The organism is Pseudomonas segetis (assembly GCF_900188155.1).
GTDB classification, from domain to species: domain Bacteria; phylum Pseudomonadota; class Gammaproteobacteria; order Pseudomonadales; family Pseudomonadaceae; genus Aquipseudomonas; species Aquipseudomonas segetis.
Genome location: NZ_FZOG01000002.1, coordinates 57,672 through 168,758, shown reverse-complemented (window position 1 = coordinate 168,758; position 111,087 = coordinate 57,672). Strand labels below are relative to the sequence as shown.

The 111,087-nt window shown below is 56.6% G+C and carries 114 protein-coding genes (2 of these 114 running past the window's edge); 52 read left to right on the top strand and 62 right to left on the bottom strand.

Annotated elements, in window-relative coordinates; translation table 11 throughout:
- Both CHB79_RS06550 and CHB79_RS06545 read right to left on the bottom strand, forming a co-directional pair.
- On the bottom strand, positions 1-281 hold the 5' portion of the coding sequence (locus CHB79_RS06550; RefSeq protein WP_010486803.1) for an HPF/RaiA family ribosome-associated protein. Its footprint begins 34 nt before the window's first position; the window shows 281 of its 315 coding nt (coding positions 1-281); the start codon lies at positions 279-281; the stop codon falls past the left edge of the window.
- 96 nt (positions 282-377) lie between these two features.
- Positions 378-1,268: a LysR substrate-binding domain-containing protein gene (locus CHB79_RS06545; RefSeq protein WP_010486805.1), complete on the bottom strand. Its 891-nt coding sequence runs from the start codon at positions 1,266-1,268 to the stop codon at positions 378-380.
- A gap of 166 nt (positions 1,269-1,434) precedes the next feature.
- On the opposite strand from CHB79_RS06545, the gene CHB79_RS06540 reads away from it, so the two are divergent.
- The 9 genes from CHB79_RS06540 to rpoS all read left to right on the top strand — a co-directional run bounded on the left by CHB79_RS06540 (position 1,435) and on the right by rpoS (position 9,781).
- A complete protein-coding gene (locus tag CHB79_RS06540; protein WP_089359313.1) occupies positions 1,435-2,547 on the top strand; it encodes an S-(hydroxymethyl)glutathione dehydrogenase/class III alcohol dehydrogenase in 1,113 nt (370 codons plus the stop codon).
- A 150-nt stretch (positions 2,548-2,697) separates the two neighbouring features.
- Complete coding sequence (gene fghA / locus CHB79_RS06535; protein WP_089359312.1) at positions 2,698-3,549, top strand: S-formylglutathione hydrolase; 852 nt, start codon at positions 2,698-2,700, stop codon at positions 3,547-3,549.
- A 120-nt stretch (positions 3,550-3,669) separates the two neighbouring features.
- Positions 3,670-4,143 carry a 2-C-methyl-D-erythritol 2,4-cyclodiphosphate synthase gene (gene ispF / locus CHB79_RS06530; protein ID WP_089359311.1) on the top strand — a complete coding sequence of 158 codons (474 nt, stop codon included), beginning with the start codon at positions 3,670-3,672 and terminating at the stop codon, positions 4,141-4,143.
- Complete coding sequence (gene truD / locus CHB79_RS06525; protein ID WP_089359310.1) at positions 4,140-5,198, top strand: tRNA pseudouridine(13) synthase TruD; 1,059 nt, start codon at positions 4,140-4,142, stop codon at positions 5,196-5,198. Before ispF ends, truD begins: the two co-directional genes overlap by 4 nt.
- Positions 5,186-5,935, top strand: a complete 750-nt coding sequence (gene surE / locus CHB79_RS06520; RefSeq protein WP_029529493.1) for a 5'/3'-nucleotidase SurE — start codon at positions 5,186-5,188, stop codon at positions 5,933-5,935. Before truD ends, surE begins: the two co-directional genes overlap by 13 nt.
- A gap of 41 nt (positions 5,936-5,976) precedes the next feature.
- A complete protein-coding gene (locus tag CHB79_RS06515; RefSeq protein WP_176443170.1) occupies positions 5,977-6,612 on the top strand; it encodes a protein-L-isoaspartate(D-aspartate) O-methyltransferase in 636 nt (211 codons plus the stop codon).
- 234 nt (positions 6,613-6,846) lie between these two features.
- On the top strand, positions 6,847-7,785 hold the full coding sequence (locus tag CHB79_RS06510) for a polyprenyl-phosphate transporter (RefSeq protein WP_010486818.1): 939 nt from the start codon (positions 6,847-6,849) through the stop codon (positions 7,783-7,785).
- A gap of 48 nt (positions 7,786-7,833) precedes the next feature.
- Positions 7,834-8,664 (top strand): peptidoglycan DD-metalloendopeptidase family protein, encoded by an 831-nt coding sequence (locus CHB79_RS06505; protein ID WP_010486820.1) that lies wholly within the window; start codon positions 7,834-7,836, stop codon positions 8,662-8,664.
- Positions 8,665-8,770: 106 nt separating this feature from the next.
- Positions 8,771-9,781 carry an RNA polymerase sigma factor RpoS gene (rpoS, locus tag CHB79_RS06500; RefSeq protein WP_089359309.1) on the top strand — a complete coding sequence of 337 codons (1,011 nt, stop codon included), beginning with the start codon at positions 8,771-8,773 and terminating at the stop codon, positions 9,779-9,781.
- Positions 9,782-10,237: 456 nt separating this feature from the next.
- Here the strand turns inward: rpoS and fdxA are convergent, their stop codons facing one another.
- Together fdxA and mutS are read right to left on the bottom strand one after the other, a co-directional pair.
- Positions 10,238-10,561 (bottom strand): ferredoxin FdxA, encoded by a 324-nt coding sequence (gene fdxA / locus CHB79_RS06495; protein WP_010486824.1) that lies wholly within the window; start codon positions 10,559-10,561, stop codon positions 10,238-10,240.
- A gap of 139 nt (positions 10,562-10,700) precedes the next feature.
- Positions 10,701-13,274, bottom strand: coding sequence for a DNA mismatch repair protein MutS (mutS, locus tag CHB79_RS06490; protein ID WP_089359308.1), 2,574 nt, complete (start codon positions 13,272-13,274; stop codon positions 10,701-10,703).
- 78 nt (positions 13,275-13,352) lie between these two features.
- Here mutS and CHB79_RS06485 point away from each other — a divergent pair, with 78 nt between their 5' ends.
- From CHB79_RS06485 to recX, 3 genes are all read left to right on the top strand, one after another.
- Positions 13,353-13,865: a CinA family protein gene (locus CHB79_RS06485; RefSeq protein ID WP_089359307.1), complete on the top strand. Its 513-nt coding sequence runs from the start codon at positions 13,353-13,355 to the stop codon at positions 13,863-13,865.
- 86 nt (positions 13,866-13,951) lie between these two features.
- Complete coding sequence (gene recA, locus CHB79_RS06480; protein ID WP_010490430.1) at positions 13,952-14,995, top strand: recombinase RecA; 1,044 nt, start codon at positions 13,952-13,954, stop codon at positions 14,993-14,995.
- 5 nt (positions 14,996-15,000) lie between these two features.
- A complete protein-coding gene (recX, locus tag CHB79_RS06475; protein ID WP_089359306.1) occupies positions 15,001-15,456 on the top strand; it encodes a recombination regulator RecX in 456 nt (151 codons plus the stop codon).
- A 7-nt stretch (positions 15,457-15,463) separates the two neighbouring features.
- Here the strand turns inward: recX and CHB79_RS06470 are convergent, their stop codons facing one another.
- Both CHB79_RS06470 and CHB79_RS06465 read right to left on the bottom strand, forming a co-directional pair.
- Positions 15,464-16,540, bottom strand: a complete 1,077-nt coding sequence (locus tag CHB79_RS06470) for an LOG family protein (protein WP_089359305.1) — start codon at positions 16,538-16,540, stop codon at positions 15,464-15,466.
- 253 nt (positions 16,541-16,793) lie between these two features.
- Entirely contained in the window at positions 16,794-17,192 is a 399-nt protein-coding gene (locus tag CHB79_RS06465; RefSeq protein WP_010490436.1) for a quorum-sensing-regulated virulence factor family protein, read from the bottom strand.
- Positions 17,193-17,434: 242 nt separating this feature from the next.
- On the opposite strand from CHB79_RS06465, the gene CHB79_RS06460 reads away from it, so the two are divergent.
- Positions 17,435-18,148: a tRNA-uridine aminocarboxypropyltransferase gene (locus CHB79_RS06460; protein ID WP_089359304.1), complete on the top strand. Its 714-nt coding sequence runs from the start codon at positions 17,435-17,437 to the stop codon at positions 18,146-18,148.
- Between the two features lie 47 nt (positions 18,149-18,195).
- Here CHB79_RS06460 and CHB79_RS06455 read toward each other — a convergent pair whose 3' ends face one another.
- Positions 18,196-19,098 carry a DMT family transporter gene (locus tag CHB79_RS06455; protein WP_089359303.1) on the bottom strand — a complete coding sequence of 301 codons (903 nt, stop codon included), beginning with the start codon at positions 19,096-19,098 and terminating at the stop codon, positions 18,196-18,198.
- Positions 19,099-19,286: 188 nt separating this feature from the next.
- Between CHB79_RS06455 and erdR the strand changes: the two genes are divergently transcribed.
- Positions 19,287-19,946, top strand: a complete 660-nt coding sequence (erdR, locus tag CHB79_RS06450; RefSeq protein WP_010490442.1) for a response regulator transcription factor ErdR — start codon at positions 19,287-19,289, stop codon at positions 19,944-19,946.
- Between the two features lie 116 nt (positions 19,947-20,062).
- Complete coding sequence (locus tag CHB79_RS06445) at positions 20,063-20,428, top strand: diacylglycerol kinase (protein WP_010490444.1); 366 nt, start codon at positions 20,063-20,065, stop codon at positions 20,426-20,428.
- A gap of 42 nt (positions 20,429-20,470) precedes the next feature.
- Here CHB79_RS06445 and CHB79_RS06440 read toward each other — a convergent pair whose 3' ends face one another.
- Positions 20,471-21,397, bottom strand: coding sequence for a LysR family transcriptional regulator (locus CHB79_RS06440; RefSeq protein ID WP_010490445.1), 927 nt, complete (start codon positions 21,395-21,397; stop codon positions 20,471-20,473).
- Between the two features lie 115 nt (positions 21,398-21,512).
- Between CHB79_RS06440 and fpr the strand changes: the two genes are divergently transcribed.
- A complete protein-coding gene (fpr, locus tag CHB79_RS06435) occupies positions 21,513-22,292 on the top strand; it encodes a ferredoxin-NADP reductase (RefSeq protein WP_010490447.1) in 780 nt (259 codons plus the stop codon).
- Between the two features lie 95 nt (positions 22,293-22,387).
- Here the strand turns inward: fpr and cyoE are convergent, their stop codons facing one another.
- The 10 genes from cyoE to CHB79_RS06385 all read right to left on the bottom strand — a co-directional run bounded on the left by cyoE (position 22,388) and on the right by CHB79_RS06385 (position 31,436).
- Positions 22,388-23,275 carry a heme o synthase gene (cyoE, locus tag CHB79_RS06430; RefSeq protein WP_089359302.1) on the bottom strand — a complete coding sequence of 296 codons (888 nt, stop codon included), beginning with the start codon at positions 23,273-23,275 and terminating at the stop codon, positions 22,388-22,390.
- A 2-nt stretch (positions 23,276-23,277) separates the two neighbouring features.
- A complete protein-coding gene (locus tag CHB79_RS06425) occupies positions 23,278-23,616 on the bottom strand; it encodes a cytochrome o ubiquinol oxidase subunit IV (protein WP_010490451.1) in 339 nt (112 codons plus the stop codon).
- A complete protein-coding gene (gene cyoC, locus CHB79_RS06420; protein ID WP_089359301.1) occupies positions 23,613-24,239 on the bottom strand; it encodes a cytochrome o ubiquinol oxidase subunit III in 627 nt (208 codons plus the stop codon). The genes CHB79_RS06425 and cyoC overlap by 4 nt, the downstream gene beginning before the upstream one ends.
- A 5-nt stretch (positions 24,240-24,244) precedes the next feature.
- Complete coding sequence (gene cyoB, locus CHB79_RS06415) at positions 24,245-26,263, bottom strand: cytochrome o ubiquinol oxidase subunit I (protein WP_010490454.1); 2,019 nt, start codon at positions 26,261-26,263, stop codon at positions 24,245-24,247.
- A 6-nt stretch (positions 26,264-26,269) separates the two neighbouring features.
- Positions 26,270-27,205 (bottom strand): ubiquinol oxidase subunit II, encoded by a 936-nt coding sequence (gene cyoA, locus CHB79_RS06410; RefSeq protein ID WP_089359300.1) that lies wholly within the window; start codon positions 27,203-27,205, stop codon positions 26,270-26,272.
- 710 nt (positions 27,206-27,915) lie between these two features.
- Positions 27,916-28,347, bottom strand: a complete 432-nt coding sequence (locus tag CHB79_RS06405) for a DoxX family protein (protein WP_089359299.1) — start codon at positions 28,345-28,347, stop codon at positions 27,916-27,918.
- A gap of 153 nt (positions 28,348-28,500) precedes the next feature.
- Positions 28,501-29,196: a tRNA (N6-threonylcarbamoyladenosine(37)-N6)-methyltransferase TrmO gene (tsaA, locus tag CHB79_RS06400; protein ID WP_089359928.1), complete on the bottom strand. Its 696-nt coding sequence runs from the start codon at positions 29,194-29,196 to the stop codon at positions 28,501-28,503.
- Between the two features lie 86 nt (positions 29,197-29,282).
- Positions 29,283-30,053, bottom strand: a complete 771-nt coding sequence (locus CHB79_RS06395) for an SDR family oxidoreductase (RefSeq protein ID WP_089359298.1) — start codon at positions 30,051-30,053, stop codon at positions 29,283-29,285.
- A gap of 122 nt (positions 30,054-30,175) precedes the next feature.
- Complete coding sequence (locus CHB79_RS06390; protein WP_089359297.1) at positions 30,176-30,652, bottom strand: YehS family protein; 477 nt, start codon at positions 30,650-30,652, stop codon at positions 30,176-30,178.
- Between the two features lie 70 nt (positions 30,653-30,722).
- On the bottom strand, positions 30,723-31,436 hold the full coding sequence (locus tag CHB79_RS06385; RefSeq protein ID WP_089359296.1) for an rRNA pseudouridine synthase: 714 nt from the start codon (positions 31,434-31,436) through the stop codon (positions 30,723-30,725).
- A gap of 206 nt (positions 31,437-31,642) precedes the next feature.
- Here CHB79_RS06385 and CHB79_RS06380 point away from each other — a divergent pair, with 206 nt between their 5' ends.
- From CHB79_RS06380 to gltS, 3 genes are read left to right on the top strand one after another with little or no spacing between them, the layout of a single operon-like run.
- The gene (locus CHB79_RS06380) at positions 31,643-32,368 is read left to right on the top strand and encodes an IclR family transcriptional regulator (RefSeq protein ID WP_089359295.1); all 726 of its coding nucleotides are present in this window, start codon (positions 31,643-31,645) and stop codon (positions 32,366-32,368) included.
- Positions 32,369-32,387: 19 nt separating this feature from the next.
- A complete protein-coding gene (gene hutG, locus CHB79_RS06375) occupies positions 32,388-33,326 on the top strand; it encodes a formimidoylglutamase (protein WP_089359294.1) in 939 nt (312 codons plus the stop codon).
- A 60-nt stretch (positions 33,327-33,386) separates the two neighbouring features.
- On the top strand, positions 33,387-34,601 hold the full coding sequence (gene gltS / locus CHB79_RS06370) for a sodium/glutamate symporter (protein ID WP_010490469.1): 1,215 nt from the start codon (positions 33,387-33,389) through the stop codon (positions 34,599-34,601).
- 90 nt (positions 34,602-34,691) lie between these two features.
- Here the strand turns inward: gltS and CHB79_RS06365 are convergent, their stop codons facing one another.
- The 5 genes from CHB79_RS06365 to CHB79_RS06345 all read right to left on the bottom strand — a co-directional run bounded on the left by CHB79_RS06365 (position 34,692) and on the right by CHB79_RS06345 (position 39,585).
- Positions 34,692-35,393, bottom strand: coding sequence for an ABC transporter ATP-binding protein (locus CHB79_RS06365; protein ID WP_010490471.1), 702 nt, complete (start codon positions 35,391-35,393; stop codon positions 34,692-34,694).
- The gene (gene livG / locus CHB79_RS06360; protein WP_010490473.1) at positions 35,393-36,160 is read right to left on the bottom strand and encodes a high-affinity branched-chain amino acid ABC transporter ATP-binding protein LivG; all 768 of its coding nucleotides are present in this window, start codon (positions 36,158-36,160) and stop codon (positions 35,393-35,395) included. The genes CHB79_RS06365 and livG overlap by 1 nt, the downstream gene beginning before the upstream one ends.
- Complete coding sequence (locus tag CHB79_RS06355) at positions 36,157-37,425, bottom strand: high-affinity branched-chain amino acid ABC transporter permease LivM (protein ID WP_425439581.1); 1,269 nt, start codon at positions 37,423-37,425, stop codon at positions 36,157-36,159. Before CHB79_RS06355 ends, livG begins: the two co-directional genes overlap by 4 nt.
- Positions 37,422-38,345: a high-affinity branched-chain amino acid ABC transporter permease LivH gene (livH, locus tag CHB79_RS06350; RefSeq protein ID WP_010490476.1), complete on the bottom strand. Its 924-nt coding sequence runs from the start codon at positions 38,343-38,345 to the stop codon at positions 37,422-37,424. The genes CHB79_RS06355 and livH overlap by 4 nt, the downstream gene beginning before the upstream one ends.
- Positions 38,346-38,463: 118 nt before the next feature.
- Positions 38,464-39,585, bottom strand: coding sequence for a branched-chain amino acid ABC transporter substrate-binding protein (locus tag CHB79_RS06345; RefSeq protein WP_089359293.1), 1,122 nt, complete (start codon positions 39,583-39,585; stop codon positions 38,464-38,466).
- A 295-nt stretch (positions 39,586-39,880) separates the two neighbouring features.
- On the opposite strand from CHB79_RS06345, the gene CHB79_RS06340 reads away from it, so the two are divergent.
- Positions 39,881-40,198 carry a DUF2288 domain-containing protein gene (locus tag CHB79_RS06340; protein ID WP_010490481.1) on the top strand — a complete coding sequence of 106 codons (318 nt, stop codon included), beginning with the start codon at positions 39,881-39,883 and terminating at the stop codon, positions 40,196-40,198.
- 67 nt (positions 40,199-40,265) lie between these two features.
- Positions 40,266-41,006 carry a DUF5064 family protein gene (locus tag CHB79_RS22320; RefSeq protein ID WP_010490483.1) on the top strand — a complete coding sequence of 247 codons (741 nt, stop codon included), beginning with the start codon at positions 40,266-40,268 and terminating at the stop codon, positions 41,004-41,006.
- Positions 41,007-41,026: 20 nt separating this feature from the next.
- On the opposite strand, the gene phnE is transcribed toward CHB79_RS22320, so the two are convergent.
- The 6 genes from phnE to CHB79_RS22385 all read right to left on the bottom strand — a co-directional run bounded on the left by phnE (position 41,027) and on the right by CHB79_RS22385 (position 44,777).
- A complete protein-coding gene (phnE, locus tag CHB79_RS06330; RefSeq protein WP_010490485.1) occupies positions 41,027-41,794 on the bottom strand; it encodes a phosphonate ABC transporter, permease protein PhnE in 768 nt (255 codons plus the stop codon).
- Positions 41,791-42,618 carry a PhnE/PtxC family ABC transporter permease gene (locus tag CHB79_RS06325; RefSeq protein WP_089359292.1) on the bottom strand — a complete coding sequence of 276 codons (828 nt, stop codon included), beginning with the start codon at positions 42,616-42,618 and terminating at the stop codon, positions 41,791-41,793. Before CHB79_RS06325 ends, phnE begins: the two co-directional genes overlap by 4 nt.
- Positions 42,612-43,415: a phosphonate ABC transporter ATP-binding protein gene (locus CHB79_RS06320; protein WP_089359291.1), complete on the bottom strand. Its 804-nt coding sequence runs from the start codon at positions 43,413-43,415 to the stop codon at positions 42,612-42,614. The genes CHB79_RS06325 and CHB79_RS06320 overlap by 7 nt, the downstream gene beginning before the upstream one ends.
- On the bottom strand, positions 43,412-44,263 hold the full coding sequence (locus CHB79_RS06315) for a putative selenate ABC transporter substrate-binding protein (protein WP_010490489.1): 852 nt from the start codon (positions 44,261-44,263) through the stop codon (positions 43,412-43,414). Before CHB79_RS06315 ends, CHB79_RS06320 begins: the two co-directional genes overlap by 4 nt.
- A gap of 154 nt (positions 44,264-44,417) precedes the next feature.
- Positions 44,418-44,660, bottom strand: coding sequence for a VOC family protein (locus tag CHB79_RS06310; RefSeq protein ID WP_245851378.1), 243 nt, complete (start codon positions 44,658-44,660; stop codon positions 44,418-44,420).
- A gap of 27 nt (positions 44,661-44,687) precedes the next feature.
- A complete protein-coding gene (locus tag CHB79_RS22385; protein WP_425439580.1) occupies positions 44,688-44,777 on the bottom strand; it encodes a VOC family protein in 90 nt (29 codons plus the stop codon).
- A 146-nt stretch (positions 44,778-44,923) separates the two neighbouring features.
- On the opposite strand from CHB79_RS22385, the gene CHB79_RS06305 reads away from it, so the two are divergent.
- Positions 44,924-45,511, top strand: coding sequence for a LysE family translocator (locus CHB79_RS06305; RefSeq protein WP_010490493.1), 588 nt, complete (start codon positions 44,924-44,926; stop codon positions 45,509-45,511).
- On the opposite strand, the gene CHB79_RS06300 is transcribed toward CHB79_RS06305, so the two are convergent.
- Together CHB79_RS06300 and CHB79_RS06295 are read right to left on the bottom strand one after the other, a co-directional pair.
- A complete protein-coding gene (locus CHB79_RS06300; RefSeq protein WP_089359290.1) occupies positions 45,512-46,333 on the bottom strand; it encodes an AraC family transcriptional regulator in 822 nt (273 codons plus the stop codon). It abuts the gene before it with no gap.
- A 5-nt stretch (positions 46,334-46,338) separates the two neighbouring features.
- Positions 46,339-46,692 carry a RidA family protein gene (locus CHB79_RS06295; RefSeq protein WP_010490497.1) on the bottom strand — a complete coding sequence of 118 codons (354 nt, stop codon included), beginning with the start codon at positions 46,690-46,692 and terminating at the stop codon, positions 46,339-46,341.
- 159 nt (positions 46,693-46,851) lie between these two features.
- Here CHB79_RS06295 and CHB79_RS06290 point away from each other — a divergent pair, with 159 nt between their 5' ends.
- Both CHB79_RS06290 and CHB79_RS06285 read left to right on the top strand, forming a co-directional pair.
- Complete coding sequence (locus CHB79_RS06290; RefSeq protein ID WP_089359289.1) at positions 46,852-47,742, top strand: NAD(P)-dependent oxidoreductase; 891 nt, start codon at positions 46,852-46,854, stop codon at positions 47,740-47,742.
- Complete coding sequence (locus CHB79_RS06285; protein ID WP_089359288.1) at positions 47,739-48,533, top strand: hydroxypyruvate isomerase family protein; 795 nt, start codon at positions 47,739-47,741, stop codon at positions 48,531-48,533. Before CHB79_RS06290 ends, CHB79_RS06285 begins: the two co-directional genes overlap by 4 nt.
- Positions 48,534-48,554: 21 nt before the next feature.
- On the opposite strand, the gene CHB79_RS06280 is transcribed toward CHB79_RS06285, so the two are convergent.
- Entirely contained in the window at positions 48,555-50,726 is a 2,172-nt protein-coding gene (locus tag CHB79_RS06280) for a putative bifunctional diguanylate cyclase/phosphodiesterase (protein WP_089359287.1), read from the bottom strand.
- A 376-nt stretch (positions 50,727-51,102) separates the two neighbouring features.
- On the opposite strand from CHB79_RS06280, the gene CHB79_RS06275 reads away from it, so the two are divergent.
- Positions 51,103-52,452 carry a spinster family MFS transporter gene (locus tag CHB79_RS06275; RefSeq protein ID WP_089359286.1) on the top strand — a complete coding sequence of 450 codons (1,350 nt, stop codon included), beginning with the start codon at positions 51,103-51,105 and terminating at the stop codon, positions 52,450-52,452.
- Positions 52,453-52,511: 59 nt separating this feature from the next.
- Here CHB79_RS06275 and rapA read toward each other — a convergent pair whose 3' ends face one another.
- Complete coding sequence (rapA, locus tag CHB79_RS06270) at positions 52,512-55,358, bottom strand: RNA polymerase-associated protein RapA (protein ID WP_089359285.1); 2,847 nt, start codon at positions 55,356-55,358, stop codon at positions 52,512-52,514.
- Between the two features lie 181 nt (positions 55,359-55,539).
- Between rapA and CHB79_RS06265 the strand changes: the two genes are divergently transcribed.
- The 7 genes from CHB79_RS06265 to CHB79_RS06240 all read left to right on the top strand — a co-directional run bounded on the left by CHB79_RS06265 (position 55,540) and on the right by CHB79_RS06240 (position 60,437).
- Positions 55,540-55,842, top strand: coding sequence for an aspartate-semialdehyde dehydrogenase (locus CHB79_RS06265; protein ID WP_089359284.1), 303 nt, complete (start codon positions 55,540-55,542; stop codon positions 55,840-55,842).
- Between the two features lie 82 nt (positions 55,843-55,924).
- Positions 55,925-56,545, top strand: a complete 621-nt coding sequence (locus CHB79_RS06260) for an alpha-ketoglutarate-dependent dioxygenase AlkB family protein (RefSeq protein ID WP_010490511.1) — start codon at positions 55,925-55,927, stop codon at positions 56,543-56,545.
- On the top strand, positions 56,535-56,696 hold the full coding sequence (locus CHB79_RS22000; protein WP_010490513.1) for a hypothetical protein: 162 nt from the start codon (positions 56,535-56,537) through the stop codon (positions 56,694-56,696). The genes CHB79_RS06260 and CHB79_RS22000 overlap by 11 nt, the downstream gene beginning before the upstream one ends.
- Before the next feature lie 156 nt (positions 56,697-56,852).
- Positions 56,853-56,963: a cytochrome c oxidase subunit CcoM gene (ccoM, locus tag CHB79_RS22295; protein WP_010490515.1), complete on the top strand. Its 111-nt coding sequence runs from the start codon at positions 56,853-56,855 to the stop codon at positions 56,961-56,963.
- Positions 56,964-57,380: 417 nt separating this feature from the next.
- Positions 57,381-59,369, top strand: a complete 1,989-nt coding sequence (locus CHB79_RS06250; protein ID WP_089359283.1) for an FUSC family protein — start codon at positions 57,381-57,383, stop codon at positions 59,367-59,369.
- Positions 59,356-59,559 carry a DUF1656 domain-containing protein gene (locus CHB79_RS06245; protein WP_010490519.1) on the top strand — a complete coding sequence of 68 codons (204 nt, stop codon included), beginning with the start codon at positions 59,356-59,358 and terminating at the stop codon, positions 59,557-59,559. Before CHB79_RS06250 ends, CHB79_RS06245 begins: the two co-directional genes overlap by 14 nt.
- Positions 59,560-59,576: 17 nt before the next feature.
- Positions 59,577-60,437, top strand: a complete 861-nt coding sequence (locus CHB79_RS06240) for an efflux RND transporter periplasmic adaptor subunit (protein WP_089359282.1) — start codon at positions 59,577-59,579, stop codon at positions 60,435-60,437.
- Positions 60,438-60,510: 73 nt separating this feature from the next.
- Here CHB79_RS06240 and codA read toward each other — a convergent pair whose 3' ends face one another.
- The 5 genes from codA to CHB79_RS06215 all read right to left on the bottom strand — a co-directional run bounded on the left by codA (position 60,511) and on the right by CHB79_RS06215 (position 65,965).
- The gene (gene codA, locus CHB79_RS06235) at positions 60,511-61,746 is read right to left on the bottom strand and encodes a cytosine deaminase (protein WP_089359281.1); all 1,236 of its coding nucleotides are present in this window, start codon (positions 61,744-61,746) and stop codon (positions 60,511-60,513) included.
- Positions 61,743-62,987 carry a PucR family transcriptional regulator gene (locus tag CHB79_RS06230; protein ID WP_089359280.1) on the bottom strand — a complete coding sequence of 415 codons (1,245 nt, stop codon included), beginning with the start codon at positions 62,985-62,987 and terminating at the stop codon, positions 61,743-61,745. The genes codA and CHB79_RS06230 overlap by 4 nt, the downstream gene beginning before the upstream one ends.
- Complete coding sequence (codB, locus tag CHB79_RS06225) at positions 62,988-64,265, bottom strand: cytosine permease (RefSeq protein ID WP_089359279.1); 1,278 nt, start codon at positions 64,263-64,265, stop codon at positions 62,988-62,990. It lies immediately after the preceding gene.
- Between the two features lie 270 nt (positions 64,266-64,535).
- Positions 64,536-65,006 (bottom strand): MaoC family dehydratase, encoded by a 471-nt coding sequence (locus CHB79_RS06220; protein WP_010490527.1) that lies wholly within the window; start codon positions 65,004-65,006, stop codon positions 64,536-64,538.
- A complete protein-coding gene (locus tag CHB79_RS06215; protein WP_089359278.1) occupies positions 65,003-65,965 on the bottom strand; it encodes an alpha/beta hydrolase in 963 nt (320 codons plus the stop codon). Before CHB79_RS06215 ends, CHB79_RS06220 begins: the two co-directional genes overlap by 4 nt.
- Positions 65,966-66,266: 301 nt before the next feature.
- On the opposite strand from CHB79_RS06215, the gene fadD2 reads away from it, so the two are divergent.
- The 7 genes from fadD2 (at position 66,267) to CHB79_RS06180 (ending at position 78,478) form a co-directional block, all read left to right on the top strand.
- Complete coding sequence (gene fadD2, locus CHB79_RS06210) at positions 66,267-67,955, top strand: long-chain-fatty-acid--CoA ligase FadD2 (RefSeq protein ID WP_089359277.1); 1,689 nt, start codon at positions 66,267-66,269, stop codon at positions 67,953-67,955.
- A 359-nt stretch (positions 67,956-68,314) separates the two neighbouring features.
- Positions 68,315-70,003 carry a long-chain-fatty-acid--CoA ligase FadD1 gene (fadD1, locus tag CHB79_RS06205; RefSeq protein ID WP_089359276.1) on the top strand — a complete coding sequence of 563 codons (1,689 nt, stop codon included), beginning with the start codon at positions 68,315-68,317 and terminating at the stop codon, positions 70,001-70,003.
- Positions 70,004-70,174: 171 nt separating this feature from the next.
- Positions 70,175-74,167 (top strand): ATP-dependent RNA helicase HrpA, encoded by a 3,993-nt coding sequence (gene hrpA, locus CHB79_RS06200; protein WP_089359275.1) that lies wholly within the window; start codon positions 70,175-70,177, stop codon positions 74,165-74,167.
- A gap of 99 nt (positions 74,168-74,266) precedes the next feature.
- Positions 74,267-77,173 (top strand): HD domain-containing phosphohydrolase, encoded by a 2,907-nt coding sequence (locus tag CHB79_RS06195; protein ID WP_089359274.1) that lies wholly within the window; start codon positions 74,267-74,269, stop codon positions 77,171-77,173.
- A gap of 147 nt (positions 77,174-77,320) precedes the next feature.
- Positions 77,321-77,746, top strand: a complete 426-nt coding sequence (locus tag CHB79_RS06190) for a 3-isopropylmalate dehydratase (RefSeq protein WP_089359273.1) — start codon at positions 77,321-77,323, stop codon at positions 77,744-77,746.
- Between the two features lie 184 nt (positions 77,747-77,930).
- Entirely contained in the window at positions 77,931-78,176 is a 246-nt protein-coding gene (locus tag CHB79_RS06185; protein WP_010490542.1) for a hypothetical protein, read from the top strand.
- Positions 78,173-78,478, top strand: coding sequence for a cell division protein ZapA (locus CHB79_RS06180; RefSeq protein ID WP_089359272.1), 306 nt, complete (start codon positions 78,173-78,175; stop codon positions 78,476-78,478). Before CHB79_RS06185 ends, CHB79_RS06180 begins: the two co-directional genes overlap by 4 nt.
- A 61-nt stretch (positions 78,479-78,539) precedes the next feature.
- Here CHB79_RS06180 and CHB79_RS06175 read toward each other — a convergent pair whose 3' ends face one another.
- From CHB79_RS06175 to CHB79_RS06160, 4 genes are all read right to left on the bottom strand, one after another.
- Entirely contained in the window at positions 78,540-79,736 is a 1,197-nt protein-coding gene (locus CHB79_RS06175; RefSeq protein WP_089359271.1) for an MFS transporter, read from the bottom strand.
- 137 nt (positions 79,737-79,873) lie between these two features.
- The gene (locus CHB79_RS06170; RefSeq protein WP_176443147.1) at positions 79,874-80,623 is read right to left on the bottom strand and encodes a substrate-binding periplasmic protein; all 750 of its coding nucleotides are present in this window, start codon (positions 80,621-80,623) and stop codon (positions 79,874-79,876) included.
- A 28-nt stretch (positions 80,624-80,651) separates the two neighbouring features.
- The gene (locus CHB79_RS06165; RefSeq protein ID WP_089359269.1) at positions 80,652-81,263 is read right to left on the bottom strand and encodes a LysE family translocator; all 612 of its coding nucleotides are present in this window, start codon (positions 81,261-81,263) and stop codon (positions 80,652-80,654) included.
- Between the two features lie 55 nt (positions 81,264-81,318).
- A complete protein-coding gene (locus tag CHB79_RS06160) occupies positions 81,319-82,929 on the bottom strand; it encodes an FMN-binding glutamate synthase family protein (protein WP_089359268.1) in 1,611 nt (536 codons plus the stop codon).
- A gap of 462 nt (positions 82,930-83,391) precedes the next feature.
- Here CHB79_RS06160 and CHB79_RS06155 point away from each other — a divergent pair, with 462 nt between their 5' ends.
- From CHB79_RS06155 to CHB79_RS06135, 5 genes are all read left to right on the top strand, one after another.
- Positions 83,392-84,519, top strand: a complete 1,128-nt coding sequence (locus tag CHB79_RS06155; protein WP_089359267.1) for a beta-ketoacyl-ACP synthase III — start codon at positions 83,392-83,394, stop codon at positions 84,517-84,519.
- Complete coding sequence (locus CHB79_RS06150) at positions 84,519-85,130, top strand: RNA polymerase sigma factor (protein WP_010490290.1); 612 nt, start codon at positions 84,519-84,521, stop codon at positions 85,128-85,130. Before CHB79_RS06155 ends, CHB79_RS06150 begins: the two co-directional genes overlap by 1 nt.
- Positions 85,124-85,357: a zf-HC2 domain-containing protein gene (locus CHB79_RS06145; protein ID WP_089359266.1), complete on the top strand. Its 234-nt coding sequence runs from the start codon at positions 85,124-85,126 to the stop codon at positions 85,355-85,357. Before CHB79_RS06150 ends, CHB79_RS06145 begins: the two co-directional genes overlap by 7 nt.
- 239 nt (positions 85,358-85,596) lie before the next feature.
- Positions 85,597-86,910, top strand: a complete 1,314-nt coding sequence (locus CHB79_RS06140; RefSeq protein WP_089359265.1) for an OprO/OprP family phosphate-selective porin — start codon at positions 85,597-85,599, stop codon at positions 86,908-86,910.
- Positions 86,911-87,045: 135 nt separating this feature from the next.
- Entirely contained in the window at positions 87,046-88,182 is a 1,137-nt protein-coding gene (locus tag CHB79_RS06135; protein WP_089359264.1) for a GNAT family N-acetyltransferase, read from the top strand.
- A 63-nt stretch (positions 88,183-88,245) separates the two neighbouring features.
- On the opposite strand, the gene CHB79_RS06130 is transcribed toward CHB79_RS06135, so the two are convergent.
- From CHB79_RS06130 to CHB79_RS06110, 5 genes are all read right to left on the bottom strand, one after another.
- Positions 88,246-88,512 carry a DUF2790 domain-containing protein gene (locus CHB79_RS06130; RefSeq protein WP_010490294.1) on the bottom strand — a complete coding sequence of 89 codons (267 nt, stop codon included), beginning with the start codon at positions 88,510-88,512 and terminating at the stop codon, positions 88,246-88,248.
- Between the two features lie 230 nt (positions 88,513-88,742).
- A complete protein-coding gene (locus CHB79_RS06125) occupies positions 88,743-90,581 on the bottom strand; it encodes an ABC transporter ATP-binding protein (protein ID WP_089359263.1) in 1,839 nt (612 codons plus the stop codon).
- Between the two features lie 112 nt (positions 90,582-90,693).
- A complete protein-coding gene (locus CHB79_RS06120; RefSeq protein ID WP_089359262.1) occupies positions 90,694-91,248 on the bottom strand; it encodes a peptidylprolyl isomerase in 555 nt (184 codons plus the stop codon).
- A 12-nt stretch (positions 91,249-91,260) separates the two neighbouring features.
- Positions 91,261-92,064: an alpha/beta fold hydrolase gene (locus tag CHB79_RS06115; RefSeq protein ID WP_089359261.1), complete on the bottom strand. Its 804-nt coding sequence runs from the start codon at positions 92,062-92,064 to the stop codon at positions 91,261-91,263.
- 12 nt (positions 92,065-92,076) lie between these two features.
- Entirely contained in the window at positions 92,077-93,003 is a 927-nt protein-coding gene (locus CHB79_RS06110; RefSeq protein ID WP_089359260.1) for a LysR family transcriptional regulator, read from the bottom strand.
- Between the two features lie 151 nt (positions 93,004-93,154).
- Here CHB79_RS06110 and CHB79_RS06105 point away from each other — a divergent pair, with 151 nt between their 5' ends.
- The 5 genes from CHB79_RS06105 to CHB79_RS06085 all read left to right on the top strand — a co-directional run bounded on the left by CHB79_RS06105 (position 93,155) and on the right by CHB79_RS06085 (position 96,887).
- Entirely contained in the window at positions 93,155-93,469 is a 315-nt protein-coding gene (locus CHB79_RS06105) for a hypothetical protein (protein ID WP_010490304.1), read from the top strand.
- A gap of 157 nt (positions 93,470-93,626) precedes the next feature.
- Positions 93,627-94,226: an FMN-dependent NADH-azoreductase gene (locus CHB79_RS06100; RefSeq protein WP_010490305.1), complete on the top strand. Its 600-nt coding sequence runs from the start codon at positions 93,627-93,629 to the stop codon at positions 94,224-94,226.
- A gap of 136 nt (positions 94,227-94,362) precedes the next feature.
- Positions 94,363-95,253, top strand: coding sequence for a carboxylate/amino acid/amine transporter (locus tag CHB79_RS06095; RefSeq protein ID WP_089359259.1), 891 nt, complete (start codon positions 94,363-94,365; stop codon positions 95,251-95,253).
- Between the two features lie 2 nt (positions 95,254-95,255).
- Positions 95,256-96,158, top strand: a complete 903-nt coding sequence (gene rarD, locus CHB79_RS06090) for an EamA family transporter RarD (protein WP_010490309.1) — start codon at positions 95,256-95,258, stop codon at positions 96,156-96,158.
- A 30-nt stretch (positions 96,159-96,188) separates the two neighbouring features.
- Positions 96,189-96,887 carry a cupin domain-containing protein gene (locus CHB79_RS06085; RefSeq protein ID WP_089359258.1) on the top strand — a complete coding sequence of 233 codons (699 nt, stop codon included), beginning with the start codon at positions 96,189-96,191 and terminating at the stop codon, positions 96,885-96,887.
- On the opposite strand, the gene CHB79_RS06080 is transcribed toward CHB79_RS06085, so the two are convergent.
- The gene (locus tag CHB79_RS06080; protein WP_089359257.1) at positions 96,857-97,273 is read right to left on the bottom strand and encodes an anti-virulence regulator CigR family protein; all 417 of its coding nucleotides are present in this window, start codon (positions 97,271-97,273) and stop codon (positions 96,857-96,859) included. The genes CHB79_RS06085 and CHB79_RS06080 overlap by 31 nt on opposite strands.
- A 172-nt stretch (positions 97,274-97,445) precedes the next feature.
- On the opposite strand from CHB79_RS06080, the gene CHB79_RS06075 reads away from it, so the two are divergent.
- The gene (locus tag CHB79_RS06075; RefSeq protein WP_010490315.1) at positions 97,446-98,795 is read left to right on the top strand and encodes a DEAD/DEAH box helicase; all 1,350 of its coding nucleotides are present in this window, start codon (positions 97,446-97,448) and stop codon (positions 98,793-98,795) included.
- A 101-nt stretch (positions 98,796-98,896) separates the two neighbouring features.
- On the opposite strand, the gene CHB79_RS06070 is transcribed toward CHB79_RS06075, so the two are convergent.
- Together CHB79_RS06070 and CHB79_RS06065 are read right to left on the bottom strand one after the other, a co-directional pair.
- The gene (locus CHB79_RS06070) at positions 98,897-101,161 is read right to left on the bottom strand and encodes an LTA synthase family protein (protein WP_089359256.1); all 2,265 of its coding nucleotides are present in this window, start codon (positions 101,159-101,161) and stop codon (positions 98,897-98,899) included.
- A gap of 393 nt (positions 101,162-101,554) precedes the next feature.
- Positions 101,555-101,743, bottom strand: a complete 189-nt coding sequence (locus CHB79_RS06065; protein WP_176443145.1) for a hypothetical protein — start codon at positions 101,741-101,743, stop codon at positions 101,555-101,557.
- Positions 101,744-102,062: 319 nt separating this feature from the next.
- Between CHB79_RS06065 and CHB79_RS06060 the strand changes: the two genes are divergently transcribed.
- Both CHB79_RS06060 and CHB79_RS06055 read left to right on the top strand, forming a co-directional pair.
- Positions 102,063-102,905 carry a CvfB family protein gene (locus CHB79_RS06060; RefSeq protein ID WP_010490317.1) on the top strand — a complete coding sequence of 281 codons (843 nt, stop codon included), beginning with the start codon at positions 102,063-102,065 and terminating at the stop codon, positions 102,903-102,905.
- Positions 102,906-102,989: 84 nt separating this feature from the next.
- Entirely contained in the window at positions 102,990-103,334 is a 345-nt protein-coding gene (locus CHB79_RS06055) for a hypothetical protein (protein WP_089359255.1), read from the top strand.
- A 76-nt stretch (positions 103,335-103,410) separates the two neighbouring features.
- Here the strand turns inward: CHB79_RS06055 and msrA are convergent, their stop codons facing one another.
- The 12 genes from msrA to CHB79_RS05995 form a co-directional block, all read right to left on the bottom strand.
- Positions 103,411-104,085, bottom strand: a complete 675-nt coding sequence (gene msrA, locus CHB79_RS06050; protein WP_089359254.1) for a peptide-methionine (S)-S-oxide reductase MsrA — start codon at positions 104,083-104,085, stop codon at positions 103,411-103,413.
- 2 nt (positions 104,086-104,087) lie between these two features.
- Complete coding sequence (msrB, locus tag CHB79_RS06045) at positions 104,088-104,612, bottom strand: peptide-methionine (R)-S-oxide reductase MsrB (protein ID WP_176443144.1); 525 nt, start codon at positions 104,610-104,612, stop codon at positions 104,088-104,090.
- A gap of 53 nt (positions 104,613-104,665) precedes the next feature.
- Positions 104,666-105,088 (bottom strand): GNAT family N-acetyltransferase, encoded by a 423-nt coding sequence (locus CHB79_RS06040; RefSeq protein WP_089359252.1) that lies wholly within the window; start codon positions 105,086-105,088, stop codon positions 104,666-104,668.
- A 312-nt stretch (positions 105,089-105,400) separates the two neighbouring features.
- Positions 105,401-105,736: a DUF2025 family protein gene (locus CHB79_RS06035; RefSeq protein WP_089359251.1), complete on the bottom strand. Its 336-nt coding sequence runs from the start codon at positions 105,734-105,736 to the stop codon at positions 105,401-105,403.
- Between the two features lie 123 nt (positions 105,737-105,859).
- Positions 105,860-106,384 carry an ankyrin repeat domain-containing protein gene (locus CHB79_RS06030; protein ID WP_089359250.1) on the bottom strand — a complete coding sequence of 175 codons (525 nt, stop codon included), beginning with the start codon at positions 106,382-106,384 and terminating at the stop codon, positions 105,860-105,862.
- Positions 106,385-106,516: 132 nt separating this feature from the next.
- A complete protein-coding gene (locus tag CHB79_RS06025; protein ID WP_089359249.1) occupies positions 106,517-106,774 on the bottom strand; it encodes a hypothetical protein in 258 nt (85 codons plus the stop codon).
- Positions 106,775-106,885: 111 nt separating this feature from the next.
- Positions 106,886-107,308 carry an NUDIX hydrolase gene (locus CHB79_RS06020; RefSeq protein WP_089359248.1) on the bottom strand — a complete coding sequence of 141 codons (423 nt, stop codon included), beginning with the start codon at positions 107,306-107,308 and terminating at the stop codon, positions 106,886-106,888.
- Between the two features lie 29 nt (positions 107,309-107,337).
- Positions 107,338-107,973, bottom strand: a complete 636-nt coding sequence (locus tag CHB79_RS06015; protein ID WP_245851376.1) for a hypothetical protein — start codon at positions 107,971-107,973, stop codon at positions 107,338-107,340.
- Positions 107,974-108,170: 197 nt separating this feature from the next.
- On the bottom strand, positions 108,171-108,872 hold the full coding sequence (locus tag CHB79_RS06010) for a YebC/PmpR family DNA-binding transcriptional regulator (RefSeq protein ID WP_089359247.1): 702 nt from the start codon (positions 108,870-108,872) through the stop codon (positions 108,171-108,173).
- 168 nt (positions 108,873-109,040) lie between these two features.
- On the bottom strand, positions 109,041-110,357 hold the full coding sequence (locus tag CHB79_RS06005) for an MFS transporter (RefSeq protein WP_089359246.1): 1,317 nt from the start codon (positions 110,355-110,357) through the stop codon (positions 109,041-109,043).
- A 225-nt stretch (positions 110,358-110,582) separates the two neighbouring features.
- Entirely contained in the window at positions 110,583-110,864 is a 282-nt protein-coding gene (locus CHB79_RS06000) for a peptidylprolyl isomerase (protein WP_010490334.1), read from the bottom strand.
- A 70-nt stretch (positions 110,865-110,934) separates the two neighbouring features.
- Positions 110,935-111,087: the 3' portion of a hypothetical protein gene (locus CHB79_RS05995; protein WP_089359245.1), read on the bottom strand. It continues 84 nt past the right edge of the window; the window shows 153 of its 237 coding nt (coding positions 85-237); its start codon lies beyond the right edge, outside the window; the stop codon is at positions 110,935-110,937.

Here is a 111,087-nt window from a genome sequence, read left to right as displayed (position 1 = left end):
AGCACCGTGCTCAGCTTGTCGATAGCGCCATCTATGGCCTGGTGCAGTGATTCGGCATTGTGGGTGACCGAAATCGGGTCGCGCCCTTTCATTCTGGCTTCTATCTGGCAGCGCTTATCCTGAGTGCCGCTTTTGTGGGCATTCTCATCGCTCAGATGCGCTTCTATTCGAGTCAGGTGCTCTTCGAAGCGTTTGATCTTGTGTTCGACACGACTGCGTACGTTGGTGACTAAGTCGAGTGAGGCTTCAATATGTTTGTCACTGTTGACCAGAACTTGCATAACCGTTTCCTCTGATTGATCAAGGCCAGGATAAGTGCCTTATAGCTACGACGATGCAGAGGTTAAAGCGGTTCCCGGGCAATCTGTGACATTCTGTCACTGAGCATATTCATGGCGTTTGGCCAGCCCGTCTTTGAGGAAATCAACCAGTTGGCGGACCTTGGGGGAAAGGTGGCGCTGCTGTGGATAAAGCGCCCAGACTGCGGTGTTTGGAGGCTGATGGTTTTCCAGCAAGGAGATCAACGCACCACTGCGTAGATGTTCCAGCACGTAGTAGTCCGGCAACTGGCAAAGGCCCAGGCCGCGTAGCGCTGCATCGAGCACGGCCTGGCCACTGTTGCAGCGCCAGTTACCCTGGACCCGTTGTGCGGTCTCGTGCTGGTTGATTTTAAAACTCCAGGTGTCGGAGCTGCCAATCAGGCAGTTGTGTCGGCTGAGTTCGGACAGGCTGTGGGGGCGTCCGTAGCGCATCAGGTAATCGGGGGCGGCGCACAGGTACATCTTGCGTGGAGCAAGTTTGGCCGCCACCAGGCTTGAGTCCTGTAGGCGGCCCAGTCGAATAGCCATGTCCAGGCTTTCATGGACCAGGTCAAGCTGACGATTGCTGAGCTCGATATCAACCCGCAGCTGTGGGTGGCGGACCATGAATTCAGTCACCAGCGGAACGATAAAGCGTTCGCCATAGGCGACTGCACAGGTCATGCGCAGCAAGCCTTTGGGTTGGCTGTTGAGATCGCCGACCACGCGCAAGGCCTCTTCGCGAGCATCGAGCAAACGCTGGCAATGTTGCAGGAATGTTTGCCCAGCCTCGGTCAGGGTCACTTTGCGCGTGCTGCGGTAGAACAGCCGTGTCTGCAGGCGCTCCTCAAGCCGAGCGACCTGTCGGCTGACCTGCGAGGACGAGAGGCTGAGCCGGTCCGCCGCCGCGGTAAATTGCCCGCACTCGGCAACTGCCACAAATTCATCAATGCCTTCCCAGCTGTTCATGGCCGCACTCAGTTGGTGGGTGAGTATTCAGGTTGCTGGTCGAATTCTACCGAAAATCCACTGATTATCCCTGTATGGCAATAATGTTTTTCCATCTGATGGATTATTCCCAAATAAGCACTGATCTAAACTGGCTGCACTGAATTTATCTGCAGGAGAGCCTTCCATGATCAAGTCACGTGCTGCCGTAGCCTTTGCGCCAAACCAACCGCTGCAAATCGTCGAAGTCGATGTTGCGCCGCCCAAGGCTGGTGAAGTGTTGGTGCGTATTGTCGCCTCGGGTGTTTGCCATACCGATGCCTACACCCTGTCCGGCGAAGACTCCGAAGGCGTGTTTCCGTGCATTCTCGGGCATGAAGGCGGCGGTATTGTCGAAGCGGTTGGCGAGGGCGTGACATCGTTGGAAGTCGGCGATCATGTGATCCCGCTGTACACCGCCGAGTGCCGTGTATGTAAGTTCTGCACTTCAGGCAAGACCAACCTGTGCAGCTCGGTACGCGCTACCCAGGGCAAGGGCTTGATGCCTGATGGCACTTCGCGCTTCTCCTACAACGGCGAGCCTGTGTATCACTACATGGGCTGCTCGACTTTCTCCGAATACACGGTGTTGCCTGAAGTTTCGCTGGCCAAAATTCCCAAGGAAGCCCCGCTGGAAAAAGTCTGCCTGCTGGGTTGCGGTGTCACGACCGGCATTGGCGCGGTGCTCAACACCGCCAAAGTCGAGGAAGGCGCCACTGTTGCCATCTTCGGTCTGGGTGGTATCGGCCTGGCGGCGATTATCGGTGCGAAGATGGCCAAGGCCTCACGCATCATTGCCATCGACATCAATCCCGCCAAGTTCGATATCGCCCGCGAACTGGGGGCAACCGATTTCATCAACCCCAAAGACTTCGCCAAGCCGATCCAGGAAGTCATAGTCGAAATGACCGATGGCGGTGTGGATTACTCCTTTGAATGCGTCGGCAATGTTCAACTGATGCGTGCGGCCCTTGAGTGTGCGCACAAAGGTTGGGGTGAGTCGGTGATCATTGGTGTTGCCGGCGCTGGCCAGGAAATCTCGACCCGCCCATTCCAGTTGGTCACCGGTCGCGTCTGGCGTGGCTCGGCATTCGGTGGCGTCAAAGGTCGCACCGAGTTGCCAGGCTATGTGGAAAAGGCACAGAAGGGCGAGATCCCGCTGGATACCTTTATCACCCACAACATGCCGCTTGAAGACATCAATGAAGCCTTCAAGCTGATGCACGAAGGCAAAAGCATTCGCACAGTCATTAACTTCTAAAGCGCTGTAAGACGGGTTGCGCGAGCTGGGGCGGCGCTGCAAGGCCGCCCTCTTGGCGCGTATTTTCAGCAGTTTTCCAAGCGAGCACGCAGATCGCTACCGGTCAATATTGTTGGAGCGACCGGTAGCCCTCTGTTCAGGAGTGGATTGATGAGTCTGGAAAATATTTCCTGCCAGAAAAGCAGTGGTGGCTGGCACAAACGTTACCGCCACAGGTCGAGCACGCTCAACTGCGACATGACCTTCGCGGTTTATTTGCCACCCCAGGCCGAGCAGGGTGCGAAGTTGCCAGTGCTGTACTGGCTTTCGGGGCTGACCTGCACGGATGAAAACTTCATGCAGAAGGCCGGTGCGCACAAGGTGGCGGCCGAGCTTGGCTTGATTATCGTGGCGCCGGATACCAGTCCGCGCGGCGAGGGTGTGGCGGATGATCCGGATGGTGCATATGATTTCGGCCTGGGCGCCGGCTTCTACCTCAACGCAACACAGGAACCCTGGGCGCGTCACTACCGCATGCATGATTACGTGGTGCATGAACTGCCTGCCCTGATCGAGGCCAACTTCCCGGTCACTGACAGGCGTGGCATAAGCGGGCATTCCATGGGCGGTCATGGTGCATTGGTCTGCGCGCTGCGTAATCCGGGGCGATATCAGTCTATGTCGGCATTCGCGCCCATCACCAATCCAATGAATTGCCCCTGGGGTGAAAAAGCCTTCAGTCGCTATCTGGGTGATGAGCGCTCACGCTGGCGTGAGTGGGACGCCTGCGCCTTGATGGCCGATGCCAGCGAGCGTCTGCCGATCCTGGTTGATCAGGGCGATCGCGACGACTTCCTGCTTGATCAGCTCAAGCCAGAAGCCCTGCAGGCCGCGGCGCAAGCCGTCGGACATCCGTTGGAGTTGCGTTTGCAACCGGGCTACGACCACAGCTACTACTTCATTGCCAGCTTTATTGATGATCACCTGCGTCATCATGCGGCTGCTTTGTCTGCAGCATCTTGAACGACGCTTTGCATGGGATCTGGCCTCTATGCAGCGCATAACGATGTCCAGCTTGGGGGCATAGCGTTGTAGAATCATGGCCTGATATTTATTGGGCCTGATTTTCATATGAGTAGCAGCATGCGTATTGGCCACGGCTTTGATGTGCACCGTTTTGGCGAGGGCGAGTTCATTACGCTCGGCGGTATCCAGATTCCTCATCGTTTTGGCCTTGTTGCCCATTCGGATGGTGATGTGCTTTTGCATGCCCTGGCGGATGCCTTGCTCGGCGCCCTGGCGCTGGGTGATATTGGCAAGCATTTCCCTGATACCGATCCAACCTTCAAAGGGGCCGACAGCCGAATGTTGTTACGGCATGTGTACGCCTTGATCGCCGCCAAAGGCTGGCAGGTCGGCAATGTCGACTGCACAATTGTTGCCCAGGCACCGAAGATGGCGCCGCACATCGAAGCAATGCGTACCCTGATTGCTGCGGATCTTGAGGTTGATCTTGATCAGGTCAACGTCAAGGCCACCACCACCGAAAAGCTCGGCTATACCGGTCGCGAAGAGGGTATTGCAGTGCATGCTGTGGCCCTGCTGGTTCGCCCATGAATGAATTCGAACTACTGGGCCCCAAGGCCCATGGCGCTGCGTGCGGCACTGCGCTGCTCAAGGCCAGCGCCGAAGACTTCCAGGTCGAGGAAGTGCTCGATATTCCCTTGGCTGGTGATGGCGAGCACTTGTGGCTTTGGGTTGAAAAGCGTGGCCTCAATACCGAGGAGGCGGCCCGGCGTCTAGCCAAGGCCGCGGGTGTCCAGCTCAAGCTGGTGAGCTATGCCGGGCTCAAGGATCGCCAGGCGTTGACCCGCCAATGGTTCAGCCTGCATCTGCCGGGCAAGGCCAATCCGGACCTGAACGCAGCTGAAGATGCCAGCTTGAGCATCCTCAGGCAGGTGCGTCACCAGCGTAAACTGCAGCGTGGTGCCCATGCTGCCAATGGCTTTATTTTGCGCCTGACCCAGCTGAGCGCTGACCGTAAAGCCCTCGAGGCGCGTCTGCAGGCTGTGCGCGAGCAGGGCGTTCCGAATTATTTCGGCCTGCAGCGTTTCGGTTTCGATGGCGGCAACCTGTTTGATGCCCGCCAGTATGCCGAGCGCAAAGATCGTCCCGTGCAACGCAACCTCCGCTCACGGTTGCTATCGGCGGCACGCAGCTACTTGTTCAATCAGGTTTTGGCCGCGCGAGTGGAGGCGGGCAGTTGGAACAAGGCGCAGGTCGGTGACTTGCTGGCATTTACCGACAGCCGCAGTTTTTTCCCGGCGGGTGAAGCCGAGTGCAGTGATCCGCGGCTGGCCGCGCTTGATGTGCATCCCACCGGCCCGCTTTGGGGCCAGGGCGAACCGCCAACCGCTGGGGCGGTCCAGGCACTCGAACAGGATATTGGCCAGACTGAGAAAGACTTGGCCTGGTGGCTGGCAGAAGCGGACATGGCGCACGAACGTCGCATTCTGCGCCTCCCCATTGCAGGCCTTACGTGGCATTATCCCGAGTCTGACATTCTGCAACTGGAATTCGTCCTGCCGGCTGGATGCTTCGCTACCGTAGTGGTTCGCGAGCTTGTCGATCTATTGCCGACGGGGCATACGGACAACCCATGCGTATTCTAATTTCAAACGATGACGGGGTCATGGCGCCGGGCGTTGCCGCGCTACATGCCGCGTTAGCTGATTATGCCGACTGTACGGTGATAGCACCGGATCAGGACAAGAGCGGCGCCAGCAGTTCGCTGACCCTTGATCGTCCGCTGCATCCTTGCACGCTGGATAATGGCTATATCAGCATTAATGGCACGCCGACTGATTGCGTGCACCTGGGACTCAATGGGCTGCTGCCCGAAGTGCCTGACCTGGTCGTTTCCGGGATTAACCTGGGCGCTAATCTCGGTGACGATGTGCTTTATTCGGGGACAGTCGCCGCCGCACTTGAGGGGCGCTTCCTCTCGCGGCCGGCATTCGCCTTCTCCTTGCTGTCACGCAATGCTGATAATCTACCGACAGCTGCCTACTTCGCCCGCAAGCTGGTCGAAGCGCATGAACACCTCGATCTGCCACCGCGTACTGTGCTTAATGTGAATATCCCCAATTTACCTTTGGAGCATATTCGTGGCATTCAAGTGACTCGCCTTGGTCATCGCGGTCGTGCCGCGCCGCCCGTCAAGGCGATTAACCCACGCGGCAAGGTCGGTTACTGGATTGCAGTGGCTGGTGATGCCGAGGACGGTGGCCAGGGCACGGACTTCCATGCGGTGATGCAAGGCTATGTATCCATCACCCCATTACAATTCGATCGTACTTTTCAGGATGGCTTTAACAGCTTGCAACCATGGCTGGAGAGCTTAGTTTAATGAATCGCGAACAAGATGAAATGAACCGCCGTGGTATTGGCATGACCTCACAACGGACCCGTGAGCGACTTATCCAGCGTCTCTATGAAGAAGGCCTGTCCAACGCCCAGGTGTTGGAGGTTATTCGCCGTACGCCGCGCCACATGTTTGTCGATGAGGCATTTTCTCATCGCGCCTACGAAGACACTTCTTTGCCCATCGGCCACAACCAGACCATTTCGCAACCCTATATGGTTGCGCGCATGAGCGAGTTGCTGCTTGAAGCCGGCCCGTTGGATAAGGTACTGGAGATCGGCACCGGCTCGGGTTACCAGACTGCCGTGCTGGCGCAGCTGGTAGAGCGTGTATTTAGCGTTGAGCGCATCCAGGGGCTGCAAGATCGCGCCAAGGAGCGCTTGGTCGAACTGAATTTGCGCAATGTGGTCTTTCGCTGGGGGGACGGTTGGGAAGGTTGGTCAGCACTGGCACCTTATAACGGAATTATTGTCACAGCTGCAGCTTCAGAGGTGCCGCAGGCTCTTCTGGACCAGCTTGCGCTGGGTGGGCGACTGGTTATCCCGGTTGGCACCGGCGATGTGCAGCAACTGATGTTGATCATTCGTGATGAACAAGGTTATTCGCGGCACATTCTTGATGCGGTACGCTTTGTACCTTTGCTTAACGGACCACTGGCTTAGGGAGCCTCTGAAAAATTACTGCGCTCGATATTACCGCGTTAAAAACTGTTCAAGATGCTCATTTACAGCTCGTAGAATCGAGCGCGACCCCGGTCACTTTTCACAGTTTTTGACTCGCTGGCGCTTGCTCTTCGGGCCAGCCTCTGGCTGTTACTCCCGTTGGTCGTTGCGCCTTGTCTTATCTTTGCTTGCTTGTTTTTTCAGAGGGATCACAGCATTTGCTTTGACGGGTTTATGAAAAAATATTTTTTGCTCTACGCCAAGGGTGTGGCCATGGGCGCTGCGGATGTTGTACCGGGCGTGTCGGGCGGCACCATTGCTTTTATCAGCGGTATATACGACGAGCTATTAAAGTCTATCTCCAGTATGCCGCGTGCCGGGCTGCTGGCAGTTCGTGGGCGCTTCGGCGAGGCCTGGGTGACCGCCAATGCAACATTCTTGCTGGTGCTCTTTGCTGGCATTCTTACCAGTGTCGTCAGCCTTGCCCGGTTGATTACCTATTTGCTGGAGCAGCATCCTATTCCGGTGTGGTCATTCTTCTTTGGCTTGGTGCTGGTGTCGGCGCATTTGGTTTCGCGAGAGATCAGTCGTTGGAACTGGACCCGTATCCTCAGTTTTGCCGTCGGCGCAGGTTTTGCCTACTGGATTACCGTCGCTTCGCCGGTGCACCTTGATACCGATCCGCTAAGCATATTCCTGGCGGGGGCTGTCGCTATTTGCGCGATGATTCTTCCTGGTATCTCGGGCAGTTTCATCTTGCTCCTGTTGGGGATGTACAGCTTTGTATTGGGCTCGGTAAAGGCCCTGGACATCACAGTCCTGGTGCTATTCGCCTCAGGCTGCGCTGTTGGCCTGGTGAGCTTTGCGGGTTTCCTGCGCTGGCTGCTTCGCTGCTACCGCGACCTGTCACTGGCTTTCCTGACAGGCTTGATGCTTGGCTCATTGAACAAGATATGGCCATGGAAGGAGACATTGACCTGGTTTACCGACCGTCATGGACAACAGGTTCCCTTGTTGCAAGCTAATCTCCTGCCTGCGCGCTTTGCTGAAATTAGCGGCCAGGATCCGCAACTGTTACTGGCAATCGTCTTGGCCGTGCTTGGGGTGGCGCTTGTTCTGGGGCTGGAGTGGTTGGCAGGGCGTCAGCCGTTAAGTTCTGACCAAAATCAATAAATCCTGCACAATAGTGTCAGGCGCTAATAGCCAGTAAGGGAGAGACCGGTGAGTTTCGACGCCATTCAAGCGTGCATTCGCAATAGCAACACTCGATGCCTGTTGAGTGGTTTGGCTCTATCGTTGATCCTGTCTGGCTGTTCGAGTGCGCCTTCAGGCGGCGTTCAGGTCTTGGATCGCAACGGTAGGCCGGTGCCCATCACCTCAAAGCAACCTCATGTCACTAGCGGCCAGTACCTGGTCCGGCGTGGCGATACGCTGTATTCCATTGCCTTTCGTTTTGGCTGGGACTGGAAAGAACTGGCAGCTCGCAATGGTATCCCTGCACCTTATTTGCTGAGAGTCGGTCAGCCGATTCGTTTTGACGGCAAGAAACCCTCTTCTGTGGTGGCCAAGTCAAGCTCCTCTACACGTACCGTTCGTCCGACAACATCGAGCAGTACGGCCAAGCCAGTGGTCAAGAAGCCCCCTGTTACCGCCAAACCCGTGCAATCGGTGAGTGGCACATCATCTGGCTGGACGTGGCCTACCAAAGGTTTGGTTATCGGTCGATTTTCCTCAAACGGTAGTTTGAATAAAGGCATTGATATCGCCGGAGATTTGGGCCAGCCTGTTTTAGCTGCGTCTGATGGCTCAGTGGTTTACGCCGGAAGTGGTTTGCGGGGCTACGGCGAGTTGGTGATCATCAAGCATAGCAGTACCTACGTAAGCGCCTACGGACATAACCGCAGGCTCTTGGTGAAAGAGGGGCAAAAGGTCAAGGCAGGGCAAGCAATTGCTGAAATGGGTTCAACGGGCACTGACCGCGTGAAGCTACATTTTGAAATTCGCCGTCAGGGCAAGCCTGTAGATCCTTTGCAATTTTTGCCACGCCAGTAGCTTATTGTCGGCCTGTTTCCCCGTCGTAGGAGGGACGGGCCCGGGTGTCTCCAGGGAGAGGGTCGCACCGGGGCTTGCTGTCGAACTCAGCAAGGGATATTAAGAAATGGCTCTCACAAAAAAACTAGTGCCCGAGTTTGACGTAGACGACGATGTACTCCTTATGGAGTCAGATGTCGTCTTGGGGGATGGGGCAGATTTAAGTGTTGAGACGTCGCCAAAGCGTTCCAAGGCCAAGGCGAAAACAGTTGCACCCAAGCAGCACAAGTACATTGATTACACGCGTGCACTAGATGCCACGCAGTTGTATCTGAATGAAATTGGCTTTTCTCCGCTCCTCAGTCCTGAGGAGGAAGTGTTTTTTGCCCGCCTGGCGCAAAAAGGCGATCCAGCTGGTCGCAAACGCATGATTGAAAGCAACTTGCGATTGGTTGTCAAAATCGCCAGGCGCTATGTCAATCGCGGCCTCTCATTGCTCGACTTGATTGAAGAAGGCAACCTCGGTTTGATTCGCGCCGTCGAGAAATTCGACCCAGAGCGTGGTTTCCGCTTCTCAACCTATGCGACCTGGTGGATTCGCCAGACCATCGAACGCGCAATCATGAACCAGACGCGTACGATTCGTCTTCCAATCCATGTGGTCAAAGAACTCAACGTCTACCTGCGCGCCGCGCGCGAGCTGACTCAAAAGCTCGATCACGAACCCTCCGCCGAAGAAATCGCCAACTTGCTCGACAAGCCCGTCAGTGAGGTCAAGCGCATGCTTGGGCTCAACGAACGGGTGTCCTCGGTGGACGTTTCACTGGGTTCTGACTCTGATAAAACCCTGCTTGATACCCTCACCGATGAGCGTCCGACTGATCCATGCGAACTGTTGCAGGATGACGACCTGTCGCAGAGCATTGATCAGTGGCTGTGCGAATTGACCGATAAGCAGCGCGAGGTTGTGGTCAGGCGGTTTGGTTTGCGTGGCCATGAGAATTGCACGCTGGAGGAGGTCGGCCAGGAGATCGGCCTTACTCGTGAACGCGTCAGGCAGATACAGGTTGAAGCGCTCAAACGCCTGCGTGAAATTCTTGAGAAAAATGGCTTGTCGAGTGACGCCTTGTTTCAGTGAGTTAAGTGGCTTTGCAAAAGAACCGGCTCATGCCGGTTTTTTTGTATCAATGCTATGTAGGAGATCGCTTACGCCGGTGTAGGTTAATGCAGTCATTTGCCATGAGACTTGTAGGGGTATTGAGTGGGATTTTTTATAACCTGTTGAATTGTAAGGGTTTTATTTTTTCTACAAAGCGCTCATAGGCTGTTTGGATGATTTTCAGGCACTTGTGAAGCGCTGAAAATCCCTTATTATCAAGCTGTGTTTAAGGATAAACACAGGTCGCCAGGGACTGTGACCAGGGACAATCGCGGGATGCGATTTCATCAGGATGATGAGTAGGAGACAAAGGGAATAGGGACAAAATGGGCGGGTCAAACCGCCCTTTTTTTTGCCTGCGATTTGTACCTTGTCTGTTCCCAAGCCAATAAAAAACCCGCCGAAGCGGGTCTTTTGCGGGCGGCAGAGACAGTCTTAGCGCTCTAGGTGCTCAAGCTTGTCTTTCACACCGTCCCATTCTTCAGCATCAGCGAGCGCTTCTTTCTTCTCGGTGATATTTGGCCAGACCTCGGCCAGATCAGCATTCAGCTCGATATATTCCTGCATGTCCTCAGGCACCTCATCTTCAGAGAAGATGGCTTGTGCTGGGCACTCTGGTTCACACAGAGCGCAGTCAATGCACTCGTCAGGGTGAATGACCAGGAAGTTCGGGCCTTCGTAGAAGCAGTCCACCGGACAGACTTCCACACAGTCGGTGTACTTGCACTTGATGCAATTGTCGGTGACGACGAAGGTCATTCTAATTCTCTCCTCAGGCTACGGCGCGAAACTGCCCTCATAAACAGTCTCTCGGCTCGAAAAAGCTCACTTCAGTACCAGGCTTTAGCACATAGCTATTCCGAGCGCGCAGGATTCTAACAGCTTGTTGGCGTGGGCGTTAGACTCGAGTTTTCCATGTATATAACAGTTCAAGTGCTTTTCGTGGGGTCAAATCATCCGGATTGATCTTAGACAATTCTTCAAGCAGCGGGTGTGCAAGGCTTGCAAACATATCACTTTGGTGTGGCGCAGCCGGTTTTCCAGGCTCCGTACGTGGCGGTTCGTGGGGCAAGCTAGTGGTTTCGAGCCGCGCCAGATGCTCGCGTGCGCGCAGGATCACTGCATCGGGTACACCTGCAAGCTGGGCAACCGCCAAACCATAGCTCTGGCTTGCAGGGCCCGGCAGCACATGGTGTAGAAACACGATGCGCTCGTTATGCTCGGTTGCGTTGAGGTGGACGTTGGCCACCAAGGGCTCACTTTCGGGCAGTACGGTCAGCTCGAAATAATGTGTGGCAAACAGGGTGTATGCACGAAGTTTAGCCAGCTGTTCGGCGGCGGCCCATGCCAGGGAAAGGCCGTCGAAGGTGCTGGTGCCACGACCAACCTCGTCCATCAGCACGAGGCTTTGTTCTGTGGCGTTGTGCAGGATATTGGCGGTCTCGCTCATTTCAACCATAAAGGTCGAGCGGCCCCCGGCTAGATCGTCGCTGGAGCCAATGCGGGTGAATATACGGTCGACCAATGACAACTCGCAGCTCGCAGCAGGCACAAAGCTGCCGATATGGGCGAGCAGGACAATCAACGCAGTCTGGCGCATATAGGTCGACTTACCTCCCATATTCGGCCCGGTAATGACCAGCATGCGGGTGTCGTCGTCGAGGTTCAGGTCGTTGGCCACGAAGGGTTTGGTTAGTACCTGTTCAACCACTGGGTGGCGGCCCTGGTTGATGCGCATGCAGGGCTCGTCGACAAAGCGCGGGCAGTTCAGGTTCAGGTTAAGCGCACGCTCGGCCAGGTTGCTCAGTACATCCAGTTCGGCGAGGGCCGAGGCGCTGTCTTGCAGGGGCGAAAGCTGTGTAATCAGATGCTCGAGCAATTCTTCGTACAGCACCTTCTCGCGCGCCAGTGCACGACTCTTGGCCGAAAGCGCTTTGTCTTCGAACTCTTTGAGCTCCGGGGTGATGAAGCGCTCTGCACCTTTGAGGGTCTGCCGGCGAATGTAATCAGCGGGGGCCGACTCCGCCTGCTTGCTAGGCAACTCGATGAAATAGCCATGTACGCGGTTGTAACCAACCTTGAGGTTGGCCAGGCCGGTGCGGGCTTTTTCGCGGGTTTCCAGGTCCATCAGGTACTGGCCGGCGTTTTCGCTCAGGGATTGCAGTTCGTCAAGTTCAGCGTCGTAGCCGGTCTTGAGTACGCCACCATCGCGGATTACTGCAGGTGGGTTGTCGATAATCGCCTTGCCAAGCAATGCAGCCAGGTCGGGATAGGTGCTGACGGTCGTGGCCAGTGACGCCAGATGTGGCGATTCGAGCATGGCCATGGCACTTTGCAGTTCTGGTAGCGCCGCCAGTGCATCGCGAAGTCGTGCCAGGTCGCGTGGCCGTGCGTTACGCAGGCCGATACGCGCGAGGATACGTTCCAGGTCGCCGATTTCCTTGAGCTGTGGCTGCAGGGTTTCAAAGCGGTAGCGCTCAAGCAGGCAGGTGATGGACTCCTGGCGCGCCTGGAGAATATTGCGGTCGCGCAGTGGTCGGTTCAACCAACGGCTCAGCAGGCGACTGCCCATTGCGGTCTGGCAGCGATCAACCACTGATTGCAGGGTATTTTCACGGCCACCTGCCAGGTTGATATCAAGCTCAAGATTACGCCGACTGGCACCGTCGAGAATCACCGTGTCATCCAGTCGCTCATGACGCAGGCTGCGCAGGTGAGGCAGTGCTGTACGTTGGGTTTCCTTGGCGTAGGCCAGCAAGCAACCGGCGGCACCGATCGCCAGGGTCAGTGATTCGCAACCAAAGCCCTTGAGATCCTGAGTACCAAATTGCTGGCACAGGCTCTTGTGCGCAGAGTCACGTTCAAAGTCCCAGGGTGCACGGCGGCGGGCACCTTTGCGTTTCTCGGCGGGCAGGTCTTGTGGCCAGTCATCAGGGATCAGCAGTTCAACCGGATTGAGTCGTTCAAGCTCCGCCAGCAGATTTTCCCAGCCTTTGATCTCCAACACACTGAAGCGCCCGCTGGTGATGTCGAGCACTGCCAGGCCAAACAGGCGTTCATCGCCAAGTACCGCGGCAATCAGGTTGTCACGCCGCTCATCAAGCAGTGCTTCATCACTGACGGTGCCAGGCGTGATGATGCGAACGACCTGGCGCTCAACCGGCCCTTTGCTGGTTGCCGGGTCACCGACCTGTTCGCAGATCACCACCGACTCGCCGAGCTTGACCAGCTTGGCCAGATAGCCTTCAGCAGCATGGTAGGGAATGCCGCACATGGGAATGGCTTGACCGGCGGATTGGCCACGCGCAGTCAAGGTGATATCGAGCAGTTTTGCGGCCTTTTTGGCGTCTTCATAGAAAATTTCATAGAAGTCGCCCATGCGATAGAACATCAGCTGGTCGGGGTGCTGGTTCTTCAACTTCCAATATTGTTGCATCATCGGGGTGTGGGCGCTGAGATCGCTTTGGCTCATCGTTTTAACTGTCCGGCTGAATCGTAAAAGCGCCTAGTGTACGGTATCAACCTAGTCCGCCTTAACCCCGGAGTGAAGATGCAAGCAAATCAATCCGAGATAACCCGCCTGGCAGTTGAATTGGGTCGCAAACTGACCGATTTGCATGCCCAGGTCAGTACGGCTGAATCCTGCACGGGCGGCGGTATTGCCGAGGCCATTACCCGCGTACCCGGTAGCTCCGCCTGGTTCGAAGCGGGCTACGTGACTTATTCCAATGCACAGAAAACCAAACAGCTGGGCGTTGGTCCTGAGCTTTTTGTTCTGCTGGGTGCTGTAAGTCGCGAAGTGGTCGAGGCCATGGTGCGTGGTGCTCAAGAACAAAGTGGTGCGCGCTATGCCGTTGCCGTCAGTGGCGTGGCCGGGCCTGATGGCGGCACAAAAGAGAAGCCCGTTGGCACCGTTTGGTTGGCTTGGGGCGATTCCGAGCAGCTGTACAGCGTGCGCAAAGAGTTTGCCGGTGATCGGCAAAGTGTCCGCCGACAAACGGTTATAGCCGCCCTAGAGGGGCTGATACGCCTGCTCGAAAAAGAAAATCCAACTCTGGGGTAGGCGGGCGGCCAAGGCTATGGAATAATACTGGCTACTTATACAGTTGTTGGCGGCCGTCAGGCCCTCTTGATCACGTGAGGACTTCAATGGACGAGAATAAGAAGCGCGCTCTGGCTGCTGCCCTTGGCCAGATTGAAAAGCAGTTTGGTAAAGGCGCGGTCATGCGCATGGGCGATCACGATCGCCAGGCTATCCCGGCCATCTCGACCGGTTCTTTGGGGTTGGATATCGCGCTGGGTATTGGCGGTTTGCCAAAAGGCCGTATCGTTGAAATCTACGGTCCTGAATCCTCGGGTAAAACCACACTGACCTTGTCGGTGATTGCTGAGGCGCAAAAGCTCGGTGCTACCTGCGCATTCGTCGACGCCGAGCATGCCCTGGATCCCGAGTACGCAGGTAAGCTTGGGGTAAACGTTGACGATCTGCTGGTCTCGCAGCCAGATACCGGCGAGCAGGCACTGGAAATCACGGACATGTTGGTGCGCTCAAATGCCATCGACGTCATTGTGGTCGACTCGGTGGCGGCCCTGGTGCCAAAAGCTGAAATCGAAGGCGAAATGGGTGACATGCATGTTGGCTTGCAGGCCCGCTTGATGTCGCAAGCGCTGCGTAAAATCACCGGTAACATCAAGAACGCCAATTGCCTGGTGATCTTCATCAACCAGATCCGGATGAAGATCGGCGTTATGTTCGGCAGCCCTGAAACCACCACGGGTGGTAACGCATTGAAGTTCTATGCTTCGGTACGTTTGGATATTCGTCGTACTGGCGCGGTCAAAGAGGGCGACGAAGTTGTCGGCAGCGAAACCCGCGTGAAAGTGGTGAAAAACAAAGTCGCACCACCATTCCGCCAGGCCGAGTTCCAGATTCTCTACGGCAAGGGCATCTACCGTAATGGCGAAATCATCGATCTCGGTGTGCTGCATGGCTTCCTGGAAAAATCTGGCGCTTGGTACAGCTACCAGGGCAGCAAGATTGGTCAGGGCAAAGCCAACTCGGCCAAGTACCTTGAAGACAATCCAGAAGTTGCTCGCACCATTGAAGGCTTGATTCGTGAAAAGCTGCTGGTCCCGGTAACACCTGCCAAGGCGGGTGCTGAAGCGCCAGTTGATGCTGAAGTTGACGCTTAAGCACCATGCTCGACAACCCCACGGCCGTGAGGCGCGCAGCAATGGATTTGCTGGCGCGTCGTGAGCACGGGCGTGTGGAGTTGGTACGTAAGTTGCGCCAGCGCGGCGCAACCGATGACTTGATTGATCCTGCCCTCGATCGCTTGGCGCAAGAGGGCCTATTATCTGAAGCGCGCTACCTGGAAAGTTTTATCCGCTACCGTGCCCGTTCGGGCTACGGGCCTGTGCGCATACGTGAAGAACTGTCTCAGCGAGGCTTGCTGCGCGCGGATGTCGAGCAGGCGCTGGCCGAGAGTGGCATTGACTGGGCTGAGCAACTGCTTGATGTCTGGCAGCGCAAGTATGCCGGGAAGTTGCCGCAGGATATGCGCGAGCGGGCCAAGCAGCACCGTTTCCTCAGCTATCGAGGCTATCCGATGGAGCTTATCAGCGAGCTGTTGCGCGGCAAGCTCAGCGGTTAGTTGTCGGTCACGCGCTTAGCCAGTTTTCACGCAGGTTGATGAAATCAAGCAACTCGCGCAGCCGTCCGTGGTTGCGTCCGTTAAAACTGAAGGTCAAGCGCGGCAGATGTGCCAGCTCGGGTGTATCCTGGCCGTCCTTCGCCTTGTCCTGTAGTTGGAAATCATCGGCCTTGCAGATGTCTGCAAATGTGCTGCGTATTGCTGTCAGCGCTTGGGCATTGAGCGAGTGATTGAGGCGAATGATGAACTGCCTGTTCAGCCAGCGGCTGGAATTGTAGTTGCTGTAAAACCGGGTAATTTGCGTAACGGCATCATCGGCGCTGTAGACCAGGGTCATCAAGTTCAGGTCGCTGGCAAGGATGTAGCCGCTGTCCTTGAGTTGCCGCTCGATGAACTGCAAGGCTTCTGACCAGAAGCTGCCACCTGGCTGATCAAGCAGCACCACTGGTACCAGCGGGCTTTTGCCGGTTTGTATCAGGGTCAGCACTTCGATGGCCTCATCCAATGTGCCAAAACCACCGGGGCAAAGTACAAGCGCGTCGGCTTCCTTGACGAAGAACAGTTTGCGCAAAAAGAAAAAGTGGAAGGACAGAAGATGGCTCGAGCCGCTTACAGTGGCATTGGCGCTTTGCTCGAAGGGCAGGGTGATATTGAAGCCCAGGCTATTGTCGAGCCCCGCACCTTCGTGCGCCGCTGCCATGATGCCGCCGCCAGCGCCGGTCACGACCATCAGGTCGTGGCGGGCAAGTTGGGCCCCGAGCTCACGGCCCAGTTGGTAAATCGGGTGGTCGACCGGGGTACGTGCCGAACCGAAGACCGTGACTTTGCGCCGACGTTTGAACTGTTCAAGCACGCAAAAGGCATGCTCCATCTCACGTAGGGTCTGCAGCATTATCTTGGCATCCCAGCGATTACGGTCTGCCTGGCCCATGCGAATAACGGTGATCAGCATCTCCCGGTACAGCTCGATGTTGGGGCTGTTGGCGGGGGCGATCAGCGACGTGAGTTCATCAACTTTACTGCGTAGATCAATACCACTGGCTTGAAAGTGCCGGGCTAGATAGTCATCGGCGTCGTAAGGCATGCTGTGTCTCCTTGGCCCGTCCATGCCAATAATAATAGGCTGTGCAACGATCCAGTGCTGCTGCGCTCGAGGGGTGCTTGATCAACTGTCGTCTTCGCGATCAAGGGCCTCTGAAAAAGCGGCGAGCACCAGCAAGTCGATAGCCATTAAAAAACGATCAGGTGATGGGTTGCAGCACATGGGTATTTGCTTATGCTTGCGGGGCCGCAGCAGGGGCGGCCCGGTATCAACTGCGCAGCATTATCGAGCGGGCTTACAGGCCGCAATCGGCCTTGTCGAACGTCTCGCGAACAATAGGCCTGTTGGTCTTGTATTCCGTAAATTCATAGCGCAATTCGGCGCCTTCGCTGAGCAACTTATGGAAGCCGCCATTGTTGCATACGCTTTTGCCCAGTTGGGCGCGTACAGCGTCGAGGTTGTTGCGCATTTGCGCCGCATGCCGTGGCTGCACACTGAGGTGGTTGACCAGGGTGTGGCCTTCGACCGTGTAGCCCTGGTCGAGAATATCGGCGTTGATGGCGCGGGGCGTGCCAACGCTACTTTGCTGGGCGACGCTTTGCAGCATCTTGGCCAGCTCGTATTCTTTCAGCGAGGAAGCATGGGCGGCAAAGGGTAGGCTCAGGGCCAGGGTAAGAGCGGTTAGGCGTAACATCCAAGTCTCCACAGTCATTTCAATCCTTCGACAGGTAAGCACCCGCAGAGGTTCAGCTGGTGGCTATGATAACGCTCAAAGCCAGGGTTGTACCTTGGGGAAGCACAAAAATTACTCGCCCAGCCTTGTTTGAAGATGACTTGAATCGTTCAAACAAGCCAGATTTGCCGGGCTTTGCTAGACTGCGCGCCGATTAATCCAGGACTGAATATGCCAAGCTTTTCTTACCGTGGTCCGCGCCCATGAGCCATGCAGTCGCGCGTTTGCGAGACAAGCGTCTGGCGCGCAGTGAAAAACCCTTTCTGGCAAGGGGCTGCAAGGCCGTGCGCTGTGATCAATGCAGAATTGCCCAGAGCCATTGTTTGTGCGCCTGGCGTCCACGCATAGATACGCAATCGGCCATGTGCCTGATCATGCATGACGTGGAAGTGCTTAAGCCGAGTAATACTGGCTGGCTTATCGCGGACGTAGTTGCTCAAACCAGTGCTTTCGGTTGGCTACGGACCGAAGTTGATCCGGCCCTGCCTGCGTTGCTCAATGATCCACAGTGGCAGCCATATCTTGTCTTTCCGGGGGAGTACGTTGCACCTGAGCGGGTCGTCAGCCAGGTTGATGTAGCGCCAGGCAAGCGGCCGTTGTTCGTGCTGCTTGATGCGACCTGGACCGAGGCGCGCAAAATGTTCCGCAAGAGCCCTTATCTGGATAACCTGCCGGTGCTGAGCCTGTCACCGGAACGCCTGTCGCGTTATCACCTGCGCCGTTCTACCCGTAACGAACAACTCTGTACTGCCGAAGTCGCGGCCTTGTGTCTTGAACTGGCTGGTGACCAGCGCGCCGCCGACGGCCTGAATGCCTATTTCGACGTGTTCAGCCAACATTACCTGGCGGCCAAGGCGCCGCGCGCTGTTGACCTGGCCGACCCAGTGCACCGCAGGTTGCAGCCGTTTCTGGAATAGCATTGCAGCCGTCAATCGATTGTTTGACGGCTGGTCTTAGTTTGCCCTTAACCTTCGTTTGCAGTGCCTGGCTTCGGTTTTTGGGGCCAGAGTTGCGCCAGGAGCATGCCGGCAAACATCAGTGTGCAACCGATGTAGCCACGTAGATGGAGCGTTTCGTTGAGCAGGATGGCACCTGCAATCGCAGCGAACACAGCTTCCAGTGAAAGAATGATTGCCGCGTGGGAGGCAATAGCATGTTTCTGTGCAACCACTTGCAGGGTGAAGCCAATGGCGACACCGAATATGCCGCCGTAGATGATCGCCGGGGCCGCCGCGATGATGGCGTCCAGCGCAAATGGTTCGAATATCAGCGCCAGGATCATGCTGATTGCCGCGCAGGTGATAAATTGAATGATCGCCAGGCGCAGCGGGTCATGGCGGGTCGCAAAGAAACCGACCAGCAATACATGCAGCCCCCAGACGAACGCACCAGCCAGTTGTAGCCAGTCTCCGGATGCGACCGTAAAACCTTCGCCCACACTCAGCAGAAACATGCCGACAACGGCCAGGCTGGCGCCTAGCCAGATACCCATGCCGCTGCGTTGACCAATGAACAGGCCGAGTATGGGCACGATAATGACGTAAAGACCGGTGATGAAACCCGAGTTAGTGACGCTGGTGAACAGCAGGCCGACTTGCTGTAGATTGATCCCGACCGCCAGTGCCAATCCCATGATCGCGCCGCCGGACAATAGGCTTTTATCCACTGCTGGCTTGCTTTCGGCTTTGTTGCGGCTGAGGAGCGGGAGTATGGCCAGCAGCACGACTGCCGCCAGGGAAAAGCGCAGGCCGCTGTAGAGAAAGGGCCCGATCGAGTCCATGCCTAAACGTTGTGCAACAAATGCGGAGCCCCAGATCATGGCTGTGACTAGCATCAAAAGATCGGCGCGCAGGGCTTGGCTTCGCATAAAAAAACTCACGGATTAGAAGGCCGCAGACTTTGCCGGAAAGTATTGCGCTTGACCACCCCGGCTTCGCTGGGCATGCTGGGCGCCGCCTCAGGCGCATTTGAGGCTCGCGCCTAGTGTATGGGTTGCTAAAGTGTTGAGTTAACAAGCGCTCTTATGTCGCCCTCATAACAATAACGGGATCTGCCATGGCTGTTTACGAAATCCTGATCGCTGATGACCATCCATTGTTTCGCAGTGCATTGCAGCAAGCGTTGACCCAGGGTTTAGGGCCGGGTGTGCGGCTGGTAGAGGCAGCAAGCATTGCCGAGCTGGAAAGCCGTTTGGCTGAGAAACCGGATTGGGATCTGGTTTTGCTCGATCTGAATATGCCTGGGGCCTATGGCTTTTCCGGGCTGGTATTGCTGCGTGGGCAATATCCACAGATACCGGTGGTGATGATTTCCGCACAGGAAGAGTCTGCGATTGTGTTGCGCTCGAAGGAATTCGGGGCCAGTGGCTTCATTCCCAAGTCGAGTTCGTTGGAAACCATCCAGCAAGCCGTTCGTCAGGTTCTGGAGGGTGATACCTGGTGGCCAGAAATCAGCGCTGATGTGCAAGCTGTATCGGCTGAAGCCAAGGCTGCAAGTGCCGGGCTTGCCAGTTTGACGCCGCAGCAGTTTCGGGTCTTGACCATGGTTTGCGAAGGGCTGCTTAACAAACAGATCGCCTATGAGCTAGGTGTTTCAGAGGCAACGGTGAAGGCACATGTCACCGCGATATTTCGCAAGCTGGGTGTGCGTACGCGCACGCAAGCGGCGCTATTGCTGCAACAACTTGAGAGTATTCCAAGCGCGACGACGGTTTGAGGTGATTGGTGCCTTCAGTGGCATGGCTGAAGACCTGCGCCTGGTGTAAAAAAGTCAGGTCTCAAGCAGCGTATTAGCGTAGCCTGCCGACCTTTTCCGTTAGTGGTTGTTAGATTATGTCTCCATTCAAGGGCCAGACAGGCCTCAAGCGTATCCTCAATGCCACGGGGTATTCGTTCGATGGCTTGCGCGCCGCCTATAGGGGCGAAGCTGCATTTCGCCAATTGGTGCTGCTCAATGTGGTGTTGATTCCACTGGCATTTGTGTTTGATGTGAGCAAGGGCGAGCGCGCCGTCATGATCGCGGTGTGCCTGCTGGCGCTGATTGTCGAGTTACTCAACTCTGCGGTTGAAGCGGCGATTGATCGTATTTCCCTGGATTTGCATCCGCTGTCAAAGAACGCCAAGGACATGGGCAGTGCCGCTCAGTTTGTTTCGCTTTGCCTGATTGCGAGTGTCTGGCTGGTGATCCTTTTCGGCTAGCTGGTGCGCAGGCCTGCGCCGGGCATCGGTCGATGGCGAGGCTCAGGCAATGGTTGGCAGTACGATTTCATCACTGCGCCTTACACCAGCCGTCAGAGTCTGGCACAGCTCGAGAAAAGCACGCATTGCCGCCGTTTGATACTTTTGTTGGTGCCAGATGAAGTAGAACTGTCGCCGCAGGTCGAGATCCGGGGTTTCAATGGGGACCAGGCTGCCGCGGCGAAAGGCATCGCGCAAAGCCAGGCGCGAGATGCAGCCAATGCCCAGGCCTGACTCAACCGCTCGTTTAATGGCTTCGGTGTGTTCAAGCTCCAGGCGTATGTTCAGCGGGTTGGGGTGATGGCGCATGGCTTGGTCGAAGGTCAGGCGCGTGCCGGAACCTTGTTCACGAAGAATCCAGGCTTCCTGGTTAAGTGCCTCAACGCTGGCAACTTTGTATCGGGCCAGTGGATGTTGCGGTGCACAAAAGACCACCAGTTCATCCTCCACCCAGGGTTGCACTTCAATGTCCGGATGCTGGCAATCGCCCTCGATCAAGCCCAGGTCCATCTCGTAATGAGCCACTTGCTGCACCACATGTGCGGTGTTGTGAACCTGGAGCTTGACCCGGCATTCGGGATGCAACTGCATGAAGTTGCCGATCAATAATGTTGCCAGGTAATTGCCAACCGTGAGGGTGGCCCCCACATTCAGGGTGCCAAAGCCGCTTTTGCCAGCCAGCAGGCGCTCAATCTCTTTGGTTTGGTCGATCAGGGCAACCGCCTGGGGTAACAATTGATGGCCCAGTGCATTTAGGGTCAGGCGCTTGCCCGCGCGATCAAATAGCTGGCAATCGGTTTGCCGCTCGAGCTCGGTCACCGAGGTGCTGGTGGCCGACTGCGACAGCGCCAGGGATTCGGCCGCACGAGACACGCTTTCTTGCTGGGCGACGGCCACAAATACTTGAAGTTGTCTGAGAGTAAATCGCATATCTATATAACCGATAACCTATATCTTAATAATTCACTTAACAGATATTCTGCGCCCCTCTAGAATGCAGCGCAATTACCCACAGTGGGTCGCGTACTTTAGTGAGGATACCTGCATGAGCAACTTGAACGTCGAGCGTGTGCTCAGCGTCCACCATTGGAATGACACGCTGTTCAGCTTCAAGACCACCCGTAACGCTGGGCTGCGTTTTGAAAATGGTCAGTTTGTAATGATTGGTTTGCAGCAGGACACTGGTCGCCCGCTGATGCGCGCTTACTCCATCGCCAGCCCGAATTACGAAGAGCACCTGGAATTCTTCAGCATCAAGGTGCAGGACGGCCCTCTGACTTCGCAACTGCAACACCTCAAGCCGGGTGATGAGTTGATGGTCAGCCGCAAGCCAACCGGGACCTTGATTCTTGATGACCTGCTGCCAGGCAAGCATTTGTACCTATTGAGCACCGGTACTGGCCTGGCGCCATTTATGAGCGTAATCCAGGACCCTGAAACCTACGAGCGCTACGAGAAGGTGGTGCTGGTTCACGGTGTCCGTTATGTCAACGAGGTGGCGTACCGCGAGTTCATCACCGAGCACTTGCCGAAGAACGAATACTTCGGTGAGGCGCTGAAAGAGAAGCTGATCTACTACCCAACCGTGACCCGCGAAGAGTTCGAGAATCAGGGGCGCCTGACTGACTTGATGCGCAGCGGTAAGTTGTTCCGCGATATTGGCCTACCACCAATCAACGCACAGGACGACCGCGCAATGATTTGCGGCAGCCCGAGCATGCTGGATGAAACCAGTGAAGTGCTCGACGGCTTCGGCCTGAAAGTGTCTGCACGCATGGGCGAGCCGGGCGACTACTTGATCGAGCGGGCATTCGTCGAGAAGTAGGTTATTGGCCATGAAAAATCCCACCCTTTGCGGTGGGATTTTTTTTGCTGAAAAAAAGTCCCGCATAGAGCGGGACAAAGGGAGGATGTTAATACTTACAGCAGGGCTACAAGGCTGGTGCCTGGCACAACTTGAAAGTCGATCGACATCATCAGGCTCAAGGCGCTGATGGCAACGATGGAGAAGGCGAACAACTTGCGTGCCCACAGGCGATCATCCACGGCGCGATAGCCGGAAAGGGCGATTACCAGCCACCAGGCACTGACCAGCAGGGCGATCAGCAGATAACCGTAGCCTGCAAAGCCAGTCAGGTTGAGCAGGAGCGAGGCGCCACTGAATGCCAGGATATACAGCACGATCTGCAGTTTAGTGGCGTTGATCCCGCGCTTGACTGGCAACACCGGGATGCCTGCTGCCTTGTAATCGTTCAGGCGAAATATCGCGATGGCATAGGAATGCGGCATCTGCCACAGGCAGAAGATCAGCAGCAACACAGCCGCACCGGTATCGAATTGACCGGTGACCGCACAGTAGCCCACTACCGGCGGCATGGCCCCGGACAAACTGCCGACCAGGGTGCCGTACTCCGAGCTGCGCTTGAGCCACAGGCTGTAGAAACCCACATAGACCACATAGCCGACAGCCGCCAAGACCGTCGCCAATCCGGTAGTTTCGAACCACAGCAGGCTGAACCCGGCGATGCCGAGTACCAGCCCGTGGGCCAGCGCTGCCTTGAGCGAGATCTTGCCGGTGACCAGCACGCGGTCGCGGGTGCGTTCCATGTGCTGGTCGATGTCGCGATCAATGCAGTTGTTCAGTACGCATCCGCTGGCCACCACCAGCGACAGGCCGATCACGGTGGACAGCAACAACATCAGGTCGATGTGACCTTGCGCCGCCAGAAAATAGCCGCCCGCAACGGCAATCAGATTGCCGAAGATAATCCCGGGCTTGGTGATCAGGAGATAGCGTTTGAACTTCATGGTCACATCCAGGGCATCATCAGTTGGTCGGCATTGACCATGATCCAGATCGCCAGCCCAACCAGCATCACGATGATCAGCACAGTGAACAGAAAGGCCAGCAGGTTCCAGCGGCCTTCCGAGGATGTGTTCATGTGCAGGAAGCAAACCAGGTGCACCAGAATCTGGACCACCCCCAGCACGACCATCGAGGTCAGTGCGACGTTGCGCGAGAAATGCCCACTCATGACCATGGCGAACGGAATCGCCGTGAGAATTACCGAGAGAATGAAGCCGATTGCGTAGGACCGCACGCTGCCGTGGCTTTCACCGGCATGGCTCTGTGCATGTGCGTGGCTCATTGGGCAACTCCCATCAGGTAGACAACGGTGAAGACGCAGATCCAGACGATATCGAGGAAGTGCCAGAACAGGCTCAGGCACGACAATCGGGTGGTGTTCTGCGGCGTCAGGCCACGGCTGTAAACCTGCGCCATCATGACCACCATCCACACCAGGCCCGCGGTTACGTGCAGACCGTGCATGCCAACCAGGGTGAAGAACGAGGACAGGAATGCACTGCGGTTTGGTCCGAAGCCTTCCATGATCAGGTGATGGAACTCGTTGATCTCCATGCCAATAAAGCCAAGGCCACAGAGGAAGGTCAGGAACAGCCAGGCAATGGTCTTGCCCTTGTCTGCTTTGTGGGCAGCCAGCATGGCCATGCCGTAGGTGCAACTGCTGACCAGCAGCAAGGCGGTTTCGACCAGTACATAAGGCAGTTCGAAGATGTCCTTGCCGCTGGGACCGCCAGCGGTGTGGTTAACCAGTACCGCATAAGTGGCGAACACGCTGGCGAACAGGATGCAGTCGGTCATCAGGTACAGCCAGAAGCCAAATACCGTCATGTCACCGCTGTCATGATCATGGTCATGATCATGGGCTTGGCTGACGCCGTGTTGAGAATCAAGGATTGCCGTAGACATCCGGGTTACACCTCTTGCGCGAGTTGTTGGGCGTGTTGCGCACGGTTGTGGGAATGACCAGCTTCGCGAGGGAAACGCTGGTTTTCGATGCGTTCGATTTCATCCGGCTGCACGTAGTAATCAACATCCTGGTTGTAGCTGCGCACGATGAAGGTGGCGACCATGCCGATAAAGCTCAGGCCAGCCATCCACCAGATGTGCCAGATCATGGCGAAGCCGAAAACGGCGCCGATCAGGCCGATAACCAGTCCGGCCGCCGTGTTCTTCGGCATATGGATGGGGCTGTAGCTGGCAGGACGCAGGTAAGCGGTGTCGTTTTCTTTCATTTCGTGGAAGGCATCCACAGCATGCACGGTAGGTAGTTGCGCAAAGTTGTAGAACGGTGGTGGCGAGGAGGTAGACCATTCCAGGGTGCGGCCACCCCATGGATCGCCAGTGTGGTCACGCAGCGCATCGCGGTTCTTGATGCTGACGAGGATCTGGGCGATCTGGAACGCAATGCCGCAGAAAATCAGCACCGCGCCGAAGAAGGCGACAATCAGGTAGGGGTGCCACAGTGGATTGTCGTAATGATTCAGGCGTCGGGTCATGCCCATGAAGCCCAGCACATACAGCGGCATGAACGCTACGAAGAAGCCAGTGATCCAGCACCAGAAGGCGCACTTGCCCAGGCGCTCGTCGAGCTTGAAGCCGAAGGCCTTGGGGAACCAGAACGTGAAGCCAGCCAGGTAGCCGAACACGGCACCGCCGATGATGGTGTTGTGGAAGTGGGCGATCAGAAACAGGCTGTTGTGCAACACATAGTCGGCGCCCGGTACGGCCAACAGTACGCCAGTCATGCCGCCAACGGTGAAGGTCACCATAAAGCCCAGGGTCCAGAGCACGGGTGTGGTGAAGTGCAGGCGGCCACGGAAAATGGTGAACAGCCAGTTGAACAGCTTCACCCCGGTTGGAATCGAGATGATCATGGTGGCAACACCGAAGAAGGCGTTGACATTGGCACCCGAGCCCATGGTGAAGAAGTGGTGCAACCAGACCACGAAGCCAAGCACCGTGATTGCCGCAGTGGCCCAGACCATCGAGGTGTAGCCGAACAGCCGTTTGCCGGTGAAGGTGGAGATGACCTCGGAGAATATGCCGAATGCCGGCAGGATCAGGATGTACACCTCCGGATGGCCCCAGGCCCAGAACAGGTTGATGTACATCATGGCGTTGCCGCCCAGCTCGTTGGTGAAGAAGTGCATGTCCAGGTAACGGTCAAGACTCAACAACGCCAAGGTGGCAGTGAGGATGGGGAACGACGCGACAATCAGGATATTGGTGAATGTGCAGGTCCAGGTGAAGATCGGCATTTGCATCAGCTTCATGCCTGGGGTACGCATCTTCAGTACGGTGACCAGGAAGTTGACCCCGGTCAGCAAGGTTCCCAAACCGGATAGCTGCAAGGCCCAGATGTAATAGTCGACCCCGACCCCGGGGCTGTAGCCCAGCTCCGACAGCGGTGGATAAGCGACCCAGCCGGTGCGCGCGAACTCGCCGACACCCAGGGACAGGTTGACCAGAATCGCGCCGGCCACGAACAACCAGAAGCTCAAGGAGTTGAGGAAGGGGAAGGCCACGTCGCGAGCGCCGATCTGCAGCGGCACGGCGATGTTCATCAGGCCGACCATAAAGGGCATGGCCATGAAGATGATCATGATCACGCCATGGGCGGTGAAGATCTGGTCATAGTGCTCGGGCGGCAGGAAACCGTGGTTGGCGCCCTCGGCCATGGCCAGTTGGCCGCGCATCATGATGGCGTCAGCGAAGCCGCGCAGCAGCATGATCATGGCGACGAAAATATACATCACGCCAATTTTCTTGTGGTCGACTGAAGTCAGCCACTCGGTCCACAAATAGGACCACTTACGGTAATAGGTCAGCGCAGCCACTACGGCCAGGCCAAGCAGGGCAACGACAGCCAGGGTGCCCATAACAATAGGGACGTCCAGGGGCACTGCTTTGAGCGTTAACAAACCGAACATCAGTGGTTACTCCTCGATACTCGCGTTCATGGGCATGTGCATGTTTTTCATATCCTGCATCTCATCTTTGTTCCCAGCGCCAAGCTGCGGCGTTGAGGGGCCGTGCATGTACTGCATGAGAATTGAGTTGTAGAGCGTCGGGCTGACCGAGGAGAAGTACTGCGCCGGATCGTTTTCGCTGGGCTTGACCAGCTCCGGGTAGTTGCTCTGGTCCAGCGTTTTCGGCGAGGCCTTGACCTTGGCGACCCAGTCAGCGAAACCTTTTTCCGAGGTGGCGATAGCCTGGAATTTCATGCCGGAGAAGCCGTCGCCGCTGAAATTCGAGGACAAGCCATCAAAGTTGCCTGGTTTGTTGGCAATCAGGTGCAGCTTGGTCTGCATACCGGCCATGGAGTAGATCTGGCTACCCAGTTGCGGAATGAAGAAGGAATTCATTGCGTTCTGCGAGGTGATCTGGAAATTCACCGGGGTGTCGGTGGGGAAGGCAATCTCATTGATCGTGGCAATGCCTTGCTCGGGGTAGATGAACAGCCATTTCCAATCCAGCGATACTGCCTGAATCACGATTGGCTTGACCTCGGAGTCCAGTGGACGATAAGGGTCTAGCTCGTGGGTGGAGGTCCAGGTCAGGGTGCCGAGTACCGCGATGATCGCGCAGGGCACCAACCACACCACCAGTTCGATGGGGGTTGAGTGGGACCAGTTCGGCTTATAGGTTGCCTTGGTGTTGGATGCGCGGTATTTCCAGGCAAATGCCAGGGTCATCACTATGACCGGGATCACCACGATCAGCATCAACAGGGTGGAAGTGATAATCAGCGACTTTTCATCCATGCCCACCTGACCTTTGGGGTCAAGCAAGGTCATGTTGCATCCGCCGAGCATCAGCAGCGGGAGCCACGAAAGTCGTTTCAGGTATCCAAGGTACAGCTCAGTTTTCATCTTGCGGCCTTAATGGATAAATTGACCCCGTCGCCCCGGTCTTCTCTTACCGAGGTGACGTAGCCGACACCGTCCTGACAGCGTTAGCTGCGGGACGCTTTTTTGCGCAAAGCCAGCCGCCACCAGAATTCGGGCAAGCCTCTCCCGTCTAGTTCTCGCGTGGCGAAACTGAGTTGTGCGCTGTTTGGAATATTGTTAGTCAGCGTTTGCCATGACCCCCTAAGGGGCTTTTGCTGCAATCCTTTGAAGTGAAATCCGCATGGCAAGCCGCGCGGATTTTCAGCCACATCGCGCAATGCCTGCGCGTGGACGAATTCGATCAAAGCGTGAGCTAATTCACGGCTGCTGATGAAAGGTGGCAAACACATTACAAATTATTACAGGTGCAACTTCAAGTTACATATTCCCGTGCGGCCTTTGCCGGAAGCTGAATCAGCACCCTGTGTTCAGTCGGTGAAAGTTGCAGAGCTACCATTTTTACTGGCTTGTAGCGCTTTGCTCAGTCTCTTGGCGAGTTGTGTCAGGTGCGACACCGGGCCGCACTTTTGCGCATCGTCACAGCGCTTTGAATTGATGCGGATCAGCAGGTTTAGTGTGCTTAGCTGGTAGGGAGGCTGCGTTTGAGTGGTCGCCAGGCAGGAAACCTGAGGGTGGGGAGTGAGGCAGGCAGGTGCATGAAGGCCACGTCTTATGTTGCCTGCCTCAGTAACTCAGGCGCTTGGCGGCGCTGGTTTTTTGCGCAAGGTATCGAGTGCAAGCAGGTCTTCATCACGCCAGGCCATTACCACAAGGCAGCCTGCAAATATGATCAGTGATGGATAAAATAAGGCTTTGCTGCCGGTAAAGACCCAGCCCCATGGGTCAATCACCGATTGCCACACCGCCAACAGCGTAGCTGCGCTAAATAGCAATTGGATGGGGTAAACCAGGCGACGCATAAATCCTGCAACAATCAGCAAACCGATGAGCATTTGCAGTATGCCAGCTGCATGTAGCAGGTTATCGGAGGCAAAAAGGCCGAAGTAGAACTTGTTGGCGACCGCAAGACCGTGCTCGACATTGACCACTTTATTGACGCCCCAGATTACCAGTAGCCAACCAAGTGAAATACGCAGTAGCAGCAGGCTCCATTGTTTCATCATCAGGTTTTCCTTGAACAGCAGTAAGAGAAGTACTGATGTGACTGGGCGCTCGGCAGTAAATTACAAGCGCCCTTGGCTAAAGGGCTGTATTGGGTCGTTTGACGCGGCGCCGCGTGAGCGGCGCCCGCTGTAGGCTGGTGCAACAGACTCAGGTCAAGTGCCTGGAACCACTTCCAGTACGCAGATCTGATCCGGTTGCGGATAGTGCCAGCGCACCTCGACATCCCATAAGCGGGTGCCATACCGCCGCTCGGGTTGAGGGCTTTGATAAGCCGGGCGCGGGTCTTGGGCCAGGCATTGTTCAATCAGCTCAACCAAGGGTTGCTGGAGCCGTTGGGCCTGTTCAGATGCCTGCTGTAAGGCTTGAGGTTGCCAGTTAACCTTGATCAAGCGCGGTGCTGCATCAGCCATGCTGTTGGTCGCGCTGCTGATGCAGTCGGCGTAGGGCACATAGGGTTTAATATCCAGCACCGGGGTGCCGTCGAGCAGGTCGATGCCCGACAAATACAACTTGCCTGGCTCGATCTTGTCCAGCGCGACCACGGATTGGCCGATGCCATTTGGCCTGTGTGTAGCGCGGGTGGCAAACACGCCCATCGACTGGTTGCCACCCAGGCGTGGCGGGCGCACTTTCAGACGGGGTTTGTCTTCAAGGGCCTGATGAAACAAGAACAGCAGCCAGACATGGCTGACGTGCTCTAGCCCTTCAATGGCTTCAGGCTGGTCAAAGGGCGCAACCAACTCCAGCACGCCACGGGCTGCTGGAGCCAAATGCGGTTGGCGAGGAATGGCGAACTTCTCTTTGAAGCACGAGCGCACAAAACCGATGGGTGAAACGGAGTAAGACATTGCAGGCGACCACAGCTGGAAGTTGCCCATCTTAACCGCAAAGCGGCGCTCGCCTTAAGCACGGTTGTCGGTGCCGCGCAGCCATCTTAAAGGCTGAAGCCGCCATCAATCGGGATGATATTGCCGGTCATGTAAGCCCCTGAGGTGCTGGCCAGGCTGATTGCCAGTGCTGCCATTTCTTCTTCACGACCCCAGCGTTTCATCGGGATGACCGCAGTGTCTTGCGCCATTGCCTCGTTGTCGTTGGCGATATGCTGGGTCATCTTGCTTGGGAAGCGTCCAGGTGCAATCACATTGACGTTGATGTGCTGTTCAACCAGTTCGCGAGCGAGCATGCGCGAAAGTTGGTGCAGTGCTGCTTTGCTCGGGCCATAGGCGTAGGCGTTTTCACCAAATGAGCTGATCCCAGCCACTGAGCCAATATTGATTATCCGCGCCGGATTGGCGCTGTTCCCGGCTTTTCGCAGCAGCGGCAGCAATTGCTGGATGCAGCTGAAAACCGAGGTGACATTGAGTTGCATGACTTTTTCCCAGCCCTTGGCCGGGTAGGACTCAAGCGGTGCGCCCCAGGTCGTGCCTGCATTGTTGACCAGGATGTCGAGCTGGGTAATTTTGCCGCCAAGCGCTTGAGCGAGTGCCTGCACGCCTTCTTCGGTTGCCAGGTTAGCGGCTATGCCGTGGCAGGTGCCGAAGGCGCTGAGTTCTTTTGCAGTGTCGCTGCAAGCCTGAGCGTCGCGGGCGCACACATAAACGGTGGCGCCTGCTTCAGCAAAGGCTTTGGCGATCATCTTGCCGATCCCACGAGTACCACCGGTAACCAGTGCGGTGCGATCTTTCAGAGAAAAATAAGGGTGCATGGCGAGTCCTTGGATCAACAGGTGCCATCACCCTAATCGGCCAGCGCCAACTGTGGATGCATTATTGTTGGCGCAAATACAGCGCCATCTGCAGTGCGAGGTTGAGACAGCTATCGCCAGGCTTATTCAGCGGTCGCTTGAGGGCGCTCGCGCAAGGTCAGGCCCTTGAGGAAATTACGCAGGAACTGGTCGCCACAGGTGCGGTAGTTGCTATGGCCAAACTTGCGGAACAGTGCGCTCATTTCCGGTTTGGACACCGGGAAGTCAACGCTCTGCATGATCGCGTGCATGTCATCTTCTTTCAGCTCGAAGGCCACGCGCAGCTTTTTCAATACCATGTTATTGGTCATTGGCAGTTCGAATGGCTGAGCCGGACGGCTATCGTCCTTGCCGCGCTTGAAGTAAACCAGGCCATCAAGAAAATGCGCCATGAGTTCATCGTCACAGGCGATAAAGCCGTCTTCATCTTCTTTTTTCAGCAGTGGCTCAAGCTCGGCGCTGGTGACGCTCTTGCCGCTCAGGGCAATGATCTCAGCCAATTTTGCATCGTTGACATCAAGCATATAGCGCACGCTGCGCAGCACATCGTTGTTAAGCATTATGGATTCCTGATTGAGGACCCAGGCAGCATGAGGCTGCCTGGGCAAAAAATGAGAGCGGGCGCAGGGCTCAGAAACGCTCTTTTGCCGCGAGATAACGCCATTGCCCCGGCGCGACTTTCGACAGGGGCACGCCGCCGACGCGTATGCGCTTGAAGCTCAATACCTTGAGCCCGACTTCATTGCACATGGATACGATTTGGCCCGGTATGGGGTTTTTCAGGGCGAAACGCAGGCGGGTTTCGTTCTGCCAACTGACTTTGCAGGGCGGCAGGGCGTAGTTGTTGAAGACCAGTCCGTGATTGAGCCGCTTTAGATCACGTTCGCTAAGCTCGCCGCTGACTTCGACCACATATTCCTGCTCCATCTTGACGATGTCATCGCGCAGCTTGCGCTCGATACGCCAATCCTGCGTCAGCACATGCAGGCCTTCGGCACCGGCCTGCAAGGGAATGCAGGCAGTCAAGTTGGTCAGGTGGCCTTTCAAGGGGCGAATCCCCGAAGCGTCCTCTGGCCAGTGGCTGGCGGTGCTGAGTGCCTCTGTGATTCGCTCGGCGTTGTTGTGTCCTGGCGGGATATGCACCAGCAAGGTAACCGGATCCAGTGGCGCGGCGACCGCGTTTGGAAGCAACGCAACCTGCTGCTCGGCAACCTTGAAGTGGGGGGCGTCGATCACCTCGCCATCCACCGTTACCCAGCCGCCCTCAATGTACAACTCAGCTTCGCGTCGGGAGCATCCGACCAGTTCGATCAGGCGTTTGGAAAGGCGTATTGGCTCGGTCATCAGGCAGTCATCAATAAAGTAATGCTCCTATTGTAACTGGCTGCAAGGCTTGTGTACGGATGGCGCGGCTTTTAGGCCGGACATCGGCCGGCTCGAACCTGAATACCCGAGCCGTTTGTCGCCTAATTATCCTTGTATTCCCACTGGTTGGGACTTGGATTTCATTAAGTGGGAAAGTTCCAGCATTCTAAATGTAAGGAGCGCCCATGAACTACAAAACCCCAACTGATCGCTTGCTACAGATATTGGTCGCCTTGGGCCAAGCCGACGAGGTTATTTCGGCCAAGGAACTATCTGAAAACCTGCAGCAGCCCTTGAGCAGCACTTATCGCCACTTGAAGACCTTGCTGCGCTGGGGGTTGGCCGAGGACAACGGCCAGGGGCGCTATCTGCCTGGGCCAACCTGTATGCAGTTGGCCAAGAAGTTTGATCGCGATGCGGTATTGGTCACATTGGCCAAGCCTGAACTTAAACGCCTGGCTGAGCTGAGTCGGGAAAGTGTTGCCTTGATGGTGCCAATCAATGGCCAGGCGATATGCGTGGAGTTGGTCGATAGCCAGCAGCCCTTGCGCTGCTGTTATCAGAAAGGCCTGGCCCAGCCCTTGTTGATTGGGGCATCGGCTCGCGCATTGCTGGCCTTTATGGATCAGGCGCAAAGCCTGGCCATATTGACCGCCAAAGGGGTCGAGGCCTCGGCGCTGGACGACTACATGCGCAACTTCGATGAAATCAGGCAGGCGGGTTATGCCGTTTCCAATGGCGAAATTGATGAAGGCGTCTGGGGCGTCAGCGCACCGCTATTTGATAGTCGCGAGCGCTTGCAGGCAGTAATCAGCCTGATGGCACCGGCGATTAGAGCAGAGCAACGCAGCGAGCAATTGATTCGCTGGACTCAGGATGCGGCGCTGCGGGTCAGCGCACGTCTTGACTGAATATAAAGAGAGCCAAGGTATGACCGTTATCGCCGATATGCAGGTATGGACCGGCCGCACTGATGCAGCCGAAGGTCAAAGCGCTTTGCGCTGGCACCAATGGGTTCAGCCCTATGCCCAACAACAGGCGTCAGGCACGACCTTGCTTGGTTTTGCCTGCGACGAAGGGGTCAGGCGCAATCAAGGGCGCACCGGTGCCCGCCAAGGTCCGCAGGCGCTGCGCAAAGCCCTGGCCAATCTCGCATGGCACGGTTCTGCGCCGGTATACGATGCCGGTGATGTCTGTTGTGAATCCGACCAACTGGAATCAGCACAACAGCGCTATGCCACAAGAGTTACCGAGTTGCTCGGCCAGGGGCATCGACCGCTGGGCCTGGGCGGTGGCCATGAGATTGCCTTGGCCAGTTTTACCGGGCTGGCGGATCACCTGCGCAGTCAGGAGTCTGCGCCGAAGCTGGGTATCTTGAATTTTGATGCGCACTTTGACTTGCGTTTCGCTGCGCAGAGCAGCTCCGGCACACCCTTTCTACAGATCGCCGAGTATTGCCAAGCGGCCGGCATGGACTTCGAGTACTGCTGCCTGGGCGTCAGTGAGCACAACAATACCCAATCGCTGTTTGACCAAGCGGCCAGGCTGAACGTGCGCTATCTGCTCGACCGGCAAATGCAAGGCTGGAACCTGGCGGCTGTCGAAGCGTTCCTGCAAGCGTTTCTGAGCAGAGTTGATCACCTGTACATGACGGTCTGCCTGGACGTGCTGCCTGCAAACCAGGCGCCGGGCGTGAGTGCGCCATCGGCCCACGGTGTGGACCTTATGGTGGTCGAGCACCTGGTTCGACTTGCCAAGGCCAGCGGCAAATTGCGCCTGGCTGATATTGCCGAACTCAATCCAAGCCTGGATCAAGACAATCGCACTGCGCGTATTGGTGCCAGGCTGTTGGCCAGCATGGTCGATTGAGGTTTTGAACACACTTACCTGATCAGAATTTGATCAGCAATAACAATAGAGAAATCTGCCATGTTGACCCTGGAACTGGATGCATTGACCACCACCGCCCTGGCGCTACTGTTGCTCGGGGCGGGGGCCTTCCTTAAAAAGCGCAGCTACTGGCTCACTCAACTCTGCGTGCCCGCACCGGTAATCGGAGGCTTTGGCTTTGCCTTGCTGGTGTGGTTGCTACGTAACCAGGAGTTGTTGAGCCTGAAGTTCGATACGGCGTTGCAAACGCCCCTGATGGTGGCGTTCTTCACTACGGTGGGGCTGGGTGGCAGCCTTGGGTTATTGCGCAAGGGCGGCAAGGTCCTGTTCGTCTACCTGGGCGCCTGCTGGTTCCTGGCACTGCTGCAAAATGCCTTGGGCGTGGGAGTGGCCAGCTTGTTGGGCATAGACCCGCTGCTGGGCTTGATGGCTGGAGCTGTCTCGCTCGAGGGTGGTTTCGGTGCCGCCGCGGCATTTGGTCCCGTGGCGGAAAGCCTTGGCGCTCAGGGTGCAACCACCGCCGCACTGGCTGCCGCAACATTTGGCATGGTGGCCGGCGGCTTGCTTGGCACACCCATCGCGCGCTGGTTGATCGAGCGCAGGAAACTGGCCGTGGTGACCGAGCAGGTCAGTTCACTGGCTGCGTTGAGTCCTGGCGAGCAGGCACCGGCTCAGGCCCTGGATGCCCCGACGCTATTAAGGTTGCTGGCCTGCATTCTGGTGATCATGGTGCTGGGTTTCTGGCTCGGCAACGCCTTGAATGATCATCTCGGCATTGTTCTGCCGAGCTACGTTGGCGCCATGTTTGTCGCGGTGCTGTTGCGCAATCTGAATGATCGCGCACGGATCATCGAGATTCCTGACTCGGCCATCAGCACCATCGGCGATGTGTGCCTGGGTATTTTCCTGACCATGGCGATGATGAGCCTGAAGTTCTGGGAACTGGAGCAACTCGGCCTGCCGCTGCTGGGCATCCTGGTCGTGCAGATCCTGGTAATGATCTTGCTGACGGTATTTGTGCTGTTTCGCCTGCTGGGCGCCAACTATGACGCGGCGGTACTCTGTGCTGGCTTTATGGGGCATGGTCTTGGGGCTACGCCAAACGCGGTGGCGAACATGGGCGCGGTGTGTGAGCACTACAAAGTGTTTTCCTACAAGGCCTTTATCATTGTGCCGCTGTGCGGCGCGGTGCTGATCGATATTGTTGCGATCCCCTTGATTACCTGGTTCCTCAACGCTTTCGCGGGCGTCTGACCGGTGGCTCGGCAATAGTCACTTCATATAAGTCGAACCCATAAAAAATGCCGCTGAAATCAGCGGCATTTTTAGTTGCAATGAACCCGGTTAACCACCGAGATAGGCGTCGCGTACCTTTGGATCGTTGAGCAGCTCTTCACCGCTGCCCTGCATGACGATACGACCGTTTTCCAGTACGTAACCACGATCCGCCAGTTTCAATGCCTGGTTGGCATTCTGCTCAACCAGGAACACTGTCACACCATCTTCGCGCAGTTGTTCGATGATATCGAAAATCTGCTGAATGATGATGGGCGCCAAACCCAGTGAAGGCTCATCAAGCAGCAGCAGCTTGGGCTTGCTCATCAGCGCACGGCCAATGGCAAGCATCTGCTGTTCGCCACCGGACATGGTGCCGGCTCGCTGCTCAAAGCGTTCTTTCAGGCGCGGGAACAGGTGCAACACCTTGTCCATTTGCTCCTGGAAATCAGCTTTCTCGGTAAAGAATCCGCCCATGGCCAGGTTTTCTTCGACCGTGAGCCGCGCAAACACCCGACGGCCTTCAGGAACCACGGCAATGCTTTTGCGCATGATATCCGGCGTCTGCATGCCGACCAGTTCTTCACCCTGGTAACGAATGCTGCCGCTGGTGGCTTGCGGGTTGCCGCAAAGGGTCATCAACAGGGTCGATTTACCTGCGCCGTTGGCGCCGATCAGGGTTACGATCTCACCCTGGCGGACTTCAACGTTAACGCCGTGCAGGGCCTGGATCTTGCCGTAGAAGGTCGAAACGTTTTCAAAATAGAGCATCAGGCTTCCCCCAGATAGGCTTTGATTACATCCGGGTTGTCGCGGATCTGCTCCGGCGTTCCGTCTGCCAGCGGTGTGCCCTGGTTGATCACGAAGATGTGGTCGGAGATGCTCATCACCAGCTTCATGTCATGCTCAATCAGCAGCACTGTGACGTTGTGCTCGTCGCGCAGCATGCCGATCAGTGCCTTGAGGTCTTCGGTCTCCCGTGGGTTCAAGCCGGCCGCTGGCTCGTCGAGCATCAGGATGCTTGGTCGCGTCATCATGCAACGGGCGATTTCCAGGCGGCGCTGCTGACCGTAGGCGAGGGTGCCAGCGGGGCGGTTGGCGAATTCGGTCAGGTTGACCTGCTCCAGCCAATGCGCGGCATACTCCATGGCCTCGCGTTCGCTTTTGCGGAACGCAGGCGTCTTGAACAGACCAGACAGGAAGTTGGTGTTGAGATGGCGATGTTGCGCCACCAGCAAGTTTTCAACCGCCGTCATGTCCTTGAACAAGCGCACGTTCTGAAAGGTACGCACTACGCCTTTGCGGGCAATCTTGTGGCCGGTCAGCCCCTCGATCTGCTCGCCATTGAGGCGCACGCTGCCGCTGGTTGGCTGGTAAAAACCGGTCAGGCAGTTGAATACGGTGGTTTTGCCGGCGCCGTTGGGGCCGATCATCGATACTACTTGTTTCTCGTGGACGGTCAGATTCACACCGTTGACGGCCAGCAGGCCGCCAAAACGCATGGATAAGCCGCTTACTTCCAGAATCGGGCGGCTCATTGTTTCAGCTCCAGGTGTGGGCGCTGCATGGGCAGCAAGCCCTGCGGACGCCAAATCATCATCAATACCATCAGGGCACCGAAGAACAACATGCGGTACTCGCTGAATTCACGCATCAGTTCCGGCAGCAGGATCATCACGATTGCGGCGAGAATCACCCCAAGCTGAGAACCCATGCCGCCCAGAACCACAATGGCGAGGATGATTGCTGATTCAATGAAGGTAAACGACTCTGGTGTTACCAAGCCTTGGCGAGCGGCAAAGAAACTGCCGGCAAAACCTGCGAAACAGGCGCCCAGGGTAAAGGCCGAGAGCTTGATGACGGTAGGGTTCATGCCCAGTGCGCGACAAGCGATTTCGTCTTCACGCAGGGCTTCCCATGCCCGGCCAATCGGCATGCGCAGCAGCCGGTTGATCACGAACAATGTGAGCAGCACCAGCAGCAGGGCAATCAGGTACAGAAAGATTACCTTGTTGATCGACTGATAGGAGGTGCCGAAGAACTCGTGGAAGGTTTGCAGGCCTTCGGCGGCCCTGCGCTCGAACGACAGGCCAAACAGGGTTGGCTTATCGATGTTGCTGATGCCGTTCGGCCCGCCTGTCAGCCAGGTCATGTTACGCAGCAGGATGCGGATGATCTCGCCGAAGCCCAGGGTCACGATTGCCAGGTAGTCGCCGCGCAAGCGCAGCACCGGGAAACCGAGAATAAAGCCGAAGAAGGCCGCCATCAGCCCCGCAATCGGCAAGCACACCCAGAAACCCAGGCCGTAGTAATACGACAGCAGGGCGTAGGTGTAGGCGCCAACGGCGTAGAAGCCGACGTAACCCAGATCGAGCAGGCCAGCAAAGCCCACGACGATATTCAAGCCCAGGCCGAGCATCACGTAGATCAGGATCAGGGTGGCGATATCCACTGCACCACGGCTGCCGAAAAACGGCCACGCCAATGCCACCAGGATCAGGCCGAGGATAATCCAGCGCTGGGTCGAGGGCAGGGTGATGAAGTTGGTTGCCTTGCTCGGCACGCTTGGCAGCTTCGGCGCCTGTGACCAGGCAGCGCTGATCGGGCCGCGAAACAGTTGCCAGAAGAACATCACGATGGTGCACGCCGCGATAGTCCACAGAACCGCCGGGCTGGCGTTGTGCACTTCGAGCTTGATACCAACGGTGGTGAGCTTGAGCCCCAGCACTGGATAGGCCACTGCCAGTACCAGCAGGGCGCTGAAAAATGCCGTCTTGAGGTTTTTAGTAATTGCCGAACTCATACTTTTTCAACCTCCGGACGACCCAGGATGCCAGTCGGGCGGAACAGCAACACCAGCACTAACAGGCTGAATGCGACAACGTCTTTGTATTGGTCACCAAAAATATCGGCGCCAAATGCCTCGGCAACACCGAGAACCAAGCCGCCAAGCACAGCGCCTGGAATACTGCCGATACCGCCAAGTACTGCTGCGGTGAAGGCCTTGATGCCCGCGAGGAAGCCCAGGTGCGGGTTGATCACGCCGTATTGCAAGCTCAGCAGCATTGCAGCAACCGCTGCAAGCGCGGCACCAATGACGAAGGTCAGGGCAATGATGTTGTTGGTGTTGATGCCCAGCAGGTTGGCCATCTTCAAGTCTTCAGCGCAGGCGCGGCAGGCGCGACCCAGGCGGGAGCGGGAGATGAACCAGGTCAGGCCGATCATGACCAGGAAGGTGACGATGAAAATCAGCACCTGCATGTAGGAGATAACCACGCCGTTCATGCTGTTCTCGCCGAACACGAAGTTACCCGGAAGCAGATTGGGAATGGCCTTGTCTTTGGAATCCTGCGCAAGCAGTACTTCGTTCTGCAGGAATATCGACATACCAATTGCCGAAATCAGGGGGATCAAGCGGTTACCACCGCGTAAAGGCCGGTAGGCCACGCGTTCAATACTGTATCCATAGGCACTGGCGACAATGATGCTGGCCGCGAATCCCGTGATCAGCACAATGGGTAGGCTATGGATGCCAAACATGGCGAGACCGGCGACTGCGATAAACACCACGTAAGAGCCAATCATGTAAACCTCGCCGTGGGCGAAGTTGATCATGCCGATGATGCCGTAGACCATGGTGTAGCCAATAGCAATCAAGGCATAGGTGCTGCCAATGGTCAGGCCATTAACCAGCTGTTGCAGGTAGTGATAAAGATCAGGCATTGCCTAGCTCCTGGGTCGTTGCGTAATGCATCGCTTGTGGCGCCGCGCAAGACCGGGATTCTTCTGATAAACAAAGCCCACTGCGGCTGCAGTGGGCTTTGGGTTCGGACAGTGAGGCTTATTTAGCTTCGGTTTTTGTACCGTCCTGGTGCCATTCGTAAACCACGAAGCTGAAGTCCTTCAGATCGCCCTTCTCGTCGAAGGAAAGGTCGCCGGTTGGCGTCTTGAAGGTGTTGGCGCGCAGGGCAGCTGCCACTTTGTCGGTGTCAGTGCTGCCGGCTTTCTCGATACCACCAGCGATCACTTGTACCGCTGCGTAAGCAGGGAATACGAATGGGCCGCTTGGATCTTCGTTCTTGGCTTTGAAGGCTTCAACCAGTGCCTTGTTGGCTGGGTCCTGGTCGAACGACTTCGGCAGGGTAACCAGCAGGCCTTCGGAAGCAGGACCGGCGATTGCCGAAATCTCTTTGTTACCCACGCCTTCTGGGCCCATGAACTTGACTTTCAGGCCCTTCTCAGCCGATTGACGCAGCAGCAGACCCAGTTCTGGGTGGTAGCCACCGTAGTAAACAAAGTCGACACCGGCTTGCTTGAGCTTGGAGATCATCGACGAGAAGTCTTTGTCGCCAGCGTTGATGCCTTCGAAGATGCTGACCTTGACGCCTTTGGCTTCAAGCGTCTGCTTCACGGCAGTGGCAATGCCTTCGCCGTACTGCTGCTTGTCGTGGATAACGGCAACGTTCTTCGGCTTGATATGGTCAGCGATGAAGTTACCCGCAGTTGGGCCTTGCAGGCTGTCCAGACCGATGGTGCGGAAGATCAGCTGATAGCCGCGAGCGGTAATTTCAGGGCTGGTCGAGGCCGCGGTAATCATCAAGATGCCTTCGTCTTCGTAGATGTCCGAAGCAGGCTGAGTGGAGCTGGAGCACAGGTGACCGACAACAAACTTAACTTCATCGTTAACGATTTTGTTGGCTACGGCCACGGCTTGTTTTGGATCGCAAGCGTCGTCATAAACTACGCCTTCGAGCATTTCACCGTTTACACCACCCGCCTTGTTGATCTGCTCAATGGCCATTTTAGCGCCGATGAACTGCATTTCACCGTACTGGGCAACAGCACCAGTAACCGGACCCGCCAAACCGATTTTGATTGTGTCTGCAGCCATCGAGTAGCTTGCAACGCCGGCCATTGCCATGGCGGCTAACAGTTTGGACATCTGCTTAGTTGCCTTTTTCATAATGCTCCACTCTTGTGTTTTTAGTTGTTGTAGTTCTTGCGGCCAAAGCTGCAGAACCGAGTTCTATTCCTCGGCCATACCCCTAGCAACTGTACCGGTACAGTGTAGAGCGCGGATTTGCGCCTTGAAAAGCCGGAAGCAGGGGACAATAACCGAAGGTGTCGCTTAAATATAAGAAATGTATAGAAAAACGGCGTGCCTTGGGTTCATTTTATGACGTCAGGCGAACTTGCCTGCCAGCATGCCGACGTTATCATGATGGCAATCAAAAATCGGCTAAAAAATAGGCACAACCATGACAGAGCAACCAAGCACCCTTTATGCCAAACTCCTTGGGCAAACAGCCGCCATTACCTGGCAAGAGTTGCAACCCTATTTTGCCAGGGGCGCGTTGTTGTGGATTGAGCCGACACAGGATTTAATTGAGGTCGCCCAGGCCGTGGCCGAGAACGACACCGACAAAGTCTCGGGCTGGTTGTCGAGCGGGCTTGTCACTAAAATGACCGACCAGCAAGCTCAAGGCGTGCTGAGCCGTGATCCGCAGTTGTGGGCCGTGGTCGTGGCACCCTGGGTGCTAGTGCAAGAGCGCATGGATGCACCAAATAAGCGCTGAACGCTCAGATCGTCTCAGTGGTCGTACCCATTTAGATGCGTGATTAATTTTTACATGGAGTAGCACAATGTTTGAGCCAGGACACGTACATCGCACCAAGCAACGCGCTTCGAGTGATATACCTGAATTCAGTGTCGATATTTATTACGACGTGCACCGTGATGAGAACTTCAAGCCGATACTGTGCATGCGCATGGCCGGTAACGTTAACGGCTCTATGTTCGAAGAGTCCTTTGAGCTGTCGCGCGAAGAGGCATTCAATTTCGCCAGCGTGATTGGCCGCATTGGTAAAAAATACGGGGTGCCTGGCAGCGATGGCCTGATTGCACGCAACCACAAAGATTACGACCGGATGTATGCCGACATCAAGGCCAAGCTCGGCGTGCCTGTTGAGGTGCTCGAGCCCGAGGTAATCGAGGAAGCGGTGCCACCGGTTTCCAAATATACCGAGGGTCACCTGCACCGGGCCAACAAGGTCGCCAGCAATGGTTGCCCGGTTTATTCACTGGACATGTACTACGACGTTCGCCAGGACCCGGTTGAAGGACCGATGCTTTCGGTGCGCCTTGTCGGTAACTGCAATGGCAAGGACTTCGAGGAGAAGTTCGAACTACACCGCGACACCGCCTATAACTTCAGCAGTGTGGCAACCCGCGTCGTGGCCAAGCATGGCATTCCGGTGAACAACGGCATCATCATGCGTCGTCACAAGGAGTACGACTTGATGTTTGCCGATATCCGCGAAAAGCTGCAGCTACGCAGCGGCGAAGCGGTTGATCTGCAGCACTTGGCCAAAGACGGCCTGTAAGCACATGCGTTGGCGCTGGGTTACTGGCTGACCCAGCGTTGGCGTGCCCAGGCGCTTAATGCATCGACCGCCAGCACCAGCACCAGCATCGCCAGGATTACCGATGCAGCCTGTGCTTCCTGGAACAGGCTGAGGTGGAAGTAGAGCATTTGTCCCAGGCCCCCTGCGCCAACAAAACCCAGCACGCTGGCCATGCGAATATTGTTTTCCCAGCGGTACAGTGTGTAGGCGATCAGTTGTGGCCAAACTTCCGGCAGCGTGCCGTAGCAAAAGGCGACAGCGCGTCCACCACCGGCTAGGCGAATTGCCTGTGCGGGTTCGTCACTGACGTTTTCCAAGGCTTCGGCAAACAGCCGGCCGAGCACGCCTGCAGTATGCAGTGCAAGGGCCAGCGTGCCGGCATTGGGCCCCAGTCCGGCAGCCAGCACGACCAGCGCTGCCCAGACCAGTTCAGGAATCGCACGTAACGCATTGAGCAGCAGGCGGCTGAGGCTCATGGCAAACAGGCCAAACCGTCCGGCGGCCGGAAGTGCCAGCAGCATGCCGAGCAGCGCGGCCAGCAGGGTGCCAATGGACGACATGGCCAGGGTTTCCAGTGCACCTTTACCAATAGCGCGTAAGTGCGAGGCGTTAAAGTCAGGGCTGAAAAAGCCACTGGCGTAGCTGCCCATCTGGCTCAAGCCATCACCGGCAAACAGGGTCGTCAGGTCGATATTCAGGTAGCTGAAGGATGCGAATACCGAAGCCAGCAGCAATGCCACCAGGCTGTAGTTGAGCAGATACTTCATTGCAGTCTCGCCCTCAGCAATCTGCTCAGTTGGTCAGCGAGCAGCACCAACAGCAGGAAGGTCAGGAGCATGCTGGCGACTTCACCGCCAGCGAACATGCGCAATGACAAATCGATTTGCTGGCCGAGTCCGCCTGCACCGACAAAACCCATGACCACCGATGCCCGCACCGCACACTCCCAGCGGTACACCGTATAGGACAGCATTTCGGCCGAGGCATTGGGCAGCACGCCATAAGCGAATGCCATCAGTCGTGGACTGCCCGCTACCAGCAGCGCGCGAGCGGGGCGAGGGTCAACCGACTCGAAAATTTCGGCGTAGACCTTACCCAGCATGCCGCTGTAGGTAATGGCGATGGCCAGCACGCCAGCCGTTGGCCCCAGGCCCACGGCGCGCACGAATAATAGCGCCCAGACGACTTCAGGCACGCTGCGCAGTACAATCAACAGCCCGCGTACTGGCCAGCGCAGGGCCAGTGACCACCAGGCAAGGCGGCCATTGCGATGCGCTGCCGAAAGTGACAATGCGCGGCTGGCCAGCAGCCCGCAAGGAATCGCCAGCAGCAGTGCCAGCGCCATGCCTGCAGTGGCGATTGCCAGTGTTTCAAGGGTGGCGCGCAGCAGTATGTGCAGAAACTCGGAGTCATGGGCGGGCGGCCAGAAGCCACTGAGAAAACTGCCCATGGTCTTGCTGTTTTCAGCGTCGAACAAGACTCCAAGGTCAAGCTCGCTCAGCTTTATCCCGGGCCACAGGATGATGATGGCGAGCAGGGCCAGTGCCAGGCGTGGCAGTGCAGCCGGGTCGCGTAGAGCAGGTTTCAGCATCGTGGAATTTGCACCACAAGCGGGGGCGGCGTGATTACTTCTGGCGTTGGCTGCAACTTTTCATTGGCATAGAGCGTATCCAGTTGCTCAGGACTAATCTGGTCGCTTGGCAGGTCAAACATAATGCGTCCCGCGCGTACCCCTATCACCCGAGGGAAATGCGCCATGGCCAGGTCGACCGCATGCAGGCTGGCCAGCAGTGTCACTCCACGGGCGGCAGCTTCGTTGTTCAACACGCTGAGTGTATGGCCGGCGAGTACCGGGTCCATGGCGGACACAGGCTCATCGGCGAGAATCAATTGCGGGCCTTGATACAAGACGCGGGCAATACCCGCGCGTTGCAGCTGACCACCGGATAATTGGTCGCAGCGCTCGAACAGCTTGTCTGCCAGGTCCAGGCGGGCCAGCGCGGCTTGGGCGCCGGTAATGTCCACTGGGTAAAACAGGTTGAGCAAGCTCTTGAGCAGTGACCACGCCCCGAGTTTCCCGGCGAGAATTGCCGTGACTACGCGCTGGCGCGGCGGTAATGGCGGTGCCTGGTGGATCAAGCCAATGCGTGCGCGCAAGCGTTGACGCTGGCTTGCACTGAGGGCCCAGGGCTGTTGTTCAAGCAGGCTGATCGAGCCGGTACTTGGCTGCAAGCTGGTTGCAAGCAAGCGCAGTAGCGTGGTTTTGCCTGCGCCTGAAGGGCCGATAATGGCGATGCGCTCAGCTGCGTTGATCGTCAGATCAATATCACTGAGCGCAACCTGTCCATTGGCGTGGGTCAGACCCACGCCTTGTAGCGTTACAGTCACTTCAACAGGCCAGCTGCGCGTGCTGCTTGCTCGATGCCTTCGTAGTTTTCAGGCTTGGTTTCGATAAAGCGACTCGCCGCCTGCAGGTCAAGAATGGCTTTCTGCTCCGGTACTGCCGGGTCGAGCGCCAGGAACGCCGCCTTGATCTTGGCTTGCAGCGCCGGGTCAAGGGTGCCGCGCACGGTCCAGTTGTAATCGTAGTAGGTTGGCGTGGTGGCGATCACCTTGACTTTGTTGGTGTCGACCTTGCCGCTGGCAACCAGTTTTTCCCAGACCGATGCATTGAGTACACCGCCGTCTGCCTTACCCGCCTGGACCCAGGCTGCGGTCGCGTCGTGGGCACCGGAGTAGGCAACCCGGCTGAAGAACTCTTCAGGCTTGATGCCGTCTTGGAGCATGAAATAGCGTGGCATCAGGCTGCCGGATGTCGACGACACTGAACCGAAGGCAAAGGTCTTGCCCTTGAGGTCCTTGACCGACTTGACGTCCGGATCGGCGCTGATGAACTTGCTGGTGAACTGGGCGTCCTGCTCGCGCTGGACCAGTGGCACGGCATTACCGGTTTTCAGTCGGGTCTGGACGAAGGTAAAGCCACCCAGCCAAGCCATGTCGAGACGATCAGAGGCCAGTGACTCGACCACTGCGGCATAGTCGGCAACGGGAACAAACTGAACCTTCATGCCCAGTTGCTGTTCAAGGTATTCACCCAGCGGCTTGAACTTGCGTAGCAGCTCCGTCGGGGCCTCGTCAGGAATAGCAGAAACTCGCAGGACATCGGCTGCATGGCTGCAAACGGCGGAAACAGACAGCGCAATGCCTGCGGCGAGCGCAAGGGTACGTTTAAACATGGCGGGTTCTCCGGTTAAATAGCGGGGAAAGCGAGCTAATTATAAGGGCAAGTCTTGGTAAATGTGGACGTGAAGCATAACGTGCTTGCCTGCGGGACACGTATAAATGTTTTATGTGCGGGGCAACCATCGGGTTTGACTGACGCTGCTGGGATCAGCTAGCTGGCAGCGCCCACACGGCGAACTCATTGCCGCTGGGTTCGATAAAGTGGAAACGGCGTCCGCCGGGAAAACTGTAGATCGCCTTGTTTATTGTGCCTCCGGCAGCGCTGACCTTGGCCTGCGTGTCTTCAAGGTCGTCACTGAACAGGACGATCAGCGCACTGCCGTTGGCGCAGGTCGAGCATTGGTCCGAGGCGAAGAATCCACCGTCCAGCCCCTGATCGGAAAACGCCACATAGTCGGGGCCATAATCGATAAATGTCTAGCCAAAGGCTGCGCTGAAAAATGCCTTGGTAGCGTTCAGGTCCCTGGCTGGGAATTCGACGTAGTTGATCTTCTCATGGGCGGGCATTGGCGGCTCCTGTGTCGATGTGATTGGGCTCAAGCTAGTCTCGCGTTTCAGAGTAGACCAGCTACCCAGGGTATTTTTCTTCAATCCTTGCGATTGCATGCTGTTTAGCCTTGCGCTTCCTGAATACAGTTGCGTGAGGGTTGGGTATGAGTGTTTGGTTGTCGATGGCGGCGTTTGCCCTGGCCAGTTCAATTTCACCGGGGCCGGTCAATATCATCGCCCTGAGTAGCGCAGTGCAGTTTGGCCTGCGTGCCAGCCTGCGGCATGTAACCGGTGCAACGCTGGGCTTCACCTTGTTGTTGGTATTGACGGGATTGGGTTTGCACAAGGTCTTGCAACTGTGGCCGTTTCTGACCGAGCTGATCAAGCTGGCTGGCGTGGCATTTTTGTTGTTCATGGCCTTCAAGCTGGCAACCGATAGCGGTCAACTGGACACAGCTGCAAGGGGGCGGGCGCCGTCGTTTCTCTATGGAGCAACGCTGCAGTGGCTCAACCCCAAGGCCTGGATGGCCTGCGTTGCTGGCATGGGCGCGTTCGTGGCTGATGGCGACGTGCAGCAGATTGCCGCGTTTTCAACGATTTACTTTATCGTCTGCTACCTGTCGATTGCCTGCTGGGCAGTGGCTGGGACCTTCTTGCAGCAGTACCTGAATTCACCAACTGCCATGCGTGTGTTCAACCGCTCTATGGCGGCGCTGCTGGTGCTGTGTTGCGGCTATTTGCTACTGGCTTGATCAGCCCCGGTATTGCCCGGGCGTGGCGGCCATGAACTGTTTGAAGGTGCGTTGCAGGTGCGCCTGGTCGGCAAAGCCTGCTGCCAGCGCCGCATCGACGATCAACTCGCCGCGCTTGAGCAGGCGTTGCGCAAGTTGCACGCGCTGGTTGGTCAGGTAGGTGTGTGGTGTCATGCCGAAGTGCTGGCGAAAAGCACGAATCATGTACGAGCGGGAGAGGCCGGCTGCGTCGCTGATCTGTTGCAGGCTCAGCGGCTGCGCGCAGTTTTCACGGATAAACGCCGCAGCCAGTTCAAGCTTGGCATGGGCTTGTTCGGGTTCGCTTGCTGCGTCAATCGATGGCGCGAGCGTGCGATCCATCAGGGTGAAGAACGCCAGCGCCGATGCCTGCTTCTGCTTTGGCGCGAGCGAGGTGTCGAGCAGCTTGTCGTAGAACTGATTGAAGGCCTCGAAGAGCGTCGGGGAAAGGCTCAGTATCGGCTGGTAGGCCTGGAATTGCTCAATTGAAAGCCGCCGCACAGAGGCTTGTACCCGAGCCAGCCATTGGTAGTCGACATAGAGCATTCGATAGGACCAGGGTTGCTCGTCAATCGGGTTGCAGGCATGCACCGCCTGCGGATTCATCAGCACAGTGGTGCCTTGGCTGATAGCCTGGCGTTGAGCGCCGTTGATGTAGGTGCAGGCTCCGGCGGTAATCACCCCAATGGAAAAGTGGGCGTGGGCATGCAGCGCATAACAGACCTTGCGCCCATCAATAATCGAGCGTGCCTCAATGGCTGGCAATGCCGGGTCACGGCAGAATTGCGGCACGCTATCGGTCATGACCTTTACTCTGTAATCGCAGCGACTACGGATATTTCAACCAGCAGTTCAGGGCTGGCCATGCTCGCTTGCACGCATGCGCGGGCCGGTGCAAAGCCACTGGGTACCCAGTTATCCCACACGCTGTTCATGGCCGCGAAGTGGCTCATGTCCTTGATGTAAATGGTTGCAGAGAGAATCTGCTCGCGGCTGCTGTTGACCGACTCAAGCAGTGCATCAACCTTGGCCAGCATGGTCCGGGTTTGATCTTCGATACCCGCTGTGCGGTCTTCGGCAACCTGGCCGCACAGGTAGGCGGTATTGTTATGAACGACAACGCGGCTCATGCGTGCGGAGGTTTCTAAGCGAGTGATGCTCATGGAAGTCCCTTGGTCTTGTGGCAGTGAATTGGGCACAGTCGCATTGTGCTGCAGCCTACTATGCTCGAAAGCCCATAGTCTAATCAGCTAGCGACTGAATGACGACCATGCTTTGGGTTTAAGATAGCCGCATAACCTTTGTCGAGACTGGAGTTGATGATGCCTGCTGGTTTACCCGCTTTAGCTTTTGCTGGAATTGGTCTGATGGGCCTGCCGATGACGCGTCGCCTGTTGGCGGCAGGTTATCCGTTGGCGGTTTGGAATCGCTCGCCTGAGAAGTGCCAGCCGCTGATTGAGCAGGGCGCGGCTTCGGTGGATCAACCGGCACAACTCTGTGCCAAGGCTGACATCATCATGTTGTGCCTGGCCAATACCGATGTGGTACGTGAAGTCGTGTTCGGCCCCGGCGGCGTGGCCGAGACAGCAAGGGCGGGCCAACTGTTGGTCGATTTTTCCAGTCTTGACCCCGCACAAACCCGGGACATGGCCGCCGAGCTTGAGAGCCGTACCGGCATGCGCTGGATCGATGCGCCGGTCTCTGGCGGTACCGCTGGCGCGGAGGCGGGGTCATTGGCAATCATGGCGGGCGGCAGCCATGCAGACATCGAACGAATCCGGCCCGTGCTGGCCCATCTTGGCCAGCGCCTCACGCGCATGGGCGATGTGGGCGCGGGGCAGGTGACCAAGGTCTGCAACCAGATGATCGTTGCCTGCAATGCCTTGGTCATTGCCGAGGTCATGGCCCTGGCTGAAAAGTCAGGGGTCGATGCAAGCCTGATCGCGCCAGCCCTGGCCGGCGGTTTTGCCGATTCGAAACCCTTGCAGATTCTTGCGCCGCAAATGGCGGCGAGTGAGTTTGAACCCATCAAGTGGCACGTACGCACCTTGCTCAAGGATCTGGATACCGCCGTTCGAGTCGCCCAGCAGACAGGCTCGGCAACGCCCGTAACTGGCTTGGCCGCTCAGCTGATGCGCTTGCATGGCAGCCAAGGCTATCTGGAAAAAGACCCCGCCACTCTGGTTCAGCAATACCGTGAGCAAAAACTATGAAAATCTGCGCCAACTTATCACTGCTATTTACCGAACTGCCTCTGGTTGATCGAATAGTCGCTGCCAGTGCAGCGGGTTTTGACGGGGTTGAGATCCAGTTTCCCTATGAGGTTCCCGCTATTCGCTTGAAGGAGGCGCTTGAAGCCGCAGGCATGCCGTTGCGCGTGATCAACCTGCCAGCCGCAGACCTGATGACTGGCGGAGATGGCTTGGCGGCGGTACCGGCGCGCCAGGCCGAGTTTGATCAAGCGCTGGAGACTGCTTTGAGCTATGCGGCGATGTTACGCCCGGCCATGGTCAACGTACTGCCAGGAAGGCTGGCAGATGGGGTTGAGCGCGAACAAGCCTTGCAAACACTGGCAGCAAACTTGCGCAAGACTGCAGACGCCTTCGCCTTGCTGGGTATTGCGGTGGTGTGCGAGGCGGTCAATACAACGGATATGCCCGGTTTTTTAATCAATACAAGCGAGCATCTGCATGCCCTGCTGGAGAGGGTCGATCACGCCAACTGCAGCGCCCAGTACGATATCTATCACATGGCCATGCAGGACGATGACATCAGTTCTGGTGTCCAGCGGCTCAAAGGCCGTATCGGTCATGTGCAATTTGCCGACTGTCCTGGTCGTGGCGCTCCAGGCAGCGGCAACCTGGACTTTATGGCCGCGTTCAAAAGCCTCAACGCCTCTGGTTATGAGGGCTGGATGGGGGCCGAGTACAAACCTGGCGCCCAGGGCACCCAGGCCAGTCTGAGCTGGCTAAGTCAATGGCGCACGCAGCTGGATCAGGCCTGAGCTGCGTGTTCAGGCGCTTGCCTATAGGTGATGTGCAAGACTGCTTTCTACCTTGAAGTCTGCGAGGAAGGTCAGTAGTTGCTGCATGGGAATGGGGCGGCTGAGCAGGTAGCCCTGAATGCTGTCGCATTTCAATTTAGCGAGCAGGTCCAATTGCTCGGGGGTTTCCACGCCCTCGGCCACCACTTTGAGTCGCAGTGAATGAGCCATGGCGATTATGGCTTGGACAATTTCCATGTCTTCATTGGCACCGGGAATGTCCTGGATGAAAGAGCGATCGATTTTCAAGGTGTCGATGGGTAAGCGTTTCAGGTAAGCCAGTGACGAATAGCCAGTACCAAAGTCGTCAATAGATAAACTGACGCCTTGGGCGCGCAGCTCTTGAAGTAGATCGATGGCTTGGCCGATATTTCCCATCAGGGCGTTTTCGGTGACCTCCAGTTCGAGTCGTTGCGCAGGAACCGAGAAGTGCAACAGCGCCTCGCTGACTTCCGTGGCCAACTCCTTGCGACCCAGGTTGAGCGCAGAGCAATTGACGGCGATCTTGATATGCTCGTGACCCTCGTCGGCCAATCGTGAGAGATCACAGCAAGCACGGCGCAGTACCCAGTTATCCAGCTCAGCGATAAAGCCGTTGGCTTCAGCGATACCAATAAACCGGTCAGGGCTTAGCAGCCCCCGCTGAGGGTGCTGCCAGCGCACGAGCGCCTCAAGCTTGCTGAGCTTCCCGCTGTGCAAATTGAGTATTGGCTGATAGAAGAGTTGCAGGCCTTGATCGCTGCGCAAGGCGGTGTGCAGTTCTTCTTCGAGCAGCAATTCAACACTGGCCTTGGCCTTTAGCTGCGAGCTAAACACATGCATCTGATTGCGTCCGCTGCCCTTGGCTTGGTACAGCGCCAGTTCGGCATGCTTGAGCAGTTCATCCGGGCTGTTGCCATCCTCGGGAAACATGCAGATGCCGATGCTGGTGGTCATCGTCATGCAGCGGCCATTGATCACTATGGGTTCTTTCATTGCCAGTAAAACGCGCCCGGCCAACACCCGTGCTTCATCCTTGGATTTGAGGCTGGCAAGCACACAGAACTCATCGCCTCCCAGGCGTGAGAGTACGTCGTCGTTGCGCAAGGCTGAGCTCACGCGCTCGGCTATTACTTTGAGCATGCTGTCGCCGATAGCATGGCCCAGGCTGTCGTTGATCCGCTTGAAATGGTCGATATCGATAACCAGTACGCCCAGTGGTGTATTGGTTTGTTGGTGCTTGAGCAGCTTCTCGGTGAATGCGAGGTTCAGGCCCCGGCGGTTCAAGTGCTGGGTTAAAACATCATAGTTGGCTGCTTGCTGGAGCGATGTGCGGGCGTGGTCCAGTTGGTTGAGCAGGCTATTGACCCGATGCACATTAGACTGGTTGACGACCTGGTACTTGTCTCGCGCTGCGGCAATCAGGCTCGCGGCAAATCCAAGCAATGCCAGGCACGAGACAATCAGGGCCATGTGCGACTCAGCCCCCGGCACGTCTGTTGAAGCAGTGCTTGCGAGGTCGGCGACCACAGCTTCCACACCGAAGCTGTGCGTGAACTCAATGGCCAGTGCAAGCGCTGCGCTGGCGGTAATCCGGCTCAACCGTGACATCGCCGGGGATTGTGCATGCTGGTGGTCGTAGCTATACAGGGCGGCATAGCTGAATGCGCAAGCGAAGGCGAGCGCGGCCATGATCAGCAGGGGCGAGTAAAACAGGGCGATCACCTGGGGACTTTGGGTGATCGCAAACAGATGCAGCACTGTGCTGCTCAAACTGATAAGCAAGGCGCTAGTGAAAAGTCGTGCCGGTTTGGCGTGCCCCTTGGAGATGCTCAGCATGACCACAAAGGCCGAAGCCGTTGCGACACACAGGGAACTGAAGTTTGCCGGCGCAGCTACGGCAGACTGCGCATATTCTTCAGCGGGTAACTGATTGATAAAGTGCAGTACCCAGGAGCCACTGCCCAGGCAGAGCGCACCGACTATCCGCCACAACCAGCGGCTCAGTGGCTGTTGCGCCTGGCTGATGCGCTCAATCACTTCAAGAACGGTGTAACAGGCAATACAGGCCAGTAGAAAAGCCAGGAGCATCATGCCCAGGCTTTGATGACTGGTTTCCAGCAGATGACCATCTGATGGCATGTGCTGGATAAATCGCAGATCAAACCAATCCATGATTATTTCTCCAGTAGCAACCGAATGCCATTCGTCTCAGGGCTGGCAAAGTGACATTGGCTCATGCAAGTGTAGCCATTGAGGGTCAATGCGCGAAAAAGTTGTTGAAGAAACAACGACCGGGCCTGGAACGCTGCATAAACACAGGTTTAAGCCGGTCGAACTTCGCGTTCTGGCTGGATGGGAATGTTTGGCTCAGCAGGCGTCACTGTCCTTATGTACGGATGCCATGGATAGGGTTGGGTTAGGGCCGTGGATTCAGCATGCGAATAGTCACAGACACAGGCCGCCATAGGCTCTAGCGTGCTTGCAACATCAATAGTTGGAACGCTGTCTGAGGTTTCAGCAAAACAACAAGAATAATAGGAAACTTCGCATGCAACCCACCCAGCAGGCAGCCAATGCGTGGCGCGTTTTGTTTTTGCTGTTTCTGGCCAACATGTTCAATTTTTTCGATCGCACCATTCCGGCGATCATTATCGAGCCTCTGCGCAAAGAATGGAGCCTGAGCGATCTGCAGCTGGGGCTGGTGGGCACGGCATTTACCATTGTCTACGCCATTGCAGGCGTGCCGCTTGGGCGCATGGCGGATACTGGCGCACGGCGCAAAATCATGGGCTGGGGCCTGGCGGCCTGGAGCGGCTTGACCGCGGTCAATGGCCTGGCGTGGAATTTCTGGAGTTTCTTGCTGATTCGCATGGGCATCGGCATTGGTGAAGCCAGCTATGCACCTGCCGCAAATTCACTGATTGGCGATCTGTTCCCGGCGCACAAACGTGCCAGGGCGATGGGTATTTTCATGCTCGGTTTGCCGATTGGCTTGTTGCTGGCGTTTTTTACCATCGGCAGCATGGTGCGTATCTTTGACAGCTGGCGAGCGCCATTTTTTATCGCGGCGGTGCCAGGCTTGCTTCTGGCGCTGATGATGTTCTTTATCAAGGAACCCGCGCGTGGCGCATCCGAGCGCGTTGCCGTGGCAAACACCAAGGTTGAAAAGCCGCTGCGCAAGGTGCTGGCGATTCGCACATTCTGGTGGCTGGTGCTGGCCGGTTTGGCGTTCAACTTTGCAACCTATGCTTGCAACTCATTCATGGTGCCGATGCTGCAGCGCTACTTCTTGCTACCCCTGGAGCAAGCGGCCGTGGCCACTGGCGTGATCGTGGGCTTGACCGGCCTTGTCGGCTTGACCCTGGGTGGCTGGGTCGCGGACAAGATTCACCAGCGTTCAGAGACCGGGCGCCTGTTATTTGCGGCGTTGAGCATGCTGATTGCAACGCTGGCAACCGGCTACGCCCTGTTCTCCGGACGTATCGATGTCGCCGTATTTGTCGGCGTGTTCAGCCTCGGCTGGCTGTTCTCCTACAACTTCTACACCTGTGTGTACACGGCGATTCAAGATGTCGTAGAACCCCGCTTGCGGGCCACGGCCGTGGCGTTGTTTTTTGCCGGTCTTTACTTGCTGGGCGGTGGTCTCGGGCCATTGGCGGTTGGTTTGCTGTCTGATCACTTTGCCCAGGCGGCGATGCTGGCGGCAGGTGCCAGCGAGATGAACGAGGCGTTCAAGGCAGTTGGTTTGCATGATGCGATGTATCTGATACCAGTGGCGTTGTTCCTGACCATGCTGGCGTTGGTCCAGGCTTCGCGCTGCTTTGCTGCGGATGCGCAGCGCATGCAGCACAAAATGTCCGCCGAGGTGCCGCTGGATGCTGGCGTGGCCTTGGGCTGAGCTTTCACGCACACAAAAAGAAGCCCGCGAATGCGGGCTTCTTGATTCGAGTCGGCTACTTAACCTGCAACCAACACGCGGATTGCCTCAAGACGTAACGCCGCTTTATCGAGCGAGCTCAAGCCTTGCTCACGCTGGTTGCGCAGGGTTTCGATCTCGCTGTCTCGCACGCTTGGGTTGACCGCTTGCAATGCGGTGAGACGGGCCAGCTCTTCATCCATATCAGCTGCCAGGCGACGCTTGGCTTCGGCGACACGCTCCAGGTGGCGCGGCATGACTTTTTCTTCACCCACTGCAATTTGCGGGTTGAGTGTGTCGCGCTGCGCCTGGACGAACTTGTTGGCGCTGGCGCGTGGCACGCTTTCCAATTGATCGTTGAGCGTCTCGAAGGCCACCTTGCTGGCAAGGTCGTTACCGTTGGCGTCGAGCAGGCAACGCAGCGCTGCCGGCGGCAGGTAGCGACCAAGTTGCAGGGCGCGTGGTGCGACCACATCACTGACATAGAGCAGCTCAAGCAATACGGTGCCTGGTTTTAGCGCCTTGTTCTTGATCAAGGCCACGCCAGTGTTGCCCATCGAACCGGAGCGCACCAGATCCATGGCGCCTTGCACCATGGGGTGTTCCCAGGTCAGGAACTGCATGTCTTCGCGGCTTAGCGCCAGGTTGCGGTCGTAGGTGATGGTCACGCCTTCGTCGTCGCCGAGCGGGAAGCTGGCGTCGAGCATCTTCTCGCTTGGGCGCAGGATCAGTGCGTTTTCCGAGTGGTCTTCGCTGTCAATACCGAAGGCATTGAACAACTGCTCCATGTAGATCGGCAAGGCGAACTGGTCGTCCTGCTCTTCGATATCGGCCGCCAGGGTCTGGCCTTCACCGGCGCCGCCGGAGTTAAGCTCCAGCAGGCGGTCGCGCCCCGCATGCAACTCGCCTTCAAGACGTACACGCTCGGTTTTGGCTTCGTCCGCCAGGGCTTGCCATTCGCTGTCATCACCGCTTTCCAGCAGCGGCAACATGCGGCTGCCAAACTGATGCTGAAGGGCGTTACCTGTCGGGCAGGTGGCCAGAAATGCGTTGAGCGCATTGTGATACCACTGGAACAAGCGCTCTTGCGGGCTGCTCTCAAGGTAGGGCACATGCAACTGGATACGGTGCTTTTGGCCGATACGATCAAGACGGCCAATACGCTGCTCAAGCAGGTCGGGGTGGGCCGGCAGGTCGAACAGTACCAGGTGGTGAGAGAACTGGAAGTTGCGGCCTTCACTGCCGATCTCGGAGCAGATCAGCACCTGGGCGCCGAATTCTTCGTCAGCGAAGTAAGCGGCGGCACGGTCACGCTCAAGGATGCTCATGCCTTCGTGGAATACGGTGGCGGGGATGCCCGAGCGCACGCGCAGTGCGTCTTCAAGGTCCAGCGCGGTTTCGGCGTGGGCGCAGATCACCAGGACCTTGAACTTTTTCAGCATCTTCAAGGTGTCGATCAACCACTCGACACGCGGGTCGAAGCGCCACCAGCGCTGTTCTTCATCCACCTCGGCTTGGGCTTGATAGCTGACTTCCGGGTACAGGTCCGGATGCTCGCCAATCGGCAACTCCATGTACTCGTCCGGGCTTGGTAGCGGATAGGCATGCAGTTCCCGCTCAGGGAAACCCTGGACAGCGGCACGGGTGTTACGAAACAGCAGGCGGCCAGTGCCGTGGCGATCGAGCAGTTCGCGGATCAAGCGCGCCGAGGCTTCGCTGTCGCCGTCATTGACTGCTGCCAGCAGGCCTTCGCCTTCGGCACCAAGGAAGTCATGAATGGTTTTATGGGCCTCGGACGACAGGCGACCTTGATCCAGCAATTCTTGCACGGCCTCGGCAATCGGCCGGTAGTTGGCACTTTCGGCGCGGAAGGCTTCGAGGTCGTGGAAGCGGTTGGGGTCGAGCAGGCGCAGACGGGCAAAGTGGCTGTCCTGGCCGAGTTGCTCAGGTGTTGCGGTCAGCAACAGTACGCCGGGGATGACTTCAGCCAGTTGCTCGACCAATGAGTATTCCGGGCTGGAGCGTTCCGGGTGCCAGACCAGGTGGTGTGCTTCGTCGACTACCAGCAAGTCCCAGCCAGCGGCAAATAAAGCGTCCTGGGCCTTTTCATCTTCGCGCAGCCACTCCAGGGCGACCAGCGCCAGTTGGCAGTCTTCGAATGGGTTGCTGGCGTCGCTTTCAATAAAGCGTTCGGCGTCGAACAGGGCGACGTCGAGGTTGAAACGTCGACGCATTTCCACCAGCCACTGGTGTTGCAGGTTTTCAGGAACCAGTATCAGTACGCGATTGGCACGGCCAGAGAGCAGTTGACGGTGGATCACCATGCCTGCTTCGATGGTTTTACCCAGGCCGACTTCGTCAGCCAGCAATACGCGCGGTGCAATTCGGTCTGCAACTTCGCGGGCAATGTGCAGCTGGTGCGCAATGGGCTGTGCACGCACGCCACCCAGACCCCAGAGCGGCGATTGCATGTGGTTACTGGTGAATTCAAGCGTGCGGTAACGCAGGCCGAACCAGGCCAGTGGGTCAATCTGGCCGGCGAACAGGCGGTCGCTGGCCAAACGGAACTGGATAAAGTTGGAGAGTTGGGTTTCCGGCATTGTCACGCTTTGATGCTGCGCATTGAGGCCGTGATAGACCAGCAGGCCGTCGATATCGTTGACTTCCTGTACGGTCAGCTTCCAGCCTTCAAAATGGGTGATCTCATCGCCGGGCGAGAAGCGCACACGCGTCAGTGGTGCGCTGCGCGCGGCGTATTGACGGGTTTCGCCAGTCGCCGGGTAAAGTACCGTGAGCATGCGACCTTCCTGCATGAGGATGGTCCCCAAGCCCAGCTCTGCTTCGCTGTCACTGATCCAGCGTTGCCCCGGTTCATACTGCTGCGCCATGCCTGTCTCCCGCGTGAAAAGCCGGCTATGGTAACCGCAACGCCGGTTTAGGCCAAAGCCCCATTGATCTTTTCGCGTTTTGCTGGATATAAAAAATCAGCCTTTGAGTCGAAAGTGTAGTGAGGTCAGGCTCATGTTTGCGCTCAACCTGCCGACAGCCTGACCAAAGGAGGGTCCAATCGTGTTGCCACCGATCCCGCAGAGCTTGGTCCCCGTTACTGCTAGCCAGGATGTGGTCAAGCCCAAGCCGCTTACCCCGCCGGTCATGCCTGTGGCAGAAACCAGCAAGGAAAGCGCGCTTAACCTCGATAAACGCCATCCGCAGGACGCCGAGGCGATATTGCGCGAAGAGCAGCGCCGCCAACAAAAACGCTATGCTGCGGCATTGCTGGCAGAAGCGGGCGATGAAACCAGCGACGTCGAGCCCAATGAGGACGGCGAGGAACTCCCGCGCCGGGGATTGTGGGTGGATATTGAGGTCTGAGCAGCCGACAATGCAGGTTGTGCTAACCGCGCGAGTGATCTTCTCGCACAGCCCGAATGCTTTGCCTTGAGTGAATAGCGCTGTGAGTTTGTTTGCCGATACCCCACTGCAGCTGCCTGATGCTGAGCTGGATTTTTATCCGCAGTGGCTCAACGCCGAGCTTGCCGACCTCTGGTTGCAACAACTGCATCGGCAGACGCCCTGGCAGCAGCCGGAGGTCAATCTGTTCGGGCGCTGCCATCCGGTACCACGTCTGTTGGCCTGGTATGGCGACGCGGGCATTGGCTATCGTTATTCGGGCCTGTATCACGTGCCCCTGCCGTGGACGCCTCTGCTGGCGCAGATCCGTACGCAACTGGTAGATTTTGTAGGCCAGCCCCTCAATGGCCTGCTGCTCAATTATTATCGCGATGGCCAGGACTCAATGGGCTGGCACAGTGATGACGAGGCAGAACTGGGGCGCGATCCGATTGTGGTTTCATTGAGCCTTGGCGGCGGCAGGCGTTTTGACTTGCGCCGTAAAGGCCAGCAGCGCATTGAGCACTCTTTGCACCTGGATCATGGTTCGCTACTGGTCATGCGCGGATCAACCCAGCATTATTGGCAGCACCAGATAGCCAAAACGCGCAAACCCTGCGCGCCACGGCTTAATCTGACTTTTCGTTATGTACTGGACGGGGATGGTTTTGCTCATGAGCAATGAAAACAACCTGATCGACTTTAACGTCGAGCGTGGCAAGCGGATCCACGACCTGCACGACAAGAAGCTCGATGAAATGCGCAAGGCGTTCGAGCAGGCCCTGCCACTGCCTAAGGCCAAGAAAAAGTCCAAAGGCAAGTCGAAGAAGCGCTAAGTCGTTACAAGCCCCTGTTGTTCTATTGATCTGGATCAGTGTCTGGTGCTGATTCAGTCCCGCCCCGGGATCATTATTGATCCAAGTCAAGTCCAGCCAGCCTGCCGTTGCGTAACTTGGAGCCATTCCAGATTACACGCCGTCTAGGAGGCAACCATGTTTATCGACACTGTCGTTCTTGCAGGTATTGGCACTGTATTGCTGATGTTCGCCTTCTTTGGCGGGGTTGGTATGTTCATTTGGAAAGACGCGCACAAGCGCAAGTAAGGCGGGTCTTTCAACTCGACTGCACGCAAGGCAGCTTCAGGCGACTTCGGTCGCCTTTTTTTGTGGGTCATCGTCTGCAATGGGCATGGCCGAAGAGTCAGCACAACCTTTGATTGAAATCCCCAGTGTTCAGCCTTGAGCACTTGAATGCATAGCCATCTATTTTTCGCAGAATTGTTAGCATGGGCTAGACGAATTTAGTTAGCTGGCTAATAATTGTCACGCGAAAGGCTTTTGCAAGCCTCTTAAGCTTCAGCGTGAAACCCGATTGCAGAATGATTGCCTAGCAATGCGGCTATGCCGCCGGTGGTCATCAATGAGCAATTTATAGCTTCGCAATACCTTGCGTGAAAGTTTCAGAGGCGTGTTGGTGTCAATCCGCTATTTTCATACTTGAGCAATTCCTCGGACGCAGTCATGCCCCACGCATCGCTGGCCTTCATTGCGCCTAGCCGACAAGCCATACAATTTGCAATCAAAACGCTGCTCGGAGCAGGGCTGGCGCTCTGGTGCGCGATGCGCTTTGGCCTAGAGCAACCGGTATGGGCGATGATGACCGCATTTATCGTGGCCCAGCCCTTGTCAGGCATGGTTGCGCAAAAGGGCCTGGCACGAATGGTTGGCACCCTGGTCGGGACCATCATGTCCGTGGCGTTTATTGGTCTTTTCGCGCAGACACCCTGGGTGTTCATAGGCGCGCTGGCGCTCTGGCTGGCCATGTGTACGGCTTCTTCAACCATGCTGCGCAGCGCCTGGTCCTACTCCTTCGTACTGGCAGGCTACACCGTGGCCATCATCGGCTTGCCAGCAGTGAGCAACCCGCTCACGGTGTTTGATCAAGCAGTGGCACGCTGCACCGAAATTTCATTGGGTATCCTCTGCGCCACCGCAGCAAGCGCAATCATCTGGCCACAGAGGGTCGAGGTGCAGCTGATCCAGCAGGCCAATGTTGCCTGGCGCGCTGGCTTGAACGCAGCCTCGCTGGCCTTGGCGCAAGAGGGCCACGCGCGACAGGGCTTGCTGCAGGTTCTGGGGCATATAGTGGCGGTCGACTCACAACGCGAACATGCCTGGTTTGAGGGCACGCGCGGGCGTCAGAGAGCTGCAGCGTTGCGGGTCCTGAGCCGTGACTTGCTTAGCATGTTGCGTCTCGCTCGTGGGGTAGGGCGTCAGTTACGCCAGCTCAGTGCGCAAGAGCGAGAGTGTATCGAGCCCCTGATCGTCGCTGCGCGTGAGCAGTTCGAAATGGAGCAGATGAGTGGTTTGGATGGGCTGGCCGAACGGGTTCGCTTGGCCGCCTTGAGCGAACGATTGAATACCGCGCAGCAGATCTGCCTGGAGCGCTTGTTGCTGTTGGTTACCCGCATGAAGGTTGCTGATCAGTCATTGCACGCTGTCGAACAGGGGGTTGCCCCGCGCAATGCGCCAGACCCCCTGTCATGGCACAGCGACTGGCAGACGGCTTTGATTTACGGTGGCCGCAGCGCCTTGGCCTTCCTGGCGTTTTGTACATTCTGGATGGCGACCGGCTGGACCTTCGCCTCCGGCGGTATCCTGATGACGGCGGTGGTCTGCAGCCTGTTTGCCAGCCGCGATAATGCAGCGCAGATCGGCATGATGTTCCTGCGCGGGATCTTCTACGCCATTCCAGTGGCCTTTGTGGTGGGAGAGCTGATCCTGCCGCAGTTGAGCAGCTTTGCCATGCTTTGCCTGGCCATGGGCGTGCCGCTGTTTTTTGCCGCATTGGGCATGTGCAATCCGGCCATGGGCGCCACGTCCACATCTTTTGCGCTGCACTTTATTTTGCTTTGCTCGCCGCAAAACCAGATGAATTTCAGCGTCTCTTATTTCCTCAATACTTCGCAGGCACTGATCATGGGGGTTGGCTTTGCCGTGCTGGCATTCAACCTGATTTCCATCCGCAACCCCCGCTGGCTGGGCAGCCGGTTGCTGGATGCCACGCTCAATGATCTGCGGCGCTTGACCCGGCGCCCCCTCAGTGGTGCCGAAAACTGGTTTGGCGGGCGTATTGCTGATCGACTATTGCAGTTGGCGCGACATTATCCTGCGTTGCCCAATGAAACGCGCACGCGCTGGGATGACGGTATCGCCAGCCTTGATCTGGGTGATGAATTGCTGCATCTGCGTGGGTGCCTGGAGGCCGGCGACAAGTCGGTTGGCATCGCCGAGCAGCATTTCCTGCAGCAACTCGATCTGCAACTGGGCATTGGTCCGGCGCCTGAGCGCGGGCAGGTATTGGATACAGCCGTTGAACAGTTGTTGCAGGCGCTCGATGCCAATACTTCGAGTATTGACCGGCGCCTGGCGCGAGCTGCGCTGCTGCAATTGCAGTTAGGCTGGAAAAACTGGTGTGCTCATAAAGGAGAGCAATATGGGCTTGCATGAGTGGTCGATAGGCGGTGTCCTGCTCAGCCCGTTTCTTATCTACCTGGTGCTGGCGTTTGCGGTGACCGGGGTCTTGCGCCTGTTGCTTGCTCGCCTTGGCGCCTCGCGCTGGATCTGGCATGAAGCACTGTTCGATACGGCGTTGTTTGTGTGTGTGTTGGCAGGCATTGTTGCGGTGCTTGGGCGTTAGTCATGGAGAATCAATTTATGCGTTCAACTATTCGTGTGTGTATTACCCTTGCCGTTGTGCTGGCGGCCTTGTTTGCCGGTCACTGGCTATGGAATTACTACATGTATTCGCCATGGACGCGCGACGCACGAGTACGAGCCGATATCGTGACCATTGCGCCTGATGTTTCCGGGGCAGTGGTGGGGTTGTCGCTCAAGGACAACCAGCGGGTCAGCGTTGGCGACCTGTTGATGAAGATCGATCCGGAGCGCTATGACGTTGCCCTTGAACAGGCCAAGGCGGTATTGGAAACCCGCAAGCAACAGTTGAATTTGCGTCAGCACGAAGCCTCCAGGCGTGCTCGCCTGGGGCCGCAGGCAATCAGCGCCGAGCTACGGGAGAACTCGCAGATCAGTGCGCAAATTGCCCTGGCCGAATACCATCAGGCACAGGCTGAGGTGAAGCAAGCCCAGTTGAATGTCTCGCGCAGCCGGTTGCTGGCAACGCGCAACGGCTACATCACCAACTTGCAACTTGCTGAAGGCAATTACGTAAACACCGGCCAGCCAGTGCTGGCGCTGGTGGATGAGGATTCCTATTACGTACAGGCCTACTTTGAAGAAACCAAGCTGCCCAAGATCGCAGTCGGTGATGAGGTCGAAATCTGGCTGATGAGCTATCAACACCCACTCAAGGGGCATGTGCAAAGCATCAGCCGTGGCATTACCGATCGCAACGCCAGCCCGGATGGCCAATTGCTGGCCAATGTCGAACCGACCTTCAACTGGGTGCGCCTGGCGCAGCGTATCCCGGTGCGTATCCAGCTTGATGAAATGCCGGAGGATGTCTTGTTGAGCGCCGGCATGACCGCCAGCGTCAAAGTGCTGGGCAAGCGCTAAGGAACCTCGGTAAATCCCAGAGGTTCCTCAAGTGCGGCGCCAAGTCGAGCATCGGTCGTCTTGGCGCATTGTCCTAGAAACGCGCAACCTTGGCGGGTGTGCGCTGCATGATCACCTTGCCTGCGCGAATCGAGGTCAAGGCATAACCTTGGGTGCGGATCATCTCGTAGTCACTTGGCGCTGAGAGCAGCAGCAGGTTGGCTGGACGGCCGACTTCCAGGCCGTAGCGTTCGCCCAGGTTCAGGGTGCGTGCGCTGTTATCGGTAATCAGGTCCAGGGCGCGCTGCAAATCGGCATAGCCGAGCATATGGCAGATGTGCAGGCCTGCTTCGAGAATGCGCAGGATGTTGCCGTTACCCAAGGGATACCAAGGGTCGACGATTGAGTCCTGGGCGAAGCAGACATTCATCCCGGCGCGATCGATCTCGGCGACTCGGGTCAGGCCACGACGCTTGGGGTAGGTGTCGAAGCGTCCCTGCAGGTGAATGCTTTCGGTCGGGCAGGAAATGAAGTTGATGCCCGACATCTTCAACAAACGGAACAGCTTCGAGCAGTAAGCATTGTCGTAGGAGCCCATGGCGGTGGTGTGGCTGGCGGTTACCCTGGCGCCCATGCTGCGTACCCGGGCTTCTTCGGCCAGTACTTCGAGAAAGCGCGAGTGCGGATCGTCGGTTTCGTCGCAATGCACATCCACCAGGCAGCCGGTGCGCTCGGCAAGGTCCATCAGGAACTTGATAGAGCTGACGCCCTGATCGCGGGTGTTTTCAAAGTGCGGAATGCCACCGACTACATCGGCGCCAAGTTCAACCGCTTGCTCCATCAGCGCGCGACCGTTGGTGAATGATTCAATACCTTCCTGGGGGAAGGCCACAATCTGCAGGTCGACCAGGTGCCGGGTTTCCTCGCGTACTTCAACCATGGCCCTGAGCGCACCCAGGGTAGGGTCGGTGACATCGACGTGAGTACGGACATGCTGGATGCCATGTTCAACCAGCATGTCGATGGTTTTTTTGGCGCGCAACTTGGTGTCTTCGTGGGTGACCTGTGCTTTGCGCTTGCCCCACAACTCGATACCTTCGAACAGGGTCCCGCTCATGTTCCATGCCGGATCGCCCGCGGTGAGCGTGGCGTCGAGGTGAATATGCGGTTCAACGAAGGGGGCGATCACCAGGTTGCCACCGGCATCAAGGTCGTTCGACACTGCGCTGATCGTAGGGCTATGGGGGCTGATCTCGACGATCCGATCCTGTTCCAGGACGATTCGATACAGGCCTTCGCGACCGCGTAGACGGGCGTTAATAATGTTCATGCAGTACTCCGGGCAGGGCGTGAAGAGGACAAGCGCCAAATCAACAAGGCGATGCTGATGTTGAGACGATCGTGGGGGTTGCTAAATGAGCTGCCTGTTAGCGTTTCGATGCGCTGGGTCCGGTAACTCATGGTGTTGCGGTGCACGCCCAGGCGCTGGGCCGCGAGCGCGAGGTTACCGCTCTCGTGGAACCAGGCCTCAAGCGTAGGCATCAATACCGGTTCGTGACGATTGTCGTCGCTGATGATTGGGCCGAGCACCTTGTTGACGAATTGATCGAGCACGCTGCGATCACGAATCGCGCCCAGCAGTTCAATCGCTCCCAGCTCGTTGAAGCTGCACACGCCCAGGCGTTCAGGGAATGACTGCGCGGCAACCAGTGCCTGGCGCGCCTCATGCAGGGCATGGGCGAAACGTGCGGGGCCATGACCTTCTGTGCTCAGGCCGAGGTACAGGCGCAGCGGGGCAAGCTCAGGGTTGAGCGCTTCGATCAGTTCCTGCATTGCTTGGCGATTACGTTGCTGGTCGTTCCTGGCGACGGCCGGGAGCAGGGCAATCCAGTGTTCGCCCTGGCAGACTGGAGCAAGTGCCTGGCCAAGAGTGTCCAATAGTTGTTGCAGTGCACGCTGCAGGCGTTCGCGACTGCCTTGCAAGATGGATTCGGCCTGATCAGCACCGAAGGCTTCGATCAGTCGTTCGCTGCCTTCGAGCTTGAGCAGCGCAACTTGCCGGGCGGTGGTCAATGGCAAGCCCAGGCTGTGCGCCCTTTGCAGCAAAGAGTCGAGGGACTGCACATCACCTTCGAGCAGTTGCTCAAGCAAGTGCTGGCGTGAGCGGCCAAGCATTTGTGCCTGGACCAAGGCCGTGCCAATGGCTTGGGTGACCACCACCATTTTCAGCGAGTAAGGTTGCTCGATGAGGGGGACGCCCAGTTGTTGTGCAGTGTCGATGACGCTCTGGGGAATCTGTTTGATGTACTCCGGACCGGTCAGTATGACCAGTCCGGCGGCAGCGCGTTGCTGTGCCTGGCGCACCAGCAACAACAGGTTTTCTTCATCATCGCGCGGGTGGTTGATGCCCGTGACAAACACCAGCTCGCCGCCCATGATCCATTCGGCGATGCTGCTGTTCTCCGCCACATAAGGCCAGCGAACCGGGTTGTTGTGCATCGCCTGGCCAGCACGCAGACGCATGCTTTCGAGGCCAGGCAGGGCCAGTATGTCGGCCAGGGTCAGGCTCATTTAGTTGACTGAGCCTGAGGCGTTGATGCTGCTTGTCGGCACCGGGCTGATGACTTTCGACAGCAGTATGTAGGCACATGCAGCCACGCCAATCCCGACGATAGGGGCAACCCATGGCGACATGTAGGCGCACACCGCGCCAATTGCATAGGCGCCAAGCCCAACCCAGTTGAATGCCGGTAACTGTGTGTCGGCAAGCTTTGGATAGCGACCTTTATGACCGTAGAAGAAGTCGGCCATGATCACGCCGCCAATCGGTGGAATGATCGAGCCGAGCAGGATCAAGAACGGAATCAGCATTTCGTACATACCGGCAATTGCCAGCAAGGTACCAATCCCAGCCCCGGCGACAGTGACCAGCTTGCGACGCTCGGTACGCAGCAAGTTACAGCCAGCGGCGGCGAAGTTATAGATGGTGTTGTCCTGAGTGGTCCACAGGTTGAGAAACAACATCACCACAGCCGCCATCGACAAGCCTTGCAGGACCAGCACTTCGACCACGTCCGGCTGCTGGTAGACAATGGCCCCGTAGGCGCCGGCAATAATCATCAAGCCGTTGCCGATAAAGAATCCGAGCAGGCTTGAGAGCATCGCCACTCGGCCGCTTTTGGCAAAGCGTGTCCAGTTGGTGGCTTGGGTTGCGCCGCTGACGAAGGTGCCGAACACCATGGTGATCGCCACGCTCAGGCTCATGCTTTCCTTGGGTTCGATCGCCATCAAGGCACTCATGCCCCCGGCATCGCGAGTGGCGATCCACAATGAGCAGCCAAGCAGCACCATCATCGCCGGTACCGCCACCCGCGAAAGCATGTCCAGGCCCTTGTAGCCAATGAAGGCCGTAATGCAGAAACCAAAGCCAAACAGCACCATCAGCGCGGTTGCCAGCCCTTGCGGCAGGCCGAGGATCTTTACCAGAACTATGGCAATGGTTGCGGTGCCCCAGGCGTACCAGCCTATCTGGGTGAAACCCAGCAGCACATCGGACAGCTTGCTGCCGGTCTCGCCGAAGCAAAAGCGCCCCATCAGCACGGAGTTCAAGCCGCTGCGACAGGCGATCAGCCCCAAAACCGCTGCATAGAGGCCGAGCAGCAGGTTGCCAATGACTGCGGCCCAGATCAGTGATGTGAAATCAAAGGCCATGCCGATTTTGCCGCCGGCGAACATGGTGGCGGTGAAGAAGGTGAAGCCGAATAGCAGAATCGAGGTTGAGAACAGGCCTTTGCGCGCGCCTTGCGGAACTTCGCTGAGCGGGTAGTCGCTATCGTTGTTGGTTGACATGGGGAAACTCCACAGGGGGTAGTGAAGTATTCGGCATAGCAGATGGCGTGCCAGTCCGCTAAATTCTGAGAATGCACTTCACACAGAATGATTGTTACAAAACGATTTGTGCGTAGTGCACAAAAAAACGGTGAATATATTGGCTAGGCTATGTGCTGGATAAATCCATAGGGTCAGGTACTGTGCATGCAGGGCTTGCATGCACAGCTATTGTGCATTGTCCGATGGCTCAGGCACAAAGCACAATATGTGTTTGTCGAGCGCTATTGCTTAGCTGACAGTAACCTGTGGCATCGGCGGCATCTCGACTGTTTGTTTCTTGCGTGGAGCCAGGATCTCGGCTTCACCGTCAACCACCATTTCATCACGCTGATTGACCACGCGAGTGGCGATGCGTACCCGGAACTTGGGTAGTTTCTCGAGAATCTCCAGTTGCACGGTCAGGGTATCGCCGAGCTTTACCGGCAGGGTAAAGCGCATGGTCTGGCCCAGGTAGATGGTACCGGGCCCGGGCAATTCACAGGCAACCGCTGCGCTGATCAAGGCACCGCTGAACATGCCATGTGCAATACGTTCCTTGAACATGCTTTCGGCGGCGAACTGGGCATCCAGGTGAACCGGGTTGTTGTCACCAGAAACGGCGGCAAATAGCTGCACGTCACGCTCCTCGACAGTCTTGCTGTAACTGGCTTTTTGGCCGACTTCGAGTTCGTCGTAAGGCGTGTTGCTAAGTTGGCTCATTGGTGGATCTCCTGGATAGTGGATCGAAATGGGCGTGGCTGGCCAAGTGTCTGCTCCAGCCAATCAATGATAAAACCGCTGACCTCCTGGCGATTGCTCTCGTTGAGCAATTCGTGGCGGGCTTCAGGGTAGATTTTCAGTTCTACATGCTGTTTACCGGCCTCTTTAAGTGCGCCGGCCAAGTCTGCAAGACGTTTGCCCTGGCTTACCGGGTCACGTGCGCCGCCAATTATCAACAACGGCAGGCTGGCTTCGATCTGGGCGAGCTTTGCAGGTGGAGTGATCTGCTGCAGGCCGGCGAGCAAGTCGAGCCACAACTGGTTGCTGCAACGAAAACCGCAGAGCGGGTCATTGATGTACTTGTCGACCTCGTCCGGGTCGCGGCTCAGCCAGTCAAACGGGGTGCGGTTGGGCTTGAATGCCTTGTTGAACGAGCCGAATGAAAGAAAGTCGATCAATGCACTGTGGCCCATCGGACCTTGGCGCCAGGCCTCAAACCGGGCGATGGCCCGCGCGCTTTTGTACAGGGCAACGGGTTGATAGTTGGAGCCTGAAAGTACGGCGCCATGCACGCTGCTGCTGTGCTGCATCAGATAGGCTTGGCCGATATAGCTGCCCATGCTGTGGCCGAACAAGAATATCGGGGCTTGCGCATGTTGATGGCGGATCAGGTGATTGATGCAGGCCAGGTCATCGACCACCAGATTCCAGCCGTTGGCGTCCGCATAGTGGCCAAGGGTGCCATTTTCGGCTGTCCTGCCGTGGCCGCGCTGATCGTGCGCATAGAGTTCGAAGCCATTGGCGACCAGCGCTTGCGCGAAACCTGCATAACGCCCGCTATGTTCAGCCATGCCGTGGGCCAACATGACGATTGCCTTGGGTGGCTGCTGGCCAAACCAGTGGTTGACATACAGTGGCGTGCAATCAGTACTTTTATGCCAAAAAGCCTCGTGTTGCATGGCGAATCCTTAGCAGGCGTGAATGGCTATTGTAGGACCAGCCCGGGCGCTTTGACAGTCGAATAAGGTGAGTAAAGATTCACGTCATTGATAGCGCCCGCCAGGCTATATGCGTATTGATGAGTTACTGATAACGTTCATCCAGCCCGTGCAGGTCTGGCTCGGCAATTACCCGCTACGCTTATTGCGTGCGCGACTCTATGCAAGGCATGCGCCCGCTGCTCAATAGAGGATGGATAAGACGTCAGCTAACGGCCTGCTCGAATGGGCAGACATTTTTCAGGGGAAGGGGATAAAAATAATGCAACCTGAGTTCTGGAGCGGTAAGCGCGCCGCCGGTGTACCCGATAACATTGACCTGAGCGCCTACCGCTCGGTCAACGAAGTGTTTGAAAGATCCTGTAAAAAGTTTGCTGACCGCCCAGCCTTCAGCAATATGGGCGTGACATTGACCTACGCTGAGCTCGATCGTCTGTCCGCAGCCTTTGCCAGCTACCTGCAGAAACATACCGATCTCAAGCCGGGCGAGCGCATTGCCGTGCAGATGCCCAATGTCCTGCAATACCCCATTGCAGTGTTCGGTGCGATGCGCGCCGGGCTTATCGTGGTTAATACCAACCCGCTGTACACCGCGCGTGAAATGCGTCACCAGTTCAAGGATTCGGGCGCTCGCGCTTTGGTCTACCTGAATATGTTCGGCAAGCTGGTGCAGGACGTACTGCCGGATACCGATATCGAGTACCTGATCGAAGCCAAGATGGGTGACCTGCAGCCAGCGCTCAAAGGCTGGCTGGTCAATACCGTGGTCAAGAAAGTCAAAAAGATGGTGCCTGATTACCAGCTGCCGCAAGCGCTGTCTTTCAAGAGCGTGCTCAAACAGGGGCAGGGTGGTGCATTGCATCCGATCAGCGTCGGCCATGATGATATTGCCGTGCTGCAATACACCGGTGGCACCACGGGTGTGGCCAAGGGTGCAATGCTGACCCACGGTAACCTGGTGGCCAATATGCTGCAGATCGACGCCTGCATGCAGCAGCTCGATGACAAGGGCGCGCCACTGATGAAGCAGGGCCAGGAAGTGATGATTGCGCCGCTGCCGCTTTACCATATCTATGCATTCACCGCTAACTGCATGTGCATGATGGTCAACGGTAACCACAACGTACTGATCACCAATCCACGGGACATTCCAGGCTTTATCAAGGAGCTGGGTAAGTGGCAGTTTTCGGCGTTGCTGGGCCTGAACACCCTGTTTGTCGCCTTGATGGACCATCCTGAGTTCAAGAATCTCGATTTCTCCAACCTCAAGCTAACCAACTCGGGTGGCACTGCCCTGGTCAAGGCCACCGCTGAGCGCTGGCACGAGGTGACAGGCTGCACTGTGGTCGAAGGCTACGGCCTGACCGAAACTTCGCCTGTTGCCAGCACCAACCCCTATGGCAAGCTGGCGCGCCTGGGTACTGTTGGGCTTCCTGTGCCGGGCACTGCGTTCAAGGTGATTGACGACGAGGGCGTTGAGCAGCCTTTTGGCGAGCGTGGCGAGTTGTGCGTGCAAGGCCCGCAAGTCATGAAGGGCTATTGGCAGCGTGCCGAAGCGACGGAGGAAGTATTGGACGCTGAAGGTTGGTTCAAGACCGGTGACATCGCCGTGATCGATGAAGATGGCTATACCCGCATCGTTGATCGCAAGAAAGACATGATCATTGTCTCTGGTTTCAACGTCTACCCGAACGAAATCGAAGACGTCGTCATGAGTCATCCTCAGGTTGCCAGTTGCGCTGCAGTGGGTGTGGCTGATGAAAAATCAGGCGAGGCGGTCAAGCTTTTCGTGGTTGCCCGCGAAGGTGGGCTCGATGAAGCCGAGCTCAAAGCCTTCTGCAAGGAAAATTTCACCGCTTACAAGGTGCCCAAGCAGATCGTGTTCCGAGACTCTCTGCCGATGACACCGGTCGGCAAAATCCTGCGCCGCGAACTTCGTGATATTGCTTGATCGATAGCCCTGCCTGAACTTTAAGATCAGGTGCCATTAAAAAGCCAGGCTCTAGCGCGTATTGCGCCAGGGCCTGGCTTTTTATTGTGCCTTTGATTATTCGACGCGCCGCAAGCTAATCGACCCAGGCTATTAAGGTCAGACGTGTGCTGCTTGGTGTGACAGGTGTGTGACTGGATTTAGATAAATCGTACTGTTTATGACTGGTAGGGTTGAGTTTGGTGCTGGTCGATCTCAGGCAAAGCTGCTACTCTCGGCCCGCTTTTGGCCTGTGCGATGGTCAAGCTTCAGGCATATAAACAACAATACAACTGCCGAGACGGCAGTGATGAATAGATGTAACTGAGGAGTGGGCTTCCATGATCGAAAACTTCTGGAAGGATAAGTATCCAGTTGGGGTTGCTGCCGAGATCAACCCGGACCAATACCCTAATATCCAAGCGGTCTTGCAACAGTCCTGCCAGCGTTTCGCTGATAAGCCTGCTTTCAGCAATATGGGAAAAACCCTGACCTACGGCGATATTTACAAGTTGTCTGGTGATTTTGCAGCCTATCTGCAAAATCATACCGACCTGCAGCCTGGCGACCGTATTGCTGTACAGATGCCTAATATCTTGCAGTATCCGATTGTTGTGTTCGGTGCCATTCGCGCCGGCCTGGTCGTGGTCAACACCAACCCGCTATACACCGCACGGGAACTGGAGCATCAGTTCAACGACTCTGGCGCTAAAGCATTGGTCTGCCTGGCCAATATGGCGCACCTGGCTGAACAAGTAGTGCCCAAGACCGGGGTCAGAAGCATCATTGTCACCGAAGTGGGCGACATGTTGCCGATGTTCAAGCGCTTGATCGTCAATGCAGTGGTCAAGCACGTTAAAAAAATGGTCCCGGCCTATAAACTGCCGCAGTCCACCAGCTTCCTTGGCGCTTTGGCCAAAGGCCGTGGCCAGGCTGTTAAAGAGGCGAGCCCCGCCAATGGCGATGTTGCCGTGCTGCAATACACCGGCGGTACTACAGGCGTGGCCAAAGGGGCGATGCTCACGCACCGCAACCTGGTCGCCAACATGCTGCAAGTCAGGGAGTTGATGGGCGCCAACCTCAATGAGGGTTGCGAAGTGGTTGTGGCTCCGTTGCCGCTTTATCACATCTATGCCTTCACTTTTCATTGCATGGCGATGATGCTGATCGGCGCGCACAATATCTTGATCACCAACCCGCGTGACTTGCCCGCAGTGGTGAACGACCTGTCCAGGTACAGGTTCACAGGCTTCGTAGGCCTCAATACCCTGTTTGTGGCCTTGAGCAACTTCGAAGGCTTTCGCAAGCTGGACTTCTCATCGCTCAAGTTGACGGTTTCCGGTGGCATGGCCTTGCAGCAAGCCACGGCAGAGCGCTGGAAGGCGGTCACCGGGTGCGCGGTGTGCGAAGGCTTCGGCATGACCGAAACCAGCCCGGTTGCAACGGTCAACCCATTCAGCGCCATTCGTTTGGGCACCATTGGTATTCCGGTGCCATCGACGCTTTGCCGAATTGTCGATGATGAAGGCAAGGTGCTTGAGCTTGGTGAGACCGGCGAGATTTGTGTCAAAGGCCCGCAAGTGATGAAAGGCTACTGGCAGCGCCAGGAAGCCACCGATGAAATTCTCGATGCCGAAGGCTGGCTGAAAACCGGCGATATCGGTTTGATCGAGCCGGACGGCTATCTGCGCATTGTCGACCGCAAGAAGGACATGATTCTGGTGTCTGGTTTCAACGTCTACCCGAACGAGCTGGAAGATGTGCTGGCAACCTTGCCTGGCGTTCTGCAGTGTGCGGCCATTGGTGTGCCTGACGAAAAATCGGGTGAGGCAATCAAGGTCTTCGTTGTGGTCAAGCCGGGTGAAAGCGTCACCAAAGAGCAGGTCATGGCGCACATGCGTGCCAACCTGACAGGCTACAAAGTGCCCAAGTGCGTTGAGTTCCGCGATGTTCTGCCCACTACCAACGTGGGTAAAATCCTGCGTCGTGAGCTACGTGACGAAGAGCTGAAGAAGGCCGGCGCCCAGTAAGGCGCGTTGGCTCCAGACAAAACCCCGCTGCTGCGGGGTTTTGTCGTTTTATGCCGGGGTATTTTTCTGATCGCTTGCCCAGCCCCATCGCCAGTGGAAATCTGCGACAATTGGCGGCTGTTAGCCGGGGCTTGAAACACACCGTCTGCCCAACCTCACCGAACGGTACCGATGACTGATCACACTGAACGCCTGCTGAAAAACCTCGATCAAGCGCTGATTATTGACCGCCATCGCTTGCGCAGACAGCTGCATGAGCTGCGTAAACGGCCCGATGAAGCCAAGCTTGCACAGTGGTTGCAACGCTTTCAGGCATCGGTGGCCAAGGTTGAGGCGCGGCGCCTGAGCGTGCCAGCAATGCGTTATGACGATGCCTTGCCCATCGCCGCCAAGCGCGACGAAATCAAGGCGGCCATCGCCGGCCATCAAGTGGTGGTCATCGCCGGTGAAACCGGATCGGGTAAAACCACTCAGCTGCCGAAAATCTGTCTTGAGCTGGGCCGCGGTATCCAGGGACTGATTGGTCATACCCAGCCACGGCGACTGGCCGCGCGCAGTGTTGCCACGCGTGTTGCCGAAGAAATCGGCACACCGCTCGGGGAACTGGTGGGTTACCAGGTACGCTTCGAAGACCAAAGTAATGAGCGTAGTCTGGTCAAACTGATGACCGACGGTATCTTGCTGGCGGAAACCCAGCATGATCGTTTTCTCGACAAGTACGACACCATCATTGTCGACGAGGCGCACGAGCGCAGCCTGAATATCGACTTTTTGCTCGGCTATCTGAAAACCCTGCTGCCTCGGCGCCCCGATCTCAAGCTGATCATCACCTCGGCGACCATCGACCTTGAGCGTTTTTCCAAACATTTCGATGGTGCGCCAGTGGTTGAAGTCTCTGGGCGAACCTACCCGGTTGAAACCTGGTACCGGCCGCTCACTGCCGAGCAGGATGAAGACGGTAACCGGGTTGAAGATGACCTCTCGGTCGACCAGGCAATCATCGCAACCATTGATGAGCTCAGTGCCTATGAGCGCAGTGAGGGCAAGCTGCCGGGTGATGTGCTGGTGTTCTTGCCGGGTGAGCGCGAGATCCGCGATGCGGCGGAGATACTGCGCAAGGCCCAGCTCAGGCATACCGAGGTCTTGCCCCTGTACGCCCGCCTGACGCCTGCCGAGCAACAGAAAATCTTCAGGCCCATGCCAGGGCGTAAAATCGTCCTGGCGACCAACGTTGCCGAAACCTCGCTGACCGTGCCCGGGATTCGCTATGTGATCGACAGCGGCACTGCGCGTATCAGTCGCTACAGCTATCGCGCCAAGGTCCAGCGCTTGCCCATCGAGGCGGTTTCACAGGCCAGTGCCAATCAGCGCAAAGGTCGCTGTGGCCGGGTCGAACCAGGCATTTGCGTGCGCCTCTACAGTGAAGAAGACTTCATTGCGCGCCCTGAATTTACCGATCCGGAAATTCTGCGCACCAACCTGGCGGCGGTTATCCTGCAGATGCTGCATCTGCGCCTGGGTGAAATCAGTGCCTTCCCCTTCATTGAGCCGCCAGATGGCAAGGCCATCAGTGACGGTTTCAACTTGCTGCAAGAGCTTTCTGCGGTCAGTCGTGATGGGCAACTGACTGCGCTGGGGCGCCAGTTGGCGCGCCTGCCGATCGATCCACGCTTGGCGCGCATGGTGCTGGAAGGTGCCAAACAGGGCAGTCTGGATGAGGTCTTGATCATCGCCAGCAACCTGTCGGTGCAGGACCCGCGTGAGCGACCCTCGGATCGCCAGCAGGCTGCCGACCAAGCCCATGCTCAATGGAAGGATGTCGATTCCGACTTCGCCGCCGTGATCAATATCTGGCGCGGGTTTGAAGAGCAGCGCCAAGCCCTGGGTTCAAGCGCGTTACGCAGTTGGTGCCGCAAGAACTTTCTCAACTACCTGCGTTTGCGCGAATGGCGTGATGCGCACCGTCAGTTGACCCTGATTTGCCGTGACTTGCAGCTAAAAGGGCGGCGCGAGGATGGCGCAGCTGCTGCGTCTAAAAATGCTGGCAAACCGAGCGATGCAAAACCGCAGGGCAAGCAGGCCAAGGATGAGGCACAGGCCAAATCGGTTGATTACCAGAAGCTGCACAAAGCCATATTGTCAGGCTTGCTAAGCCAGATTGGCCAGAAAACCGAGGATGGCGATTACCTCGGTGCCCGGCAGCGGCGCTTCTGGATTCACCCTTCCACGGTGATTGGCCGCAAGCGGCCGCAGTGGATCATGACCTCGGAATTGGTTGAAACCAGCAAGTTGTTTGCGCGCATGGTAGCCAAGATCGAGCCAGACTGGATTGAACCGCTGGCCGGGCACCTGGTTAAGAAAAACCACCTTGAACCACACTGGGAAAAGAAGCGCGGCCAGGTGGTCGCCTACGAGCAGGTCAGCCTGTATGGATTGATTGTGGTTGGCCGGCGCCCGGTGCATTACGGGCCTGTTGACCCGGTGGTGGCCCGTGAAATGTTTATCCGCGAAGGGCTGGTGCGTGGCGAGATCAACTCCCGCGCACGTTGTTTGAGCGCTAATCGTCAGTTGCTCGAGCGTCTCGACGAGTTGGAAGCCAAGGCACGCCGTCGCGACATTCTGGCTGACGAAGAAACCCTGTTCGACTACTACGCTGCACGTCTGCCGGCGGATATTTATCAAACCGCGAGTTTTGAGTCCTGGTACAAACGCGAAAGTGCCAAGGATTCGCAACTGCTGATCATGCGCGAGGAGGATGTGCTCGCCCGCGAGGCCAGCGAGGTCACCGCTGCACAGTATCCGGATACTTTGCATCTGGCTGAACTGCAGTTGCCGCTCAGTTACCATTTTGAGCCTAATCATCCCCGGGATGGGGTGACGGTGCGAGTGCCTGCGCCCTTGTTGCCGCAACTTCCCGCACAACGTCTGGAATGGCTGGTACCGGGCTTGCTTGATGCTAAATGCATGGCGCTGGTACGCGGTTTGCCCAAGGCCCTGCGCAAGAATTTTGTGCCGGTGCCGGACTTTGTGGCGGCGGCATTGAGCAAGATCACCTTTGCCCAGGATAGTTTGCCGCAGGCCCTGGGGCGTGAGCTGCTACGCATGACCGGGGCGCGAGTGCCGGATGAAGCCTGGGCTGAGTCTGCCGCTGCGATTGAAAGCCACTTGCGCATGAATATCGAGGTGGTCGACAGCCAGGGCAAGGTGCTGGGTGAGGGCCGTGACCTGGCCGAGTTGACCGTGCGTTTCAACAAGGCCAGTCAGCAAGCCCTGGAGTTGCCGCAGGCGGCCAAAACCGAGGCGCCAATCGAAGCCAGGGCATTTGCCGAAGTCGCCGAGAAAACCCAGCATCAGGTTGCGGGGTTGTCCATGACGGTTTATCCGGCGCTGGTCGAGGAGGCCGGTACGGTTAACGAAGGGCGTTTTGCGACTCAGGCCGAGGCCGAGTTCCAACATCGCCGCGCTTTACAGCGCCTGCTCTTGCAGCAGTTGAATGAGCCGGCAAAGTTTATGCGCGGCAAACTGCCGGGTCTTACCGAGTTGGCGTTGTTATATCGAGAAATGGGCCGAATAGATGCGTTGGTCGAGGATATTCTGCTCGCCAGTCTTGATTCCTGCATTCTCGATGGTCAAGACCCCTTACCGCGCGACGGTGCGGCATTGGCAGCGCTGGCCGAGGCTAAACGAGGCGATTGGCTTGACCATGCTGAGCGGCTGGCACGGCTGACCCTGGAAATCCTCAAGCTCTGGCACGGCTTGCAAAAGCGTTTCAAAGGCAAAATTGACCTGGCCCAGGCGATCGCGCTCAATGACATTAAGCAGCAATTAAGCCACTTGGTTTACCCGGGTTTTGTTCGCGAGACCCCTGCGCAGTGGATCAAGGAGTTGCCGCGCTACCTGAAGGCCATTGAGCAGCGCCTGGATAAAATTGGCGGCCAGGTGCAGCGCGACCGCGTCTGGAGCGGTGAGTTGGCAGGTTATTGGGAGCAGTATCAAGCCCGCTACGCCAAACACATCCAGGAAGCCAAGCGTGACCCGCAGTTGCAGTTGTATCGCTGGATGCTTGAGGAGTATCGCGTCTCGCTATTTGCCCAGCAGTTGGGGACCAAAATGGCAGTGTCGGATAAGCGCTTGAATAAACAATGGGCGCAAACCGAGGCCTGATCCCAAGGCCGCATTGCCACAGTCTTTATAGGCAAGCCAGCTATAGTGATATGGCAATGATTGGCTTTATTGCGGCGCTTATTTATTCAAGGGACGCTCATGGGCATTGGTCGCACGGTCAAGTTACGGGTCTTAATTGTTAGCGCCATCGTGATTTTGGTCAGTTGCGTTGGCGTGTTTATCGCATTGGGGGCTTATCAGCAGAGCGCCGCGTACATCTACCGGAAAGCCTTGGTTGCCACCCAGCAATCAGCCAAACAAACGGCCATCGACTTCGATAATCTCATGGGGCCGGTGCGAGCCAGCGTGCAGCGCCTGGCGATCAGCCCTTATTTACGTGAAGTAGGCTTTGATAACTGGCTTAAAGCTGTTCCGGCAATGGTCGAAGAACTGCGTTCGGCGCCAGGGGCGGTGTCATTTTTTGCAGGTGACCAGCAAGGTAATTACTTTGTGGTTGCTGATATTGAGCGGCGCGACGTCAATCTTGGTTATCCAGACCCGGCGGGCGCGGTTTATCTGGTGTATGGCATCGAGCATCCGCCGCTTGGCGCCAGCCGAACGCGATTTTTGTACCTGGACAGCCAGCTAAAGCAGGTTGGTCCGGTGATCAAGCGTGACAGCGCAGGCTACGACCCCCGGCAACGACCCTGGTATCAGCAGGCTCTGGGGCGCGGCGAATTGATTCGTACCATGCCTTATAAGTTTTTTAACACCGGTGATATCGGCTCAACCCTGGCTTTTGATACGGGCCAGCATGGTGTGGTTGTGGGGTCGGACATTGGCCACAATGCGCTTGATCAACTGTTGGTAGAGCGGCGCCTGACGCCCAGCAGTCAATTAGTGCTGCTTAACAGTGACGGGCAGGTATTGGCCACTGACCGGCCCGAGGTTTTTCTGGCGAGCGTGCGCGGTGCCCCGAAGGTTGAGCAGTTGCAGCGCCCTGAGCTGGCGGCACTGGCGCCCATGCTCAAGGAACTCAATGGCGAACAGGATACTGACTTCAGGCTTAACAGCCTCCAGGTCGATGGTAACTTGTGGCACGTCGAGTTGTTGCGCTTGCCGGATTCAGGCACGGCCCAGGTTTATTTGGGTATCACGGTTCCAAATGACGAGCTGATCGGCGCTGCCCGTAACATGCGCAATCAGATTTTCCTGCAGACCCTGCTCGTACTGCTTCTGGCCGTGCCCCTGGCTGCTTGGGCGTCCGGTTACATTGCTGCGCCGATCACCCGGCTGACACTGAAGATCAAGGGGATTCGTAGCTTCAATTTCAATGAGCCAATCGAAACCAAAAGCTTTATCACCGAAGTGCGTGAACTGAGTGGCGCATTAAACCAGAGCAGTATCACCCTGGCGCGCTTTATGGACATTATCACTCGCCTCAGCGCCGAACCTGACCTGGAGAAGTTCCTACCGACCTTGTTGCGTTTGACCAGCGAAGCCAGTCAGTCAAAAGGGGCTTTGCTCTATATGCGACTGACGCCTCAGGCGCCGTTGAAAATTGTCGCTGGGCGTTGGTTGCAGCAACCCTTGGACCTGAGCGAGGTCAACCTCGACCAACAGTTATTTGGCGTGACGCAATGCATTGCGGCAGAACAGCCAATCGAGCAGGTCGCCGACAAGCACGCCTGCACGATCTTGGGATTGCCTGAGATTGCCACCTTGAGCGTGCCGCTGCTGAGTCGAGAGCAGGAACTGGTGGGTGTTCTGGTGTTGTTCAATGATCACGCCCTGGATGCAAGCCATGTAGAGTTTATCCGGGTGCTTTCAAGGTTTGCGGCCATGGCGCTGGAAACGCGGGGCCTGATCGAGCAGCAAAAGGCCTTGTTCGAGTCGCTGATCCATCTGGTTGCGACCGCAATCGACGCCAAGAGCCCTTATACCGGCGGTCACTGTGAGCGCGTACCACAGGCCGCAAAGCTGCTGGCAGAAGCTGCCTGCAAGGAAGCGCAAGGGCCATACGCGGGCTTCAGCATGAGTGATGGTGATTGGTATGCATTGCATATTGGTGCCTGGTTGCACGATTGCGGCAAGGTCACCACGCCTGAGTATGTGGTTGACAAGGCCACCAAGCTGGAAACCATCTACGACCGTATTCATGAAATACGCCTGCGATTCGAGGTGCTCAAGCGCGATGCCCAGGTTGAGTATCTGACAGCGATCAATGAAGGTGCCGATCCTGTTCAGGCGCAGGCTGCGCGTGATGCACAATGGCAACTGCTTGATGAAGAGTTCAGCTTTGTCGCACGCTGCAACACCGGCAGCGAGTACATGGGGGATGAGCAGTTGCAGCGTTTGCAGCTTATCGCCCAAAGGCGCTGGCTGCGCACCCTTGACGACCGGCTGGGGATTTCCGGCGAAGAACGATTGCGCAAGGAAGCCCAGCCTGTAGTCGAGTTGCCTGTGTGGGAGGATCTGATCGCCGACAAGCCGGAGCAACAGGTCCCGCGTCCGGCCAATGAGACATTCGACAAGGACAACGTTTATGGCTTCAACATGGCGATCCCGCGTTTCTTGTACGACCGTGGCGAGCTGAAAAACCTGTCCATCAGGCGTGGCACCCTGACCGAAGAAGAACGCTATAAAATCAATGAGCATGTCATCCAGACCATCAAGATGCTCAATGCCTTGCCTTTCCCCAATGCCCTGAGGCAGGTCCCCGAAATCGCAGGTGGACATCACGAGCGCATGGATGGCCAGGGGTATCCCTGTGGCCTGAGCGGCGAGCAGCTAAGCCCGCTGGCGCGGATGATGGCGATTGCCGATGTGTTTGAGGCGCTCACCGCCCGTGACCGACCCTACAAGCCAAGCAAGACGCTCAGCCAGGCCCTGCATATCATGCGTGGAATGTGTGAGGCTGGGCATCTGGATGGCGAGCTGTTTAGTATCTTTGTCCGCTCGGGTGCCTGCATGCAGTATGCCGAGCAGTTTTTGCATGAGGATCAACTCGACGCTCAGGATTTGTCGAAATTCATACCGGCCAACCCCGAAGGGGGCAGGCGCTGATGGCCCATGCCTTGTACGGATGTGCTGAAACACTTTGGTTTGATTGATTACCCTCGTTGGCTTGAGCGCTTCTATGCTTGAGCCAATACCGCAGCGATGCGCTAAGCTCGCAGAGCAAGATAAATCAGCCGCCCATGGAGGGCTCCAATGCGATTGATGTATGCCGTGCTACCAATGCTTGTGTTGACAGGTTGTTCATCTTACAAAACTCACCCCGACCAAATTACCCAGATCCCGGACGACCGCATGTTCGAGTACCAGCGGGCCGATCAGGACGCCGGGAATATCATTATCAATCGAGACATGGGTTTTATTGGTGGCGGTTGCTACGTCGCTTTCAAGCTTGATCGCAAACTGGCTGCCCGTATTGGCATTGGTGAAACTGCAACTTTCTCGGTCGCCCCGGGGCGGCATATCGTCGGGATTGCGATTGATGAAGAAGGAGAGAGCCTGTGCAACAACGGCCGTCTCAATCGAGAAGTGGCAGTGACCGTGACCAAGGGTCAGGACGAGCACTTCCGTATTGTCAGTGAATCCAGCAGTGGTTTTGATATCCGCGCCGAGACGCCCTGAACAATAAGGCTCTGTGGCCCTCACCTTGGAACTCAGGCCGGGGTGAGCGGGTCGTAGCCACTCTTGGCTTGAACTTTATGCTGGATTGGGCAGGGCATCTGTATTAAAGGGGCGCAGGTGTCTGGCTTCTTCAAGAAAATTTCTTTATTGTCGCGGCCCCGCGCAAAAGACCTGAGTAATCATTATGTTAGAAAGCAATTTGAAGCAGTTGGAACAACTTGTCGGCACCCTTTTGCAAGACAACAAGTCCCTGCTCGAGCGCAACGAATCATTGGTCGAGGAACTGCAAGCGCTCAAAGATGAAAACGAGACCTTGCAGCTAAGCGCACTTGAGCAGGAAGAGCTGCAGGGCCAGACAGCAGCACGCATCCAGGCCCTGGTTGAATTGGCCAGCGCAGGTCAATCATCCGAGGCAGCGTTGAATCAATGAACCGCACATCCATAGAGAACGTCTCGGTGATCAGCATCCTGGGGCGTGACTACAGCATCAAGGCGGCGCCAGACAAGAGCGAGGCGCTGAGTGCTTCGGCACTGATGCTGAAAAAACTCCTGGCTGAAACCAAGCAGGCATCACCGACGCTGGTCGGGGAGAAGTTGTTGGTGCTCACTGCACTCAAGCTCTGTGCCCAGCAGTTGGAAATGCAACAGCAACATCAAGCGCAGATCGAACAGTTGGAAGCGCAAATCAGTGAGCGCGTTGCTGGCCTCAATAATTTGATTCGCGAGGCCTAGCTGATCAGGTCTTGCCCAAGCCTGGCCTGAGCAAAGGCCAGGCCGAGCCTCATCTTCGCGGCTATGGATTGGCCTGTTCTACAGAGTTACCGATGTTCCAGGCCCAGAAGAACACCAGCAAGCCTGCCAATGCCGTGATCGCGCCGATGTAGCCGGTAGAGGTCCAGCCAAAGCCGGCACTGATGGCCAGGCCACCGAGCCAGGGGCCAAGTGCATTGGCCACGTTGAAGGCTGCATGATTGGATGCGGCTGCAAGTGTTTGCGCGCCATGGGCGACATCCATCAGATGGGTTTGCAACGCTGGCGACAACGCAACCATGGTGCCGACGGCAAACACTGCCGGGAAGACGGTCCAGGCCGATTGCGCGGCAACTGGAAATAGCATCAGTATCGCTGCACTCCAAAGCAACAGCCAGGCGACTGCCTTGAATTGCAGTTTATCGAACAGCCAGCCACCGCCAATGTTACCGATAATTCCGCCAAGCCCGAACGCGAGCAGTGAAAGGGGAATCCAGCTGGGGCTCAGCTGGGTGACTTCGATCAGGGTCGGTGCCATATAGCTGAACACGCAGAACATCCCGGCAAAGCCAACCGAGCTGATGGCCAGCGCCAGCCAGACTTGTGGGCGGTTGAACGCCCGCATTTCAGACAGTGGGTCGCTGCGCGGCTGGTGCTTGTCCAAAGGCAGGAACAGGGCGACCATGACCACGGTCAGCAATGCAATCAAGGCGACCATGGCAAATGCATATCGCCAGCTCAGCATCTGGCCAAGCCAGGTGGCAATCGGGTTGCCGACCACTATCGCGATAGACAGCCCCATCAGTACTCGGCTGACGGCCTTGGCACGCTTATGGGGTGGCGCCATCGAGGCCGCGACCAGCATGGCGACGCCAAAATAGGCGCCGTGCGGCAGCCCCGCGAAGAAGCGGTAAATCATCAGGCTGTGATAGTCAGGGGCCAGGGCGCTGGCAAAGTTACCGACCGCGAATATCCCCATCAACAGCAACAATAGGTGTTTGCGTAGCAGGCGTGAGCCGAGAATTGCCAGAATCGGCGCGCCCACTACAACGCCCAGTGCGTAGGTGCTGATGACGTTGCCCACCTGCGGTTCGGTGATTGCCAGGTCCTGCGCCACATTGGGCATCAGGCCCATGATCGAGAACTCCCCCGTACCGATTGCAAAGCCGCCCAAGGCTAACGCGAGCTCAATCAGCAATATGGCGCGGGGTGTGAGTCTTTGCTGGCTGGCGTTGGGCATTGGCGGCTTTCCACATACGGCGTGAATTTGGGCGCGGCATTATCGGCTTCTTTGGCGCGGAAGGTAAGTCAAATCCCGCCCTGGAGCGCTCTTTCGTCAAGATGGGGCTGGTGCCATTGTGCTGCCCAGTTCAATCTCTAGCGGTAGGCTTGGAGGAGTTGCTCGATTTCATCGCTGGCGTTCATCCGGGCGATGGTTGCAAGTATTTCTTGTGTAGGGATCTCAGGGCTGTTGCGAACCATGCAACCGAGTTGGGACTGTCCGACCTGCTTGAGCTTTTGAAACTGGGCTTCTGATCCTTTGTCCTTGTTGTACCAGTCAACGCTGATTTCGTTGGACAGCGCGTAGTTGTAGCGCTTGACTGCCAGCTTGTTAAACACCTGGTCCTGGGTCCTGGCATCGTCACGCACAAGCCGCCCATTGGCGAAATCGCTTTCCAGGGCGGAGTACTCATAGCCATGCACTGCGCCTATCAACGTCCCCGGCGGTGGTTGCTTGCACGATTGCGTGGCGCGAGCAATCAGTACGTCAGGTTGCTCCATGAAGGGCTCGCTCCAGACGTAGCCTGCGGTGTTGCCTTGCATCCAGTCCTTGCTGACGAAGCAATGTACGTCGACTCTACCGGCCAGCAGTGATTGGGATACCCGCAGTCGCGGCACGACGATGAACCGGGCTTGGCGATTGACTCGATCAGCCAGCCGGTTTTCCAAGTCAAATACAAAGCCTCTGGTAGCCTGGCCATTGTCCAGGTCAACCAGCGGCATGCCCCAGCTGTCGGGTATGGAAAAGTTCAGGGGGCGCTGTTCGGCGCGAGACCAGGTGGCAAGGAGCAGCAAGCACACCGCAAAGCCGCCGCGGGCCGTGCGCCTGTCAAAGATGGGGTGCATGCTACTTAACATTCGCTCGCTACCCGGCTCAACGGGTCATCGGTAAGGCGCTGCCGATGGCTATGAACATAACCGCGCAGCTGCGATTAAACCCCTTGCCGCTGCGTTGCAGCCATGGCCGTATGCGCTGTGCCATGCGTGCAAGCAGGTACTCGACAAGGCCCTCGACCATGACAAAGGTCAGCGCCATGATCGCAAATTGCAGCCAGATGTTGGCGCCTGGGTCGAGAAATTGCGGCAGGAAGGCGCCAAAGAACAAAATCACTTTGGGGTTGGACAAGGCGGCGAGCAGGCCCTGCCGGAACAGTGATGAGGCCGGTCGCCCATGGGTATCATCGAGGGTGCCCAAGTTGGGCGGTGGTGATCGCCATAGCTGGATGCCAAGCCAGATCAGATAAGCGCCGCCCAGCCATTTGAGTATGGTCAGGGCATTGGCCGATGCCTTGAGCAGGCTGTCGATGCCGAACATCGACAGCGCCATCAACAGGGTAAAGCCGATCACGCCACCCGTTACAGTCCACAGCGCACGGCGATGACCGTAAAGAGCGCCGTGGGTCATTGCCAGCAAGCCGTTGGGCCCGGGCGTGAGTGACAGGCCGGTAATGGCAATCAGATAAAGCAACCATGTTTGAAGGGCCATCGATGCGCTCTATTTAGTCGTTGAGTATGCCAACTGGCTGGATTGTTGAGTGGGTTCACATGACCGTTGCGTCGAAGCTGTCAGGTCGCGCCATGGACCACATGCGCTCATAAAACTCGCCTTCAATCTTGCCGCTCAATAATTCGCCAGGCTTCAAAAACACGTGTTGCTGCGAAAACAACTTGATCTCGGTGGCGGAAATGCGCCGCACCAGATGCTTGGCATCCAGTTGACTTGGATGTTCAAGGCCAGCCGCAGCGAGCATTTCAGCCAATGCATGCAGGGTGTTGTGATGGAAGTTGTAGACGCGCTCGGCTTTATCACCCACCACCAATGCACGCTGGCGGAGCGGGTCTTGGGTGGCAACCCCGGTTGGGCATTTGTTGGTGTGGCACGACTGGCTCTGGATGCAACCGATCGCAAACATGAAGCCTCGTGCGGAGTTTGCCCAGTCAGCGCCGATGGCCAGTACGCTGGCGATATCGAAAGCACTTACAATTTTGCCACTGGCGCCCAGCTTGATCTTATCCCGCAGATTGAGCCCGACCAGGGTGTTGTGGACAAACAGCAGGCCCTCACGCATTGGCACGCCAATGTGGTCGGTGAACTCTACGGGCGCGGCCCCGGTGCCTCCTTCCTTGCCGTCGACCACAATAAAGTCAGGCAGGATGCCCGTCTCGAGCATGGCCTTGGCTATGCCCATGAACTCCCAGGGGTGGCCCAGGCATAACTTGAAACCAACGGGCTTGCCTCCGGACAGCTCACGAAGCCTGGCAATGAACTCGAGCAGCTCGATCGGGGTTGAGAACTCGCTGTGGCTTGATGGTGATACGCAGTCGATGCCCATGGGGATGCCACGTGTCAGGGCGATTTCTTCGGAGATCTTGTGTTTCGGCAATATCCCACCGTGACCTGGCTTGGCGCCTTGGCTGAGCTTGATCTCGATCATTTTTACTTGCGCCGACTTGGCCTGTTCGGCAAAGCGTTCCGGGTCAAACTTGCCGTCGGCGGTGCGGCAACCGAAGTAGCCACTGCCTAGTTCCCAAATCAGGTCGCCACCGTGTTGGCGGTGATAAGGGCTGATGCTGCCTTCGCCTGTGTCGTGGGCGAAGCCGCCGAGCATGGCGCCTTTGTTCAAGGCTTGAATTGCATTGCCACTCAAGGAGCCGAAGCTCATCGCCGAGATATTGAATACCGAGGCCGAATAGGGTTGGGTGCACAACGGGCCGCCGATGGTGACCCTGAAGTCCTTGGGGTCGCTGACTGGGGCAGGGCGCATGGAGTGGCCGATAAACTCGAACCCGTCCTGATAGACATCAATCAAGGTGCCAAATGGCTTATCGCCGCCCTGATTCTTGGCGCGGGCATAGACCAGTGTGCGTTGCGAACGGGAAAACGGTAGTTTGTCGCCATCGGCCTCAAGCAGGTACTGACGTATTTCGGGACGGATGGCTTCGACCAGGTAGCGAATATTGCCAAGGATCGGATAGTTGCGGCGAACAGCCTGCGGCTGTTGCAGCAAGTCGATCACACCGATGATGCTCAGGGCGCCGCCAATGAAGATCAGCGGCCAAACCCATTCATGCTGCACAAACAGCAGGTTGATCAGGGTAAACAGGACACAAAAAGCAAAAAATGCGTAGCGGCTCAGTAGAGACAGATTCATACAAGTTCCTTTTGTTGAAAATTTGCCAGCGCCTGACTGCGGATGATCTTGATGTGAGTGCTCGTGGATCTAAAATAAATGCTGTCAGGCGCCATGCTGCTGCTCCATAAGTATGTGCTTGGTTTAAGCAGGTTAGCCAAACGATACGCGAAACCGAGTGGTTTTTGCGACTTCAGGGACAGGGTTTAGCCGATGATTTGCCTGTGACCACCCTGGGGTTGTGGCAAGTTAATGGCATTTGCGGTGCTAATTGCATAATATCCGCACAGTTGTTGGGTCCTTCATGCTTCCCATCAGTCGAACGCTTAGGACGAATTTGATTTGCTGTGGCAAAATCCGTGTTTTGATTGTCGGGGCGCACTGCCTAGCGAATCGCGCTGTATGCACCCGAATTGACGCTTGTGGCAAATGGCTGCAAGCCAGCTAAAAATTGACCGCCACATGCGGCTGAGGACAACAGTAATGACCGTACATAACGTCGTAATCAGTGGAACGGGCCTCTACACCCCGGCTAATAGTATTTCCAACGACGAATTGGTCCAGTCCTTCAATAGCTATGTCCAGCTGTTCAATGCAGAAAACGCGCAAGCCATCGCCCGTGGCGAGGTTGAGGCGTTAACCGAGTCAAACAGCGCATTTATTGAAAAAGCATCCGGGATCAAGAGCCGCTTCGTCATGAACAAGGACGGTATCCTCGATCCGCAACGCATGACACCTCGTATTCCTGAGCGCAGCAATGACCAGTGGGGTGTGCTCTGCGAGATGGCCGTCGGCGCGGCGAATGAGGCACTGGCGCGAGCCGGTAAAACCGCCGCGGATATCGACGGGGTGATAGTTGCCTGTTCCAACTTGCAGCGGGCCTATCCGGCAGTTGCGATTGAAGTTCAAGCAGCGCTTGGCATCCAGGGCTTTGGTTACGACATGAACGTTGCCTGTTCCTCTGCCACCTTTGGCATTCAGGCTGCCGCCAACAGCGTCCAGTTGGGCCAGGCCAGGGCTGTGTTGATGGTCAATCCCGAGATCTGCACCGGTCACTTGAATTTCCGTGATCGCGACAGCCATTTCATTTTCGGTGATGCAGCGACTGCCGTCGTAATTGAACGCGCTGACCAGGCAACATCGGAATACCAGTTTGACGTGGTCAGCACCAAGTTGCTGACCCAGTTCTCCAACAATATCCGCAACAACTTTGGCTTCCTAAACCGGGCGGCTGAAGAGGGTATTGGCGCACGGGACAAATTGTTCGTGCAAGAAGGCCGTAAGGTTTTCAAGGATGTTTGTCCGATGGTGGCGGAGTTGATTGCCGCCCACCTTCAGGAAAACAATCTTAACGTCAGCGACGTTAAGCGTTTTTGGTTGCATCAAGCTAACCTCAACATGAATTTGCTGATTGCTCGCAAGCTACTTGGCCGGGATGCCGAACCTAGCGAAGCTCCGGTGATTCTTGATGAGTATGCAAATACCAGCTCGGCAGGATCGGTGATTGCCTTGCACAAGCACCAGGACGATCTGGCAGGTGGCTCCTTAGGCGTACTTAGCTCATTTGGAGCCGGTTATTCAATCGGTAGTGTAATTTTGCGAAAACATTAATGGAATATCCAGAAGATAGTGCGTTGCTCTCCCGGCTTTTGAGCGGGGAAGAGAGTGCTTACAGGGAGTTGGTCGCGACCTATCAAGGTTCCATGCGAGCCGTGGCACTTGCCATAGTTGGCAGCCGTAATTCTGATGAGGTTGTTCAGGATGCCTGGCTCGCGGTGGTCAATAGTTTGAAAGGTTTTCAAGGGCGTTCGAGCTTGAAAACCTGGTTGCTCACCATTACGGCTAACACTGCAAAAACCCGCTTGAAACATAACCGTCGCGAAGTGCTGATGGACGATCTGCCTGGCCCGCACGGGACCATTGGCGATGATCGTTTTGCCGATGACGGTCATTGGCTCATGGCGCCCCATGAGTGGCATCAGGACACGCCAGAAGCAATGCTCTTGCAGAATGAATTACGCGAATGCCTGGAAAAGACCCTGGGCAGTCTGTCGAACATGCAAAGCAGTGTGTTGGTGTTGAGAGAACGCCAGGGCTTGGAGCTTGAGGAAATTTGTAATCTTTTAGACATCTCGCTCTCTAACGTGCGGGTGTTGTTGCACCGGGCACGCCTAAAGATGTTCGCCACCCTGGAGCATTTTGAGGAAACAGGTCAATGTTGAGCTGTAAAGAACTAGTCGCCAATTCCAGTGACTATCTAGATAATCGCTTGAGCCTGAGTCGTGGGCTTGAAGTGCGCCTGCATTTGACTCTCTGCGTTAATTGCAGGCGTTTCATCAGGCAAATGAAAATAAGCCAGGCGGTTTATCGCAAGATGCAGCTTGAGAAGGCTGAAGACCTTGACGGGCTTGCACAGAAACTAGCAGACGCTCAGCGCTCATCCGATTAGAAGGGTGTAGCGCGTCCGTTGACTTTCCTGTTTCAATTTAACCTTTAAAATCAAGTGGTTATTTGGCTCGTTAATCGCGCGTCAAATGCTTATTCTTTATGGGTTTAAAAAGTTCCGCTGTCATCAAATATTTATATATCAGCAACTTGCCTGACATCTGTTGACTCCAAGATTCCCCCTGCACAAACGAGCACCATCGCTCGGGTGTTTTTGACCATTTGTCCAAAGGGGAATTTCCGATGATCCGTAAGCATTTCGCGGGTGTCGTAGCGAGTACATTGGCTCTTGCCGTTTCAGCGCAAGCATTCGCAGGCACTGTGACCACGGATGGCTCAGACATTGTTATCAAGACCAAAGGCGGCCTTGAGGTTGCCACCACTGACAAAGAATTCAGCTTCAAGCTGGGTGGTCGCTTGCAAGCCGACTACAGCCGCTTTGATGGCTTCTACACCAAAAACGGCAACACTGCAGACGCAGCCTACTTCCGCCGCGCTTTCCTTGAATTAAGCGGTGTTGCCTACAAAGACTGGAAGTACGCAATCAGCTACGACTTTGCTCATAACGCGGGCAACTCCGATGATGGCTATTTCGATGAAGCCTCTATCTCCTACACGGGGTTCGACCCGGTGAAACTGCGCTTTGGTCGCTTTGACCCGGATTTCGGTCTGGAAAAAGCCACCAGCTCAAAGTGGATCACTGCTATCGAGCGTAACGCCGCTTATGAAGTGGCCGACTGGGTAAATGGTCACGAAAACGGCCTGGGCGCCCAGGCCAGCGCAGTCATGGGCAGCATGGCCTACTTGTCGGGTAGCGTTTCATCCAAGGACGTCAACGATGATGACGGCGACAGCGTCAAGCAGTTCAACCTGCGCGGCGTGTTCGCACCAATGGCTGAGTCTGGCAACGTGCTGCACATGGGTGTCAACTATGCTTATCGGGACCTTTCGGATGCCGCCGTCGATGGCCGTATTCGCCCACGCCTGACGGTTCGCGGTGTTTCCACAAACGGTGGCAACTCCGCCGGTGACAACGGCAACCGTGCGACCTTCGGTGGTTTCCAGGCCGCTTCCGGCGACTTTGATGACGACTCGGTATGGGGTGCTGAATTTGCATGGGCAACAGGCCCTTTCTCGGCCCAGGCTGAGTACCTGACCCGTAAAATGAAGTCTGCACGCAGCACCATCGAAGACGTGAAGTCTGATGGTTACTACGGCCAACTGGCTTACACCCTGACCGGTGAATCCCGCGGCTACAAGCTTGACGGTGCCAAGTTCGACAGCATCAAGCCTGAGAACAAGCAAATCGGCGCCTGGGAAATTTTCTACCGCTACGACCATATCAAAGTTGAAGATGACAACGTTGTGGTGGCCTCTCCAACGCGTGAAGTGGGTGATACTGAAGCAGACATCAACACCATCGGTGTGAACTGGTATGCCAACGAGGCCGTGAAGGTTGCAGCCAACTACGTCATGACCACCACCGATGGCATTACCAATGCCAACGGCGATGATGATGGCGATGCCTTTGTAATGCGCCTGCAGTACGTATTCTAAAACCTGCGCCCCGATGGTTTGGCCGCTGTACTCAAGACCATCGGGGTGCTGTGTTTTAAACGAAAGTTGCTCCTTTTAAGCCTCGCTTGTTTTGCGGGGCTTTTTTTCGTCGGCACTAAAGTTCAGACTGCGCAGATGCAGACAAAAACCGCTATTTCACTTCCTGATATTGATCCAGTCGACTGGGACAGATTGGCTGCAGCTGAGAGTCCGTTCCTCAAACATGGCTTTCTTTGTGCGCTTGAGCTTAGTGGCAGTGTTGGTCCGGGAACCGGTTGGACGCCAGCGCATCAGTTGGTGTTCGATGCCGATGGCAAGCTGGAAGCAGCGCTACCGGCATACTTGAAAACCCATTCGTTCGGCGAGTATGTATTTGATCATGGCTGGGCCGATGCCTGTGAGCGAGCGGGCATTGCTTACTACCCGAAACTGCTGGCGGGTATTCCATTTTCTCCAGTCACAGGGCCGCGTTTACTGGGTGATACGCAGCTAGTTGGCCAGGTGCTCGATAGCCTTACCCAGGCGCTGGATGACCAGGGCTTGTCGAGTTTGCACATCAACTTTACAGACCCGGCCGCCGATGCGTTGATGCGCGGGCGCGAAGGATGGTTGGAGCGTCTTGGCTGCCAGTTTCACTGGCATAATCGCCAGTACCGCGACTTTCAGGATTTTCTCGACTCATTGAGTTCGCGCAAGCGCAAGCAATTACGCAAAGAGCGTGAGCAGGTGGCCGGGCAGGGCATCGAATTTGAATGGCGCGAGGGTCATCAGCTAAGCGAGTCCGAGTGGGACTTCGTCTATGTCTGCTACGCCAATACCTATCGTGTGCGCGGCAGAGCGCCTTATCTGACCCGGGTGTTTTTCAGCCTGCTGGCCGAAAAGATGCCCGAGTCTATTCGGGTGGTGATTGCAAGGCAGGGCACGCAGCCGGTCGCGATGGCATTTAGTCTGGTGGGCGGTAACAGTTTTTATGGTCGCTACTGGGGCTGTCTGGCCGAGTTTGATCGGTTGCACTTCGAAACCTGTTTTTACCAGGGCATGGAATATGCGATCGCCAGCGGGCTAGAGCGTTTCGATGCCGGGGCTCAGGGCGAGCACAAGCTGATTCGCGGCTTCGAGCCGGTCATCACCCGATCCTGGCATTACCTGTGTCACCCTGGATTGCGCGCAGCCGTGGCGCAGTTTCTTGAGCAAGAGTGTGAAGGGATCAGTCGCTATGCCCTGGAGGCGAGGAGCTTGCTGCCCTATCGGCAAGCTGACGGCAGTGCCTGAGCCTTCGATCAATGACTCGGGAACTGCCGTGGGTGGGCTACGAGATATTGTCAGCTAAACGGCTTAGACATTGTGTGGGCCATTGCCCCACTCCAGGAACTGGATCTTGTGAATCTCGCCTTTGCTGTCTTCGTAGACCACATTGACCGGCACCACGCCGACCTTCTTGGAATTGTCGGTGCGATGTAGAACTTTGCTGATGTCGACTTCCATGCCGTATTGGTACTTCACCGCCGGAATACCGGAGCCAGGTTCGCGGTCGATGTCCTGGGCGAATGCAGATGGAGCAAGGCTGGTGATGAAGGCTGCTACGACTGACGCAATTTTCATAATGGTCTTTCCTCAATACTGGAAGTCACGCATCTACTGAAACTCGCAATTGTCATCGAGTGGGTCTGGGTTGCACTGATCCAGAAGCCTCGGATTCAATAGCTCGAGCAAAGCCCGGAGGCTTAAGCAAGGGGTGTATAGCGCGTAGCGACTATTTGTCACACCTTGTTACAGAGACTATTAAATTTTAAGTTACGAAGCAAGCTATCTATAAGTCTTGAGCCAGGCGACTATTCAACGCCGACAAAACCACCGGTCTGATGCTGCCAGAGGCGCGCATAGAGTCCGCCCTTGGCAATCAGTTCTGCGTGGGTGCCGGTTTCGACTATCTGGCCCTGGTCAACAACCACCAGGCGGTCCATCCGGGCGATGGTCGATAAACGGTGGGCGATGGCAATCACGGTTTTACCTTGCATCAAGCTATCGAGGCTTTCCTGGATGGCTGCTTCAACTTCAGAGTCGAGTGCCGAGGTGGCTTCGTCCAGTACCAGGATCGGCGCATCCTTGAGCAGAACCCGGGCAATCGCAATACGTTGTCGTTGGCCCCCCGAAAGCTTGACGCCACGTTCGCCGACCTGGGCATCTAAACCCAAGCCGCCCTGGCCATCATCCAGTCGGCCGATAAAGCCGTCGGCGCTGACCTTGCGCACCGCTTCGTCCAATTGCGCGTCAGTGGCATCGGGTTTGCCATAGCGCAGGTTGTCGCGGATCGAACGGTGCAGCAGGGCGGTGTCCTGGGTGACTACCCCAATCTGTGATCGCAGGCTCTCCTGGCTGACTGCAGCGATGTTTTGCCCATCGATCAGAATACGTCCGCTTTGCAGGTTGTACAGGCGCAGCAGCACGCTGACCAAGGTCGACTTGCCCGCGCCAGAAGGGCCGACCAGGCCAATTTTTTCGCCCGCCTTGACGCTCAGGCTGAGGCCGCCGATAACGCCGCTTTCCTTGCCGTAGTGGAAGTGGATATCCTCAAAACTCACCGCGCCACTACTGACTTCCAGCGGCGCTGCATTGGGATGGTCGACCACCTGCACGGGTTGCACAATCGAGCGAATACCATCTTGTACGGTGCCGATATTCTCGAAGATGCCGTTGACCACCCACATGATCCATTCGGCCATGTTGTTGATGCGGATCACCAGCCCCAGGGACAAAGCAATGGCGCCACTGGTGATAAGGTCCTGGCTCCAGAGCCACAGGGCCAGCGCTCCGGTTGAGCCAATCAATAAGCCGTTAATGCAGGTTACGCTGAAATCCAGGGCGGTGACTGTTCGGGTCTGGCTGCGCGCTTTGTCCAGCAGATGCTGCATGGCGCTGCCGGCATAGGCTTCCTCTTCCTGTGTGTGGGCGAACAGTTTCAGGGTGCTGATATTGCTGTAGCCATCGACGACCCGTCCCATGAGCTTGGAGCGGGCGGAGGACACGGCTGCGGAGCGCTGCTTGATGCGTGGCACAAAATATTTGAGCAGCAGGCTATAGGCGACGATCCAGATCAGCAGTGGAGCGATCAGGCGTAAATCGGCCTCGGCAAAGAGGTAGATGGCGCTGCCGGCATAGACGATCACATGCCAAAGCGCATCAACCACTTGTATGGCTGATTGGCTTAACGATGGACCTGTTTGCATGACGCGCTGGGCAATGCGTCCGGCGAAATCATTATTGAAGAAGTTCAGGCTCTGCTTGAGCACATACCGGTGGTTTTGCCAGCGGATGAGGTTGGTCAGGCTTGGCGATATGGCCTGGTTGACCAGCAGGTCATGAAGGCCGAACACCAGTGGGCGGATGAGCATGGCCACGACCAGCATCCACAGCAGTTGCTGGCTGTAGTTGGCGAAGAATTCGCTGCTGGGTGTTTGCTGGGCCATGTCGATCAGTTGGCCGAGAAAACTGAACAGCGCGACTTCAATCACCGCGGCAAAGAAGCCTACGACCAGCAGGGCGCAGAGCAGTGGCCAGGCCTGCTTTAGATAGTGCAGGTAGAAACGCGCTACATCTTTGGGCGGTGCTTGATCGGGTGCTGGCTTGAAGACGTCGATCAGCGATTCAAAACGGCGAAACATAAGTGGCATCCTGCCGTAAGCTGGGCGGCCAGCTTAGCGCTTATGTGGCTTTGATTCGAGGCTTTGTGTGCGCAGCACTGGGCGGACGACGCACTGTCGTCCGCCAATGCTTGCACTTATCTTACAGACGCTTGATGTCCAGAATCATCACCGGCTCGCGCGGTACATTCTGCATGCCTGCACGGTTGCCGGTTGGCACCTGGGCAATTTCGTCGACCACGTTCATGCCTTTGATGACCTTGCCAAATACGGCATATCCAAAGTCACGGCTGCCGTTGTCGAGAAATGCATTGTCCTTGTGGTTGATAAAGAACTGGCTGGTGGCTGAGTCGCGTACTTGGGTTCGGGCCATCGACAGGGTTCCGCGAACGTTGTGCAAGCCATTATCGGCTTCATTGCGGATCGGCGCGCCTGTCTGCTTTTGCTTCATGTCGGCATCAAAACCGCCGCCTTGGATCATGAAACCTGGAATGACCCGGTGAAACTGCGTGCCTTTGTAAAAGCCGCTGTCCACGTAGCCAAGGAAGTTTTTGACACTGATAGGCGCTTTTTCGGCATTCAGTTCGACTTCAATATCGCCCAGGGTTGTGCTGATCAAAACCTTGGGGTTGGTGGCTGCCCACAGCGAGGAAGCAAAGACTAGAGTGCAGGCTGCGAGAATGATTTTCTTGAGCATTATCAGGAGATCCTATGTGGGAGTGACGGCCGTTTCGATTTCGTTTAGAAACTCAAGCAGGCAGTTGTTGAAAGCTTGTGGTTGGTCCATGGGAGTTGCGTGTCGAGAGTCTTCGATCACCACGAGACGGGCGTTACTCAATTGGTCCGTATACGCCTGTTTTTGTGCAATCGAGGTGTAGTCTCGGTCGCCACTGATGACCAGCGTAGGACAGGTGATGCATGAAATTCGTTCGCGCACGCTCCAGCCAATGATTGCATCGAGGCTGGCCAAGTACGCGTGTTTATCGTTTTGCGGCCAGCGCTGTTCTATTTTGGCACGCAGCTCGGCTTGTTCAGGCTTTGGAAACAGTAGCTTGCCCAGTCCCTTGCCAATGGTTTCAAGGCTGAGCAGACGCGACAAGGTCCAGCGCTTGGCTATCTGCAGGTAGTCGCCGACTGACTTGGCTCTGACTTCCGGGCCGCTGTTGATGATGGTCAGGCTGAGCAGCAGGTCTGGACGATCCACGGCTAGCTGGAAACCGATCATGCCGCCCATGGAGATACCGACCAAATGAACCGGGCCCAGCTGGCAGTGTTCGATAAGCGCTGCCACGTCGTCGGCAAAGGTGGCCATGTCATAGCGCTCATGGGGTTTATCCGAACGACCGTGGCCCCGGACATCCAGGGCTATAACCCTGTAATGCGCTGATAATGCGGGAATCTGGTATTCCCAGTCGCGCGTGCTCGAGCCCAAGCCATGGACCAAAACCAGTGGTTTGCCGTGGCCGTATACTTCGTAGTGCAGTTGGCAGCCGTCATTATCGAAATAAGCCATGCCCGACTCCTGTCAATTGGTTGGCTGGGGCGCCGCGAAACTGGTATTGAGTGGTGCCGCATCGAAGCCTTTGATCAGTTCAATAAGAATCTGGGTGGCTGGCCCCAGGGGCTTTTCCTTGTCGGTATACAGATAGAAGCTCGGGTTGCGGGTGCCGCCCTGGTCCAGCGGCAATGGCAAGAGCTGGCCATCCTTCAGTTCGCGCTCGATGATGTGCCTGGGCAGCCAGGCAAAGCCCAGGCCGTTGCTGACAAAAGAGGCTGCCGTGGCGAGGCTCGCAACTGTCCAGCGATGCTCCGCGCCGAGCCAACCTACATCGCGGGGCTGCAGGCGCCCCGAGTCACGAATGACCACCTGCATATGGGTCTGCAAGTCGAGAAAGCTCAGTTGGCGCTGCAACTTGTGCAACGGGTGATCGGGGTGGGCAACGGCAATAAACTCGACACTGCTCAGCTCGCTGCCGAGAAAACCGGGGATGTTCAAACCGCTGATGGCGACATCGGCAGTGCCTTCGCGCAAGACATCTTCGGTGCCCGACAACACCTCTTCGCGCAGGCGCACCCGGCAGCCCCGGCTTTGCGGCATAAAGGCCGTCAAGGCACGGACCAGCTTGGTGTTAGGGTAGGCCGCATCGACAACCAGGCGTACTTCGGCTTCCCAGCCTTGCTCCATGTGATGGGCCAGGTGTTCGAGTTGGCTGGCCTGGTTGACCAGTTGGCGCGAGCGGCGCAGCAGTACGTCGCCAGCATCGGTCAATACAGCCTTGCGTCCATCGATGCGCAGCAACGGAACGCCGAGTTGTTCCTGCATGCGCGCAACGGTATAGCTAACCGAGGATTGAGAGCGGTGCAGGATTTCTGCCGCCTGGGCGAAGCCGCCGTTGTCGACAACGGCTTGCAAGGTTCGCCACTGGTCTAGGGTTACGCGAGGGGCTTTCATGTCGGATCCTGTCTATCTGTACCGTTCGGCTCTTGAATACCGGGTTATTTTTCTTGTTGCAGTGTGCAGGTCGCACCCTCAAGCTGTTTGCGCGTTAAGCTGGATACACAATCGAGACTCCATTGAAGAGTCCCTGCTGGAGATATGTTGCATGAATAAGCTGTGTTGCGCGTTGTTCGCGTTGTTACCAATTTATGCCTTTGCCTACCCGCTAGAGACTGAAAAACACCTCAACGGTGCCGAAATTACAGTAACCCCCATGGATATTGACGACACTCTGGGGGCGGTGGGACTCTACAACTATGGCCAGGCTGCTGCCGAATGCAAGGTGGTATTCCGCAATGGGCCAGAGGCGCCGCGCACACGTAAAGCCCTGCTTAAACCGGGTGATGACATCAATTTATCCGTGCGTTTCTCACGCAAAATTATCAAGTTGCGCATGGATGTGGAATGTAAGCCGAGCTAGAAGCCTGGCTTGTGATCCGCTTCAGATCCTAGAGTGGAAATCGCTATAAATCAACTTTGTTGATGTTTATAGGCTAATTTTTGCGCTTTTTAATCGGATAGGTTGGCCATAATCTTTGCTCATCGACGCTAAACAACCACTTGATGGAGCAAATTCAATGGCCCGTGTCCTCGTAATTGAAAGCAGTGCCCGTAAACAAGGTTCGATCTCACGCCAATTGACCGAGCAATTTATTGCCCACTGGCAAGCAAAGTACCCAACCGACCAGATCAGCGTTCGCGACCTGGCGGTTGACCAGGTGCCCCACCTTGATATGAACCTGCTCGGCGGCTGGATGACGCCTGCCGAACAGCAAAGTGAAGCGGAGCAAGCGGCACTGGCCTTGTCCAACACCCTGACTGACGAAGTGTTGGCCGCCGACGTGCTGGTACTTGCCGCGCCAATGTACAACTTTGCGATTCCGAGCACCCTGAAGTCATGGCTGGATCATGTACTGCGTGCCGGTGTGACTTTCAAATACACCGATACCGGCCCGGTTGGCCTGCTTAGCGGCAAGCGTGCTTTCGTGCTCACGGCTCGTGGCGGTATCTACGCCGGTAGCAGCATGGATCATCAGGAACCCTATCTGCGCCAGGCCTTGGGCTTTATTGGTATCCACGATGTCAGCTTTATTAACGCCGAAGGCCTCAACCTTGGTGGTGACTTCCAGGATAAGGCCCTGGCCCAGGCCAAGGAGAAACTGGCCGAGGTGGCTTGATCGCTTGATATAACCGCTGTGGCCAACAGCAAAGCCCGCCCAACCTAAAGTTGTGCGGGCTTTTTCTTGTGTGCGTTTTGCTGATTGTTGATTGGCCCATGACAGGCTAAGGTCTGAGCCTGATTTTGAGGTGATCATGCGCTATCTGCTCGTTGTAACCCTACTGTGGGCGTTTTCATTCAGTCTCATCGGCGAATACCTGGCCGGTCAGGTTGATAGCTACTTTGCGGTGCTGACGCGAATCGTCATTGCCGGCCTGGTGTTCCTGCCGTTTACCCGCTGGCGCGGTGTTGCCAGTGGTTTCAAGCTGTCGATGCTGGTCATCGGTGCGCTGCAGTTTGGCATCACCTACGTTTGCCTGTACCTGAGCTTTAGCGTCCTGAGCGTACCCGAGGTGCTGCTGTTCACCATTTTGACGCCACTCCACGTGACCTTGATCGAGGATGCGCTGAATCGGCGATTCAACCCTTGGGCACTGGTGGCCGCAGCCGTCGCGGTGATCGGTGCCGGCGTGATTCGTTATGACCAGATCAGTCATGATTTCTTCTGGGGCTTTATGTTGTTGCAGGTGGCCAATGCAACATTTGCCGCCGGCCAGGTGTTCTACAAGCACTTGTTGCCGCGTTACCCCTCGACAATTGCGCCGTTCCAACGCTTCGGCTACTTCTATCTCGGTGCCTTGATTGTGGCCTTGCCGGCCTACCTGGTATTCGGTAACGCCGCCCGCATGCCTGCCACCGTCACTCAGTGGGGCGTTTTGCTCTGGTTGGGTGTGATGGCTTCTGGACTTGGGCTTTACTGGTGGAACAAAGGCGCCAGCCAGGTCGATGGGGCAACATTGGCAGTGATGAATAATCTGCTGGTGCCCGCAGGTTTACTGGTCAACCTGCTGCTTTGGAATCATCAGGCTGACTGGTTGCGGCTGGGCTTGGGGGCATCGGTGATCGGCTTGTCGCTGGTGATCAGCCATTTTGCACGTTTGCCCCCGGGTGGGCAGAAATCAGGTGCGGTATCAACCAAGGCATAACAATGAATCTGTCGGGGAAAGGCGTCGGGCTTTCAGTTTTTGCCTCCATACTGTTTTCCATCATTCCTGGCTATGTCCAGTTGCTGGCACCGCTGGACGGAGTGCAGGTCTTTGCTCAACGGGTGCTTTGGTCGTTGCCTGCAATTGTGTTGCTGTTCGTCGTCACACGGCAGTGGCGCCTGTTGCTGGCTGCGCTGGTTCGCCTGCGTAATGAACCAAGGTTACTGGCGGCACTGCCCCTGGCTGCAGCGCTGATTGGCGTGCAATGGGGGCTGTTTGTCTGGGCTCCACTGGCCGGGCACCTGCTTGATGTCTCGCTGGGGTATTTCCTCTTGCCGCTGGCGATGGTCCTGGTCGGACGCATGTTCTATGGCGAGCGTCTAAGGCCATTGCTCAAGGTGGCTGTGTTCTGCGCCCTGCTTGGAGTGGTGCATGAACTGTGGCGTACGCAAGCGTTTTCGTGGGTGACGCTGGTGACGGTATTGGGCTACCCGCCTTACTTTATGCTGCGCCGCTGGATGAAAATGGATGCCTTGTCCGGCTTTTTGCTGGAAATGCTGGTGCTGTCGCCGCTTGCCATCTACCTGATAATCGCCTTGGGTCCGGTTGCGCCATTCAGCACGGCGCCGCAGTTGTGGTGGCTACTGCCGGGGTTGGGCATGCTCGGCGCCTTGGCTTTTGCGGCGATGATTGCATCGAGTCGATTATTGCCGCTGGGGTTGTTCGGGATTTTGAGTTACGTCGAGCCGGTATTACTGTTTACGGTGTCGCTGGTGTTCCTGGGCGAACATTTTGACAGTGCCCAGCTGTTTACCTATCTGCCGATATGGCTGGCAGTCGTGCTTGTGGCCTGGGATAGCGCACGCTTGCTGACTAAACAGTGGCGCGCTGGCAGCCGGGCCTAGACGGCTGTTTACTTATTCAGAGGCAATAGTATGCGGGTTCATGATGACCTGTCGGTCCGGGTGGTGATCGACACTTCGGCGCTTGAGTGGCTGCCGTCGCCGCTACCGGGTGTGGAGCGGCGACCATTGGAGCGCTTTGCCGCAGAAAGCGGGCGCGCAACCTCGGTGGTGCGCTATGCGCCAGGTTCTAGTTTTCGTAGCCACTTGCATCCCGGTGGCGAGGAAATCCTGGTGCTTGAGGGCGTGTTCGCTGATGAGCAGGGCGAATATCCCGCAGGTTACTGGCTGAAAAATCCGCCCGGTAGCCAACATGCGCCTTCAAGTGCCTCGGGCTGCCTGCTGTTTGTGAAACTCTGTTATCAAGAGCCGGATGACCAGGCGACGCTGCGCATCAACACCCGCGATAGTCATTGGCAGGCAGGGCTGGTCGAGGGCTTGAGCGTATTGCCCCTGGATAGTTTTGGCAGCGTACATACTGCGCTGGTTCGCTGGGCGCCAGGCACTGAGTTCAAGGCGCACCGGCACTTCGGCGGTGAAGAGATCCTTGTGTTGGAAGGGGTGTTTCAGGATGAGTTTGGTGATTATCCGGCGGGCACCTGGCTGCGTAATCCACATGGCTCGCAGCACAAGCCCTGTTCAACCGAGGGTTGTCTCATCTATGTAAAGGTCGGTCACCTCCAGGCAACCGACGCGGTGGCTCAGTCCAGCACGTTCCTGAGCACTTCGTAAACGATCCCGGTTGCTATTGCGACCAGTACTACATCAGTGCCTGCCTGTTTCCACTCGTAGCCATCGTAGTGCGGCAGTTTGCCGATAAGACGGTTGTCGAATTTCTTCGCGATACCCGGTGGCAGTGGCTTGCCGCGAGCCAGGTTCTTTTGGATGCCTGGCGGCAGGGAGCTGACATTGCCGATCAGGTTGCGGTTGTCACCCAGCACAACGCGCACCCGGCCAATATCGACCGTTGGTCCGTTGAGGTCTATCCGCACATCGGAGTCATGGTCATTTTGGTGCGGATTGCCCTTGTCATGTTTGGGCGCAGCTATGCTGGCCTGGCTTGCGAGTATAATAGCCAAGGCCGTGCAACCGACCAATGAGCGGGAGGCGAGCTTCATGGTGTTCTCCATAATTCCATGGGGTATTCCTAGGTCATTTGAGCGCTAAATAATCACGATGTTCAATGGCTGATGACAAATCCCTGTGCGCTTTTGCACAAAGCATTCGGCCCCAGCGCCGGAAAACGTTACGCTATACAACTGATTCCAGATTTTTTGTCGAGGTTACCCCGTGTTTTCCCAATTCGCCCTGCATGAACGCCTGCTAAAAGCTGTGGCTGAGCTTAACTTTGTTGAGCCTACACCGGTGCAGGTGGCGGCCATTCCAGCCGCGCTGCAAGGGCATGACCTGCGGGTAACCGCGCAAACCGGCAGCGGCAAGACGGCTGCATTTGTGCTGCCAATGCTTAACCGTTTGATGGGCGACCCAAAGCCTCGCTTGAGCATTCGTGCGGTGATCTTGCTGCCGACGCGTGAGCTGGCACAGCAAACCCTGAAAGAGGTGGAGCGCTTTTCGCAGTTCACCTTCATTAAATCGGGTTTGATTACCGGTGGGGAAGACTTCAAGGTCCAGGCCGCCATGCTGCGCCGTGTCGATATCTTGATCGGTACGCCGGGCCGGCTGATTGAACACGCCAATGCGGGCAACCTGCTGCTTGATGAAGTTGAAGTACTGGTGCTTGACGAGGCCGACCGCATGCTTGACATGGGCTTTGCCGAAGACGTTCAGCGCCTGGCCGAAGCCTGCAGCGGCCCGCACCAGACGCTGTTGTTCTCTGCCACAAGTGGCGGCTCTGGTCTGCGAGAAATGGTCAACAAGGTGCTCAAGGAACCCGTGCACTTGCAGCTCAATAGCGTCAGCGACCTCAATGAAGGGACTCGCCAGCAGATCATCACCGCTGACCACAACTACCATAAAGAGCGTTTGGTCGAGTGGCTGCTGGCTAACGAGACCTACCAGAAAGCGATTATCTTCACCAATACCCGCGTCCAGGCAGATCGGCTGTATGGCAAGTTGGTTGCCAAGGACGTCAAAGCCTTCGTGCTGCATGGCGAGAAGGACCAGAAAGATCGCAAGCTGGCCATCGATCGTCTGCGTCAGGGCGCGGTGAAGGTTCTGGTTGCCACCGATGTCGCCGCACGCGGCCTGGATGTCGATGGCCTGGACCTGGTGATCAACTTTGATATGCCTCGCTCGGGCGACGAGTATGTCCACCGTATTGGCCGGACAGGGCGTGCGGGCGGCGAGGGCCTGGCCATCTCGTTGATCTGCCACAACGACTGGAACCTGATGTCGAGCATCGAGCGCTACTTGAAGCAGCGTTTCGAGCGTCGCAATATCAAGGACGTCAAAGGCATCTACCAGGGGCCGAAGAATCTCAAGGCATCCGGTAAGGCCGCAGGCACCAAAAAGAAGAAGATTGATCCGAAAACGGGCAAGAAGGTGGCTAAAAAGGCCGCTGCCAAAACGCCAGTCAAAGCCAAGCGCAACACCATCAACAAGCCAAAAAGCGATGGGCCGCAGTTGGTCAGCCAGGATGGCCTGGCACCGTTGAAGCGCCGTACGCCAGCGGCTGACTAAGGTCACGGCTCGCTTCGCGGCAAAGTACAAAAGCCGCCAACGAATCATCTCGTTGGCGGCTTTTTATTGGCTGTCGCGGTGGGCCTGGGTCAAGCGCAACCTTAGTTGTGCACTTTCTCGACTGGCGTTTCGGTGGCTGTTTCAAGCCTTGCTTGTGTTTCGTCCTTGGTGGCAACCAGGCTGTCAGTGCGGGGCTCGGTCGTGACCCTGAACTCGTCTAGCACAATAGCCCCGTTACCTTGGCCGAGCAGATGGAAGGAAAAGGCTTTGCGCGCATCCAGGTTATCGAAGCTAAAGGTCAAGCTGACCGGCTGGTCTGCGGTGAGCTTGGGCAACGCAGGGATGGTGATTGCCACATCGCGGTCGTATTCCTTGGTCTTCAGTTGCAAGGTGGCGCCGGCAGCATCAAGGTTTACCGCGCGAATCTTCATGGTCACCGTGGTTCGGGTGCCCTGGGGCAACTCCAGGTACTGCGCGCCAACCAGGTTGTCAGCCCAGTCGTCCGTTCTCTGGGGCTTGAGATCAATGGGTTGGTGATTGGCGAACTGATAATGCTGGCTGGTATCCGCCTGACGTAAAGATTGGTTGAGCAATTCAGCCTGTTGACTGAGCAGGCGCGCAGGTTTGCCGGTAAAGCGCCCGAGGTAGTGCGATTTGTCGTTGATAAAGCCTTTGCTGGCGTAGCGCCTGCATACATGCTGGAAGTCGCACTCGGTAAAGGTGCCCTGGCCATCGTGCTGGCGCAGCAAGCCGTTGGTGTAGGAAATTATCTGGCGGCCACGGTTGTAGTCACGCAGCAGTGAGCGACCGCTGATATTGCCTGGTACTGGCAGGGCAAAGTAATCCAGTACCGAGGCGCTGAGGTCAACGTGGCCGTACACGCCTTGCTTGAGATGGGGCAACTGCTGTTGTTCGGGAGCCAGAATCAGGTTGAAGCCCCAGGCTGAGGCGAGCGCCAGGTTTTCGATGCCGTGGGACTCGTCAGAGGTGACTATGACCAAGGTATCCTCCAGCACGCCCTGTTGCTTGAGTGCATCGAGGAAATCACCGACAGCGTCGTCCAGGTACGCCACCGCCGCCAACTTGCTGTCGGGGAAGCGCTGCAAGTAGTCAGCTGGCGCCGAGTACGGCTGGTGCGTGCCGACTGTCATCAATGTCAGCATCCAGGGCTGGCCCTGTTGGCGCAGCTGGTTTATGTAGCCAAGGCTGCCTTCGAAGAAGCTTTTGTCATCCATGCCCCAGGGGAAATTCAGGTGGGGCGTATTGGTGAACCAGTCGCGACCAAGGGTTTTGTCGAACCCCATCTGCGGCATGATCTGGTCCTTGGCCATAAAGCGCAGGCCTGCACCTTGCAGGTAATGGGTACTAAAGCCGTATTTACGCATCTGTGCAGGCAGGCACTGTTCGCTACGGCTTGGGTTGTTAAGCAACTCGACACCTTTGGGAGTGCCTGAGTCGAGCTTGGCAAAGTCGCCACAGAGCATTGAGTACAGACCACGTATGGTCTGATGGCTGTGCAACACATAATCGGCGGTGAGCATGCCCTGTTCTGCCCAGCGGCTCAGGCGCACCATGGTATTGCCATTGTACGGACTCTGCAGTGCATCACGGCTTGGGGCCAGGTATGCCCCGGGTATGCCTTCGAGGGTGATGATCAACACATTGCGTGCCCGACCCGCCTGCTCAAGCAAGGATGTGCCATCGAGGTCCAGCTGTTGCAGGCCGGCAATATTCACTGGCGCGCCTGGCGGTTGATTGTCCAGCCAGCTTTGCAGGTCTTGCTCGCCATTGCTAAAGCCTTCAGCCGCGAGCTTGTGTGGCAGGTTGAATTGAAACCACTGATCGCTTTCGCTCGGCATGCGGTATTGCAGCAGCGCATGGACAGCGAGCAATGCCAGTGGTAGCAACAGCCACGCATTGCCGATTGGCCGGCGTACCGCTGCTCGCTGACGCAATGACAACAGCAGGTACAAGCCGATATTGGCCAACAAGGCAAGGCCCAGTGCAGGGTGGCTCAGGCCCGCCCCATGGGTGGAGCGACTGACAAACTGTGCATCGGTGAGGTAATGCAGGTCGGACGCCTCTGGCATGCGCCCAACCGCCGTCAGCAACTCGACGTTGGCCAGGGTCAGAACGCTCCAGAAAATCATCACAGGCAGCGCGATAATCAGTGGGCGCTGGTAAAGCAATATGACCAGCAGACCACCGATGGCAATATCTGAAAGATAGCCATAGGCGTGCGACCAGCCGAGCAAGTAACGGCTGGCAAGTGGAATAAATATAAATAAGGCGCAGAGCGCCAGGCACTGTGCGAACGGTGACTGTGTCGGGTGACGCCAGCTTAGCAAACGGCTCGGAGTGCTCATGTACACTGCGCTTGCTGGTCGATTTTGGTCGCACCTGACCTTTGCTCGGAGGCTTTGGATAGCCGCCCGTGCCGTGCGCCGGGGATCGTGCTGAGCCAGCGGTTGAGAAAACGCACTATTACTCCTGGGCCAATGCCATTCATAGTCAACGGCATCGCCGAATCAACCGCTGAAGCGGCCTGTCGTAATTTTGAAACAACTGTGTGCTAACCGCCAGTGCTGATATGAAAAATAGCGCTGACTTCGCGGCTGACTGCGAGACGGGAATGTTTCAGGGGATGTCGTCAGCGGAACCCAAAGGGCAAGAGAGCAGCAGGTTCAAACCTGGCAGCACTGCGCTGCTTGGCGGCTGCCGGTACATTGCCCTGTGAGGATGGAGCTTGGTGGCTCGTGTTACTTCTTGCCGATGGTGATCTGCTTGGTTGCGCCGTAAACCTGACCGCTAACGCCTTTGGCGATCTGCTGGATTTCACCACCCGATTTCAGGAAAGCTGCAACCTGCGCGTCAATCGATGCGCTGGTTTCAACAGCCGGAGCTGGTTTGGATTTGGTGTTGGATGCTTTTACGCGCATGACGGCCATTAACCTTTACTCAAAATTAACTCGGTCGACCAGTATACATGAATGACTTGACAATTATTCGGTTATTACCCTCGAGAATTTATATGCCAGAAATTAATCAGCGATTTTATTTAAATTTGGATCAGTTGTTTTTTGCACACAAATAACTGTTTTTATTGAAATTAATATTAATACTCAAGTTTCCGAAAAAGGCGATCTTGCCACTGGTCGGGTCGTCGCTGGCAAGGGGCTGGTGCTTTGCAGGCGATCCGCAATCCCCAGCGAGAATACTGGCTGCAACTCGGTTAGAATGCTGGCATTGCAGAGAGGGTAGTGCACCATGGCGTTAATTGGACGAATGAATTCCTTACAGGTCGTGAAACACACGGACTTTGGCCTGTATCTGGACGGCGGGGCTGATGGCGAGATTTTATTGCCCAAGCGTTATATTCCCAGTGATACCCCGAGCGAGGTGGAAGACTGGCTCAATGTATTTGTCTATCTGGACAGTGAAGACAAACTCATCGCAACCACTGAAAAGCCGAAAGTTCAGGTGGGCGAGTTTGCCAGCTTGAAAGTGATTGATATCAATCATGTTGGCTTGTTTCTCGACTGGGGTCTGCCTAAGGATCTGCTGCTGCCACACTCCGAGGAGAAGCGTCCGCTGCAGGTTGGTGATTACTGTGTTGTCCATGTGTTCCTGGACAAGCGCAGCAAGCGTATTACCGCCACGGCACGCCTGGATCGCTATCTCGATAACCTTCCCGCGACATACAAGACAGGCCAGGAAGTCGACCTGCTGATTGCCGATGCCACTGACATGGGTTTCAAAGCCATTATCAATGGCAAGCACTGGGGCTTGCTGCACAAGAACGAGCTGTTCAAGTTTGTTCGTAGTGGCATGCGGGACAAAGGGTTCATCAAGGAAATGCGCAGTGACGGCAAAATCAGCCTGAGCTTGCAGCCAATCGGTCAGGAGGCTGTTGGCAGCTTGAGCGAGCAGGTGTTGAGCAAGTTGCGTGACAACGATGGTGTGTTGCCGCTTAGCGACAAAAGCTCTCCCGAGGCCATTTCCGCCTTGTTTCGTGTCAGCAAGGGCAACTTCAAGAAAGCCATTGGTGGCTTGTACAAGCAAGGGCTGATCACCATTCACGACGATCGTATCGAGTTGATCGCCAAGTAGGGTACCGGTGATCGCCGTAAGGGAGCCTCTGCAGGCTGGTGTTGTCTGATGAAATACGGCTACACGACCTAGAGGCCTAAACCGATGATCAAACTGAACATTTTGCTGGGCGCCGGGCTGTTGCTCGGTGTCCTCGGCACGGCCCATGCCGATCAGGCCGGGCAACAGACAATCCGGGTCATCCCCAAGACCTATATAAGCCCCGGGGCAACGGGAAGTATTGGTCAGTCGCGCAGCTCGCAGCAATACAATGGCTATGGCGGCTATCAGGTGCCGAGCGATTATGGCTCTGTCCACCAGCGCAATAGCAGTGCCAGCCAATCATTCGAAACCCGCGGCGGCATCCGGCAAAGCATTGTGTGTCCCGGTGGCTACGAGGTTGAACGCAGGCCTGGCAGTTCAACCTATGAGCGCCAAGATAGCCGCTAATCCCTTACTGCGAGCTTTAAAAAAACACCAGTCGAATGCCTGTTCGACTGGTGTTTTTGTATGTTGGAGACAGCGCCTAGCCTTTGCTGCCCCAGATGTCTTCGAGTCGTGAGTCACGACCGCAGGCGGTGCGATAGTACTTATAGCGCAGCGGGTTTTTCAGGTAGTAGTCCTGATGGTACTCCTCGGCAGGATAAAAGGTTGTACCCGGCAATATCTCGGTGACAATCTTGCCTTTGAGCCTGCCAGAGTTCTGCAAGGCGGTCTTGGAGGCCTGCGCTGCCGCTTCTTCCGCATCGTCGCTGTAGAAAATTGCGCTGCGATATTGGCTGCCGTGGTCGCAAAACTGTGCATTGGCGGTCAAGGGATCGATAGTTGGCCAGTAAGCTTCGAGTAACTTTGCATAACTGGTCTTGTTCGGGTCATAACTGACCAGTACCGCCTCCAGGTGTCCGGTTTTACCCGATGAGACCTGCTCGTAGGTGGGGTTTTTGACAGTGCCGCCAATATATCCGGAGGTGGTCGACAAAACGCCTGGTACTTTGTCGAAGTCCGACTCGGTGCACCAGAAGCATCCCCCCGCGAAGACTGCAACCCCTTGCTCGCCGGGTTTGAGCTCTATGCTCTGCGCGGTGCCTGTGGCTTGTGCTGCCGCAGGGGTTGACGAGGTTGGACCGCAGGCGCCGAGCAGCAAGCCCAGTAGCAGCGTCGCACCGGCCAAACCAAGGCGTTTAATAGTTTCAGTTGTCATCATTAGCTCCTTAGGGCCGGTAAGTCTTCGCCCTTGGCAATAAACTGCAGGGCCAGGCCATTGTTACACCAGCGTTCCCCACGCGGAGCAGGGCCGTCATTAAACAGGTGGCCCTGGTGCCCGCCACAGCGGATGCAGTGATATTCAGTGCGTGGCCAGAGCAGCTTGAAGTCACGCTTCGTGCCGATATGACCTGCAATGGGCTGGGTAAAGCTCGGCCAGCCTGTGCCGCTGTCAAACTTGTTTTCGCTTTGAAACAGCGGCAAGTAACAGGCCGCGCAGATAAAGGTGCCATCCCGCTCTTCGTGATTGAGGGGGCTGCTGTCGGGGCGCTCGGTGTTTTCCTCGAACAGCACGGCGTAGGCGTCTTGGGCAAGCAGTTTTCGCCACGCCTCGCGGGGCTTGTTCAGCGGTGTGATGACCGGTTGCGTTGCTGTTGTTTGAGCCACAGCGGGTTGTATCAATGAACCCAGCAGCGGTGCCGCCGGTAATAGGGCCAGACCGTGCAGAAAAGAACGGCGTTTCATGAGTATTTTCATCCTCTGCCATGAGCAATATAGAGGTTAAAAATATGCGCTTGTTACAGTGCTTGACTGGTTTGGGCGGCCAGGGCGATCAATGACTTGCTGCGTTGGTAGCGCGTTAAGCGCTGGCTGAGTTGTTCGGGGAGCTGTACCTCGGGGCTAAAACCCGACGCCTGGTAAAACTCAGACAAAGATGGATGGCAAAACAGCCAGACTGTTGAATTGCAGCTGCTTGTAACGGCCTTTATAAGTTCTCGTGCATGACCTTGCAGGCGGTGTTCGGGGGCCACGAACAAGCTGGTCAACCAGTGTCCGCTGGCAACAGGCCGCAGGCACAATGCGGCAATGATTTGTGTGTGCTCGACAACCCAGACCTGATCTTCATGGGTGGCCTTCATTTTCGAGCGATGGGCGCCGTAAAACTTGTTGGCCAAGGGTTTCAAGGGTTCAGGTAGAAGGCGAACACGGGTTGCAGGCATTGGGTTCGGGCTGGTTCGGTTTGGCCCAGCGCGGGCACTTGGCCTAGCGCTGGGCGATTGTCTCAGTTGCGTGCGGCGTGGCTGCCAAGCAGGGTTTGGCCCTCATGCTTGGATTTCTTGGCCATGCGTTTTTCCTGAGCGGTTTTCAGGGGCTTCTTCTTGCTGTTCTTTTTTGAATCCATACCTTTGCTCATGATCTTTACCTCAGTGGGTGAAAAGTGAGTGAGCGTGGAGCCTTTGGGACATTCTCCGGCAAGCCTCGGTAGGATCCAGTCTACGCCGATTAGCCAGAAATGCTTCTATTGAAATACATCATTGCTCGCCGATGCTGCTGACGCGGCGTTCGGCAACTATCTCAGCCAGGTCATTGCGTTGCATATACAGCTGGATAGGCGCAGTGATATTCAGCCGTTCATCGATATGTTGGTCTAGCAGCAGCTGTATGCGCGTGCGGTCTAAACGCATGTGGTTGTCGCAATGCGGGCTCCAGACGAACTCGCTGGTTGGCTGTATCGACTCCTGGAGAATATCCAGGCCAAACGAGTCTTCGCTGAAGCGCACGATGTACTGGTCGGTTTTTTGATTAAAGCCCACAAGGCCCTGTAGTTGATCGGCAGCGCTACAGATGTCGGCGGATGTGATACTCATGGTGCTTGGCCTGTGATAAATGAAGGGTGATCACAGGCTAATGAGCTTGGCGGTGAGCTTATTGCTCAGGATCAATACCCTGTGCAATAAGCTCAACAAGCGGCTGGAATTGCAGCCAGGTTGTTACAGTTCTTGCTCCAGGCGCGCTACTGCTTCGGGGCCGCCCATGAGCTTTGCGGCGGTCAGCGGTGTCACACCGTTGTTGTCACAGCTTTTAGGGTTGGCGCCATGGCTGAGCAACAGGTCAATGGCGGCAACGTTGTTGAACATTGCAGCCATCATCAGTGAAGTCTTGCCGTCAGGAGTCGTGCCCTCGACATCTGCGCCATGCTCAAGAAGCATTTTGATGATTTCGAGGTTGCCCTTGAAGGCTGCACCTGCCAGCGGTGTCTGTCCGTTCTGGTTGCGCAGGTCTGGGTCGGCCTTGGCCGCCAGGAGCATTTTCGAGGTTTCGATGTGCCCGTGATAGCTCGCCAGCATCAACAGGCTGTCGCCTTTGTGGTTGCGCAGGTTTACGGGTAGACCCTGTTCGATCATTGCCTTCAGGGTATCGGTATCGCCACAGCGCGCATGATCGAAAACCCGCTCAGCAAATGCCAGGGTTTCGTCGTCGAGTTGTTCGCCGGCATTGCTCTGTTGTTCGGTCATTTAACCCTCCTTGATAAAAATCTTGGGTCGTTGCATTTCGTCTGTCTACAGCATAACGGGGTTCGGGCAAATGTACCGATTGGCTTTATTGATCAAGGTGATTTATCCAGCCGGATGCCATGGCGCGGTTGCCTAGCCTTTATCGGGGCTAAATTCTGCAGCCGTTTTAACATCCCTGATCGAGTTGGACATGCTGTGGTTCGGGTTGAGCAGGGCCTTGCGGATTTTCTCGTAATCTTCCATCGACAGGCTACTGCGGCTCAGAACCTCAAGTGCGAACTGTTTGACTTCGGCGTCGGTGTAGGCGGGTTCCCTGGATTCAGGTTGTGCGGCACAGCCACTGAGAACCACAGTTAAGACAGTAAGCAAAAGAGCGATTGAGCGTTTCATCTGGGCACCTGTTGATCTGGGCATTTGGGGATGCGTATAGATTATTCAGGGGCGCCTGACGGTAGAAATCGATCGTTCTAATAGTGGCTATTGAAGTTTTGTAAGGCTGATTTAGAGATCCGCAGTCCAGATGCCGCCAAGTGCTTGCAAAACATGCTCAGAAAGGAGCGGGGCGAGGTTATCAGGCCATGGCTTTTGCGCCTCTAGCCATTCGATCTGCTCAAGCTCAGCCGCTGGATAAACCCTATGCGGCAGGGCGGCACGGTATACCGTTGCGGCAATGCGGGTGTTGACCTCGTTGGCGGCTGGCGCTGAAAAGTGGCCGAGCAAACTGATGCTGCTCACATCGAGGCGCAGCTCTAGTTCTTCCAGCAGTTCACGCTGTAGCGCGTTAAGCGAGCTTTCTCCTGGCTCGCATTTACCACCCGGGAGCATAAAGGCTTGAGTGTCGCGCTTGCGCACCAGAAGCAAGCGCCCATTCAAATCGAATAAGCAAATAGCAGCGATGTTCAGGACCGGAAGTTCGTTTGGCATGTGCTGATATTGGTTATGAGACATGTGGGTTAGCGCAGCGTGTTGGAGAACGCGCTAGTTTCGTCGAGTGATTGGCTATTCATGCCGACCTTGACGGACATCAGAGGCGAGTTATTCAACCACACGTCGTCAATCACTATGGTTTTGCCGATATCTTCGTTATCCGCTGCTACCAGCAGGTAATAAGTGCCACTTTCGGGTGCTTCGCCCTCCCATCCCATGCTCATCTGGCCAAGGCTGGCCGATGCATGGGAAGGCTTGCTGGCTATTATCACGCCGTAGCTGTCTAGCAGCATGGCGCGCGGCTTGATAGCGAACTTACTCACCCCCAGGCACGAGTTGTTGCAGCGAGAATTAACGTTGAGGTTGAAGTGCTCGCCCTTTTTCAGGGCCAGTGAAAACACCCGGTAGTTTGAAATTGAGCTGCCAAAGTCCAGGCGCGGCTGGTCGGCGGTGATGGTCCATGACGGCACGGCGACGCCCGGGTTTACCGGAAGGGGGATCGCCTCGGCATTATGCAGCGCTTCCAGGGTGGTTTTCGCCATTGGGCTGGAGCCCGATGCAACCGAATGTTCGTAGGCCGACTTCGAGCTTACCTCGCTTGGGGCAGTGCTGGCGCATGCGGTAAGCAAGGCGCTGACCGCGAGGATCAAAAATCTGTGCAAAGCAAACTCCTGGGGATATCCCGATTGGGAACGGCATCCCGGTTCAATTGGAGCACCTTTGATTATCCACTGTTTCAAAGGTGCCCTGGCGATGATCTTGACCTGCAGTACCGTGCCACTTTGGGCATAACTTCAAGCTGGGCAAGGCTTTGAATGCTGACAAGCCCAGCGAGTTCGTGCCGGGTTGCGGGCTGGATTTAACCTGCCAGGCCAACGTAGACGTTTTGTACGTCATCATGGGCGTCAATCGCTTCGAGGAAGGCTTCAACTTCTTCAAGTTGCTCGGCGCTCAGGGTGGTCACCGGGTTCTTCGGACGGTAGCCAATGTGTGCCGAGTTCACGGTGAAACCGTGCTCCGGGAGCGCGCGGGAGACCGCATCCAGGTCGGTGATTTCGGTGATGAACAGGGTGTTGCCTTCATCGGCCTCGGCAAAATCCTGGGCGCCAGCTTCGATAGCGGCCAACTCGGCATCCGCTTCACCTTCAGGTGATGCCTCGATCAAGCCAACGTGGTCAAAATCCCAGGACACGGACCCGGAAGCCCCCATCTGGCCCTTGCGGAACAGTACCCGGACTTCAGCAACAGTGCGGTTGATGTTGTCGGTCAGGCATTCGACGATCACTGGTACTTGATGAGGCGCGAAGCCTTCGTAGGTGGTGCGTTCAAAGTTGACTGTCTCACCCAGCAGGCCAGCGCCTTTTTTGATTGCGCGCTCCAGGGTGTCTTTGGGCATGGAGGCTTTTTTCGCCTGGTGCACGGCAAGGCGCAGCTTGGGGTTCATGTCCGGGTCGGCGCCATTGCGGGCCGCGATCATGATCTCCTTGACCAGGCGACCAAAAATCTTGCCGCGTGCGTTGGCTGCGGCTTCTTTAGGTTTGGCTTTCCACTGTGCACCCATTGGGAGGTTCTCTTGTGTCAGTACTGCAAAATGTTCACCCAAACGCAGCCGCTATGAAGGCGCGGGGTTTGGGCATCAGAAAGTGAGTCGGTTATTTTAATCGTTCCGAGCGAGGCTGGCACCCACCAAATGGGCGCACGGTCGGATTTCCAGCTCGAAGGCCTCTAGCTAGGGTGTTTCAGTTTCTGGCAAAGCCACCGCCAGGCCTGCGCCCGCCGCACCAAGCAATGAAAGCAGCAGGATAACGGCGCTGACGCCTACGACCATGCTCAGTGCGCCAATAAACCCCATCAACAGCAAGATAACCCCGATCAGCGTGTTGCTGACCGCCACATAATCGGTGCGGCGATTGCCTTGTGCCAAATCAACCACATAGGTCTTGCGACCAATGCGTACCCCTTGATGGGCAATGCTCAGGCAAAAGTAAAGTGCGGGGATTAACCCGCTAAACCCCAGCCAGGCGTGTTCGAAGTGGTCGAGGATAAACAGGATAATACCCTGTGCGGCTGTCATGAGCGCGGCGAGGATCATGACTTTGCGGCTGGACACATCGGCAAAGCGTCCCCACACGGGCGCGGACACCAGGCTGGCGGCGCCGCTGGCCAGCAGGAAGAGGGCAAGCAGTGATGCATTGGAGTCCAGGTTCTTTTGTGCAAGGACTACGTAATACGGTGCCGTCAACGCCGAGCAAAGCAACAGGGCGCGGGTGATCACGAAGTGGCGGAAGGCTTTATCGGTGCGCAATATATCCAGGCGCTTGATGGCTTCAATAAATGCGTTGCCGCCGCCGTCCGTCTCGCCAGGATCTTCGCTGATCTGTGCATAGACCAGCGCGGCAATCACCCACAAGCAGCCAGCGCCGGCCAGGAGCAAGGCATAGGCGATAGGTTCCGGTTGGGCCTGGCTGCTGAACAGCAATACCAACGCCAGACCGACAGTGACCAACCCCGCAGCGCTGGCCGACCAGCCGTTGACCTGGCCGCGGCGACTCTTGGGCACGGTTTTACCGATGACGTCCTTGGACGCGACCGAGCTGAGGCCACGGGCAATACTGAACAGGCTCACCAAGGCGATGATTGCCCAGCCCGCCGTGGCCCCATCCAGGGTCCAGGCAACCAGGCCAATGCCGGCAATCGCCAAGGCTTGGACCATGCTGCCGAATACCCAGACCCACTTCCTGATCTTCATGGCGCGGATATAACTGGCGACGAATAGTTGCGGGATCAATGAGCCCGACTCGCGTATGGGGACCAGAAAACCGATGAGGTAGAGTGGTGCGTGAACCGTCTCCATCACCCAGGGCAGGACGATTTTCGGGTTGGCCAGGGCATCGCCCAGTTTGCTGAAGAAGTGACTCAGGATCATCAACAAGAAATTGCCGGGCACTTGGTGACAGGCGCTGTCGCTCAGTTCGGTACAGACGCGGGCGTCTTCCTCATCTACAAGCTTGCTGTAGATATCATCCGTTAGGTTCTTGCCGGGCATCTTGATCCTGAGTCATGGGCGCTATCGAAAATGTCGGCAATGATGCCACGCAAGCGCGTCCTGGGCCTACTCAGCCATAAAGCAACTGTTGAGCAAAAAAGGATCGTGGTTTGTTTTTAGATCAGGTTCTGCTGGGGGCTTCGCGAGAACGAGGGGGGGTGGCGAGGGAGAGAGAGCGGGAAGTTGAAGCAAACGCGCCGTTCGAGAACGGCGCGTAGCAGGGTATCAGTCTTGGCGGTCAGTAACTTCGAGCAGGTGATAACCGAATTGGGTTTTCACTGGGCCCTGGACAACATTCACCGGGGCGCTGAACACTACTGTGTCGAATTCCTTGACCATCTGGCCTGGGCCGAAAGTACCCAGGTTGCCGCCGTCGCGGCTTGATGGGCAGCTGGAGTTGTCTTTGGCAACCTGCGCAAAGTCAGCGCCAGCTTCGATGGCGGCTTTCAGTTCGTTGCACTTGGCTTCGCTGGAAACCAGGATGTGGCGGGCAGTGGCTCGAGCCATGGGGGTGTACTCCTCTCAGATAATCTGTTGAGCCTACCGTAATTAGGCGGTGATTGCATCGCTGAGCGCTTTAGCGCTTGCCCATGGAGCGGCGCGTACCATTGGGGGCCGGGCCGATTTTCTTCTCGTGGGCCGACTTATGGCCTTTGGAGTGCCACGCCTGTCCATCGTTCTTGCCCGGCGCATAGCTGGCAGGCGAGAACGGGAACTTGAAGGCCGGGAT

What these genes read in the sequence shown, in the direction of transcription:
- cyoB (WP_010490454.1), bottom strand. Translation starts at nt 26,263, where the DNA reads ATGTTCGGTTTGTTAACGCTCAAAGCAGTGCCCCTGGACGTCCCTATT.
- livG (WP_010490473.1), bottom strand. Translation starts at nt 36,160, where the DNA reads ATGAGCCGCCCGATTCTGGAAGTAAGCGGCTTATCCATGCGTTTTGGC.
- CHB79_RS06065 (WP_176443145.1), bottom strand. Translation starts at nt 101,743, where the DNA reads ATGGCCGTCATGCGCGTAAAAGCATCCAACACCAAATCCAAACCAGCT.
- CHB79_RS06215 (WP_089359278.1), bottom strand. Translation starts at nt 65,965, where the DNA reads ATGCAACACGAGGCTTTTTGGCATAAAAGTACTGATTGCACGCCACTG.
- CHB79_RS06070 (WP_089359256.1), bottom strand. Translation starts at nt 101,161, where the DNA reads ATGAGCACTCCGAGCCGTTTGCTAAGCTGGCGTCACCCGACACAGTCA.
- ispF (WP_089359311.1), top strand. Translation starts at nt 3,670, where the DNA reads ATGCGTATTGGCCACGGCTTTGATGTGCACCGTTTTGGCGAGGGCGAG.
- CHB79_RS06440 (WP_010490445.1), bottom strand. Translation starts at nt 21,397, where the DNA reads ATGCGATTTACTCTCAGACAACTTCAAGTATTTGTGGCCGTCGCCCAG.
- CHB79_RS06085 (WP_089359258.1), top strand. Translation starts at nt 96,189, where the DNA reads ATGCGGGTTCATGATGACCTGTCGGTCCGGGTGGTGATCGACACTTCG.
- CHB79_RS06125 (WP_089359263.1), bottom strand. Translation starts at nt 90,581, where the DNA reads ATGCCACTTATGTTTCGCCGTTTTGAATCGCTGATCGACGTCTTCAAG.
- CHB79_RS06285 (WP_089359288.1), top strand. Translation starts at nt 47,739, where the DNA reads ATGAAAATCTGCGCCAACTTATCACTGCTATTTACCGAACTGCCTCTG.
- CHB79_RS06155 (WP_089359267.1), top strand. Translation starts at nt 83,392, where the DNA reads ATGACCGTACATAACGTCGTAATCAGTGGAACGGGCCTCTACACCCCG.
- rpoS (WP_089359309.1), top strand. Translation starts at nt 8,771, where the DNA reads ATGGCTCTCACAAAAAAACTAGTGCCCGAGTTTGACGTAGACGACGAT.
- CHB79_RS06515 (WP_176443170.1), top strand. Translation starts at nt 5,977, where the DNA reads ATGACCTCACAACGGACCCGTGAGCGACTTATCCAGCGTCTCTATGAA.
- CHB79_RS06250 (WP_089359283.1), top strand. Translation starts at nt 57,381, where the DNA reads ATGCCCCACGCATCGCTGGCCTTCATTGCGCCTAGCCGACAAGCCATA.
- rapA (WP_089359285.1), bottom strand. Translation starts at nt 55,358, where the DNA reads ATGGCGCAGCAGTATGAACCGGGGCAACGCTGGATCAGTGACAGCGAA.
- CHB79_RS06385 (WP_089359296.1), bottom strand. Translation starts at nt 31,436, where the DNA reads ATGACCGAGCCAATACGCCTTTCCAAACGCCTGATCGAACTGGTCGGA.
- gltS (WP_010490469.1), top strand. Translation starts at nt 33,387, where the DNA reads ATGTTGACCCTGGAACTGGATGCATTGACCACCACCGCCCTGGCGCTA.
- CHB79_RS06035 (WP_089359251.1), bottom strand. Translation starts at nt 105,736, where the DNA reads ATGAGTATCACATCCGCCGACATCTGTAGCGCTGCCGATCAACTACAG.
- fghA (WP_089359312.1), top strand. Translation starts at nt 2,698, where the DNA reads ATGAGTCTGGAAAATATTTCCTGCCAGAAAAGCAGTGGTGGCTGGCAC.
- CHB79_RS06115 (WP_089359261.1), bottom strand. Translation starts at nt 92,064, where the DNA reads ATGGCTTATTTCGATAATGACGGCTGCCAACTGCACTACGAAGTATAC.
- CHB79_RS06380 (WP_089359295.1), top strand. Translation starts at nt 31,643, where the DNA reads ATGAACTACAAAACCCCAACTGATCGCTTGCTACAGATATTGGTCGCC.
- CHB79_RS06510 (WP_010486818.1), top strand. Translation starts at nt 6,847, where the DNA reads ATGAAAAAATATTTTTTGCTCTACGCCAAGGGTGTGGCCATGGGCGCT.
- CHB79_RS06100 (WP_010490305.1), top strand. Translation starts at nt 93,627, where the DNA reads ATGGCCCGTGTCCTCGTAATTGAAAGCAGTGCCCGTAAACAAGGTTCG.
- CHB79_RS22000 (WP_010490513.1), top strand. Translation starts at nt 56,535, where the DNA reads ATGAGCAATGAAAACAACCTGATCGACTTTAACGTCGAGCGTGGCAAG.
- cyoA (WP_089359300.1), bottom strand. Translation starts at nt 27,205, where the DNA reads ATGAAAACTGAGCTGTACCTTGGATACCTGAAACGACTTTCGTGGCTC.
- CHB79_RS06095 (WP_089359259.1), top strand. Translation starts at nt 94,363, where the DNA reads ATGCGCTATCTGCTCGTTGTAACCCTACTGTGGGCGTTTTCATTCAGT.
- CHB79_RS06190 (WP_089359273.1), top strand. Translation starts at nt 77,321, where the DNA reads ATGCGATTGATGTATGCCGTGCTACCAATGCTTGTGTTGACAGGTTGT.
- CHB79_RS06120 (WP_089359262.1), bottom strand. Translation starts at nt 91,248, where the DNA reads ATGCTCAAGAAAATCATTCTCGCAGCCTGCACTCTAGTCTTTGCTTCC.
- CHB79_RS06465 (WP_010490436.1), bottom strand. Translation starts at nt 17,192, where the DNA reads ATGTTACGCCTAACCGCTCTTACCCTGGCCCTGAGCCTACCCTTTGCC.
- CHB79_RS06540 (WP_089359313.1), top strand. Translation starts at nt 1,435, where the DNA reads ATGATCAAGTCACGTGCTGCCGTAGCCTTTGCGCCAAACCAACCGCTG.
- CHB79_RS06025 (WP_089359249.1), bottom strand. Translation starts at nt 106,774, where the DNA reads ATGAAACGCTCAATCGCTCTTTTGCTTACTGTCTTAACTGTGGTTCTC.
- CHB79_RS06020 (WP_089359248.1), bottom strand. Translation starts at nt 107,308, where the DNA reads ATGCCAAACGAACTTCCGGTCCTGAACATCGCTGCTATTTGCTTATTC.
- CHB79_RS06315 (WP_010490489.1), bottom strand. Translation starts at nt 44,263, where the DNA reads ATGTTTAAACGTACCCTTGCGCTCGCCGCAGGCATTGCGCTGTCTGTT.
- CHB79_RS06445 (WP_010490444.1), top strand. Translation starts at nt 20,063, where the DNA reads ATGTCTCCATTCAAGGGCCAGACAGGCCTCAAGCGTATCCTCAATGCC.
- cyoC (WP_089359301.1), bottom strand. Translation starts at nt 24,239, where the DNA reads ATGTCTACGGCAATCCTTGATTCTCAACACGGCGTCAGCCAAGCCCAT.
- CHB79_RS06275 (WP_089359286.1), top strand. Translation starts at nt 51,103, where the DNA reads ATGCAACCCACCCAGCAGGCAGCCAATGCGTGGCGCGTTTTGTTTTTG.
- phnE (WP_010490485.1), bottom strand. Translation starts at nt 41,794, where the DNA reads ATGAAGTATCTGCTCAACTACAGCCTGGTGGCATTGCTGCTGGCTTCG.
- CHB79_RS06280 (WP_089359287.1), bottom strand. Translation starts at nt 50,726, where the DNA reads ATGGATTGGTTTGATCTGCGATTTATCCAGCACATGCCATCAGATGGT.
- CHB79_RS06110 (WP_089359260.1), bottom strand. Translation starts at nt 93,003, where the DNA reads ATGAAAGCCCCTCGCGTAACCCTAGACCAGTGGCGAACCTTGCAAGCC.
- rarD (WP_010490309.1), top strand. Translation starts at nt 95,256, where the DNA reads ATGAATCTGTCGGGGAAAGGCGTCGGGCTTTCAGTTTTTGCCTCCATA.
- ccoM (WP_010490515.1), top strand. Translation starts at nt 56,853, where the DNA reads ATGTTTATCGACACTGTCGTTCTTGCAGGTATTGGCACTGTATTGCTG.
- CHB79_RS06220 (WP_010490527.1), bottom strand. Translation starts at nt 65,006, where the DNA reads ATGAGCCAACTTAGCAACACGCCTTACGACGAACTCGAAGTCGGCCAA.
- CHB79_RS06000 (WP_010490334.1), bottom strand. Translation starts at nt 110,864, where the DNA reads ATGGCTCGAGCCACTGCCCGCCACATCCTGGTTTCCAGCGAAGCCAAG.
- CHB79_RS06455 (WP_089359303.1), bottom strand. Translation starts at nt 19,098, where the DNA reads ATGCGAAGCCAAGCCCTGCGCGCCGATCTTTTGATGCTAGTCACAGCC.
- CHB79_RS06180 (WP_089359272.1), top strand. Translation starts at nt 78,173, where the DNA reads ATGAACCGCACATCCATAGAGAACGTCTCGGTGATCAGCATCCTGGGG.
- CHB79_RS06170 (WP_176443147.1), bottom strand. Translation starts at nt 80,623, where the DNA reads ATGCACCCCATCTTTGACAGGCGCACGGCCCGCGGCGGCTTTGCGGTG.
- CHB79_RS06365 (WP_010490471.1), bottom strand. Translation starts at nt 35,393, where the DNA reads ATGCTCTATTTTGAAAACGTTTCGACCTTCTACGGCAAGATCCAGGCC.
- CHB79_RS06160 (WP_089359268.1), bottom strand. Translation starts at nt 82,929, where the DNA reads ATGAATCTGTCTCTACTGAGCCGCTACGCATTTTTTGCTTTTTGTGTC.
- CHB79_RS06245 (WP_010490519.1), top strand. Translation starts at nt 59,356, where the DNA reads ATGGGCTTGCATGAGTGGTCGATAGGCGGTGTCCTGCTCAGCCCGTTT.
- CHB79_RS06005 (WP_089359246.1), bottom strand. Translation starts at nt 110,357, where the DNA reads ATGCCCGGCAAGAACCTAACGGATGATATCTACAGCAAGCTTGTAGAT.
- CHB79_RS06010 (WP_089359247.1), bottom strand. Translation starts at nt 108,872, where the DNA reads ATGGGTGCACAGTGGAAAGCCAAACCTAAAGAAGCCGCAGCCAACGCA.
- livH (WP_010490476.1), bottom strand. Translation starts at nt 38,345, where the DNA reads ATGCCTGATCTTTATCACTACCTGCAACAGCTGGTTAATGGCCTGACC.
- fpr (WP_010490447.1), top strand. Translation starts at nt 21,513, where the DNA reads ATGAGCAACTTGAACGTCGAGCGTGTGCTCAGCGTCCACCATTGGAAT.
- CHB79_RS06390 (WP_089359297.1), bottom strand. Translation starts at nt 30,652, where the DNA reads ATGCTTAACAACGATGTGCTGCGCAGCGTGCGCTATATGCTTGATGTC.
- truD (WP_089359310.1), top strand. Translation starts at nt 4,140, where the DNA reads ATGAATGAATTCGAACTACTGGGCCCCAAGGCCCATGGCGCTGCGTGC.
- CHB79_RS06545 (WP_010486805.1), bottom strand. Translation starts at nt 1,268, where the DNA reads ATGAACAGCTGGGAAGGCATTGATGAATTTGTGGCAGTTGCCGAGTGC.
- fadD2 (WP_089359277.1), top strand. Translation starts at nt 66,267, where the DNA reads ATGCAACCTGAGTTCTGGAGCGGTAAGCGCGCCGCCGGTGTACCCGAT.
- CHB79_RS06290 (WP_089359289.1), top strand. Translation starts at nt 46,852, where the DNA reads ATGCCTGCTGGTTTACCCGCTTTAGCTTTTGCTGGAATTGGTCTGATG.
- recX (WP_089359306.1), top strand. Translation starts at nt 15,001, where the DNA reads ATGCTCGACAACCCCACGGCCGTGAGGCGCGCAGCAATGGATTTGCTG.
- recA (WP_010490430.1), top strand. Translation starts at nt 13,952, where the DNA reads ATGGACGAGAATAAGAAGCGCGCTCTGGCTGCTGCCCTTGGCCAGATT.
- CHB79_RS06340 (WP_010490481.1), top strand. Translation starts at nt 39,881, where the DNA reads ATGACAGAGCAACCAAGCACCCTTTATGCCAAACTCCTTGGGCAAACA.
- CHB79_RS06185 (WP_010490542.1), top strand. Translation starts at nt 77,931, where the DNA reads ATGTTAGAAAGCAATTTGAAGCAGTTGGAACAACTTGTCGGCACCCTT.
- fdxA (WP_010486824.1), bottom strand. Translation starts at nt 10,561, where the DNA reads ATGACCTTCGTCGTCACCGACAATTGCATCAAGTGCAAGTACACCGAC.
- tsaA (WP_089359928.1), bottom strand. Translation starts at nt 29,196, where the DNA reads ATGTCTTACTCCGTTTCACCCATCGGTTTTGTGCGCTCGTGCTTCAAA.
- CHB79_RS06130 (WP_010490294.1), bottom strand. Translation starts at nt 88,512, where the DNA reads ATGAAAATTGCGTCAGTCGTAGCAGCCTTCATCACCAGCCTTGCTCCA.
- surE (WP_029529493.1), top strand. Translation starts at nt 5,186, where the DNA reads ATGCGTATTCTAATTTCAAACGATGACGGGGTCATGGCGCCGGGCGTT.
- CHB79_RS06055 (WP_089359255.1), top strand. Translation starts at nt 102,990, where the DNA reads ATGATCAAACTGAACATTTTGCTGGGCGCCGGGCTGTTGCTCGGTGTC.
- fadD1 (WP_089359276.1), top strand. Translation starts at nt 68,315, where the DNA reads ATGATCGAAAACTTCTGGAAGGATAAGTATCCAGTTGGGGTTGCTGCC.
- CHB79_RS06140 (WP_089359265.1), top strand. Translation starts at nt 85,597, where the DNA reads ATGATCCGTAAGCATTTCGCGGGTGTCGTAGCGAGTACATTGGCTCTT.
- CHB79_RS06425 (WP_010490451.1), bottom strand. Translation starts at nt 23,616, where the DNA reads ATGAGCCACGCACATGCACAGAGCCATGCCGGTGAAAGCCACGGCAGC.
- codB (WP_089359279.1), bottom strand. Translation starts at nt 64,265, where the DNA reads ATGTCAACCAACAACGATAGCGACTACCCGCTCAGCGAAGTTCCGCAA.
- CHB79_RS06080 (WP_089359257.1), bottom strand. Translation starts at nt 97,273, where the DNA reads ATGAAGCTCGCCTCCCGCTCATTGGTCGGTTGCACGGCCTTGGCTATT.
- CHB79_RS06195 (WP_089359274.1), top strand. Translation starts at nt 74,267, where the DNA reads ATGGGCATTGGTCGCACGGTCAAGTTACGGGTCTTAATTGTTAGCGCC.
- CHB79_RS06175 (WP_089359271.1), bottom strand. Translation starts at nt 79,736, where the DNA reads ATGCCCAACGCCAGCCAGCAAAGACTCACACCCCGCGCCATATTGCTG.
- CHB79_RS06150 (WP_010490290.1), top strand. Translation starts at nt 84,519, where the DNA reads ATGGAATATCCAGAAGATAGTGCGTTGCTCTCCCGGCTTTTGAGCGGG.
- CHB79_RS22320 (WP_010490483.1), top strand. Translation starts at nt 40,266, where the DNA reads ATGTTTGAGCCAGGACACGTACATCGCACCAAGCAACGCGCTTCGAGT.
- hrpA (WP_089359275.1), top strand. Translation starts at nt 70,175, where the DNA reads ATGACTGATCACACTGAACGCCTGCTGAAAAACCTCGATCAAGCGCTG.
- CHB79_RS22385 (WP_425439580.1), bottom strand. Translation starts at nt 44,777, where the DNA reads ATGCCCGCCCATGAGAAGATCAACTACGTCGAATTCCCAGCCAGGGAC.
- CHB79_RS06230 (WP_089359280.1), bottom strand. Translation starts at nt 62,987, where the DNA reads ATGAGCCTGACCCTGGCCGACATACTGGCCCTGCCTGGCCTCGAAAGC.
- CHB79_RS06135 (WP_089359264.1), top strand. Translation starts at nt 87,046, where the DNA reads ATGCAGACAAAAACCGCTATTTCACTTCCTGATATTGATCCAGTCGAC.
- CHB79_RS06460 (WP_089359304.1), top strand. Translation starts at nt 17,435, where the DNA reads ATGAGCCATGCAGTCGCGCGTTTGCGAGACAAGCGTCTGGCGCGCAGT.
- CHB79_RS06355 (WP_425439581.1), bottom strand. Translation starts at nt 37,425, where the DNA reads ATGAGTTCGGCAATTACTAAAAACCTCAAGACGGCATTTTTCAGCGCC.
- CHB79_RS06395 (WP_089359298.1), bottom strand. Translation starts at nt 30,053, where the DNA reads ATGCACCCTTATTTTTCTCTGAAAGATCGCACCGCACTGGTTACCGGT.
- hutG (WP_089359294.1), top strand. Translation starts at nt 32,388, where the DNA reads ATGACCGTTATCGCCGATATGCAGGTATGGACCGGCCGCACTGATGCA.
- codA (WP_089359281.1), bottom strand. Translation starts at nt 61,746, where the DNA reads ATGAACATTATTAACGCCCGTCTACGCGGTCGCGAAGGCCTGTATCGA.
- erdR (WP_010490442.1), top strand. Translation starts at nt 19,287, where the DNA reads ATGGCTGTTTACGAAATCCTGATCGCTGATGACCATCCATTGTTTCGC.
- CHB79_RS06470 (WP_089359305.1), bottom strand. Translation starts at nt 16,540, where the DNA reads ATGCCTTACGACGCCGATGACTATCTAGCCCGGCACTTTCAAGCCAGT.
- CHB79_RS06165 (WP_089359269.1), bottom strand. Translation starts at nt 81,263, where the DNA reads ATGGCCCTTCAAACATGGTTGCTTTATCTGATTGCCATTACCGGCCTG.
- CHB79_RS06105 (WP_010490304.1), top strand. Translation starts at nt 93,155, where the DNA reads ATGAATAAGCTGTGTTGCGCGTTGTTCGCGTTGTTACCAATTTATGCC.
- CHB79_RS06325 (WP_089359292.1), bottom strand. Translation starts at nt 42,618, where the DNA reads ATGCTGAAACCTGCTCTACGCGACCCGGCTGCACTGCCACGCCTGGCA.
- msrB (WP_176443144.1), bottom strand. Translation starts at nt 104,612, where the DNA reads ATGAAACGCCGTTCTTTTCTGCACGGTCTGGCCCTATTACCGGCGGCA.
- mutS (WP_089359308.1), bottom strand. Translation starts at nt 13,274, where the DNA reads ATGAGCCAAAGCGATCTCAGCGCCCACACCCCGATGATGCAACAATAT.
- CHB79_RS06305 (WP_010490493.1), top strand. Translation starts at nt 44,924, where the DNA reads ATGAGTGTTTGGTTGTCGATGGCGGCGTTTGCCCTGGCCAGTTCAATT.
- CHB79_RS06040 (WP_089359252.1), bottom strand. Translation starts at nt 105,088, where the DNA reads ATGCCTGCAACCCGTGTTCGCCTTCTACCTGAACCCTTGAAACCCTTG.
- CHB79_RS06345 (WP_089359293.1), bottom strand. Translation starts at nt 39,585, where the DNA reads ATGAAAAAGGCAACTAAGCAGATGTCCAAACTGTTAGCCGCCATGGCA.
- cyoE (WP_089359302.1), bottom strand. Translation starts at nt 23,275, where the DNA reads ATGAAGTTCAAACGCTATCTCCTGATCACCAAGCCCGGGATTATCTTC.
- msrA (WP_089359254.1), bottom strand. Translation starts at nt 104,085, where the DNA reads ATGACAACTGAAACTATTAAACGCCTTGGTTTGGCCGGTGCGACGCTG.
- CHB79_RS06485 (WP_089359307.1), top strand. Translation starts at nt 13,353, where the DNA reads ATGCAAGCAAATCAATCCGAGATAACCCGCCTGGCAGTTGAATTGGGT.
- CHB79_RS06030 (WP_089359250.1), bottom strand. Translation starts at nt 106,384, where the DNA reads ATGACCGAACAACAGAGCAATGCCGGCGAACAACTCGACGACGAAACC.
- CHB79_RS06295 (WP_010490497.1), bottom strand. Translation starts at nt 46,692, where the DNA reads ATGAGCATCACTCGCTTAGAAACCTCCGCACGCATGAGCCGCGTTGTC.
- CHB79_RS06405 (WP_089359299.1), bottom strand. Translation starts at nt 28,347, where the DNA reads ATGATGAAACAATGGAGCCTGCTGCTACTGCGTATTTCACTTGGTTGG.
- CHB79_RS06300 (WP_089359290.1), bottom strand. Translation starts at nt 46,333, where the DNA reads ATGACCGATAGCGTGCCGCAATTCTGCCGTGACCCGGCATTGCCAGCC.
- CHB79_RS06060 (WP_010490317.1), top strand. Translation starts at nt 102,063, where the DNA reads ATGGCGTTAATTGGACGAATGAATTCCTTACAGGTCGTGAAACACACG.
- CHB79_RS06240 (WP_089359282.1), top strand. Translation starts at nt 59,577, where the DNA reads ATGCGTTCAACTATTCGTGTGTGTATTACCCTTGCCGTTGTGCTGGCG.
- CHB79_RS06145 (WP_089359266.1), top strand. Translation starts at nt 85,124, where the DNA reads ATGTTGAGCTGTAAAGAACTAGTCGCCAATTCCAGTGACTATCTAGAT.